We start from the raw sequence: 82,770 nt of genomic DNA, 5'->3' as shown, positions 1-82,770 counted from the left end.
CTCGCCGGGGTGTGCCAGACGATTGGCCGCGCAGGTTGTGACGGCGGGGGGGGGGGGGCTCCCCCCCTGGAAAGCGACACGGCGGGGGGCGGCCGCCGGACGCCGTGGCCGCCACCCCCCCCCCCCCGCCTGCGGGTTCGGGCCCGGGTAACGCGCCTGCGGGTTCGCGCCCCGGGTCGGTCAGCGGCCCGCGTCCGGACCGTCGTGCAGATCCCACCGCACGTCCACGACGCCCTCCACCGCGCGCACCAGCCGAGCGGCGACCGGCACCAGGGACGTGTCCCGGACGCGGCCCGTGAGAGTGACCACGCCGTCGGTGACGTCCACCAGCACCGGCTCCGGGGGAGCGGGGAACAGGTGGGCGACGATCTCCCGGCGCACCTCGTCGGCGATCTCCTCGTCCGGACGGAGGAAGACCTTCAGCAGATCCGCCCGGCTGACCACCCCCTCCAGTACGCCGTGGGCGTCCACCACCGGCAGCCGCTTGATCCGGTGCCGCGCCATGGCCCGCGCGGCCTGGGCGAGGGTCGCGTCCGCATGCACCGTCACCGCCGGGGACGTCATCAGCTCACCGGCCGTCACGGCTCCGGCCTTCGCCAGGTCGGACAGTCGGCGCAGCTGGTCGAACCGGGCGGGGTCGCTGTCACGGAACTCCTCCTTGGGCAGCAGATCGGCCTCCGAGACGACTCCCACGACGCGGCCCTCGCCCTCCACCACCGGCAGGGCACTGACCCGCCACTGCCCCATGACGGCGACGATGTCCTTGAACGGGGCCTCCCGGCCCACCGACACGACGGTCTGCGTCATGACGTCGTTCACGAGATGCGGGCTGCCGTACATGGTCTCCTCCTGAAGGGCTCACGGGTCGGGGACGGACGGCGGCCGGGCCGAGGAATCGGGCGTGGCCCGGCCGGACGGATCGGCACGGCGGGGGACTTCGGCTGTCACCGCGTCCCGCTGCCGTGCGGGGCGTAGAGGTCGAGCAGGCGGACGCGGGACGCGTGCAGCCGGTGGGCGACCACCCGGCCGAGCCAGACCGCGACCGCGCGCCCGAACTCGGGGTCGTCCGCGCACATCGCGCGCACGGACTCCGCGTCGAACTCCCAGGCCCGCACCGGACTCGTCGCCTCGGCGCCCAACTGCCAGACGTACGGCGGGAAGTGCCAGGACCAGCCGACCAGTTCACCGTGGCCGAGCGACTCCACGACCGCGGCCTGCCGGCCGGGGACATGCAGGTCGAGGGCGACGGTTCCGGTGCGGATGATCCAGAACCGGTCGGCACGCCGGCCCTCCTCGAACAGCCGGGTGCCGATGTCGAAGGAGACCTCGCGGGCGAGGCCGAGCAGCCGCTCGCGGTGTCCGGCCGGAAGGCCCGTGGCCAGAGAGGTGGTGGAAGTCATCGTTCCCCCTCGGTTCGTCGCAGTCGCCGCGACCGGCCGTCCGCGCCTCGCGGCGCGGACGGCCGCCCGCCTCTCACGCGGTGGACCGAGCCAACGGGCCGGCCCGCCGCTTCCAGCGTGCGCCCTGCGGCCCGCGCGGGCCACGGGCCGCTCGGGCACGTCCTGGGGTCGTTCGGCCCAGGCGGCGCGGGCGCGGACGTCAGTACAGCGACGCCGGCCAGCCCGCCGCCACGGCCGCCACCACACCCATGTCCAGCAGGACACCGAAGGACAGCCACGGGTTGAACCACAGAGCCTTCAGCAGCAGCCCCGAGCAGGCGGCGAGGACGGCCGCCGCGGGCCACTCGGGGCTGTGCGCGGCGGTGGCCGCGCCCGCGATGACGTACAGGGCCGCCGCCATGGCCGCCAGTCCCAGCGCGGCCCGGCCCACCTCCCGGGTCTGCGGTACCCCGGCCGCGGCCAGCGCCCACGAGCGGCGCGGGTCGAACGCCCGTGCGGAGCCCTCGTGGGGCAGCCAGACCGCGAGGTGGAGCAGGCCGTGGAGGAACAGGAGGCCGGAGACGAGCAGGGTGGTCATGACGTGGGCTCCGGTTCTCGCCGCCCCTGGCCGGGCCGGGACGGCGGACAGACGTCGGCGGACGGGACCGGCCGCGATGATCAGCGTCCGCCCCCGGCGCCCCGCCCGGCAGGGGCCGAACGTCCCCCGCCGGAACCGAAGGGCCCCGCGGGAGAGCACGTGGGACCAGTGGCAGGACGAGAGGTCCGAACGGCCCTTTTCCGGCCCCGGACCCGGTGGAAGCGTGAAGGGAGGGCCACCCCGCGACCGGAAGGCGGTGAGGACCATGCAGTCACCCCTGGTGGTCGGCGTCGACGGTTCCGACGGCAGTCTCTCGGCGGTCGACTGGGCCGTGGACGAGGCCGTACGGCACGGGGTCCTGCTCCGCATCGTCCACGCGTCGCTCTGGGAGCGCTACGAGGGGGACGTGCCGTCGTGGAGCCTGCAGCGTCCCGCGGGGCAGGTGCTGGCGGAGAACATCGCGTGGACGGCCGTGGAGCGCGCGAGGCGGCGGGCGTCCGGGCTCGTGGTCTCGACCGAGGTCGTACCCGAGGACGCGGCCGACGCGCTGCTGAGCGAAGGCGCGGCGGGACGGACCGTGGTCGTCGGGTCCCGCGGCCGGGGAGAGGTCGCCGATCTGCTGCTGGGGTCGGTCGGGCTGGTCGTGGCCGGCCGGTCACCGAGCCCCGTGGTCGTCGTACGGGGCGACCGGATCGCCCTGGCGTCCCGCCACGAACGCGTGCTGCTCGGCGTCGGGGGCGGGGACATCGACGCCCCCGCCGTGCACTTCGCCTTCCGCGAGGCGGCGGCCCGCGGCTGCGAACTGGACGTCGTCAGCGCCTGGCGCCGCCCGGCCCACCATCCGGCCGACCACCCGCTCATGACCGGGGGACCGGACTCGTACCTCGAACGTCGCGCCGCCCGGCTCCTCGACCAGGCGATCGAAGCGGCCGCCGAGAAGCACGCGGACGTCAGAGTGCGCCGCACCACGGTCGAGGGCCCGGCCCGTACGGTGCTGGTCCACCGTTCGGCGGCCGCGGACCTGCTGGTGATCGGGGCCCGGAGGCGGGCCGGCCTGGCCGGCATGGAACTGGGCCCGGTCGCCCACCGGGCCCTGCACCACGCCGCCTGTCCGGTGGCCGTCGTACCCCAGGGGCCCCGCACGGCACCGGACGACTGAGCGGATCTCAGGGCCGAGTGGCCCCTGCCCGCCCGGTGACCCGGGTGCCAGAGTGAGAGGTGTTCCCGGGCGGTGCGCACGCCCGTGGAACCGTCGCTCCCGAGGAGGAGTCATGACCAGCGACATCCTCGCCCGCCCCGGACTCGGCACTGTCGTCGTCGGTGTCGACGCCTCCCCGACCGCCCGGACGGCCGCTCTGTGGGCCGCCGCCGAGGCCGACCGCAGGGGCAGTCCCCTGCGCCTGGTGCACGCCGCCGACACCGACCGGCGGGCCCTGTTCGCCGCCGTGGAGACGGTCGAGGCGGTCCGGGAGGCCGGCCGCGACCTGCTGCTCGACACCGCGCGGGCCGTCCAGGACCGCTACCCCGAACTGACCGTCACCCGTGAGCTGAGCCGCCAGGAACCCGTGGCGGGGCTGCTGGCCGCCGCCGGGCAGTACGGCACGCTCGTGGTCGGCCCGCGGGGCCTCGGCGGGTTCGCCGCCCTCGCCCTGGGCTCGGTCAGCCTCGGCGTGGTGTCCCGGGCCAGGGTCCCGGTGATCGTCGTACGCGGCGACGGGGAACGTCCCGAGACGGGCACCGTGACCGCCGCCGTGAAGGGCGCCTCCGACCTGGGCTGGCTGCTGACCGCCGCCGCCGAGGCCGAGGCCCGCAAGGCCTCCCTGCGGATCCTGTCCGTCTGGAACGTGCTCGCCCACATCGGCACCGTCGCCACCATGCTGGACGACCTGGACGACATCGCCCACGCCCGCGTCCACGAGGTGAAGGAGCTCGCCGATGCCGTGCGGCAGGCCTTCCCGGGGCTGATCGTGCACCACCGCGTCGAGACCGCCACCAGCACACCGGGTCTGCTGGTCGAGGCGAGCGCGCACACCGATCTCCTCGTCATGGGCAGCCATCATCGCGCCCTGGGCGTCGGGCCTGCCCTGGGCCGGGTCGCCCACACCGTGCTGCACCACGGGCACTGCCCCGTCCAGATCGTCCCGCCCGACTTCGCCGCCCCGGCGCCGACCCGGTGACCAGGACGCCGGCCGGCCGTGAGCACCTCCGAGTGCTCACGGCCGGGTGATGTCCCGCTGCCGGACCGTCAGACGAACTCCAGCACCTCGGCGACGGGCCTGCGTCCCGTGGGCGCGCCCGCGGGGCCGTAGCCCAGCCGCACCAGCATGTGCACATAGCCCATCTCCGAATGGGGAGCGCGGGCCGTCTCCCGCAGGTCGGGCCACTCCAGAGGCTGGGAGATCGGCGACGTGGCGAGGCCGTCGAGCGTCGCCTGGAGCAGCACCCGCTGCAGGGCCTGACCCGCCCGCAGCCAGTCCGCGGGCCGGTCGTCCCCGGTGCCGAGGATGACGATCTGCGGCCGCTCCTCGAAGGACGCGGCCGGGCGCCCCGCGATCCGCCCCGTGGGATCGAATTCCCGTACCGGTGCGCTCACCCCGTGCTGGCGGGGGCCCAGGGCGTAGGAGGGGATGCCGTCGGACGGGCCGTCCTCCTCGCGGTCGCGGACCCGGGTCCAGCCGGCGATCTCGGCCCGCAGCCCGGCGTCCATCGCCTCGGACAGCTCCGCGTCGCGCACGAGTTCCCGCAGGGTGTCGGTGTGCCACGGACCGGGCACGAGCAGTTGGGCGCCCTCCAGCAGCGCCGCCGACCGCAGCCGGTCGAGTGCGGGGCCGGGGACCCGTTCCTCGGAGAACGGGTGACGGCTGGTGTGCCGCCGCCGCAGGGCCGGACGGAGCAGGGCCAGGTCGTCCGACTCGCCGGGGTCCGTGGCGCGGCGCAGGGTCACCTCCGCGAGGAACCACGGGTTCTCCCGGTCCGGGAGCAGCCGCACCGACGTGCTCCAGCCGCGCCAGGCGGCGCCGACCCGCAGGCTGAACACCGCGGCACCCACACCGAGGTGCAGCGCGCGCAGCCGGGGGTCGCCCCGCGGCATGGTCCGCCCGGGGTCGCCGTAGATCTCGATCGTGTCGCCTCCGGCGTGGTGGAGGAAGCGCCAGGGCTGGGCGTTGTGCATGGACGGCGCGGTCACCGCGTCCTCCACCAGGGAGGTCACGAGCGCGGTGTCGGGGTGGTGGAGAGACATGGCAACTGTCCTGCCTGAGTGAGGTGACCGGACGGCCGGCCACCGGGCGCCGCTCGGGGCTCGTCGGCGCCCGTGCCGTGGAAGGCGCTGTCGCCGTGGCGGCGAACGCGGCGCACCGGCTTCGGCCCGCCGTGTCGCTGGTCCCTGAGGAGGGACGGTCGCGTGGCGCCTTCTCCTGCCACGGTCGCCGGTATCGGTCCCCGGCGACAGGGTCTAACGGTCCCCGTCCGGGGCCGTTCGGTCCGCCGTCCGGCGGGCTCGGCACACCCGCGCGCGAACGGCGAGAATGGCAGCGTGACGACTTCGCGGCGGAGGAGGCCGGCCATGTCACACACGGTGGAATGGAAGGTCCGGCTTCGTATCGTCGAGGACGACGAGGGGCAGACCAGGGCCCATGTGCTGCTCGACACCGGCACCACGGCGCTCAGCGGCCGGGGGAGGGCGCACTGTCATCCGGCGGACACCGACGTGCCGGAGATCGGCGACGAACTGGCGGCCGGGCGGGCCATGAACGACCTCGCCCAGCAGTTGCTGAACGCCGCCGAACGGGACATGGAGGGAATGGGCGCCACCCGGCGCCCCGGCCCCCGGCAGGCTCCGGGCTGGCCCATGTGACCCGGCACCCCTTCCCGCCGCCCGGCTGCACTCAGTCGCCGCTGCCGCCTGCTCCGCCTCCGCCGCATGGGCGCGACCAGCCCCGAACGGCCCGCAGCCGCCTGACGCCAGTTGACGCAGTCCCTGCGCCGCCCGGCCGCGGCCGGCCGCTTCCACCGCCCCCGCTCACGCGGCCGTGTCACCCCCCGGTGCCTGCGGGAGCCGCGGCCGGTAGTCGGCGTCGGAGCCGTCGCGCAGGGCGACCAGTTTCAGGGCCCCGGAGGTCGTGCCCTGCGCGAACTCGTCGTAGACGTCCACCATGTCCGCGAGGCTGCGGGTGCCGGTGACCAGCGGTGCGGCGTCGAGCCTGCCGCACTCCATGAGCTCCATCAGCCAGGGCACGGAGCGGGTGTCGACCTGGCCGGTGCGGATGGTGATGTCGCTGTTCCACAGCGTCTCCAGGTGCAGCGGCGCGGGTTCGGTGTGCGAGCCGACGACGGCCACGGTGCCGCCGCGGCGGACGAGCCGCGTGCTGAGCAGGAAGCTCTCCGGGTTCCCGGCGGCCTCGACGACGACATCGGCGCCCGGTCCCTTCGCCAGTTCGGAGATCACCGTCCCGGGCAGGTACGCCGCGTCGGCACCCACCCGGCGAGCGGCGGTCAGCCGGGGCCGCGACAGATCCACGGCGATGACCTTGCGCGGGGAGTACACGCGGGCGAGGGCCACCGTGGCCAGCCCCACCGGCCCGGCTCCCACCACGACCACGGTCTGCCCGGGAGCGACACCGCCCGCGCGCACGCCGCGCTCGTAGGCGGTCGGCAGCACTTCGGAGAGCAGGACGGCCACCTCGGGCCGCAGCGAGGCGGGCCAGCGGTGGGTGGACCGGTCCGCGTACGGCACGCGCACCAGGTCCGCCTGCGTACCGTCGATCCGGAGCCCGAGCAGCCGGCCTCCCACCTCGCACCGGACGTATTCGTCGGCCCGGCAGTGGGCGCAGCCCCCGCACGCCGACACCGACGAGACGACGACCCGGTCGCCGGGGCGCAGGGACGTCACGGCGGGCCCCACCTCCAGCACCTCGCCGACCGCCTCGTGACCGAGCACGGTGCCCGGTTCGACCTGCGGCACCTCTCCCCGGACCACTCTCAGGTCGCGGCCGGAGACGGTGGCCGCCTCGACCCGGACGACGGCATCCGTAGGGGCCTCGATCACCGGGTCCTTCACGACGTCCCAGGAGATCTGTCCCGCGCTGTGGTAGACGAGTGCACGCATTTGCCTCACCCCCTCCCAGACTTGGCGCGGGGGTCCGGCCGCCGGAAGGGTCGTCCGGCCCCTTCCGGCGGGTCCATGCGGCCCCCGCTCCCCGTGCCGACGGGATGTCAGGTCGCCAGCGCGTAGATGCTGCGGCCCACCAGGAACACCCCTGCTGTCAGCGACACGGCCACGAGCGCCCGGTTCTGGTGGCTCTGGAGCCAGGCGCGCAGCTTCCCCAGACGTTCGTGGGCGGCGTCGGGGGCCACGGCCGCGTAGATCTCCATGGCGAGCAGGCTGCTCGTGGCGAGGACGCAGTACACGGCCAGGGTCAGATAGGAGGAGGCGTGGGAGAGGTCGGCGCCCACCACCGTCGCCGCCCCCGCCGCCACCAGCCCCCAGGGCTGGAGCAGGGGGCCCATGCCCGCGGCGGTCCACACGGAGATCCGGTCGAGCCGTGACATCATCCCGCCCGGCTTGGGCCGCGGGGTGCCGCTCTCCTCGCTGCCGGCCTCCTCGCTGTCGGCCCGCCGCGGCCCGCGCCGGTGGCGGTACCAGCCGTACGCGATCAGTCCCACCCCGATGGCGAGCTTCACGGCGGACGAGGCGGTGGAGGGCGGCGACCGGGGCGCGGGGGGCTTGCCGCCGGTGGCGAACAGGACGATGGCGAGAACGCCCGCGAAACAGGCCAGCCAGGCGAGGATGAAGGCCAGGCCCTTCCAGGTACCGCCCTGGGCCGACAGCACCAGGACGAATGCGGTGACCGACAGCGGGAACACCGCGATCGCGAGGCCGATGATCACCAGGTCGAGGACCATCACGGCTCCCGCGCAGGCCGGCGCACCCGACCCGCCAGGCCACTGTCGCGCATGAATCCATCTTCACCGCGCCGCGAGAACCGCACAAATCCTCTGCGGGGCCGGGGCGAGGGCACTGTTCCCGCCCTCCGCCGGCAAGGGGCGTCCCCCTCCCGCTCCCACACGTTCCCGCCGCGACAGGCGGGCGGATCGGCGGCACGCTGGCACCATGCAGCCAGGGACAGGGGCCGACGGACCCGGAGGGAGCGGTCCGGACGGTGAGCCGGACGACCTGCGGCAGAGGCGGGGACAGGGGCGACGGGCGTCCGGCGGCCCGGCCTCGACGGGAACCCGGCTGCTGGAGCTGCGCGAGCGGATCGAGACGCGGTTCCCGGTGATCACCAACTTCATGTCCCGGCTGATCTCGGTGAACCTGTTCGACTCGGCGACGCGGCTGGCCGCCCAGACGTTTCTGACAGCCGTCCCCCTGCTGTTCGTGGTGGCCTCCATCGCCCCGCAGACGGTGCGGGACCAGTTCCTCGACTCCTTGCACCATGTCTTCGGGCTGGACGGAAGTGCCCAGGCCGAACTGAAGAAGGCCATCCAGGGAGCCGGTGACTCCCCGGACGAGCTGCGGCAGACGACCGGTGTGGTCGGCGGCCTGATGGTCCTCGTCTCGGCCACCGCGTGCAGCCGTGCCATGCAACGGCTGTGCGAGCGCGCCTGGAGGCTGCAGAAGGCGGGTGCGCGCCTGACCGCCTGGCGCTGGATCGTCTGGCTCGCGGCCTGGCTGGTCATGATCGCGATTCAGGGGGATCTGCGGGAAGGCTTCGGCCTCGGCCTGTGGCTGGGCGTGCCGCTGCTGCTGACGGCGGAGATCGGGATGTGGTGGTGGACGCAGCACCTCCTCCTGGCCGGGCGCATGCCCTGGCTGCCCCTGCTGCCGGGCGCGCTGCTGACCGGCGCGGCCCTGAGCGTCTTCACGTCCACCGCGTCGCTGTACGTACCCCGGGCTCTCAACCACAGCCTCGACGAGTACGGCTCGATGGGCGCCGTCTTCACCCTGCTTTCCTGGCTCATCACCCTGTGCGTGGTGGTGACCCTGTGCGTCACCGCCGGGGCGGTCGTCGCCCGCGAGCCGTGGGCGGCCCCATTGCTCGGAACCCCCGAGCTGCCGGACCCGCCGCCCGCACCGGGATCTCCGGCTCCGCAGGGTCCGCCCGGTCCTCCTGCCGGTCCGCCCAGCCGGTGACCTCATGAGGCGGCGGGGCCGTGGGTGATCATCAGCAGGACCCGTCGGCGGTCGTTGACATGGGCGATGCCCGTGCAGCCCCTCGACCACGACCGCGTCAGCCACGACGGCCTACCCGCGATCCGGCTCCCGGGGTCAAGCCCGTACGCAACGGACCTCCAGCGTGATGTCGAGCCGGCGCCCGGCCAGTCCACGGGCAGCCGTCACGCCGAAGTCGGAGCGGTCGACGCGGGTGACGGCCCGGAGCGTGAACGCGTCCGCGAACACCTCGGAGCTCTCTATCTCGAGGCCGACCGGCCGGGAGACCTCGCGGACGGTCAGCGTGCCGGAGACAGTGGTGCCGAGCAGCCGGTCGGAGACGAACGTGATCAGCGGGTACCGGCCGGCGTCCAGGAACCTGGCCGAGCGTACGTCGGTGTCGCGCCGGGCGTGGCCCGTGGTGAAACTGGCCGCCTCGACCGCCACCCGGACGCGTGAGGTGTCGGGCGGAGCGGTGACCTCGACGGTGCCGACGCGGAGGGCGAAGGTGCCGCGCACCGGCAGCAGGCCGAAGAGATGCCTGCTCCGGAAGGAGAGGGACGAACGGTCCGTGTCGATCGTGTAGTCACCGGGCCGGGGTGTCGTGGTGAGGCTGTTACCTGTCGTATCCATGCCTCCATTCCACGGCGCCGGGCACACCTCGCGGCAGGGCCGGCGGTCGGTTCCGCACCCGACGAAGGCATGCCCGTGCCGCCCGGCACCCTACTTTCGTAGGGTCCGCCCGAGACGAAAGCAGCCTGTGCCGCCGCGGGCCTCGGGCGGGCGGGGGCGATGCCCTACGGTGAGCGTCATGACCCGCGGCCCTTGGTACTGCCGGCACCGGTTCGCCGTGGACGGGCTGATCGCCGCCGCGTTCGTCGCGCTGGACACCGTTCTCACCCTCGCCGGTGCCGGCTGGTGGCCCGAACGGCCGGACACCGTCGCATGGGTGGTCCTGGGCCTCCAGGCGCTCGCCTGCGCCTCGCTCGTCGTCCGCCGCGCCGCCCCGCTGGCCGTCGTCGGTGTGCTCGGGGCGTTCACGCTCGTGGTGTCCCTGCTCATCGAGCCGCTGGGCCTGGTGACTCCGGCCCAACCGGACGGTCTGTGGGCCCCGTTGGCCACCCTGCCGGCCGCGTACGGGCCGGTCTTCCACCAACACGGCCGCCGCACCGCCTACTTCGCCCTCGCCGCGCTCACTCTCGTCGTCATGCGGCCGTGGGACGCGTCCGTGACGACCATGACGATCGGACTGCTGCGCACGGCGGTGGGGCCGCTGGTGGGGCTGTACTTCGACACCCGCCGCAAGCTGATGAGGGCACTGGTCGAGCGTGCCGAGCGCGCCGAGCGCGAACGTCATCTGCTGGCCGAACAGGCCCGCGCCGAGGAACGCGCCCGGCTCGCCGGGGAGATGCACGACGTGGTCACCCACCGGGTGAGCCTGATGGTGCTGCAGGCCGGTGCCCTGAAGGTGACGGCGCCGGACGACACGACCCGGCAGGCCGCGGAGGACCTGCGCGCCGCGGGCTGCCAGGCACTGGAGGAACTGCGCGACCTCGTCGGCATCCTGCGCACCGCGCCCGACGGCGACGGCACGCCCTCGGTCGCGGGGTTCGCCGACCTGGTCGCCGAGTCCGTGGCGGTGGGGATACCGACCGAACTCGTCCAGGAGGGCGATCCGGCGCTGGCCTCGCCCGTCGTCGGACGCACCGCCTACCGTGTGCTGCGCGAGGCGCTGACCAATGTGCGCAAGCACGCGCCGGGTGCCCGGGTGCGGGTGAGCGTGCGCTACGACCAGGCCCGGATGCGGCTGACGGTCCACAACACACCACCGGCCGGCGTCCCCCGGGGCGAGCTGGCCGGCACCGGTTCGGGCCTCGGCATCGCGCATCTGCGCCGGCGTATCGAGCTGGTGCACGGCACACTGCGTGCCGAGCCCTGTTCCGACGGCGGGTTCAGCGTCGAGGCGACGCTGCCCGCGTTCGTCCCGACCGCCGAATCGGAGGTGTGACCATGACCCGGGTGACGGTCGTGGACGACGAGCCCATGGTGTGCGTGTTCCTGCGCACCATCCTCGGCTCGGCCCCGGACATCGAGGTCGTCGACGAGGCGCACGACGGCGCGGCCGCCGTCGAGGCCGTCCGTCGAGGCCGCCCCGACGTCGTCCTCATGGACCTGCGCATGCCGGGCATGGACGGCCTGACCGCCATCGAGCACATCAACCGGCTCGCCGACCCGCCCCGCATCGTCGTGCTCACCACCTTCGACGCCGACCAGTACGTGCTGCGCGCGCTGCGGGCCGGGGCGATCGGGTTCCTGGTGAAGTCCACACCGCCCGAGGAACTCATCGGCCTCGTCCGCGCCGCCGCGCAGGGCCACACCGTCCTGTCCCCGTCCGCGGCCCGCCGCCTCGTCGCCGCGTCCACGGACACCCTCTCGGCCCGCGACCGCGCCCGCGAGCTCGTCGGCTCCCTGACCGAGCGGGAGACCCAGGTCCTGGCCGGTCTCGGCGCGGGTCTGTCCAACGCCCGGATCGCCGCCCGGCTCCATCTCTCCGAGGCCACAGTCAAGGGCTATGTCTCACGGATGCTGGACAAACTGGGCTGCGTGAACCGCACCCAGGCGGGTCTGCTGGCCCATGACGCGGGGATCGTGGAGATGTAGCGAGAGGTCACGAAGGGCCCGGGGCCGAGGACCACGGGAGCCACTACACTGCCGCGTTGTCGCCGGGCGACACAGCAACTGGCCGGAAGAGAACGGTGGGAGAGGCCATGGCAACGGGGGGATGGGGTCCTGGACCCGGCGCGGGGCAACCCGGCGGCAGCGGACCGGGCAACCAGGGCTGGGGCACACCGTACGGTCCGCCGCCGAACGGCCCCGGTGCTCCCGGAGGCCCCTACGGGCCGCACAACGGCGGCCACCCGTACGGTCCGCCGCCCGGCCCCGACCCGTATCCGTACCCCTACGGCCCGCAGCCCGGCGCACCCGTCCCGGCCGCCCGTCGCCGCAGCTGCCTCTGGTACTTCTCGCCCTTCTTCCTCGGGTTCGCCGTCCTGCGCTCCGCCCACCGCCTCGCCACCAAGCTCTTCGTGCACCAGAGCGGGGACCGGATCGTCGACCGCACCGTGGACCGCGTCCAGGTGGCCCGTACAGTGCTCGGCATCGCGGCCACCCTCGGGTTGATCCTGGTCTACGGCGTGGAGCAGAACCGCTGGGGCGACGCGGCGGAGGACGGTTTGGGCAACGCGCTGGTCATGCCGTTCCTGCTGATCTGCGCGGGACCGCTGGTGATCCTTGCGTTCATCTACTACGCGCCCCCGCATCTTCGGCCGCATCTGCGGTCCCGGCTGGGTGCCCCGCTCAAGGCGGTCGGCTGGTATCTGCTGACCGTGGTCGTCCTCGTCACGACCATCTACGTCGCGGGCCAGACCAGCCTCAAGGACAACCTGCACGGCTGGCAGATGCTGCCTCTCGCCCTGATCGTGGTGGTCGCCGTCTTCTGGGGGCTGCCCTTCCTCCTCCTGGCGTCGCTGTACTCCGCGCGCAGCGCGTTCAACACCGCCCATGTCCACCCGATGCTGCCGCCCGTGGTCACCGGCGTCCTGGTCTGGGTGCTCGCCGTCTTCAACCTGATCGGCAACGGCATGCCCGCGGGCCCGCCGGTGGCCCAGTACAGCTCACTGCTCGGCGGACCGCTGTCGGTGACCGCGATCTCGGCATGGGAGATGTGGCGCCTGCGCACCCGTTACGGCGTCACCGTCCGCCGCTGAGGCGGGCCTTCCGGTAAGCGCCGGGCTGTCTGCCCGTGTGCCGGACGAACAGGCCGCTGAACGTGCCCGTGTCCCGGTAACCCACCTCCGCGGCGATGCTCGCGACGGTCCGGTCGGTGGTCGCCAGGAGGTGCTGGGCCCGGCGCACCCGAGCCCGGTGCAGATACGTCAGAGGCGTACGGCCGGTCTCGTCGCGGAAGCGCCGCAGCAGCGTCCTCGTACTGACCCCGAAGGACCGGGCGAGGTCGCTGAGGTCGTAGCGCGAGGACAGGTGCTGGTCGAGCCGGCGCATCACGGCCGCCGAGAAGCCCTGCCCCACGGTCGGCAGGGCCGCCACGTCGACGTAGGGAGCCTGACTCGCGCGGGTGTCGTCGAGGAGCGCCACGCGGGCGGTGGCCCGGGCGACGCGAGGACCGTCGTGCTCGCGGACGAAGCGCAGCGCGAAGTCGTACATGGCGCCGAAGGCCGCCGTGGTCGTCACACCGCGATCGGTCACCACCAACTCATCGGTATCCAGGCGCACTTCGGGGTACCGGCGCGCGAAGCGGTCCGCGTACACCCACGACGTGGTCGCCGCGCGGCCCCGCAGCAGTCCGGCCTCGGCCACCAGAAAGGCACCGACGCAGATCGACACGACCGCCGTCCCCGCGGCCGCCTGCGAGCGGATCACGGCGATCTCGGGCTTCAGACCCGCGAGCGCGGCGTCGAGGTCGAGCGCCGGCGACAACTCGAAGCCCGGCACGATCAGGACATCGGCCGGGCGCACCGCCGATACGTCCACGCGTGACCCGCCGGAGGCCGCAACCCTCCGGCGCGGCGAGACCAGCGACGTCTCGTACGACGGTTCCACCGCCCCCTGTGCCGCCGCGACATGCCCCGCCATGGTCAGCAGATCGAGGACACCGAACACCTCCGAGGCGAAGCAACCGGGATAGGCCAGCACACTCACCCGCAGCGGACTCACACGGCACCTCTCCCGGGACGACGGATGGCGGGATACCCGTGACAGGTGGCGACATCACCGGTTCTCCGCCCGCACAGCGTCCCGCCATCCTTGCCGTCATGACAAGCACACGAGGACCCGGCGGCCACGCCTTGGACGACCCCCTGGACGACTTCGAGCGACGCGAGATCGGTGTCGGGGACGTCACCAAGCGCGTGTACGTCACCGGGACGGGACCCGCGGTCGTCCTCATGCCGGAGATGCCCGGCATCAGCCCCGACGTCGCGCGGTTCGCGCGATGGATCCGCGAGGCCGGGCTCTCCGTCTACCTGCCCTCCCTGTTCGGCGTGGACGGTGCCCATCCCCTCGCCGAGGCCGCCGGGACCGTCGTCCGACGCGCCTGTGTCAGCGCCGAGTTCAGGGCCTTCGCCGGCGGCGGCACCAGCCCCGTCACCGCCTGGCTGCGCGGCCTCGCACGAGTGGCCCACGCCGAGCGCGGCGGTCCCGGCGTCGGCGCCGTCGGCCTGTGCTTCACCGGCAACTTCGCCCTGACGATGGCCCTCGAACCCGCCGTCGTCGCCCCGGTCGTCAACCATCCCTCCCTTCCGCTCGACGACCCCGGCGGTCTGGAGCTGGACCCCGAGGACGCCGCAGCCGTGGCCGACCGGGTCCGGCGCGACCGGCTGAAGGTCCTCGCCTACCGCTTCGCGGGCGACAAGTGGTGCACCGGGCAGCGGTTCGCGGCCTACCGGGCCCTGCTCGGCGACGCCTTCGACGGGCGCGTCCTGCCCGCCGACGCGGCCGCCACCGACCCGCCGCCCTTCTTCCGCGACGTCGTCGGCTGCGCCCACAGCGTCGTCACCGCCCACTTCGTCGACCGGGAGGGCCACCCGACCGTGCGCGCCCGCGACGAGATCCTCGCCTTCCTCAGGGAACGGCTCGCGCCGCACGCGTGAAGGCGCCCGGCCGCGTGCGCGCGGTCCCGCCGCCGAGAGGTTGCGACGGGACCGCGCACAGACGTCAGGACGACGGCGCCGGCTGCTCCGGTGCAAGGGAGTTGCCCCGCGGGATGCGGCCGCAGTCGGACGGGGCCGTGCGGCCCTCGAAGCGGTCGTCGAGCCAGTCCAGGGCCAGCGGCGCCCACACGACGGGCACGCCCAGATGGCTGAGCAGCTCGTACTGGTTGTACTTGATGGCGGTGTTGCCGGTGGCGCAGTACTGCCGGGCGAGTGCGCGCACGTCACCGGCGACCATGACCCCGTCGCCCGTACCGACGCCCGGACGGTCGCCGAACGTCCCCTCCAGGACACCCGCGTCGCCCTGCGCGATGAAACCGGGGATCGTCGGGGTGGCGGCCGAGCCCAGGTTGAGCTTGTTCACCGCCGCGAGGAACTCGGGCACCGAGTTGGGGTCGGCGTACTGCGCCTTCGCCATCTTCTTCCAGGTCAGGCCGGGGTAGCGCCCGAGGGCGTCGACGATGGAGGCGTGCTCCACCTTGTTGTAGACGTCGAGCCCGTACGCGCTCAGATAGGGCTTGAGATCGAGGTCGTAGGCGCGTGCGGCCCCGATGACGGCCATGGGGATGACCCCGGACCACGCGAGCGAGCCGTCGACGTACTTCAGGTTGTGCGCCGGAGCCACCAGCAGGCCGCCCTCGGCGAAGCCCACCAGGGACCTGTTGACGTCGGGGGCGTAACTCGGTGCCAGTGTGGCGGCCCAGTTGGTCGCGATGGCACCACCGGAGTAGCCGATGAGACCGAACCTGGTGTCCGAGTCGAGGCGTGTGTGCGAGGACCTGGTGGCGGCGCGGATCGAGTCCAGCGTGATCGTCCCGTACTCGGGTCCCGCGGCGAAGTCGGCCCGCTGCCCCTCGGTGTCCGGGATGACGACGTCGTAGCCCTTCAGCAGCAGCGGCACCAGGAGGAGGGACTCCGCGTTGGGGATGAGGCCGCCCAGGGTGACGTCACCGGCGACCGCCCGCGACGGGCCGTCCTCGGGGTTCAGCGAGTCGTAGAACGACTGGTAGGACACCGCTCGGCTGCCGTCGCCCGTGGGGCTGCGCACGACCGTGGTGACACCAGCGTCCGGGCGGCCCTGGGCGTCCGTGGTGCGGTACAGCAGCTGGACCGCCGTGACCGGCGTGGGGATGCCGAACAGGTGGTACGGCAGCGTGCGGGTCTTGAGCACGGCACCCGGCGGGAACGACGACAGCGGTTCGCCACCGTCGTAGGAGTAGAACGGGTCGCCGGCCGAGGCCTCCGTCGCCGCGACGTCCGCGGCGGCGGAGACGGCCGGCGCGGCGGTCATGGACGCCGTGAGGGCGACGAGTACGGCGATCGTTCGAACGGCCGCGTGGGACATGGAACCCTCGATTCGTGTCAGGGGAGGAGGGGCGGATACGTCCGCTCCCGCGCGGTGCTGGGGTGCGCGGGAGATGTCATGGGCGTTGCGGCCGCGTTGCGCCCATGACTGGTGATCGACCGGTCGGCCGTGTTACCAACCGGTAGGGGAATTCCGCAGACCATGATGAAGGCCGTGCGGAACCTCGTGCCCAGTGCGTATGACAGAGGTTCGCGAGGTGAGTTGTGACCGTGTCCAACGGGGTGGAGGACGGCCCGGTGCCGCGGATCGGCGGCACGCCGGTCCATCAGCGGCTGCTGGAGGCCACACCGGTTCTCGAGTCCGCGGTGATGAGCCGGCTGGTGGAGCAGGTGCCCGCGTACGGCACGCTGCCGCCCGAGCAACTGCGCGGCGAGATCGTGAAGCAGGTGGCGGGCGGGATCCGGATGTGCGCCGAGGTACTGCGCACCGGTGAGCTGCCCGGAGAGACGGAACAGGAGGCGATCCGCGAGTCCGCGGCCCGGCGCGCCGACGAGGGCGTACCGCTGGAAGCCGTCGTCGGCGCCTACCACCTCGGCGCCGAGGAGTGCTCCGCCCATGTCCTCTCGACCGCCCGGCCCGGCGACCTGCACGACATCCTGCTCGTCCAGCGCCGCGTGCTCGGCTTCCTCCGGCTGGTGAGCAGCGCGGTGGCCGCCGGGTACGTGCAGGAACGTCAGGCCGCCCTCAGCGACGAGCAGGTCGCGCTCCAGTCACTGCTCTCCCGGCTGCTGGAGGGGGACAGCCCCCAGGCCGCCGCCGACCGCGTCGGCATCCGCCTCCCGCCCTGCTACCTGGTGCTGAGCCTCGCCGTGGGACCGCACCCGGACGAGCTGCTGCCCGGGGTGAACCATCCCGTCGTGGTGCGCCGCAAACTCCGCCGCCTGCGCAACGAACTCCAGCGCCACACCACGGGCATGGCGTTGTCCGCCCTGTCCGGTGACGGCGGGCTGGTGCTGATCCCGTGCGAGACGCCGCCCGCCGACTTCGGCACGTCGGACCGGGACCGGCTGGCCCGGCTGCTCGGGCAGCTCGCCCGCGTGTGCGGCGCCGAGCTGCTCGTGGCCGCCGTCGCCGCCACCCCCGACGGCGTCGCCGAGGCCGCCGGGCTGGCCGCCGAGGTACGAGAGGTGGCGGAGGCCTCGGGCCGGGAGCCGGGGCTGTATCTGCTCGACGACGTGCTGCTGGAGTATCAGCTGAGCCGCCCCAGCCCGGCCAGGGACGGGCTCGCCGCGCTGCTCGACCCGCTGGACCCGCGCCCCGAACTGCTCGCCACGCTGCGGACCTTCCTCGCCTGCGGTCAGGACCGGCGCCAGGCCGCCGCCCGGCTCCAGGTGCATCCGAACACGGTGGACTACCGCCTGCGCAGGGCGACGGACCTCACCGGCCTGGACGCGGCCCGGGGCGCCGACCTGCTCACCCTGCACGCGGCGCTGGCCGCCCACGACGCCGTACGGCGGGGCGAGCCGGGCGCCGGGCCGGCGTGACCTGACCGGACCTGGCCGGCATGACCTGACCGCGGCGGGCCGGCGTGACCTGACCGGACCGGGAGAGTCCCGGTCCGGATACCTGGAATCCGAACGGCCGTGGTGGCCGGGGCCCGGCGACGGGCCCCGGCCCCGCTCAGAACTCCGGATCGGCCCTGCCTCAGCGGTCCGCCGCGCTGCCCCGGACGACGCACGACCTGTTGTTCTCCCAGCCCCAGCCGTCACCGTCGGGGTCGGACGCACTGCCGTTCACACAGTAGGGGTAGCCGTTCGGAGCCGTTCCGCCTCCCGGCGAACCACCCGTGTCCGCGGCGCTTCCGCGCACGACACAGGAGGCGCTGTTCTCCCAGCCCCAGCCGTCACCGTCCGGGTCCGACGCACTGCCGTTGACGCAGTACGGGTAACCGTTCGGCGCGGTCCCGCCGCCGGGGCTGCCCCCGCCGCCGTAGACGGTGGCGACGCGGGAGGTGGAGACGATGCCGTTGGCCCCGTTGAACAGGCGCCGGCCCCAACTGGTCAGGGAGCCCGCGTTGAAGTCGCTGACCAGGTCGAGGTACTCGACGCCGCTGCCGTTGCCGCTCCAGGACCAGCCGAGGTAACCCACGCGCAGCGACTGGGCGGTGGCCATGATGGCGTCCTCGTCAGGGTTGCCGTCACTGTGCTGGTCGCCGAACTCACCCACCACGACGGGGAGTCGGTTGTTGACGAAGTGGTTGAGGTAGGCCTGGACCTCGGCGGCGGTGTCGTAGACGCCGTACATGTGGATGGAGAAGACGGTGTTGCGGTCGGGGTCGGCGGCGAACACGGACGCGGCGTTGTCGCGCATGGTGTTCGACCAGTCCTGGCCCCAGTTGGGGGCGTCGACCATCAGCATGTTGTTGATGCCGGCGTTGCGCAGCTTGACGATGGCGTTCTTGGTGTCCTGCGTCCAAGCGCCGTACCCGCTGTTGCCGAACGGCTCGTTGCCGATGTTGACGACCACGTAGTCCTCCTGGCCGGCCAGCGCGCTCTTGATGCCGATCCAGTAGTTGGCCGCCTTGTCGAGAGACGCGGCGGCCGAGTCCTCTCCGTAGCCGGTGGTGTCGTGCACCTCCAGGACACAGATGACCTTGCCGGCCTTGCACTGGCTGATGAGGGAGGAGACCGTGGAGCTGGTCGTCTTCGTCCAGCGGTCGCCGCTGGAGAGCACGACGCGGACGGTGTTGGCGCCCTTGGCCGCGATGTCGGCGATGGAGCTCGTCCTGTCCGGATACCAGGCGTGGGCGTGGTTGACACCGCGCATCACGAACTCGTTGCCGTTCGCCTCGTAGACGCGGCCGTTGCTCACGCGCAGACCGGTTGCGGCGGCCTGTGCCTCGCCGACGGAACTGCCGAGGACGGACAGCAGCAGGCCGATGACCGCGGTCAGCGCCGCGGCGGCTGTGACGCGCCAGGTACTCGTGAGTCTTGACTGTGAATGTGCCATGTCTCTCCTCAGAGGGAAGGGGGACAGATGTCGCCTCGCCCAGCCGCCGAAGCGGGGCTGCGCGGGGCGTCGGTCGGGTGCCGTCGGCCGCGGGCCGACAGCTGATTCCGGTTTTCCGCCGAGCGGAGCGGCCGACGCGAGGCGCGGCGAAGTATGCTTCTGCGCGTCTCGCGACTGACAACGTTGTCTAGCTCTAACGAAGGCGGGGGTGTGCCGACTGAGCAGGTGGGTGCCCGCCGGACCGGAACGTCGGCCGACGTGTCTCCATAAGAGCACTTCATGTTTCGGTCATGTCAATAGACGCGTCAATGAATTCCCGTTTCTCTGCGCGATGCGGGCCACGGGGGCACTAAACAGAAACTAAATCGTCCCCTTCTCTGTCGAGCCCGTTGCCCGGGCACTCGACTTCCCCTACTTTTGACGCCGAAGGCAGGTCGTCCGGCCGCGGTCCGTCCGGCCACTCGGGGCGGGCCGGGGAGGGTCCGCCGGGCGAGTCGTGCGGGCAGCCGCCGTGCTCGGCGGGACGGGTCGGCCTGGTCATCGGTGTGCCTCATGTGTCGACCGGGGGAGGACGGGCGGGGTCGACGGGTCGTCCGTGGTCGGCAACCCCTTCCACGACACCGCTGACACGACAGCCACACGGGTCGGAGCAGGTCAGAACCCATCCGTGTGGCCCCACCCGACTCGGTTCACCGGCCGGTCGCGTCGAGGCTTCCCCTCGCCTCCGTCGCGAACGGTGGATTCTCGAAGTCCGCTCGTCCTTCGACGGCGGGCGGGCGCGGGGGTCGATCGGCCGAGGGGAGGGGTGCCGCACCTGGTCCACGACGACGTGCCGGCCCGAGCCGGCAGCCCGTGAGCGCGAGCCCCTCCGTACTTCCGGCGCCGCCGAACCGCCGGAGGGGAGCCGTCAGACTCAGTCGCTATACCGGTTTAATAACAGAGCTCTCCCGGTGAGGGTATTACGTCAACCGGCGGTTAACGTAATCGGGTGGATCTACTGGAACCGATCATCAAACCCTACGCTTGGGGTTCTCATGAGGCGCTGGCCCGGCTACAGGGTCGTGCCGCACCGTCCGCGGGACCCGAGGCGGAACTGTGGATGGGAGAGCACCCGGCCGGGCCCGCGGGTGTCACACGCGACGGACGGACCCGCAGCCTGCGGGACGTGGTCAGCGGCGCCCCCGAACGGGAGCTCGGCGCGGACTGCGTCGCCCGTTTCGGCGGCCGGCTCCCCTTCCTGCTCAAGGTGCTCGCGGCGGACCAGCCCCTGTCCATCCAGGTGCACCCCGACCGGGAGCAGGCTCTTGCCGCGTTCACCGAGCAGACCGTGAGCGGGGGAGAGGGCCCCTACTCCGACGACTGGCCCAAGCCCGAGCTCCTCTACGCGCTGAGCCCCTTCGAGGTCCTCGCCGGCTTCCGCCCGCGCGCGCAGGCCGCCGCCGTTCTGGACGGCCTCGGTGTGGAGAGGCTGCGCCCCGTCGTGGTGCTCCTCGGCGGTGAGGGTGACGACACCGCGCTCATGGCGGCATTCCAGGCCCTTTTGGAATGGCCGGAGCAGGACCGCGTATCGCTGGTGCGTGAGGTCGTGCGGGCGAGCGCTCGGCTGGCGGACGAGCCCGGCTCCCACGCGGAGGCCTATGGCGCGGTGGTGCGCATGGCACGGCACCACGTCGACGACCTCGGCCTGGTGGCCTCGCTGCTGATGCGCCATCAGGTCCTGGATCCGGGCCACGCGTTGTACATGCCGGCCGGCGGACTGCACGCGTACGTGCGGGGCGTGGGCGTGGAGCTCATGGCGGCCTCCGACAACGTCCTCCGCGCAGGTCTGACGACGAAGGAGGTGAACGTACCGGAGCTGCTGCGGATCACCGATCCCACGGTCCAGGTCCCCGTCGTACACTCGCGTGCGGTCGCCGGACCGAGTCATACGCGTATGTACGAGTGCCCGGCGGAGGAGTTCACCCTCTACCGTGCGGAGCTCACCGCCACGGCCGTTCCGCTCGTGCCGTCGGCCGGACCGCGCATCGTTCTGTGTACCGCGGGTGTGGCACGGCTGCGTGGCCCGGACGGCGAGACGCTGTCCCTCCGCCGGGGCGACTCCTGTTTTCTGCCCGACTCCGACCGGGGAATCACGGCGGAAGGGTCCGGGACCCTTTTCGTGGCAGGCACGGGGCTGGCTGTCCACCGGCCCTGAGCCTCTCGGTGCGCGGACAAGGGGCGGCGCCGGGAAGAAATTCGGGCTAGCCCGCAATCATCTTCTGACAACGTTGTCGGAAGCCAGCGTCGTCAGACCCCTCGCCCATACGGCCGGCCGGCGTCCCAACGACGAACAGAGAAATGAGCACCTAGGTGTACGCAGCAATCGATATCGGCGGCACAAAGATCGCGGGAGCGCTGATCGACGACGCCGGTGGAATCGTCGAACGGGCCGAACTGCCCACGCCGGCCCGCGAGTCCACCTCTCGTCTCAGCGGCACCGTCGACACCGTGATCGATGCGCTCGCCGCCCATCCTGCCTGGCGCGCCGTTTGCGCGATGGGCATCGCCAGCGCAGGGCCGGTGGACATGGCCGAGGGCACCGTGAGTCCGGTGAACATCCCTGCATGGCGCTCGTTTCCGCTGGTCGAGAGCGTGCGCGCGCATCCGCTGGTGTCCGACGCCATCGATCCCGTGCTGCTCGGTGACGCCGTGGCGGTGGCGGCCGCGGAGCACTGGCGCGGCGCCGCACGCGGCGTCAGGAACGCCCTGTGCATGGTGGTCTCGACCGGGGTGGGGGGCGGCTACGTCCTGGAGGGCGAACTGCATCCCGGGCCTTCCGGCAACGCCGGCCACATCGGGCACATCTCGGTGGACATGGACGGCCCGCCTTGCGCGTGCGGTGCGCGGGGATGTGTCGAGGGCTACGCGAGCGGCACGGCGATCGCCCGCCACGCGGTGCGGCTCGGCTGGACTCCCCCGGCGGGCCAGGAGGCGACCGCGGCAGCCGTGGCCGTCGCGGCCGGCGCGGGCGACGACCGTGCCCTTGCCGCGTTCGACCGGTCGGCACGGGCCCTGGCGGCGGCCATCGCGGGCAGTGCCACCCTGCTCGAGATCGAGGTCGCGGTGATCGGCGGGGGAGTCGCCCAGGCCGGAGACATCCTTTTCACCCCGCTCCGGCGTCATCTGCGCAGCTTCGCGGTGCTCGACTTCGCCCGGCGGGTGACGGTCCGGCCCGCCGAGCTGGCGAGGGACGCCGGTCTGGTCGGGGCGGCCGCCGCCGCCCGGCGCCATGTGCACGACGGCGGTGCCCCGATCGCCGTTGAATGACGCAGGACGGTCTGTTCGGGGAAGCGGCCCTTGCTCACCTCGTCCGGCCGGTTCCCCGCGTCGCACGACCGGGGGCGGGCGGGCTCCCGGAGCGCGGAGAGCGGGCGACGGCCGCTGCTGTCGTACGGGTACGACGGGGGAGCGGCGGCACGGCGGAAGCGACGAGGGGCCACAGCAGAAGTGCTGTGGCCCCTCGTCGCTTCGGTCGAGCGGTCAAGCGCGCGGTGGCGCGGTCGACCCGCGAGGTACGAGCTGCGGAGTCGCCACGGGCTGGGAGACCATGTCGTCTCCCGCGATCACATGGAACAGCGCCTGGGCGACCTGGGCGCCGAACGTGTGGACGTCATGGCTCATCGCCGACAGCGTGGGATGGGTCAGACGGCACAGCTGGGAGTCGTCCCAGGCCAGCAGGGACAGCTCCTCGGGTACGGAGACGCCCATCTCGGTGGCCACGCCGAGTCCGGCGACGGCCATGATGTCGTTGTCGTACAGGACGGCCGTCGGCCGGTTGGAGGACAGCAGCAGCGAACGCGTCGCGCGGGCGCCCTCCTCGCCGGAGAAGTCGGTCTCGATGAGCCGCCCGCCATCCAGGCCGAGTTCGCCCATCGTCCGCTGGAAGGCCTCCGCCCGGATGGCGCTGTGGCCCAGCCCGCTCGGTCCGCCGACGCGGGCGATCCGCTGATGCCCGAGCGCGGCGAGATAGCGGACCGCCTCGCCCACGGCCGTGGCGTCGTCGGTCCACACCGAGGGGAACCCGCCCGTCAGGCTCGGGTGCCCGACGGTGACGGCGGGCAGTCCGATCCTGCGCAGCGGTTCGATGCGGGGGTCGCCCTGACGGAGGTCGACCAGGATGGAGCCGCCGATCTGGCGCTCCCTCCACCAGCGTTCCTGAAGCTGGATCTCCTCCTCCAGCGAGCCGACCAGGCGCAGCAGCAGGGAGCAGTCGCGCTCGGCGAGCACGCTCTCGATGCCGGAGATGAACTCCATGTAGAAGGGTTCGAGGCCGAGCAGCCTGGCCGGCCGGCAGATGGCCAGGCCGATGGTGTCGACCGCCTGCCGGGACAGGCTGCGTGCCGAGGAGTTCGGCGCCCAGCCCAGCTGCCGGGCCACGGCGAAGATCCGCTCGCGGGTGGCCTCGGAGACCCCCGGCTTGTGGTTGAACGCCAGTGACACCGCGCCCTTGGAGACCCCCGCGGCGGCCGCGACGTCCTTGATGGTGACGCGTTCGGTCGGTGCGGTCACGCCGGTTCCACACAGAAGAGGGCCGCTCGTACGGCGTTCGCACCCGTCTCCTCGGCGCCGCGGACGGCCAGCCGGATCCGCTCCCCGGGCAGCAGCGTGCGCAGACCGGTGTCGCAGACGGCGGAGGGTCCGAGGCGGTCGGGCTGGAGGAGGAGATCACGTACGAGTGTGTGTGCTGTCACCACGACGTCGAGACTACCCTCACCGGCGCCGACGGAGGACGACACGGTCACGTCGTACTCGGGGACGGGATACGCGAAGTCCTTGTCGGTCACCGGGAAGTACGGGGCGCGCAGCTCCCCTTCGTCCGCGACCAGGAACTCCTTGGCGGAGGCGGCGTCCGGCACCAGCTCCGGCGGCACCGGCCGGCGGTCCACGGTGCGCGGCGCGACGGTCAGGTCGAGGACCCGCTCGGCCAGTACGGTGCCGTCCGCCCGGAAGCGGCGCAGGGTCACCGTCGCCCGCCACGGTTCGGCCGCCTGGTTGATCACGGCGAGCTCGGGCCCGTCGCCGCCGGGCTGGACGGTGAGGAGGCGGTCGGCGTAGACGCGGCGCAGCTCGTGGTAGAGAGGCTTGAGCCGGCCGGCGCCGTCGATCGCGGCCCAGGAGCTGACCGGCCAGCAGTCGTTGAGCTGCCAGACGACGGTGCCCGCGCAGGCGGGCCAGTGCGAGCGCCAGTGTTCGATGCCGGCGGCGACCGCACGGGCCTGGACGAGCTGGGTGAGGTAGTGCCACCGGTCGAAGTCGCCCTCGGGGAGCGGGAAGTGGCGGGCGACGCCGCGGTTGAGCTTGCCGTTGCCGTCCTCGGCCTTCTGGTGGTGGAGCATGCCGGGCGAGTCGGGAGCGAGCCGCTCCCCGGGCAGCGCCCGGCGGAGGGTGGCCATGGCGGGCGGCCCCTGCCACCCGAACTCCGCGACGAAGCGCGGCACGCTCGCCCGGTACTCGGCGTAGTCCTGGCGGTTCCACACCTCCCACGAGTGGTGGGTGCCGTGGGCGGGGTCGTTGGGGTGGTGGTCCCAGGACCCGGACCAGGGGCTGCCGGCGGCGTACGGACGGGTCGGATCGAGCTCCGCGACCACACGGGGCAGCAGGCCGAGGTAGTAGCCCTCGCCCCACGAATCACCCTTCAGGGCAGGCTCCCACTCCCAGTCCCGGAACCCCCACAGGTTCTCGTTGTTGCCGTTCCACAGGACGAGCGAGGGGTGCGGCATCAGTCGGACAACGTTGTCGCGAGCCTCGGCCTCCACCTCTCCGCGCAGCGGCTGCTCCTCCGGGTAGGCGGCGCAGGCGAAGAGGAAGTCCTGCCAGACCATGAGTCCGAGCTCGTCGCACACGTCGTAGAAGGCGTCGTCCTCGTAGATACCGCCGCCCCAGATCCGGATCAGGTCGATGTTGGCTTCGGCGGCCTGGGTCAGCCGGGCGCGGTAGCGCTCGGGAGTGACACGGGTGGGGAAGGTGTCGTCGGGGATCCAGTTGACGCCCCGGGCGAAGGTCCGTACGCCGTTGACGACGAAGGTGAAGCCGGTGCCCTCCTCGTCGGCGGAGCGGTCGAGCTCGACGGTGCGGAAGCCGATGCGGCGCTGCCAGGAGTCGAGTGGCCGGCTGCCGGTGTCCTGAGTGCCGCCGGTCGTGTCGACCAGGGACACCTCCAGGTCGTACAGGGGCTGCGCGCCGTAGCCGCGCGGCCACCACAGCTCGGGCCCGGGCACCTCCAGCGTCAGCACGGCCTGCGTGCCGTCGACCTCCGTGCGGACCCGCACCCCCGAGAGCGACGCCTCGACGGCGAGCCGACGTCCGGCGCCCTGCTCGGTGCGCTCGATGTCGACGCGCACCTCCACACGGCCCGTGCCGTCGGCGACCGTCACGAGGGGACGCACGCGGTCGAGCCGGGCGGTGGACCAGCGCTCCAGGCGGCACGGTCGCCAGATTCCGGCGGTGACCAGGGTCGGTCCCCAGTCCCAGCCGAAACTGCAGGCCATCTTGCGGATGTACTGGAACGGCTCCGGGTAGACGTTGGGCCGGTCACCGGTCAGCATCCGGACGAACTCGGCGTCGTCGTAGGCGGAGGCGAACTCCACGTGCAGGCCGCCGTGACGGCCGGTGACGTCGAAGCGGTAGCCGCGGTGCATGTTCCGGGTACGGCCCAGTTCCCGGCCGTCCAGCGTGATCGTCGCGGCCGTGTCGAGCCCCTCGAAGACCAGGTCGGTGCGCTCGTGACCGTCCGCGCAGGTGTCCTCGGCGTCGAGGTGGCGGTGGTAGTTCCACGCCCGGCGGCCCACCCAGGCGACCTCGTTCTCGTTCAGACCGAGGAAGGGGTCGTCGATCACTCCCGCGGCGAGCAGATCGGTGTGAACGCAGCCCGGCACCTGGGCCGGCAGCGCGTTCCCGTCGTGCTGCAGGCTCCACCCCTCGGCGAGCTGGACGGCTTCCTTCATTGCGGCTCCTCTTGGCAGAACGGCACACTGGTCGCGTACGACACGACTCAACTTAACGCGATGAACCTGAACCGGTCTAGTCCTACTCTCTCGCGGCGTTCGTGTGAAAGCCCCAGGTGGGGTGGTGTCCACTACGACTGAGCCGTGGCCCTCATGTAACGATTAAGTATCGCGGATGTGCGCACAGCTTTACCGGTTCACTAACTCGCTGCCATAGTGCCGGACAACACCGAAGCCCGAGCCGTGATCCATGGAGGAGTGGGGCAAATGGGGAAGAGAATGCTCAGCGTGGCGCTGCTGGTCACCACCGCGCTGACCGTCGCGGGGTGCGGCGGCGGAGGGACTCCGGACGCCGACGAGACGGCGGCCGCGCCGCTGAACCCGGCGAGTGTCACCGGAGACATCACGGTGCTGACCAACCGCACCGACCTCGTGGACGACGGCACGATGAAGAAGTACGCGGCCGAGTTCAACAAGATCTACCCCAAGATCGACGTCACGTTCGAGGGGATGACCGACTACGAGGGTGAAACCAAGATCCGGATGAACACGGACGACTACGGTGACGTCCTGCTCATCCCGGGCGCGGTCGCCAAGGGTGACTACCCGAAGTTCTTCGCCCCGCTCGGCAGCGCGGGGTCGATGCGCGAGAAGTACCTGTTCACCGACCGGACCAACGTCGACGGCAAGGTCTACGGCGTCGCCTCCTTCGGTACCGCCAACGGTCTCGTCTACAACAAGGCCCTGTGGAAGAAGGCCGGCATCACCGACTGGGCGACGACCCCGGAGGAGTTCCTGGCCGACCTGAAGACCGTCAAGGCCAGGACCGGCGTCACGCCGTACTACACGAACTTCAAGGACGCCTGGCCGCTCAGCGACCAGTGGACCAACGGAGTCGGCTCGGTCAGCTGCGACAGCAAGGCCTCCGACAAGCTCGGCGAGATGGACGCGCCCTGGTCGGAGGGCAGCGACCTCAACACCATCGACACCCTGCTGTACGACATCGTCAACGGCGATCTGTCGGAGAAGGACCCGGCCACCACCAACTGGGAGAAGTCGAAGACGATGCTGGCCAAGGGCCAGATCGGCAGCATGCTGCTCGGCTCCTGGTCGGTCAACCAGATGCGCGCCGCGGCCGAGAAGGCCGGGGAGAACCCCGAGGACATCGGCTTCATGCCGTTCCCGGTGGTCCAGAACGGTGGCCAGTTCTGCTCCACCCTGGTCTCCGACTACCAGCAGGCCGTCAACATCCACTCGGAGCACAAGGAGGCCGCGAGGGCCTGGATCGACTGGTTCACCGAGAAGTCCGGCTACGCCGCCACGCAGGGTGCTGTCTCCGCCCTGAAGTCGGACCCGCTTCCCGAGACGCTCAAGGGATACGTTGACAACGATGTCAAGATGGTGGAACGTTCTGAACTGAACACCGCCGAGGTGAACGCCATCGACAACGCCTCGGAAATCGGCCTCAACAAGCCGGACTACCGCCAGAAGCTCGTGGACATCGCCCGTGGCGCCCAGAGCGGCTCCCTCGACGGCTACTTCGACGAACTGAACAAGCGCTGGGCCGAAGCCAGGCAGAGCGCCGGCTCCTGACCCTGCGAGTCCGGGGTCCGGCCGTGCCGTCACCACGGCCGGACCCCGACGCCTCAGCGCTCAGCGGACGATGAAAGGCCCTGGCCCTCACATGCCCCGAACCGATTCCACCACCTCACCGCCCGTACGGGCTCCGCAGGACGTCCGGACCGCGAAACACCGCGCCGGCCGCGGGACCGCGGACGGACGCTCTCGGCGTGAGCGGACACTGCGCCGGCTGACCCCCTGGCTGTTCCTCGTGATCCCGCTCGCACTCCTGGTGACCTTCACCTATGTGCCCGTGGGCAACATGCTCTACTACAGCTTCACCGACTGGGACGGGGTCAGTCCGGACCGCAACTTCGTCGGCGGGGACAACTACACCGACGTCTTCACCCGGCCCGAGATGCTGCGGGTCTTCGCGGTGAGCCTCTACTATCTGGCGGCGTCCGTCGTCCAGATCGCGATCGCCCTCTACTTCGCCACGGTACTCAGCTTCGACCTGCGCCTCCGGAACGTCTTCAAGGGAATCCTCTTCTTCCCGTATCTGATCAACGGGGTCGCGATCGGATTCGTCTTCCTCTACTTCTTCCAGGACGGCGGCACACTCGACTCGATCCTCTCCTGGTTCGGCGTGGGCACCGACCACGCATGGCTGGGCGACCCCGAATCGGCGAACACGTCGCTGGCGGGCGTCTCCGTGTGGCGGTTCACCGGACTGAACTTCGTGCTCTTCCTCGGCGCCATCCAGTCGATCCCGGGCGAGCTCTACGAGGCCGCCCAGCTCGACGGCGCCAGCAGGTGGAAGCAGTTCCGCCACATCATCGCCCCGGGCATCCGGCCCGTCCTGAGCCTGAGCGTCATCCTGGCGATCTCCGGCTCCCTGTCGGTGTTCGAGATCCCCTACATCATGACCGGCGGTGCCACCGGCACCTCCACCTTCGTCATCCAGACCGTGAAATTCGCGTTCCAGTTCAACAAGACCGGCCTGGCCTCGGCCTGCGCAGTGGTGCTCCTGGCGGTCATCCTGCTGATCACCTGGCTCCAGCGCCGTCTCGTGCCCGACGAGAGGGTGGACCTCGTATGACCATCACCGCTCCCACCCGCCGCCGGCCCCGTCGCCCCTTCCGCCTGTCGACGGCACTCACCTATCTCGTCCTGATCGCGGCGAGCCTGGTGACGCTGGTGCCGCTCACCGTCGTGTTCCTCACCTCTCTGAAGACGTCCGAAGAGGTCGCGGACGGCCGGAGCGCCCTGGACCTGCCGGGCGACTGGCTGAACTTCTCCAACTACGTGACCGCGTTCAACGACGGTCACATGCTGACGGCGTTCGGGAACACGGCCTTCATCCTGCTGTTCTCGATCACGGGCACGGTGATCATCGGATCGATGACGGCATACGCGATCGACCGGTTCGACTTCCGGTTCAAGAAGCTGATCATGGCGCTGTTCCTCATCGCCACGCTGGTACCGGCCGTGACCACGCAGGTCGCCACCTTCCAGGTCGTCAACAGCTTCGGGCTGTACGACACGCGGTGGGCGCCGATCATGCTCTACATGGGCACCGACATCGTGTCCATCTACATCTTCCTGCAGTTCATCCGGGGTATCCCGGTCTCGGTCGACGAGGCGGCGCGACTCGACGGCGCCAACGCCTTCACCATCTACCGCAGGATCATCTTCCCGATGCTGAAGCCCGCGATCGCCACCGTGGTCATCATCAAGGGCGTCACCACGTACAACGACTTCTACATCCCCTTCCTCTACATGCCGTCCGAGGACCTGGGGACGATGTCGACGGCGCTGTTCCGCTTCAAGGGGCCGTTCGGAGCCAACTGGGAGGCGATCTCCGCCGGTGCCATCCTGGTGATCGTCCCCACGCTGGTGGTGTTCCTGTTCCTCCAGCGCTACATCTACAACGGGTTCGCGCAGGGGTCGAGCAAGTAGCCCGCGACGGCATGCCCCGGTGAGGAAGGGCTGACCGAACCGGCCCTCCCTCACCGGTGCCGTCCCACCGAGCCACTGCCCGGCGGAGCGGAACGGTCCTCCGCCGGGCAGTCGGCCTGAAGAGCAGAGCGCGGCGGCGAACATCGACGGGACGACCCCGCGCGCCCGTCGATCCCGCCGGGCGCGACTGTCAACTTCGCTTTCAGCGGTACCTCGACGGCGGGCACCGACGGCGACCCGCCGTGTTCGCCACCTTTCTGTCGGCTCACTCCATTGCCGGCTCGCTCACTCCTCGCCCGGCCGCGGAGCGCAGTTCTTCTCCAGCTCCGCCGCCGCCCACCGGATGGACGACTGCGGATCGTCGTGCAGGTAGCGCAAGGCAGGGAGCACCGCCCGCACGGCGGCACGGTTCTCCGCGTTCGCGCAGTCGGCGATGTCCGCGATGAGCAGCAGCAGAGTGGAACGCGCCTGGTTGTCCGGGTCGGTCATCAACTCCGCCAGGAACGGCACCGCCGGCGCCGCCGCGGTCAGCCCCGAGCCCTTGGAGACCAGCAGCCGGTAGAGGTCGTGCACCGCGTCCATGGCGGTCTTCTGCTGGTCGGAGGCCACCTTGCGGATCAGTCCGGGCACCGCGTGCGCGGGACCTCTCGCCGACCAGTACGAACCCCAGTCGATGCCGTCCAGACGCAACTGGAGGTCGCGGTGCGGCCACAGCCTTGCCGCGTCGAGCCGCAGTGTCACCGGCCCCGATGGTCCGGTGACGCACAGTGCGCCGTCGCCGGTCAGGGTCAGATCCGTGATGCCGGTGCCGAGCGGCAGTTGGGCCACCGCGCCGGAGTCCAGGTCCCAGACGCGGACCAGCCCGTCGGCCCAGCAGCATGCCAGCGCGGGGCCGGTGGCCAGACGGGCGCCCGCGAGCGCGGTGACCGCGGTGCGCCGCCGGTAGAACGGGTACGCCCGCGGGGCACTGTCCGTGCGCCAGTAGCGCAACACACCCTGGGCGTCGCCGCTGACGACGGCGGTGCCGGTGTCGTCGAGCCGGACGCAGGCGAGGGCGGTCACCGGAGCGCGGTGCAGCGACTTGGCGACGACCTCCTGCGCGGCGGACTCCCAGACGTGGACACGGCCTTCGGCATCACCGGCGGCGGCCGGGACGGAGTCCTCGCCGAGCGCGGTGGCGGTACGGTCCGGCAGATTCTGGAGCGCGTCGGGAACGGTGCCCGCCACGGGGTCGCCTCCGGTCGATTCGACTCGCCAGCGGCCCCGGTCGTCGCCGTCGCCGTCGGTGAGCGTCAACGGGTCGAGCCGCTCCAGGGGTTCGGGCACCTCGCTGGGGCCCTGGATGTCCTTGTCGGTGAAAGTGATCCCGAGTGTCTCGAGGACCTGGAGCAGCGCCTCGCGGGTCCGGCCCTGCATCACCAGGGCGAAGTCGGCGCCCCTGCCACGGCCGTGGACGACAAGTGCGTCCGGACCGCCGTACATCAGCGCGTCGCAGCCCATTTCCTGCCAGGGCAGCAGCCCCAACTCCCGGTACGAGGACCTCAGCCGCTCCAGGATCGCGGGGTCCGCCTCGACGTCGGCCCGACGTACCTTGAGCGTCCAGCCGTATGTTCTCGGCAGCCGCTCCAGCGCGAGCTGGAGGAAGAACTCCGACAACGACCTGCTCTGCAACTGCCAGCCGCCGCCCGTGCTGACCAGCACCCGGGGGTCGGGGTGGGAGGCCTCGGCGGCGAGGTAGGCCCACTGGTTGCAGTACTGGTACTCCGACATGAAGACGCAGATCCGCCGGTCGGTGACGTCGGGCGGCAGCAGCGGGTGGTCCTTCGGCAGTCCGTCGGCCCGCGCCGGGTCGAGGAACGTCTCTACCTCGTCCTCGTCCTCCTCGAGCTCCTGGACGTCGTCGCGCTCGCCGTACTCGTCGACCCAGATGGCCGGTGGCCACTGTGTGTGCGTCCAGTACAACCGGGGCCGGAACGAGAAGGAGTTGACCGGGGAGTCCCACCATTCGGCGAGCGCCTCGGGAATGTCCAGGCTCTCGTCGATCCCGTAGCTGGAGTTCTCCCCGCCCCACCGGGAGGCCGTCGGCTCGCCTCCCGGGTCCTCGTATCCCCACTCGCGCTGTACCGCGTCGAGCAACTCCCAGCGGCCTTTGCCCTGTTGTCCCTTGAGCCGCTCGGTGAACTGTCCGTAGTCGATGATCTCTGCCACCGAGGCATCGTACGGCTGTTCCCACGCGCGGCCCGCGAGACGTGGGTGACGGGCGTCACTCCGGCGCACGGGAACTCCCGCCACCGCGGCCCCGACCAATGGATCGGTACGGCGTGCCCCGAGTGCCGTCGTGCGAGGCGAGGCGGTCTGGAGGTCTGCGCATGCCCGAGTCCACGCGGTCCGGTGTCGGGGGTGAGGAGAAGGGCGGCGGTGCGGTACGGCAACTGCTGCCGCCACCCGCGGTGTTCGGCTTCCTCCTGCTCATGGCGGTCGTCTTCGTGGTGTCGTACACCGTGGGCGTGAAGGTCGGCCCCGTAGGTCCCGGTACGGGCGAGAGCAGCACGACCAGCCCTGTCGGGAACGGCGGTGGCAGCCACGTTCCCGAGCACGGGCACGGGCACACCGGAGGCGGCTGAAACGCTGTCGCGATGTCCGGGGTGGTGGTCCGCCCGCGGGCCGGCTGGGCAGGCCCGGGGTGGTGGTCCGCCCGCCGGCCGGCTGGGCCGGTGGCTGTGTGAGCCAACTCCGTTGCGGTTCACGGGAACTCACCCCGGCGCCCTTCCGACTGCTCTCTCGAACGACGAGCAGGAGGTGGGATGGACGGTCTGGATGTGCGGATGCGTGACGTCGCCTGCCGCCACGGCCGGGTCGAAGCCGTGCGCGGTGTGGATCTCGACATCGAAGGGGGCGAGCGGGTCGCGCTGACGGGTACCAACGGATCGGGCAAGACGACGTTGATCCGGGCGGTGCTCGGTCTGCACCGCAGGGCCGGTGGGCAGATCCTGGTCGGCGGCCGGGGCACGGAGTCGGCGGCCGACTGGTCCTGGCGGCGCCGGGCCTGCGCCTGGATCCCGCAGAAGCCCGCGGTGGGCCGATTCCCTTTGCTCGCACGTGAGTTGCTGGCCAGCAGCGGCGCGAGCGCCCCGGCCCTGGAGGCCGCGGACAAGCTGGGAGTCGGCGCGCTGACCGGACGGCCGCTGCACACCCTCTCCGGAGGGCAGTTGCAGCGCGTGTACCTGGCCCGTGCGGTCGGCTGTGTCGCCGCGGGGGCCGGTGTGCTGCTGGCGGACGAGCCCACGGCGGCACTCGACTTCGCCGGGCAGGAGGAGGCCGCCGACGTGCTGCTGTCCCTGCCGGTGACGGTCGTCGTGGTCACGCACGACAGGGCGCTGGCCGAACGGTGCGACCGGACGCTGGAGATGGCCGCCGGCCGGCTGAGGGAGGTCCGGTGAACAGCCTGGCCGCGGCCGACCTCGGACTGCTTCTCCAGCTGCTTCCGGTCCAACGAGCGGGAGCGGCACTGTTGTTGGCCGCCGTGGGTCTGCCGGTGATCGGTGTCGTGATCGTCGGCCTGGACATCATGCCGGTGCGGTTCGCGATGATGCATGTGGCGCTGCTCGGTATCGCCCTCGGACTGCTGACCGGGCTCGACCCGCTGCTGTGCGCGCTCGTCGCGTGCGCGCTCGCGGGGGCCGGGGTCGCGCCGCTCGCCCGCACACCGGACGGGCTGTCCGGCGCGATGGGCCTGCTGATGAGTCTGGCGATCGCCGCCGCCCTGCTGGTGCTGTCGGTGTCCGGGGTCAACGCGCAGGGTGCCTTCGCCCTGCTCTGGGGCTCGATCCTGTCCGTGGGCACCGTCGACCTGTGGCTCCTCGGCGCGCTGGCCGTCGTCGTCCCCGTCCTGTTCCTGTGGCGGCGGCGCGACCTGGCGCTGCTGCTGCACGACCGTGAACTCGCCGTCTCCTGCGGGGTACGCGTCGACCGGCTCACCCTCCTGCTCCTCGTCCTGGTCGCGGTCTCCGTGGCCGGGGCGATCAAACTGACCGGCGCGCTGCTCGTCGACGCGCTGACCCTGCTGCCCGCACTGGCGGCGCGGCGGCTCGGTACGTCCCTGAAGTCCATCACCGTCTGGGCCGTCTGTATCGGCGTCGTCGTGAACCTCACCGGGTTCCTGATCGCGCTGAAACTCGACTGGCCGCCCGGACCCGTGCTCGTCCTGACCGCCGGGACCGTCGTCCTGGCCGTCCATCTCATCCCCGAACGGAGAATCAGCTCATGGCGCGCAACCGCGTCCGCATCGCCCGTGTCCCTTCCCTCCTCGCACTGAGCCTGGGCACAGCCCTGCTGCTCACGGTCACGGCGTGCGGCTCCGGCGACAAGGACGCCGCCGACGGCCCGGACTCCGGCGCGGGCGGGAAGAACGGCGACGGCCCCGTCGTCGTGGCCACGACCACCTGGGAGGGCGCCTTCGCCAAGGCGGCCGGCGCCGAGGACGTGACGGTCATCGTCCCCTCGTCCGCGCAGCACGCCCCGGACTACGACCCCAAGCCCTCCGACCTCGCGGCCGTCGCAGCCGCCGACTTCGTGCTCTACGCCCCCTTCGAGCCGTACGCCGAGAAGATCCGGCAGGCCGCGGGGTCCAGCGCGAAGCTGGTGGAGGTCGCACTCGACAACGACGCCGGCAAGGCGAGCGCCGAAGTCACGCGCCTGGGCGCGCTGTTCGGCACGGAGGACGCCGCCGCGCGGTGGAACACGTCCTTCAAGAGCACCTACGGCACGTTGCAGAAGGACCTGAAGGCCGCCTGGCCGGGCGGCAGGGCCCCGGCCGTCGTCGCACAGGTCTTCTCCGTGTGGTCGGCCAGGATGACGGGGGCGAACGTGACGGGCACGTACGGGCCCGAGGCCGTCACCGCCGGTCAACTGGCCGATCTGGCGAAGAAGAAGCCGTCGTACGTCTTCGACAACGTGCACATGACCACGGGTGAGGTCCTGCCCGACGCGGGTGCCGAGCAGGTGGAGATCGTGAACTACCCCGGCGAGGACCTGGACCTGCTGGCGGTCTACAAGAACGCCGCCGACACGATCGAGAAGGCGATGACCGCATGAGGCGGGAGCGTTCCTGACACTCGGCCGCCGAGACTCGGCGCACACCGAGAGGGGCCGCCGGGAATCCCCCGGCGGCCTCTATCGCATGTGCCTCACCCGGCCTGGGCGAGCGTCTCCGGCATCTGCTCGACGCACTGCTCCCGCAGCCGGGCCCGATCGGGCTTGCCGGCCGGAGTGAGTGGCAACTCGTCCAGCACCAGCAGTCGTTCGGGATGCTTGCCGCGCCCCAGGCCTCGCACGTCCAGATGCGCGGTCAGCTGTTCCGGCGTCGGCGCCCGGCCGTGCTCGCGCGGCACCACGCAGGCCGCGAGCCGCTCGCCCATCAGCGGATCGGGCACTCCGACGCACACCACGTCCCGCACGAGCGGATGAGTGGCGAGCTCCACCTCCACCTCGGCCGGGCTGATGTTGGACCCCCCGCGGATGACGACGTCCTTGAGGCGGCCGACGACGCGCAGACCGCCGTCCTCCGCGATGACGCCGAGGTCGCCGGTGCGCACCCAGCCGTCGGCCGTGCGATAGCGGGCGTCGAGCTCGGGGGCGGCGACGTAGCACAGCGGGGTCATGGGGCCGCGGGCCACGATCTCGCCGACCGAGCCGCTGGGCACCTCCTCGAGGTCCGGTGTGCCGGGGACCGCGATGCGTATCTCGGTCACCCGGGGGTCCGGACGCCCGGCCGGGACGCCCGGTCCTTCGCCGCGCGGGGGCGCGCCGGCCAGTCCGGTGTGGCAGTTGACGCCGTCGGCCGAGCCGTAGAGGTTCACCACCGGGCACCCGAAGACCCGGCGTGCCTCCTCGGCGGTGGCCTCGTCCAGCGGCGCGCCGCCGACCACGACGGCCGTCGGCGGTGTGAAGGGCCGGGTGTCCCCCTCGGCGACCCGGTCGAGCATCATCCGGATCATCGTCGGCACACCGAGCACATGCGTGGGCCCGTGCTCGGCGAGCGCATCGAGGGCCGCCTCGGGGGTGAAGTGGTCCAGCAGGACGAGCGTGCCACCGTGCCGTGCCAGAGCGACCGCGGTGCCGTTGCTGCCGAACGCCGAGGCCAGCGGCACGAGAAAGAGGCAGACCGGCGGCCGGTCGTCGGGTATGAGTGAGGCGAGGAAGTTGCCGCGCCCGCCGGCCAGCGCGTTGTGCGAGTACGCCACCATCTTCGGCTCGGCCTCGGAACCCGAGGAGACCAGCACACGGGCCGCGGAGTCAGGATCGGGCCGCCGAGGCGTGAACGACTTGGGATCCGTGCGCAGCAGCGCGGAGAAGGCGACTGCGCCCTCGGGAGCCGTACCCGGCCCGGCGGCGATCACGGTACGCAGGGCGGGCAGCTCGGCGGACAGGGCCAGCAGATCGGCGGCATGGCGCAGGCCGCGGTGCTCGGTGGCCGCGATCACGGCGACCGCCTCCGATCTGCGCAGCAGCGAGGCCGCCTCCCGGTCGCCACGGCCGACCGGGAAGGGCAGCGCGACGGCCCCCAGCGCGGCGAGGGCGAGATCGGTGATGACGGCGTTGCGGCCGTTGGGCAGTTGTACGCCGACCACGTCACCGGCGCGTATGCCGAGGCCGGACAGTCCGGCGGCCAGTGAGCGCACCTTGCGGTCCAGGGCGGTGTAACAGAGTTTGCCCTTGGCGTCGAGAACCGCCGTGCGGTGCAGGTCGGCGATCTGCCGGGCACGGTAGAGGCTGTACAGGTCCAGGTCGGGGCAGGTTCCGTCGAGGGCCCAGGAGCGGCGCAGCTCGGCGGGCAGCAGGTCGTGCAGGTCCACGGTCATGCGAAGCTCCAGGGGGTCGGGACGGCGGGGGCGCCGTGCGCGTCGCGGCTGACCGCGGGGGAGTCGAGGAGTTCGGCGAGGTCGGTCACCACCGGGACGGCGGCCGACCCGTCCGCACGCAGCCGCTCCAAGGCCTGACGTGTTGTCAACTCACCTACTTCATAAGACATTGCGGTGTCGTCCGTGACGGCGATCCAGCCGTCGGCGGTGGACAGCGGGCGCCGGAACCCCGGCGGCCGGCGCGGACCGAGTCCCCGCGCCGCCCGGGCTCGAGCGGGGGCGGTGAGGACATCGGCGGCGCCCAGCAGGGACGAGTCCACGCGTACGCCGTGCCCGGTGCGCTCCCTCGACAGCAGACCCGCCGTGATCGCCTCGGCGCCGAGCAGCCCGCCGAGCACGTCGAGCAGGGTCATCAGGGAAGGGAAGGCCGCCTCGTCGGCGGGCCGTACGGCCTCACCCGCACCGGTGCGCGCCTGCACCATGAAGTCCGTGCCCAGGGGCGCGTCCGGCAGCCGGCCCGCCCAGCCGCTGGTGTAGGCGTACACCAGAGCAGGGTTGACCGCGGCCAAGTGCTCGTGGTCCAGGTTGAGTTCGGCGGCCTTGCCCGGCGCCCAGTTGTGCAGGAACACATCGGCGTCGGCGGCCAGCTCGCGCAGCCGCTCGCGGTCGGACGGGTTCTTGATGTCCACCTCGACGGCGTCCTTGCCCCGGTTCAGTGCCAGCCACCGTGCCGAGACACCGGAACACGCCGGCGGCATACCGCGCAGCGGGTCACCGCCCGGCGGCTCGATCCTGATCACCCGAGCGCCCAGCAGCCCGAGGAGATGGGCGGCCAGCGGCGCCTGGATACGGCGGCCGGCCTCCAGCACGGTGAACCCGCTGAGGGGCAGGGCGCCGGTGACGGGCCGACCGGTGTACACGGCGTCCCGACGGGAGAACTCCCATGGCGGCGCGTCGTCGTACTCGGCAGTCCGCTCGGCGAGGGACCTCAGCCGGCACACATCGGCGCCGGACAGGAGGGCGGCGTTCCGCACTCGCGCCCAGGTGCTGGCTCCGACGGCCTCGTGCAGCGACTCCGGGAACGGCGCGCAGGCGGTGGCGTAGCGGAACTGGAAGGGCCGCCATCCCCGGCGCAGCGCCTCCTCGGGGGCGTCGAGAGCGCGCCAGAACGCCGCCCAGACGCCCGGGTCGAGCGCCTCCAGCTCGAAGACGACGCCGTCGGCGGACGTGAACGGCGGCCCGCCGGGAACGAGTTCGGCGGCCTCGCCCTCCTCGGCCCCGGCGGCGGCCAGGTACTGCGACACCGCGAGCAGCCCGGCCCGCTCCGCACTCACCTCGACCCCGGTCACCCCGGTGCCACCGCGGGCGCGCGCCAGCAGCCCGGCCAGCAGGCCCTGTACGGCCAGCACGCCGGCGGCGGTGGCGGCGTAGTCGACGGCCAGGCCGCGGGGAGCCCCGTCGCGTCGGCCGTGCACCGCCATGATGCCGGTGACGGCCTGGACGGTGGCCTCGTCGACGGCGGCCTCGCCCCAGGTGGTGCGGACGGTGACCTCGCCGAGGCCGCTCCCGGCGACGGTGATCGTTCCGGCCGACCCGCCACCGGACCGGGCGCCGAGCAGCCGCAGATGGTCCGCGACCAGGCCGTCCGCCGCACCTGGTGAGCCCGAGCCCTCGAAGCGAAGTCCGCCGAGCGGTCCGGCCGTTCGCGCGATGGCCGGTGTGGCTGGAGTTGCCATGCCTCTCCTTTCCTGACGCGCGGGAACCCGGGGACGGTCGCCCCCGACCAGTTCCACGAAAGAAGCAGTCGGACGGCCGACGGCCCGGGTTCCCGCGCGGCCGGGAAAGCGAGGAGGTATCCGCATGGTGGAGTTCACGGGAGAGCCCGAATGCCCCAGCGGTGTAGTTGAGTTGAGGGACCGGGTCGCCGCGTTCGTACGCGACCGAGTGATGCCGAACGAACCCGTGCTGGACGCCGGTGGAACGGAGGCCGCCGAAACGCTGCGGGACCTCCGGGCGCTGGCGAAGGCGGAAGGGCTGTGGGCGCTGCCACTGCCCACCGAACTCGGCGGCCAGGGAATGCCGCTGCGCTCCTACGCGCACATCGCCGAGGCTGAGGGCGCCAGCGACCACGGGCCGTCCGCGCTCGGATCGGCATCGCTGCTGGACGCGCTGATGCTGTGGCGGCACGGCAGCACCCGGGTCCGCGAACGCCATGCCGAGCGGCTGGTGAGCGGCGAGCAGCGCGCCTGCTACGCCATGACCGAGCCGGACACCCCGGGCACCGATCCCTTCCTCACCGCCACACGGGCCGTGCCGCTGCCGGACGGAGCGTGGCGGGTGAGCGGGCGCAAGTGGTTCACCAGCGGCGCCGCCGACGCCGACGTGGCCACGGTGCTGGCCCGAACCGACGGCGGCCCGTCGGACCGCGAGGGCCTGTCACTGCTGCTCGTGCCCACCGGCTCGCCCGGCTTCCGACTGGTCCGGGAACTACCGGTGTTCGGGGCCGCCGGACAAGGGGAGATCGAACTCGACGCCGTCGTGGTCGAGGGCGACCACCTCATCGGTGAGCGCGGCAAGGCACTGGCGGTCGCGGGTGAACGCCTCCAGCTCGGCCGCACCCTGCGCTGTCTGCGCTGGCTGGGTCAGACGCGACGCGCCTTCGATCTCATGCGGGAGCGGGCGGTGACCCGCACCCGCTCCCGAGGCCCGCTGGGCGACCTCCAGCTCGTCCAACGCCATGTCTTCGAGTCCCTGCTCGCGCTGCGCACGACCCGTCCCCTCGTGTACGAGGCCGTCGCCCTCCTGGACGCGGGCCGTGACGCCCATGTGGAGGTGGGCCTGGCGAAGGTCGCCGCCGCCCGCACCCTGCAGCAGGTCGCCGACGCTGCGATCCAGGTCCACGGTGCGGCGGGCCTCGGCCCGGACACCCCACTGCCCGCCCTGTTCCGCACCGGCAGAGCGGCCCGTGTCCTGGACGGCCCGGACGAACTCCACATCACGTCGGTCGCGCGCCGGGTGCTGTCGACCGGTTCGGGGACCGGTGCATGACGCGAAGCCCGCCGCACCCCGTCGAGCTCCGTCGTCGTCAGGCGGGCTAGGCCGTGTGAGGGTCCACGAGACCCGTCAGCACGGCCAGCCCGTAGGCGAGGAAGAAGTCGCCCCAGACGAGCTCGTGCGCGGTGGCGGTTCCGGCGGCGAGGTCGTAGCAGCCGTGCAGCAGGCGGCCGTCGGCGGTGAGGTGATGGCGTACCAGGTCGTGGAGCAGGGCGGCGGCCTGGTCGTGGTGGCCGAGCTTGAGCAGGGCCACGGCGGTGACGGCGGCGGCGGAGGTGTCGGGCGGGCCGTCGGGGTGCGCCTCGTCGGCCGGGGGAACGACGGCCGCGGGGAGCAGACGGTGGAGCGGTTGCGACAGATCGTCGCCGCCCAGGCGGTGGACCGCGTCCGCGACGGCCATCAGCAGCCAGGCCCGTCCGCGGCTCCAGCCGGGCGGCGGATCGTCGCACGGAACCCACCCGGCGCTCTCCTCGTACCGCCAGGACCAGCGGAAGGAGTCGCCGCCGAGGCAGAGTCGGAGATGACTGTGCAGATGGGCCGCGGCGAGGCCGGGAGCCGTCGAGGCCAGCAGCGGGACCGTGCCGGGGACCCCGTCGACGCGGGCCAGCAGACGGGGGCCGCCGAACGCGGCACCCCACGGGACCAGCTCGAGGCGCGGCTCGTACGCCGCCCGGCACGCCTGCGCCGCCCGTCCACGCAAGCCGGCGGCCTCGCCGGTGTCGGCGAGCGCGGTGCCGTACCAGAAGATCAGGCCGCGGGTCGCGGTGTCGGCGTCCACCCAGTGCGCGAGGCGCCCGGTGAACCGCGCGGCGTCCTCCCGGTCCGCCGCCGAGCCCGTGTACCTGGCGCGCAGCCACAGCAGACCGGTCCAGAACCCGCCCACCCAGGAGCCTCGTCCGGTCGTCGTCCACCCGCTCTCGTCAGGGGCGGCGAACAGCGGGAAGCGGTCGCCCACTTGGGCACGGGTGACGGAGACTCGGTCGAGTACGGCTCGCAGCGCGGGGGCGGCCCAGCCGGGCACCGCGCCGGGCCCGTCCGGGGAGGCCGCGCTCATGGACGTACACCCCGGCGTCGTTCCCGTACCGCCCAGGCCAGTGCCACCGCGCCCGCGCCCGCGAACTCCGCGGTGACCACCAGCCAGCCCGTCCCGTACCGTCCGGCCGAAGCCAGCAGGCCGAACAACGGCGGGCCGAGGGCGAACCCGGCGAAGAAGCCCGCCGAGACCAGCGCGGAGTCCTGCCCGGCGCGGCCGGGTGCCGCTCTCTGCATCACCAGCACCATCGACACCGCGTTGGCCGCGACCGCGAACACACCCACGGCCACGGCCGCCACCCACGCCAGCGGACGGACGTGAGCGGAGGCCGTCAGCAGCAGCGAGGCCGCGACCGCGCCGACCGCCAGGCCGGCCGGCAGCCACAGCGCACGGCCCGGCCGGTCCGCGAGCCTGGACCAGCCCACCCGTCCGGCGATGCCCGCGACGCCCAGCACCGCCACCAGGGCCGCGGCCGCCGTCTCCCCGAGCCCGAGGCGCCGTACGCCGTAGAGGGCCAGGTAGGTGTTGACGGAGGCGATGCCGCAGCCCAGCAGCAGCGAGAAGGCGGCCAGCCAGGCGATCGTGCCCCGGGGGAGCCACGAGGCTGGGGTGTACTTCGGCGGCGGATCGGCGGGCAGCGTGCGCGCCGCCCAGACGGCGGTGACGACGGCGGCCGCGGCGGCCGTCCACACCGCGCCCCGCCAGCCGACGGCGCCCGCGAGCGCGGCCAGCGGCAGCCCGGCGGCGAACGCCCCCAACTGCACGCCCGACTGCTTCGTACCGGTCACCGAGCCGCGGCGTTCGGCGGGCACGGCCGCGAGGATCGACTTGTTCGTGGCGGGGTTCGCGAGGGCCTGGGGCAGCCCGCCCAGCGCGACCGCCGCCAGCAGGAACGCCGTACCCGGCGCGGCGCCGATCAGCGCCAGAGCCGCCGCGGACACCAGCAGCAGCGCGATCAGACAGCGGCGTGGGCCGACCCGGTCCACCACGCGTCCGCCCAGTGGCGAGAGCACGGCCGCCGCGCCGAAGCCGACCGTCGTCGTCAGCCCCAGCACGGTCGGTGACACCCCGAGGTCGTCCACGAGCCGTGGGCCGAGGGCGCCGAGCAGGAACAGCTGCATCATCGAGAAGGCCATGGCACACGTCAGGAGCGCGGTCATGGGCGCGCCTGCCCGTGCCGGGCCCGGTGCCGCCCCGGTGGGTGTACGCGTCGACGCCGGGGCTGCCGCTGCCTCGGTCCGTGTGCTCGTCTCCGCCGCGGCCGGGCCTGTGGCCGCGCCGGTCCGTGCCGCCCCTTTCCGTGCCGCGCCGGTCCGTGCCTCACCGTGCTCCGCCACCACCGCCCCCTCCTCGGCCCCCGCGGTGCTCGCGGGTCCAGGCCAGAAGTCGGCCCCGATGTCCGGCGAGTTCCCGGCGGTTGTCGTGGCGTGCGTCACAAAGGAGGGTTGAGTAGGGAACCAGGATCGTTTCCGTACCCTCTCGTGACGTGTGAGCACCGGACTGCGAGGATGATGCCGACATGACTGCTGGGGGGTGTGCGCGCGCTCTCAGGGCCGCGGTGTTCGCGGCCGTCTGCGTGCTGCTCGCCTCCCTCGGCCACGTCATGATGTCGGGGACGGCCGTGCCCTGGTGGGCGCTCGTCGTCGGCGCGGGGGCGAGCGGGGGCGTGGCCTGGTCGCTCGCCGGCCGGGAACGCACACCGCTCCTCGTCGGCGCCGCGACCGTGGCGGCCCAGGCCCTGCTCCACACCTCGTTCTCACTGGCCCAGGCCCTCGCCGACCCGCAGACGGCCGCCACGAGGCCGCTGGGCAGGCGCTGGCTGGGCTACCTGCTGTGCGGTTCACCCTCGGGACCGGGCGAGGCGCATGACGCCATGCCGATGTCCCAGGGCATGCGGGGGCAGGGGATGAGCGGCGCGCACTCCATGGGGTCGATGCACCACATGGACGCCGGGCAGGCCCTGGACCACGGCATGGGCGGCATGTCCTCCACGGGCATGCTCGCCGCTCACCTGCTGGCCGCGCTGCTGTGCGGCGTCTGGCTCGCCCATGGCGAACGCGCCGCCTTCCGCATTCTGCGGGCGCTCGCCGGCTGGTTCGTGGCACCGCTGCGCGCGCTCCTGACGCTGCCCGCGCCACCGCACCGGCCCCGCGTCCACGCCCGTCGCGACCGGTCCGAACGCGCCCCGCGCCAACTCCTTCTCACCCACGCGATCACCTCTCGGGGACCGCCCTCGGGGACCGCTGCCGTCGTCTGACGACAGCCGGATTCCCGGGACACCCGCCGACACGACGACCTGTCGGCTCCTGTCCCGGGCATCGGCCGAGCACTCTCACGCCCGGCCGTCCACCCCCCATTTCACCGGACCGCACCGTCCCGCACGGCTGCACCGGCCGCCGCGGTACGAACCGGTCCTGGTTTCCCGAGAAGGAGAGACGCCAGGTGATCACGCCTGCCCTGTCTTCGGCATGCCAAGAATCCACGTCTCACGAGGAGTTCACCTCCCGTGAGGAGCCCACGTCAGGCAAGGCGCCCGCGTCGCCCGGCACGCCGTCGGGCAGGCCTTCGGGTGACGCGGCGCAGGAGGCGTCGATCACGGCCTGGGCGCTCGACGCCCGCGGCGGTGACCCCGTCGCGGTGGAGCGTTTCGTCCGCGCCCTGCACAAGGACGTCCGACGCTATGTGACCTTCCTCGGCGCGGATCCCCAGAGCGCCGACGACCTCACCCAGGACACCTTCCTCCGTGCCCTGGGCAGTCTGCCCCGCTTCGAGGGCCGCTCCTCGGCCCGCACCTGGCTGCTGTCCATCGCCCGTCGCGCGGTGATCGACAGCATCCGCTACGCCTCCACCCGCCCCCGCCTGTCGGACACGGAGGACTGGCAGTCGGCCGCCGAGCGGACGCAGGCGCGGGAACTGCCCGGCTTCGACGACGGCATCGCCCTGGCCGAGCTGCTTGCCATGCTTCCGGACGACCGGCGGGAGGCGTTCGTCCTCACCCAACTCGTGGGCCTGCCCTACGCGGAGGCCGCCCACGCCGCCGACTGTCCGGTCGGCACGGTGCGTTCCCGGGTGTCCCGCGCCCGGACCACGCTGATCGCGTGGCTGGACGACGCGGAGAACCCGGCGCGGGCGGCCGCGGCTGCCTGACGAGACGTCATAGACGTCATGTCGCCGTCGTCCGGATGCCTTTCCGGTCGGCGGCGGCACGCGGGCGGGCGAGGTCGGGATGCTGTCCCGGTCGGCAGTGCCACACGGGTGGGCGAGGCCCGCACCACGCCCCACGCTCCGCTGGGACTCAGGGATGTGCCCTCTTGCGTTCCTCGTCACGCAGCGGCGCGGCCGTCAGCTGACGCCTGCCACGGCCGACGAGCATGGGCCAGAGCATGTCGGGCGAGAACAGACGCGTGGGCGGCCTGCTGAGGCTCATCACGTCCAGGAGAGCGCCCAGGGCGCGGGGGTTGCCCGCCGCGGTCGCGACACAGCGGTCTACGTAACGGGCGAGGAGCTTCTCGGCCAAGGTCGGCGGTTTGTCGCCGGCGCCCGGGTAGAAGATGTCCTGGCCCACGGCGAGGTCCCAGGCGGCGCCGACCGGACGCGCGGCGGCACGCTGAACGCGCCGGGCCGTTCCGGGGGCGGTGATCCGGTGGGCCCGCAGGGTGTCGCGCAGGGCGAGAGCACACTGGGCGGCCACGGTGAGACCGTGTCCGTAGACGGGGTTGTAGCAGGCGATGGCGTCGCCGATGACGACGAAGCCGTCGGGCCAGTCGCGTGCCTTTTCGTAGTAGCGGCGCTGGTTGGCGGTGCTGCGGCTGGTGACGACGTCGCCGATCGGTTCGGCGTCGCGCAGCAGTTCACCGATGACCGGGTCGTCGAGGCCGAGGGCGAAGTCGACGAACTGCCCGGGCTCGTCGTGGGGTTCGCCGCCCCGGCTGCCGGAGAGCGTGACGATCCACTGTCCGTCCTCGATGGGCACGATGATGCCGGCCCGGCCGGGGGCCTGGGCGGGGTTGGCCTGTACGTTGACCAGGGGGAAGTCGATCGATGTGGTGCTGCCGGGTGCCTTGAACAGGCGGGTGGCGTAGCGGATTCCGGCGTTCACCTCACGTTCGGGGACGTCCGGCAGGCCGAGTTCCCTCAGCCACTGCGGGGCGCGCGAGCCGCGGCCGGAGGCGTCGACGACCAGGTCGGCGGGGAGTGTCTCCTCCTCGTCCTTGTGGCTGCCGACGCGGACGCGCAGGCCGGTGACGGTGGTGGAGGTGCCTTCGAGCCGGAGTGCCGTGGTGCCCTCCCGCAGTTCGATCCGGGGGTCGTCCAGAACGCGGGCGCCGACGACGGCGTCCAGGAGGGGGCGTGAGCACACCAGGCTGTGGTGACATACGGAGGTGAACCGTCTGAACCACACCTCGTTCGGGGCGCGGCTGACCATGTCGCGCATGATGTGGACCAGACGGGCGCCGCGCAGGACGGCCTCGTCGACGACGCCCGGCAGCAGCTCGTCGAAGGCGGCCACACCGCCGCTCCACACCAGATGGGCGTGCAGGGCCTGGGGAACGCCGCGTCGGGCCTGGGGGCCGTGCTGGGGGAGGCGGTCCCGCTCGACGACCGTCACCTCGGCGAACTCCGCCAGCACGGTGGCCGCGAACAGTCCGGCGGCGCCGGCGCCTACGACAACGGCTCTGTTCCGGCGAGCAGTTGTGCTGTCAGACATGGGAGGGCGTGCTGTCTGTGCTCGCCTGCCGGCGGATGCGGTCAACACGATCGGGGCGGAGCATGGCCCGTGAAACCGCCGTGAGATGGTCCGAGACCTCCCGACTGATCTGGGCGGGCCCTCCGGCGTGATCGCGGGGCGTGCCGCTGGTGTACGAGTCGACGGCGGAGCGCAGGGCGATGACTCCGGCGACGCCCCGGGCGGCCGTCTCGCCGTGCCGGTCGGCCGCCACCCGGTAGGCCCGCTCGTACAGCGCCTCGTCGAAGAACGGCGCCAGGCGCAACAGGCCGTCGTGGATCTGCTGCTGACGTTTCATCAGCCGCAGGTCCAGGGGTGCGAAGCGGCTGACCCGGGCCCGGGCCGACAGCGGGGCGACCTCACGGATCAGGTTCTTCAACGGCTTCAGGATCCAGAAGGCGGCCTGATCACATGGCCATGTCTGGAGGAACGGTCCGAGTACGGGCAGGATGAAGCCGGTGGCCACCAGGGTCGCGCCCAGAAGGGCGAACAGCGGAGCGACGTCGGTACTGAGCGCGTCCCAGTCCGTGCCGGTCCAGCGGGCGCCGATGGCGATGAGCTTGCAGACGGCGAAACCCAGGCCGAAGGCGTAACCGGCCTGGAGAAACACCAGACCGCCCCGTAGCCATCGGGCACGGACCCGCCCGATCCAGGTCCAGATCATCCACGCGGCGACAAGGGCGGAGACCATGTAGCCCAGCAGGTACAGCACGATGTGCTCGCGCATCCAGGGCGTGTTGGCGTAGTAGGTGTCCAGATCGTAGACCCGCTCGACCGGTACGTCGGCCCGCAGGAACGTCACCCACAGGCTGGCGACGGCGCCCGAGTAGATGACCCAGATCAGCTGGATCCGGCGCCGCCGTCGCGCGGTCGGCTCCTCCCGCCAGGTGATGATCATGGTGAGGCAGGCGCCGCAGAACAGCGTGAGCAGGGAATAGGACCACGGGGCGGCGAAGTTCGCCACTCCGGTCACCGTGTTGATCCTCCGGATGCTGCTGGGCGCCACGCTCAGGAACACGGACGAGGCGAACAGCAGCACGAACCAGGTCGCCCGCGCGTTGGGGTCCTTCCAGGAGCGCAGGATCGTCGGGGACTTCAGGCCGAGCCCTGCCATCAGCAGAACAGTCGGTACGACGTACGGGATGCGGAGGTCCTCGAGACTCATCCCAGGATCTGCCCACTGTGGTTGCTGAGGGACAGGTTGATGCGCCCTTCCACGGTGGACGGGCTGACCGGGCCTCTGGCGTAACGCCCCTTGACCCACGTACGGACCTCACGGGCGAAGATCAGACCGAACGTCTCGGCATCCGCTTCGTGCTCGTCCACGGAAGCCGCGCGGGCCGCGACGGCCAGCAGCGTCTCGCGGGGGACCTCCTCGGCGGCGAGGATCTCGGCCGCGACCTGATGCAGGGCCTTCGGGGACTCGGCGGAGCCGAGCGTCCGGGCAGCCGCGGAGAACCCGGTGGCGTGACGGTCGCACCCGCCCTGCTCCTCGTGCCACAACTCATGGCCCAGAATGACGAGTTGTGCCTCGGGGACGGCGCGTGCCTCCACGACGATGACGGATCTGTCACCACAGTCCAGCCGCAGGCCGGAGGCGGGAACGTCCTCGGGGAACGCCCTGAAGACCAGTTGGATCGGCCGGCCCCGGCGCACGCTCATGGCGCGACAGAACTCCTCCATCACGACCCTTGGATCCGCCGGCCGTTCAAGAGTCCGCGCGGCACGGCGGCCCAAGTCGGCCAGGAGCGACTTCATCGCCTTGCTGCTCATCGCGCCGCGACCTCCAGCGGCACCATCACCGACCGGACGGCCGAGTCCGCAGGGGCGAGTCTCTGCACTTCGATGATCAGGCCGAGTCGGCGTAATATCTCGCCGAGCGGCCTGGACGGCTGCTCCACTTGGCTGCTCCCCGTTGTTGTGTGACGGTCGAAAGCGTCGCGCAGACATCACCCTACGCACACCCCCCTGTCGCTCAACGATCGCTTGTTAGCCAAAAACCATCGTTGACACCTGTGCGCGGGTACGGCGGCAGTGGGACTGCCGGGAAGAAAATCGATCGCCGACAAGGGCAATGCGGGCCGTGTTGCTGAGCATTGCAGGTGAGCGCTGCTCCCCGGCATCCGCCGCTTCGGCGGACCGACTGGGTACCGGGCGGCCGCCCGCATTTTCAAGAAGACCAGAAAGCCACGACAACGCGACGCGACGGCGAGAGCCCGAAGCGCCTTCGCCGTGAATCCATGGCCCATGCATGGTGTACGGCGCATGTCTCAACGAGAAGAAAGTCAGCCACTCCGGCTGTCGCCACCCCAGGTGGACGGGTCAGCGGACACTCGTCACCGGATTACGCAGATCTCGGGCAGCGGCAGTTGCCATTCACCGACCTCCGTGCGAGCAGGCGGCTGTCCACCATGACATCACCCGAGCGGCCATCGCATGCGGCTCGGACGGCACAGGGCTGAGGCCGAAGTGATCCTCCAGCTCGTGCCGCAGAAATTCACCGAGCTTCCGCTGGTCGACGCCGGCGCTCAGCATCTGGAGCAAGGGGACGAGCATGCAGTCGTACTCGTCGTCGACATCGTCCGCGACGCCTATCGGATCCCACTCGTTGAGCAGGCGCCGCAGGTCGGCGCTGATGGCATCGGTGGCAGGTCGCATTGCTCCAGGGTGCCATGCTGCCACGGCCGGGTTTTCGGGCTGTCACCGACGGTTCCGTGCCGCTTCCGTCTCCGGAGCCGGTGCCGTCGCCGTCGCCCGGCGTGGGAGCAAGAGCGGTGTCGCCAGCAGAAGTACGCCGGCCAGGCCGATCGCCGGGCGGAGCCCGAGAAGGGTGGCCAGTACTCCCCACAGGGCAGTGAGCAGGGCCGTCGAGGCCTTTGTCGTCACGGACCAGGCGGACAGCGTGCGGGCGGCCCGGTCGGTGGGGGTGCGGTCGAGACGGTACGTGGCGTAGACCGGGTTGAAGACACCGCAGCAGAAGATGAGCGCGAACTCGACGCCGATCACCAGCGCGAGCCCTCCCGTGCCAGGTCCCACGAAGGCCAGGCCGACCGGCCAGAGTGCGCGCAGCGCGCCCGCCGCGACCAGGACCTCGTACCGCCCGTATCGGGCCACGAGCGGCCGGGCCAGCCGTGAACCGAGCAGCCCGCCGATCGAGGGGGCCGCGAAGGCGAGACCGTACTGCCAGGGGGTGAAGCCGAGCCGGCCGAGCATCAGGACGGCCATCAAGGGCTGGGTGGCCATCAACAGGCCGTTGAACAATACGGTGTTGAAGAAGAGCGGACGCAGCGCCGCGTCGTCGAGGATGTACCGCCAGCCGTCCAGCAGGTCCCGGGACCGCGGCCGCGCGGCCGTACGGCGCCGGGGCTCCGGCTCGTGCCCGCCTATCGAGCGGATGCCGAGGGCGGAGAGCAGGTAGCTGACCGCGTCGGCCACCACCGTCGCCATGGGCCCCAGAAGCCCGATCGTCGCGCCACCCAGCGGCGGCCCGATGATCGTGGTCGTCCAGGTGGTGGATTCGAGTCGGGCGTTGGCGGTGAGCAGGTCCTCGGCCGGAAGCAGTGTCTTGAGGTACGCGCCGGAGGCCGCGCGGAAACCGATGTCGGCCGCCGCGACGGCGACGGAGACCAGAAGGAGTTGGACGAAGGTGAGCACGCCGAGCGCGTACGCCACCGGCACGGTCAGCAGCGCCACGCACCGCACCAGGTCCATCGCGATCAGCACCGGCCGCTTGCGGCGGAACTCCACCCACGGCCCGAGCGGCACCGCCACCGCCGCGCCCACCGCGGCCCCCACTGACGCGATCGCCGCGACCTCGGCCGGACCGGCGTGCAGCACCTGGACGGCGATCAGCGGAAACGCGCCGAAGGCGAGCCATGTCCCGAGCGCGCTGGTCCCGTACGCCGCCCAGAGCCACCCGAAACCCGGCCCCAGCCGATCTCCGAGGACCCGCCCCGGCCGAAGCCCGCTGCCCATGCCCGTTCCCCCTCGCCGGCCACCCGCACAACCGATGTGCGACCGGAATCATCAAAGCGGGCACCCCACCTGCGGATCAAACAACCGTGGCATCCTCACTCACAACCACTGGTTGTACGTCTAGGGTGGTGGCATGGATCTCGAAGCCGTACGGACCTTCGTCGCCGCGGCCGACGCGGGACGGTTCCAGGAGGCCGCCGCCGAGCTGACCGTCACCCAGCAGGCCGTCTCCAAGCGCATTGCCGCGCTGGAACGCGGCCTCGGGGTGCGGCTGTTCACCCGTACCGCGCGCGGCGCCGAGCTGACCATCGACGGGCAGGCGTTCCTGCCCCACGCGCGCGAGCTGCTCCGCGTCGCCGAGCGCGCGGCCGCGTCCGTGCGCCCCGACCGCCGCCCGTTGCGCGTCGACGTGATCGCCCTGCGCGGCGCCGCGTCCGGCCTGATGCGCGGCTTCCACCGCACGCACACCGAGATCGACCTCGACGTGGTGACGCTGCTCGACATCGAGACCGCCCTCGGCGCCATCCGATCCGGTGCGATCGACGCGTCCTTCCGCGCCGTCGCCGCGCCCGGCCGGCCCCTGCCCGAGGACATCGAGTCCGTCCGGGTCCTCGACGAGCCGCTCGAGCTCCTCACCGGCCCGGCGCACGCGCTGGCGGGCGCCCGCTCGGTACCTCTCGCTCGGCTCGCCGGGCACCGGATCTGGATGCCCGGCATCGTCCCCGGAACCGAATGGGCCGCCTATTACGACGCCCTCGTCGCCGAGTTCGGCCTCACCGTCGAGGCGACCGGCCCCAACTTCGGCTCCGACGTGCTCCTCGACACCATCGCCGACACCCCGGCCCTGGCCACGTTCATGGGCGGGCACACCCGCCTGGTCTGGCCCGCCGGCCACGGTCTGCGCCGTATCCCGGTGACCGACCCGACCCCCGTCTACCCGCACTCACTCCTCTGGCACCGCGACAACCCCCACCCCGCGCTGAACACCCTCCGCGCCCACCTGGCCGCCGCGGCGGCCGACCAGGACACTGCCGGGACCTGGACGCCGACCTGGGTCATTCCGCGCTGACCGGAGACGAAGCGAAGTACAAGCAGGCAGCGGCGACAACGGGTGTGGGACGGCCTCCCGGCTTTGTGACCCCCCCGGGACCCGTCACTTCTAGTCGCACACCAATTGCAGGTGGTGAGCTCGGACAGGAAGCCGACAGCCCCTGACCAGGCATGTACCGCGCCTCGCCCGCCTGGCATATGACGCAAAGCCCGGCAGACCTTGCCCGCGAGCAGCGGAAGGATGGCTTCCGGGGCGCGCGGCTCGGGTGGTCACCGGCCGGGACCACAGATCCCGCGCGTCCCGCCAACACACGTCGCCCGACGCCGCCGTGGGGCCTACGTGCAGGCCAGCCCATTTGGCCGGGGCGAAAACGCGGCGAACCGACCGCGCTCCCGGGCTACGGTCACCGCGGAGGTGCACGCGTGTCCTGGCCATCTGTGATCATCTTTGTCCCCGGCTACCCCGCATGGGACTGGCGTCGCGTACCCAGCACAGACCTTCCGCAGGCCACCGCGCCGTAACGTCCAGCCCACCGGCGAGACTTGATGTCGCAGGGCTGTTCGCACCGAAGCCCGGCCCCCTGCGCGGGCGCAGTGCTCATCTCCGAGAGCGGCCCGATCGCCGTGCTCCACCTGTCAGGCGCTGTCGCCATCGGGATGCAGGATGACCTCCGCGATGCCGCGTACGCGTCGGAGGGCGACGCCGGTCCGCTGCTCGACCGCACGCGTGCGATGAGGTTCCTCGAAGGTCAAGGATGTTCGCAGAGCTGAAGCACACCCCCCACCGAGAAGGCGACCGCGCCGAGGAGTGTGCCCCAGTTGGCGATGCCCGCGTTGATCAGGGTGTCCGTGGCGGGGTGGGTGTACGCGGCGAGTGCCGAGACCATGAAGAGCACCGAGCCGACCTGGTTCACGGCGACGATCCACCAGCCGAGACTGCGGCAGCGCAGACACGGCCCCCGGCCGTGGCAGATCTCCACGAACCCGAGATGTCCGGAGATCAGGAACAGCACGCAGCCGATCACATCGGGGGCCCAGATCCGCCGGTTGACCTGGTGGGCGTTCAGCCCTTCACGGAACGATTCCACGAGGTCGACGGCGAACACCAGGGTGCCGGCGAAGAGGACGAACGCGCTCAGCCAGTCGACCCGCGTCGGCTCGTAGCTCCACCAGCGCCAGCCGCGGGTGACGAGCCGGCCTTCGCCGCCGGGCACATGGCGGGGTGCGTTGACCGCCTGGAGCAGGGAGACATAGCCGCCGGTGTTGAAGAAGAGACCGCCGACGAAGTAGACCGAGGCTGAGGTGAGGGCGTCTCCGGAACCGAACTGGGCGATGCCGGCGCCGACCGCGAAGAGGGCCCCGCCGATGACGAAGGCGGTCGCGGCGACGGTGTTGAGCCTGCGCAGCCGGCTCAGGGAGACCTGGTCCGCGCTGGTGTGGCTGCTGGCACGGGCACCGGGCTCCCGGACGGCGATGACGCCGCGCCTCCGGGCGGGCCGCGACTCCCACACCGCGGTACCGCCGCCGGGAGGCCGCCAGGTGAGCCGGGTGGTGAACGGCCCCGCGCCCTCCGCGCGCTGCTCCGCGGACCTCATGCGGGTGCGCCGACGCCGATGCCGCGCGTGGGCCGGACGACGGGGAAGGCGTGGCGCGTGCGGGCGGACGACACAGCACGGTTCCCGGTGCCCCGGCCGGCCGTCCCGCCGGAGTCGTCTTGTGGGTCGTTCATGGCACATCCCGGGTCACTGGGCGCACGGGGCACCTCGCTTCGTGCCGCCGCCGAACAGCCACCGACTCTGCCAGAGCACACCCTGCACAACTGTCATTTCCTGGGCGTTTCACCGTAAGGGGCACGCAGCCCGACCCGAGCAGCGACGGCACCCCCGGCGCCCGCACACCGGACCTCGGGCCCACGCCCGCCCGCCGTGGCCGTGCCCCGCGTGGAGTACGTCCGCTGTCGCCCTCGGGGGTCCGCCCATAGCCTCCGAGAGAGACACGGCAGAACGATGCGAGAGGTGCGCCCGGTGGCCCTGCACAACGCCAAGGAAGCGGCCGCCGACCCGGCCGCCGACATCTTCACCTCGCCGATCAGCGAGCAGCCCCTGTCCAAGCGGGTCATGCCGGAGCTGCCGGCACCCCCGCACATCGTCTACCAACTGCTCCGCAGCGAGCTCCTGCTCGACGGCAACGCCGCGCAGAACCTGGCCACTTTCTGCACCACCTGGGCCGATGACGAGGTCCGCCACCTGATGGACCTGTGTCTCGACAAGAACATCGTCGACAAGGACGAGTACCCGCAGACCGCGGAGATCGAGTCCCGGTGCGTCAACATCCTCGCCGACCTGTGGCACGCGCCGGCCGGTGCCGACGGGAACGCACCCGCCGTGGGGTGTTCCACCACCGGTTCCAGCGAGGCCGCCATGCTGTGCGGCCTGGCACTGAAGTGGCGCTGGCGCGACCGCCGCCGCGCCGCCGGTCAGTCGACCGAGCGGCCGAACCTCGTGTGCGGCCCGGTGCAGGTGTGCTGGGAGAAGTTCGCCCGCTACTTCGACGTCGAGCTGCGCCAGGTCCCGGTGGAGCCGGGCGCCACCGGCCTCCAGGCGCACCAGCTGAGCCAGTACGTCGACGAGAACACCATCGGTGTCGTCGCGATCCTGGGCGTGACCTACACCTGCACCTACGAGCCGGTGGTGGAGATCGCGGCCGAACTCGACCGTATCCAGGCGGAGAAGGGATTCGACGTCCCGCTCCACATCGACGCGGCCTCGGGCGGCTTCATCGCTCCGTTCCTCCACCCCGACCTGGAGTGGGACTTCCGTCTGCCCCGGGTCTCCTCGATCAACGCCTCCGGCCACAAGTACGGCATGGCGCCGCTCGGTGTCGGCTGGGCCCTGTGGCGCGACAAGGCGGCCCTGCCCGAGGACCTGGTCTTCCATGTCGACTACCTCGGCGGCGACATGCCCACCCTCGCCCTCAACTTCTCCCGCCCCGGCGGCCAGGTCGTCGCGCAGTACTTCATGTTCCTGCGCCTGGGCCGCGAGGGATACCGGCTCGTCTACGAGGCGTGCGCCGACACCGCGCAGCACCTCGGCCGCCAGATCGCCGAGATGGGGCCGTTCACCCTGCTCTACGACGGCGCCGGAGCGCTGCCCGCCGTCTCCTGGACCCTCACCGATCCGGCCTCGACCGGATGGAGCCTGTACGACCTCTCCGACCTGCTCCGGATGCGCGGCTGGCAGGTCCCGTCCTACCCGCTCCCGCCCGACCGCCAGGAGACGGTGATCCAGCGAGTCCTCGTACGCCACGGCGTCGACCGCGACGAGATCGAACTCCTCGCCGAGGACATGCGCAGAGCGATCAAACGCCTCGACGAAGGACGCCCCCACGACGCCGACCGCGTCGGGTTCCACCACTGATCACATCCGAGATGCCTGAGTGAGCTCCCCCTGAGGCGCAGTTGGCCTCAGGGGGAGCCGTCGTGCTCAGAGACCGCTGACCTTGCCGCTAGCCGAGAGCTCGTACACCAGGGTGATCGAGCGCCGGCCGCCGGGTGGCAGGGCGATGTCCCAGCGGGCGATGCCCTCGTCGTCGACGGTGTCGGGGAGGGGGGAGCAGGCTTCCTTGCGGAGGCGTACGTCCACGGCGGACACCTCGGAGACGGGGACGCGTTCGCGCAGGACGACCGTCTGGTCGGTGTGGGTGCCGGGGGCGGAGAAGCGGGACAGGTGCAGGCGTACCGTGCGGGTGACGGTGGTGCGTTGGGTCAGGGTGGTGGTGTCGCGGGTCTCCTCGGTGTGCCGGAGGACGCGGTAGTCGTCGTGGCTGCCGAAGGCGAGTTCGACGGGGGCGCCGGGGGCGGTGAAGCCGAGCGTGCCGCGGCCGGTGAAGCCGCTGCCGCGGACCAGGTCGACGGGTCCGGCCAGCAGGGCGTGCCCGGTCGGGTTGTCGAAGCGCACCAACTGGGTCACCAGCGGCGACAGTTCGGGGGAGCAGGCGTACTCGCTGTGCGCGGGGGTGGTGACGGAGGACAGCGGTACGCGGTGGGCGCGTCCGTCGGTGGGCACGGTGACGGGGGCGGGGGAGTGCAGCACCCGCGCCTGGCCGCCGTCGTCCACGCCGGGCAGGCCGAGCACGGGGGCGGGGCCGAGATCGGTGATCTCCTGCTCGCGCAACTCCACTTCGACCGTGCGCCGTTCGGCCGGGGACCGGTCGGTCAGGGTCAGCCGGTCCTCGGTGAGACGCGGTGGTTCCGTGGCCGAGGACGAGCGGGCCGTGGACAGCGTGAGGAGTACGTCGGACCAGTCCTCGCCGGTGCGCTGCCAGACGATGGCGTCCGTCTCCAGGGTCAGGGACTCCCCGTCGAGCACGGCCCGGTAGGCGGGGCGCCACAGGGCGCAGGCGGTGAGGTGGCTGAGCCGCAGGCGGGCGGGTCCCGCGGTGGCGGACCGCACGGTCAGTTCGATGTGGCCGAGCAGTTCGGCGGGCTGCTGCTCCGACAGGAGGACGGCTTGCCAGGTGTCCTGGAGCTTGGTGGCGAGTGTCGTCAGCTGTGCCTGTGTGGCGCGCAACTGCTCGCTGTGGTCGTCGCGTTCGGCGTCCACACCGTCGAGTTCCTCGGTCCAGCGGAGGGTGTCCGACTCGCCCGAGCCGGTTCCCTCGCCGATCTCGCGCAGCAGGTCCGTGGAGAGACGGCCGAGCAGGTCGAGCCGGGCGCGCAGCCGGTCCGCGCGCTGCTCCAGCGTGTGCTGTTCCTCCTCCAGCGCGTGCGCGCGCCGGCGCAGTTCCGAGTCGTCGGCGGTGGGCAGCGGCTCGCGCGGCGTCCAGGCGCGGACGATACGCGCGTCCAGGACGCTCGCCTCGTGCTCGGCCGTCACATCGGCATGGAGGGTGCGGTCGAGAGCGAGCGCGCTGACCGGGCCGAGGCGCAGCCGCTGCACCCCTGCTCGCAGCTCCACGGTGAGGGCGCGCTCCACCTGGGCGCGGTCCTCCAGGCAGGTGACGGCGGTGACGGGGGCGGGGATGATGTCGGGATCCGTGGCCATGGTGTGTGTCAGCTCCTGCGGTTGCCGCCGGCCAGCGCCTTCGCGGCGGGGATACGGATCTCGTAGCCGCCGTGCAGGGCGGCGGTGCCCCCGGCGGGCAGGTCGACGCGCCAGACGCGGGTGCCCGGGGCGTGGTGATCGGGTCCCTTCTCGTCGTCGGGGACGGCCCAGTCGGCCCGTTCCTCGATCCGGACGTCCGTCTCCGAGGTGACCGGCACCTGCTCGTGGACCTCGACGCGGACGGGCCGGGCGAGCCGGTTGGCCACGTCCACCTGCACCCGGTGGTCCAGGACGGTGACGTTGTTGCGCAGGCCCGCCGTGGACTCGTTGAGGTGAGCTCGGCGGGTGACCTGGATGCCTTCGGCGGGCCCGAGCCCCATCCTGCGGACGCCGCCGGGCGCGAGGGTGGGCAGGGCGGCGGTGAGGAGGAAGTCGTCGTCGACGGTGACCTCCACGGGCCCGGCCAGCAGTGCCTGGTCGGTGGCGTTCGACAGCACCAGGGTCCCGTACACCTTCTCCTGCACGGAGGGCACGCACAGGTACTCGGTACGCAGGCCGACGGGGATCTCGCTGATGGTGACGGTGTGCCAGGTGCCGTCCGAGGGGATGTCCGCGCGGGCGACGGCGTCGTACCGGTGGTCGAAGGAGCCCGCCGACCTGCGGGGCCGTACGGCGTGCCCGGGCAGCGGCAGCGAGGCCACGGCCTCGGCACGTCGCCGGTACTCGGCCGCCACCAGGTCGGAGGGGGTGTGCGGGAAGAGGCGGCCCCTGCGGTTGCCGGGCTGCTCGGGGCCGTCGAGGACGAGAGCGGCGTAGTCGAGCTCGTCGCCGGTGGGCTGCGGCGGACCGGTCACCGGCGCGGGAGGCGCCGGGGGTGCCTGGGGCGGCGGGGCCATCGAGGCGGCGGGGGCCGGCGGGCGGGCGGCGGGCGCGCCGCCCGCCCGCGGACGGCTGCGTTGCCGTGCCTGCGCGGAGTCGGGCGCCGCGGCCTGGACCGACGGCGGGAGGCCGCCCGGCTCGACGGGGCGTGGGGGCCGTACGCCGTACAGCGTCTCCTGCGGAGGCATGGGGACGGGCGGGAGGACCGGGGCGGGGGCGCTGCCGGCGAAGGCCGGAGGAGGCGGCGGGGGCGGGGGCGCGGCTCCGACGGCCATCGGGGCGGTGGTCGGGCGCGGGCCGGCGGAGTCGTAGCCGGTGAAGAGGTCGGCCAGGCCCGCCGGGGGCTCGCGCCAGCCGGTGGCGGCGGGGGCGGGCTGGCGCCGGCCGATCCGGAGGGAGCGCAGCTGCGGCAGGTCGGTGCGGCGGCGCAGATCGGCGGTGGCCAGGGCGATGCGCACCCCGGTCCAGTCCTCGCCGGTGCGCTGGGCGACCGAGGCACGCAGGACGAGACTGCCCGAGTCCGCGCTCTGACGGTAGGCCAGCCGGTAGGCCGGCACCCACACGGCGCCCGGGACCCCGTACTCCAGCTCCAGGTCCACCTCACCCGTCCCGTCCAGGGTCAGGACGGCGCAGACCGTGGTCTCGACGTGGGCGGCGGGGGCGTCGGTGGAGCTCCTGGTCCAGCGGTCGGTCGCGACGCCGAGGTCGTGCTGGACACGGCTCAGTTCCGTCTCCAGTTCGGCGAGGCGGCGGTGCAGCGCCGTCAGCCGCTCGTCGACGAAGTCGGCGAGGGTCAGCCACGCCTCGACGGGCGTGCGGCGGTGCGGGTCGTCACGCTTGCGGGCGGGCGGGACCGGGCGCAGGTCCGTGATCTCCTTGATGCGGGCGAGGAGCCGGTCGCGGCGGCCTTCCACCGCCGCCTCCTCGTCGCCCAGCCGGTCCACTTCCTGCCTCAAGGCGTCCGTGGAGCCGGTCGCGGCCGGCTCGGCGTCCACCTCCACCCGGACCTCGGTGACGCGCACACCGGTGTCGCCGAGCACACGGGCGCGCAGGGATCCCGGGTCCATCGAGCGGGGCAGACCCGCCACCCGTACCCGCCCCTGCGGCGGCACCGTGCCGCGTGCCAGCCGGCTGCACAACGCGCCCTGCGCGTACACCACTACCGCGTCGAGGGCCGACGCCCACCGCGGTGTCTCCTCGGACTTCATGCCTTACGCCCCCGTCGTCTCCGTGCCGCGCGAAGCCTAGCGTGCGGGGCCGCGGTGGCGGGAAGGATCTCCCTGACCTCGCCCTCTGTGGACGCGGTCCGGCACGGCTGCGGATACGGGGACTTGAGCGGGGCGGCGTGTGCGCACTCACCCCGGGCGTCGTCACATCGGTGCGGTGCCGTCGGCCGGGAAGGCACCGCCGTGGCCCGGGACGATCAGGTCGGCGGCCGACAGGACGCGCAGACGCGAGGCGCGCAGCAACCCGAGGTCGGGGGCCACCGGGTCCTCGACGGGGCCGTTGGGGCGCCACCACAGGTCGCCGACGAAGGCCACCACGCCCTCGTCCGTGCCCGCGAGCAGGGTGATGTCCTCGGCGCTGTGGCCCGGGGTGCGGATGAGGCGCAGCGACGGGGTGAGTTCATGGCCCTCGGCGTCGCGGTCGGTCCACTGGTCGGCCCGGTAGACGGCCTTGTGGTCGTGCACGCGGGCCTGTCCGAACAGACCGACGTTCATGGTGTTGTCGGGGTGGTGGTGGCTGAGGATCACATCGGTGATGTCGTCCGGACCGAGGCCCAGTTCGGCGAGCGGGCCGAGGATGCGGTCGCGGTGCGCCACCATGCCGGGGTCGACGATGACATGCCGGCCGGCGTCGTGGACGTAGGAGACGGTGGCGGCGACCCCGGGTCCGGTGGACAGGGTGTAGCCGGTGGTGAGGATCGTGAAGGCGGCGCTGCGGCCGAGCGGGGCGTCGGTGCGGGGCTGGGTGGTGATCGCTTCTGTCATGTTCTCGATCTTGCGGTACCGGCCGCCGTCCGACGAGTGGCACCGATGCCATTGATCGCAGGAAACGTGCCACTCGTGCCAGACTCCCCGCATGACCGCCTTCCGGACCGTCGCCGCCTACGCCCCGCCCGGAGTCGGCATGCTCGCCGTCGGCCTCGTCTGCGAGGTCTTCGCTCCGCACGGACAGCAGATCCCCGGCTTCGACCTCGCCCTGTGCACCGACCGGCCCGGCTCCGTGCCGACCGACAGCGGTGTGCCGCTCGCGGTCGCCCACGGGCTGGACCGCCTGGCCGCCGCGGACCTCGTACTCGCCCTGCCCTGGACGGACTTCCGCACCCCGCCCGCCTCGGACGTGCTGCGCGCCCTGACCGCCGCGCACGAGCGCGGGGCGCTGGTCGCCGCCCACTGCGTCGGTACGTTCGCGCTCGCCGCCGCGGGACTGCTGGACGGCCGACGGGCCACCACCCACTGGCGGTTCGCCGATCTGCTGGCCCGGCGCCACCCGGAGGTCGCCGTCGAACCCGATGCGCTGTACGTCGACGAAGGTCAGATCGTCACGGGCGCGGGAGCCGCGGCCGGGTTCGACCTGTGCCTGCATCTGATCCGGCGTGAGCACGGGGCCGCCCTCGCCAACGGCGTGGCCCGTGACCTGGTGCTGCCCTCGCACCGCGACGGCGGCCAGGCCCAGTACCTGGCCGCCCCCACCCCGTCCGACGGGGAGGACACCCGCCTCGCCCAGCTCCTCACCTGGGCCCGCGAGCACCTCCACGAGCCGTTGTCCGTCACCGACCTGGCCCGGCGGGCCATGATGAGCCGGCGCACCTTCGCCCGCCGTTTCACCGCCGCGACCGGCACCACCCCGCACGCCTGGCTGCGCGAACTGCGCCTCAGCCGGGCCGAGGAGCTCCTGGAGACCACGGACCTCGCGGTGGAGGAGATCGCCCACCGCGTCGGCTACGGCAGCGCGGCCGTCCTCCGCGAACAGTTCGTACGCCGCCGCGGAGTACCTCCGCGCGCCTACCGGCAGGCCTTCACGCATGCCCCATAGCCAGACCGAAGCCTGACAGCCCGCGTCCGGTGGCGGCAGGGTGACATCCGGAACGACTTGTCCGCGCGGCCGGGGTTGCGGGCTGACAGGCGGGATCCCGTCGACCAGTGTCAGGACATGGTGCAGAACCTTGTCGCCGTGTTCAGTCTGTTGGTCGGTCTCGCGGGACTGGCGCTGAGTTACGCGGGTCACCGGCAGAAGGTCCGGCAGGAGCGGGAGTCGACGCGTCGTGCCGACGAACAGGGCAGAGCCGAGCGTGCTCGTGAGCGGGAGGCGAGGGAGCGGCTGGACCGGGAGCGGCGGGACCGGGAGCGGGAGGCGGACGCCCGACGGGAGCGGGCGAGGAGGGCGCAGCGAGAACGTGAGCGGTATCAGGCATCCATGATCGTGGGGCAGGTCAGGCTGTCACCGTCGACGCTCAGTGACAACTGGGTCGTCCCGCAGGTGGTGGTTCTCAACGGCTCCGACCAGCCGGTCCTGGACGTTCGCGTGTCCCTCAGTGGCGAGGTGATCAACGAGATGCCGGTGCTGGCCGGCGGCCACGAGATCTTCCCCCTGCCACCCGTGCGGACCACGGACGATCACCACGGCCGACTGGGCGAGGTCACTGTCGAGTTCACGGACATCCAGGGGATCCGCTGGCGCCGTGAGGGCCGAGGGGCCCTGGAGCGCGCCGGGCAGGGCGTCGGAGGCCAAGGGAACTGGGGTGCACCTGAGCCACCTGTCGTCCGACCGGACGGCCCGCCCTCGGGCCCGTTCGCTCCAGAGGCGGAACGGACCCATGCTCCGGCGCCCCCGCCGAGCGCGGGCAGAGCCCGGACGCCCTACGGCGGCGGAGCGATGCCCTACGGCGAGGAGGCGACCAGGCGCCGTGCCGCGTTCCTCCGGCCACTGATGGTGCTGGTGTCCTTGGCGCTCATCGCCGTAGGCACCTGGTGGCTCCTGCGGTGAGCACTTCGACGACGTCGCTCCGCTCGGCACAGGTCGGCCGGCCACCAGCAGGGTGGCCGATGGACCGCAGGCGTGAACAGCACAGCCCGTTGTCAGTGGTGCCTGCAAGGCTGGTCGGATGAACGGTGACGAACAGCTGCTGCGTGGACGGGTGTACGGCCGGGACCATGACGACCCCGACCCCGGTCCGCTGCCCGGGCGGACGTATGCCGCGCTGACAGGCGGGCCGCTGGACGGGCTGTTGCTGGACATCACCGGCTGGGCGGCTGGGGAAGTCGACGACGGGGCCGCGCTGTTCACCGAGCTCGGGCGGTTTCCCGGCGGCCGTTCGCTCTACGTTCCGCGCGCCGGTGAACCCCTTGCGCCCGCACCCGGCGTCGTGTGCCGCTTCCACCACTCCGGCGATGCGCCCTGACCTGAGCGGACGGGCGGCCTGCCTCGGGAGGCTCAGTAGCCGGACGTGATGTCGCCGCCGGCGCTCGCGGTGGGCGGGTCGCCGGCGCGGCGGGCTTCGAGGTCGTCGAGGATCGCCGCGGTGGCCGTGGCGCCGAAGCGGGTGGCACCCAGGCGGTTGAGTTCGAGCAGCGCGTCCAGGGAGCGGACGCCCCCGGCGGCCTTGACGCGCACGCGGGGGGACACGGTGCGCCGCATCAGGGCGATGTCGGCGGCCGTCGCCCCGCCGGGGGCGAACCCGGTGCTGGTCTTCACGAACGCCGCGCCGGCGGCCTCGGCGGCCTTGTACCCCGCGGTCTTCTCCTGGTCCGTCAGATACGCGTTCTCGAAGATCACCTTGACGACGCGGCCCTCGGCGGCCTGGACGACACGCGCGACCTCGTCCTGGACGTAGGCGATGTCGCCGTCGCGCAGGCGGCCGATGTTGATCACCATGTCGATCTCCTCCGCCCCGAGGGAGACCAGTTCGGTGGTCTCGAAGACCTTGGCCCGTGGGGTGCCGCCGTGCGGGAAGCCGACGACCGTGCCGACGGCGACCTGGCTGCCGCGCAGCGTGGCGACCGCCGCCGTCACATCGGCGGGCCGGACGCAGACCGACGCCGTGCGGTACCGGAGCGCGGTCGCCAGTCCGTCCTCGACCTCGGCGGCAGTCAGTTCGGGTCGCAACAGCGAGTGGTCGATCATCTGCGCCACCTCGTCGTGCGAGGGCAGGGGGCCGTCCCAGCGCGGGACGTCGATCGAGGCCACGGACATGGCGCTCTCCTTCGATTCGACTAAGCTGTATATACAGCCTATACAGCTGTCATCCGCAGTGTCGAACGGCGTCACACTGGGAGCCCGCCCGTCGGACCTGAGGAGGAACCCGCCCGCCATGGCTTCGTCGCAACCGCTGTACGAGCGCATCGAGAAGGAACTGCGCCGACGTCTGGAAGCCGCCGCCGACGGCGACCCGTTCCCCTCCGAGTCACGGCTGGCGCAGGAGTTCGGGGTCTCCCGCATGACGGCACGGGCCGCCCTGGTCCGGCTGGAGCGCGACGGCCTGCTGGAGCGGGTGCCCGGCAGGGGCAGTTTCGTACGTCAGGCCGCCGCCGCCCGGCCCGTCGGCACCCTGCTGAGCTTCCACGACCAGGCCCTGGCCGCCGGCAGGACACCACGCTCGCGGGTCCTGGAGGCCGTGGTCCGCCCCGCCACCGCCCAGGAGGAGGCCGCCCTCCACCCGGCCGCCTCGGCGCAGCCCGGGTCCGTCGTCGCGATCACCCGCGTCCGGCTCTTCGGCGACCTGCCCGTGGCGATCGAGCGCGCGGCCTTCCCCGCGTCCCTCCAGGCGCTGCTGACCGCCGACCTGGAGACCGGGTCCCTGCACCAGACGCTGCGCCGCCTGGGACTGCACCCGACGCTCGGCTCCTCCGTACTGACCGCCCGCACCGCCGACGACGACGCGCCCGACCTCGACGTCGACCCCACCACGCCGATGCTCGTCGAGACGCGTTCCATCGTGGACCAGCACGGCAACCCCCTTGAGTACACGGTCAGTTCGTACGTCGCACACCGCTACGCCCTCAAGGTCGACTTCTCGGTCGCCGCGCCCGGGCACTCCGCACCGGCGTCCTCCGGCGCGCGGTGAGGCCCTGACGGGTGCCGGTGGGCGGGTGGCCGGGGACGCCCGCGGTCAGGGGCGGCGTGCGGCCCAGACGGAGCGTTCGGTGCGCACCGTCAGGTCGTCACGGCGCAGGACGCTGTGCGGGCTCGCGGTGTCCAGGAGCTGGTCGAGCGCGGTGAGGTCCTCGGGGGCGAGGGCCTCGGCGGCGGCGCCGCGCAGGCGCAGCAGGCTGCCGAGGGCGTAGCGGCCGATGGCCTCACTGCCGGAGCCGTCGATGTTCACGCCGACCGTGCGTTCGCCCTCCACGGTGAATCCGGCGGCGGTCAGCAACGGCCCCCAGTCGGCGCCGCGATGGGGCACGTGCTCGGTGTGGAAGTGCTCGCTCGCCGCATGGCAGCGTTCCTCCAGGCCCGGCCGGCCCTCGGGGGCGGTCTCGGGCAGGAAGCGGGGGAATCCGGCCAGTTCGACGACGGCGAACAGACCGCCGGGCGCGAGTGCGTCACGGACGTTGCGCAGTGCGCGGTCGGGGTGGGCCATGTGGTGCATCGAGGCGGAGGCCCACACCAGGTCCGGCGAACCGAGGTCGGGCCAGGCGGCGTCGTCGAGGTCGGCGTGCACGGTGCGCACACGTTCGTCCACGCCGCGGGCGCAGGCCTTGGCGCGCAGCCGCCGGAGGTGTTCGGCGGACGCGTCGACGGCGGTGACATGGGCGTCGGGGAAACGGTCGAGGAGCGCGAAGGTGCCCGCGCCCGTGCCGCACCCCAGGTCCACGATCCGCCGAGGGCCGGTCGTCAGCGGCAGCCATGCGGTGATGGAGGCGGTGTGCTCGGCGAGGACCTCGGCGTCGAGGTCGAGGATCTCGGCCTGGCCGTCGGCGTCGTGCTGCTGGTGTTGTGCGTGGTGGGGGTGCGGGTGCGCGTGGGTCATGCCGTCACCCTAGGACGGGTATGCCTCAGCGGCACGGTTGCTTGCCGTTTCCGCAAGGCGATGGCCGGGTGTGCTGCCCGAGGCGCAAGCCGTGACCGCGGTGCAGGGGCGCTGCCCGGCCCGATCCGTCACCCGTCGGTGCCCTGGGGGCCGTTCTGGGTGCCGCCCTCGCTCCCGTCGCCGCCCTTGCGCTGATGGCCCCGGCGGGCGTCCCGGTCGAAGATGCCCAGGATCTCGCAGGGCCCGCCCTCGGCGCCGATCGCGTGCGGCATCATCGTCGGGAACTCGGCGGCCTGGTTGGCCTCGATGCGGAAGCGGCGGTGGCCGAGCATGAGGACCGCGGTGCCGGACAGGACGACGAGCCATTCGCGTCCCGGGTGCGCGCGCATACGCGCCGGGTTCTCCGGCGGCGGCTCGGTCATGCGCTGGCGCACCACGCTCATCCCCGGGTCCCCTTTGATGGGCCAGCGCATCAGGCTGTGCGCGCTGTCGATCATCGGGCTGACGACGACGTCGTCCGCGGCGGTCTCCACGAGTTGATCCAGCGTGGTGTCCAGGGCGCGGGCCAGGGTGACCAGTTGATCCAGCGCGAGGCGCCGCTGTCCGTTCTCGATACGGCTCAGTGAGGACTGGCTGAGGCGGGCACGGCCGGCCAGTTCCTCCAGGGACCAGCCCTGAGCCACCCGCAGTGCGCGGATGCGCTTGCGTACGAGGCTGTCCAGATCGCCATCTTCTTGCGTCATGGGCAACATCATATGCCTTTGATGCAACGCGGGCTTAGCGTCGAACGCGGCGGCTGCGCCGTCGTGACGCCTCGCTGCTCGACGTCCGTCTGTTCCGAGATCGCGGTCCGGCGGGCGGCTCGGTCACGTTGCTGGTGGTCTTCGGTGTCCAGGCCGGTGTCGCCGTGGTGCTCTTCCCGTTCTTCCAGGCCGTCCTGGGCTGGTCGGGACTGCTGTCGACGGTGGCGCTGATGCCGATGGCGGTCGTGATGATGCCGGCCTCCGGCCTGGCACCCAAGGTGGCCGCGGGTATCGGTTCCCGTTCGACCATGGCCCTGGGAATCGCGCTGGCCGGTGCCGGCCTGGCGCTCATGGCCCTCTTCGTCTCGGTCGACGGCGGCTACCCGACCGTCCTGCCCGGCATGCTGGCCATGGGCCTCGGAATGGGGCTGTCGATGACCCCTTCGACGGAGGCCGTCACCGACTCCCTGCCGCGCGAGAAGCAAGGTGTCGCCTCCGCGCTGAACGACGTCACGCGCGAGTTCGGCACGGCCCTCGGTGTCGCCCTGCTCGGCGCCCTTCTGTCGGCCGGCTACCGCACCGCCATCGACGACAGGCTCCACGGCATCCCCCAGCAGGCCGCGGACACGGCCCGGGAGGGCATCGCCAACGCGGTCGGGGCGGCGGACGACGCGGGCCCACGCGCGCACGACCTGCTCCACGCCGCCCAGCAGTCCTTCGTCGACGGATGGCAACAGGCCATGTGGGCAGGCGTTGCCGTCATGGGCGCGCTGTTCCTCTGCATCGCCTTCCGCGGACCGAGGAACACGGCTCCCATCGCCACGGAAGTGAGCGAGGCCGTCGGCGCTCGATGACGCCCGGCGCTCGACGCCGTGCGCCTGGGGCTGACCCCGGGGTGTGGCCGTTCGTGCGCCGGGTGGCGACGCGGCTGCCGGACCATGACGACCGGGAGCAGTTCCTCGCGGGCATCGACCTCGTCCTGGCGGGCATCGAGGCCACCCTGCCGGGCACCGCGCCCCGTACGTGAGGGGCAGGGCAACCCGCTGTCCTCCCCCCGCGTCTTTCCGGCCCTCTCGCGATTACCCTACGTACTCATGCGACTGCCGTCTGTGTCCACGGTCACCGGTCCGGCGCGGCTGGGCTGGCTGGACGCCCTGCGGGGTATCGCGGCGTTCGTCGTGGCGTTCGACCACTCCTCCGCGACCTTCATGTCGGAGTTCCGGCAGGATCTGATGCCGGAGTTCAACACCAGCCGGTACGGCATCCTGGTGTTCTTCCTCGTGAGCGGCTACATCATCCCCGCGTCCCTCGAACGCCGCGGCTGTGTAAGGACGTTCTGGATCGTGAGGGTGTTCCGCGTCTACCCGCTGTGGGCGGCCGTGGTGGTCGTGACCCTCGCTCTCGGCCTGGTCGGCGTCGCGAGGATCCGTGACCTGGGGGACGAGGGCGCCGGAGCGCTGGCGGTCGCCCATGTCACCCTGCTCCAGGAGCTGCTGGGGACTCCCAGTCTCCTGCTCGTGCTGTGGACGCTGTCGTACGAGATGGCCTTCTACCTGCTGGTCGTCGCCCTGTTCACCCTGCGGGTGCGGCGGTCCGGGACGGTCGCCGCGGTCCTGGCCGGGCTCGCGGCCCTGAGCGTCACCGCGGGGGTGACACTGCGCGGCTCCGCCCTGTCGGACCTGGCCGGCATCGGCCCCCTGATCGTGTTCGGTTCGGTCGCCATGGTGGCCGCCATCTGCTGCGCGAGTGCCACGGCGCCCGCGCTTCGCGTGTTCGGGGCAGTGCTGGGCGGGATCCTGGCGCTCGTTCTGGTCTGCAACGGTACGGTCCCCCTGTGGGAGAGCCTGATGATCCTCGCCGTCATGTTCCTCGGCACGGCCGTCCACCGGGCCGAGCACGGCCAGAGCCCCTGGTGGCACGCGGCAGGTGCGGCGCTGGTGGTGGTCGCCTGCGGGGTGTGGAGCGCCTACCGGTACGGCGACGGGGACCTCTTCACCCGGCGCGGGTGGATCACGGCGTTCCTCCTGGCCGTGCTCACCTTCGGCATCGGCCTGGCCCTGCGCCGCCGCCGCCTGCCGCGACCGCTGACCGGGCTGGGAGTGATCAGCTACTCCGTCTACCTGGTCCACCCGGTGCTGCTCGCGGTGATCGCCGGCACGATCGCCCGGCGATGGCAGGACAACCTGCTCCTCGAAGTCGCCTTCTTCGCCGTGCTGTTGCCCCTGTGCCTCCTGACCTACCGTTACATCGAAGCCCCGTGCCACGACTACGGCCGCAGGCTGGGCCGTCGCGTCCAGCCGCCGTGACGGGCGGCGGTGTCGCGCCGCCCGCGCGGAGCCGTACGATCGGTGGTCATCAGCGCGTGAGGGGGCGGGATGGCTGGGACTTCTCCGGCTTCGGGCGACGCGTTCGACCCGGTCAGGCAACATCTGCGAGACCCTTCGCACGACCTCGACGTGGGCCCCGGCTGGCGGCAACTCGTCGTCGAATGCCATGAGGCGGTCGTGGCGGAGTTCCCGGAGTACGAACTCCTGGCCGTGAAACAGAAGTGGGGATCACTGGCTTTCCAGGCGTTTCCACGGCCGTGGAAGCCCGGTGGCAACTGGACGACTGCCGAGTACTCCCGCCTCCACGCCGTGACGGGCGCCTTCGCCGACCGCAGCGGGGCCATCTGCGAACGTTGCGGTGCGGAGGGCTCACTGCGTGAGAACCGCCCCGTCCATCGGGTGCTGTGCGATCGGTGCGAGCCGCTCGTGCCGGGACACGGTCCGCTCTGACTGTTGCTGTTGCTGTTGCTGTTGCTGTTGTTCGTGATCGGGCCGGCCCGGAGGGATGACCGGACCGGCCGGAGTGAGGGATGACCGGACCGGCCGGGAGAGACGACCTGTCCGGCCGGAGGAAGACACCTGCCGGTTCAACTGCCAGTCGAGGAACCTAGCCGACCCACCCCCGCAACAGTTCCTCCCGCTCCGCCCTCCGAGGGGATCCGCCCTCCCGGGCGCGGCCCCACTCCGACATCGCCGTCAGGGCGGTGGCCATCGTGGCGGCTCCCTCCGTGAGGTGGGTCAGGAGGGCACGGGAGAGGTCGACCTCGGTCTGGGTGTAGCCGACAGCCGCGGCGGAATACGTCGGCAACTCGTAGGTCTCGTCGCCCGATTCCAGCCATACGGTCATGAGTGGCGGGGCCTCCTCGGTGGCGTCGCCCTCGGGCGCGGCAAGGTTGATCACCGTGCTCAGAGCCAGGCCCGTCGCCGCGCCGACCTGCCGCCTCAGCGTCTTCACGGGAACGTCCGCCACCGTCAGGGCGTGTACGTCCTCCCACAGGAAGAGGCGGGACCGCCCGTCGCCGAGCGCGAGCACGCCCTCGGAGGTCAGGCGTACCCCGCGCCCCAGACCGGACGGCTTCGCCCCCACGTACACGTCGCCCTCGGCGATCCAGAACAGGCCCACCATGGCCATGCGTTGCTCACTGCTCCCGTCGACGGCGCCGCCGTCGTGTCACACATCGAACGATCAGGTCGTTCTCGGTAACGCGACAGGGAGGCGGAAAGTTTCCGTCCCGGAGGGCAGAGCGGCGCGGCCGGGGTGCCGCTCCGCTCCTCGGAGGCAACACAGCCTGCCGCAGTGAGGCGCGGGCTCGTTCACGGGCAGGGCGAGGCCCCTGACCTCCTCGATCGGCAGTCGGGGTCCGGGCCTCGGGCAGGTCGAGGACCGTGGCTGGATTGCGCTGGGAAAGGCGACTCCGACCTCGGTCCAAACCGATCATCTTGATGATCTTATTGATCATTCTGAGTTATTCCCGAGCAGTCCGGCCTGGCGCCGCGACGGTCGACCTACGGTGCTTCACAGGGCGGGTTCCAAAACCGGTGCCCGTCGCTGTCGACAACTAAGGGGAGGCGCAGATGGCGAGCGTGGAAGTGTCGCTCAAGGAACTGATGACCGGGATCGAGGGGTCGCTGGGGGCGGCCGTCGTCGACTACACCAGCGGTATGGCTCTGGGAACTCTGGGCGGAGGCAAGGACCTCGATCTCATGGTCGCGGCCGCCGGGAACACGGATGTGGTCCGCGCCAAGGTTCGCACCATGGAGCACCTGGGTCTGGAGAGCGAGATCGAGGACATCCTGATCACCCTGGGCGGGCAGTACCACCTCATCCGGCTGGTGACCGGGCGAAACGGCAACGGCCTGTTCCTCTACCTCGTCATCGACAAGGCGCGCTCGAACCTGGCCATGGCACGGCATCAGTTGAAGCGGGTGGAGGAGCAACTCGAGGTCTGACCGCACGCCAGGACCGGGCCGACGCATGCTCATAAGTTGAAGAATTCTTCAAGTCATCACATGGGAAGAGTCCCAACTCATGAACGAGAGTCGTCCGGGCCGAAGAGAATGAGCAGAGAGGACCCGTGGCGCGGTCACTTCGGCATTCCCGCGCCACGGGAAGCCATCCCCGACCGGCAGGAAGAGCGCAATGCGAGTCCCTCTCTATCAAGCAAAAGCGGAGTTCTTCCGTATGCTCGGGCACCCGGCACGCATCAGGGTCCTGGAACTGCTGCAGCACGGGCCGGTCGCGGTGCGGGACTTGCTCGCGGACATCGAGATCGAGCCGTCGAGCCTGTCCCAGCAACTGGCCGTGCTGCGCCGTGCGGGCATCGTCGTGTCCATCCGGGAGGGCTCAACCGTCAGCTACGCACTCGCCGGCGGTGATGTGGCCGAACTGCTCCGTGCGGCCCGCCGGATCCTCACCGAGCTCCTGGCCGGGCAGAGCGAACTCCTCGTCGAACTCCAACAGACCGACGACTCTCCGTCCGTGACGGTGGCCGACCCGGCCACCGCGGAGAGCGTCCGCTGACACGAGGCGACCCCCACCCGGAGACCTCTCGCCCGCCGGCGGCGTGAACCACCGCGCAAGGCGGGCGAGTAGGCCTCATGACGCGAGCAGACCGGCCCTGTGCCGGTCTGTTTCCCGTCGGGGCCGCCACGTGGCGGTTTCACGTCGGGGCCGGTACACGGCGGTTTCGCGTCGGGGGTCGGCACACGGCCGTGAACCGGTGCACGCGATCACCGTGGGAGCGATTCGGAAGCGGCACGCATGAGCGCGGCAAGCCGGGGTAGACGCTGCGTCGCGGCCGAGTACGGCTGTGTGACGGTGGGATCGCCCTTGGCGGATCGGGAGGGGAACAGTCATGGTGCTCACGGTGACAGCGACGACTCAGAAGGCCGGCATGCCCGACGTGGTCGATCCTTCCCGGGTGGCGCCGAAGGACGCCCGCGAGCTGTCGAAGCTGTTCTTCGGGCAGTTGGAGGTGCTGGAGGAGGGGACCGAGGAGTACAGCTACGCCCGCAGCACGCTGATCGAGATGAACATGACCCTGGTGCGCTTCGCCGCCGGCCGGTTCCGCAGCCGGAACCCGGAGGAGATGGAGGACATCGTCCAGGTCGGCATGATCGGACTGATCAAGGCGATCGACCGGTTCGAGCTGTCACGGCAGACGGAGTTCACCTCCTTCGCCATCCCTTACATCGTCGGCGAGATCAAGCGCTTCTTCCGCGACACCACCTGGGCCGTGCATGTGCCGCGCCGCCTTCAGGAGGCGCGCGGGCAGCTCGCCCGGGCGACCGAGGAACTCGGCAGCCGACTCGGCCGCACTCCCACGGACAAGGAACTGTCCGAGCTGATGAGCCTGCCCGAGGACGAGGTCCGCGAGGCCCGCCTCGCCGCCAACGGCTACAACTCCTCCTCCCTGGACGCCACGATCAGCAGCAGTCAGGACGGCGAGAGTGTCCTCCAGGACTTCATCGGAGCCGAGGACGAGGCCTTCGAACTGGTGGAGGACTTCCACGCGCTGGCTCCGCTGATCGCCGAACTCGACGACCGGGACCGCCAGATCATCCATCTGCGGTTCGTCGAGGAACTCACACAGGCCCAGATCGGTGCCCGTCTGGGCGTGTCACAGATGCATGTCTCCCGCCTCCTGTCGCGCTGCCTGGCCCGGCTCCGTGAGGAACTGCTCGCCTCCGACTGACCTCGAGGAACGTCCGAGAACGGGGGAGAGGTAGTTCGGATGGACGGGGATTCCCAGGGCGAGTGTCGCGACGACCCGCGGATCGGATGTCGCGACAACCCGCGGATCGAGTGTCGCGACGCCCCGCGCCCTGTACTGGCCGAGGCCGCGATCGCCCTGTCCGGGGACGGGCCGTGCATCGCCGAGGCCCGGCACTGGGCGGCGGCCTTCCTGGTGGGTGAGGCGGCGGTACGCTCCGTGATGTCGGAACGCGTCGTGAGCCTCGCCCAGTTGGTCGTCAGCGAGTTCGTCACCAACGCCTGCAAGTACGCCCCCGGCCCGATCCTGCTGCGGCTCCGTGTGACGGGCGCGGCGCTGGAGGTGGAGGTCTGGGACAGCCATCCGGTCCTGCCGGTGGCCGACCAAGCGGACCCTCACCGGGTCGGGGGCCACGGTCTGGAGATCGTGAAGGCCGTCGCCGCCGACCTCGCCGTCGTGCCTGAGGTGGTCGGTAAACGGGTCACCGCCCTGATCCAGCTGGACTCCACCGCCACGCTCGACGCCCGCCCGAGCGGACCCTCGGCCGTCGGCTGCGCCCGTCAGGAGCGTTGAGCGCGGTCCTGCCCGGGCCCCGGGGGTCAGGCTGTGGGCGCGGGAAGCGGCAGCAGGGCCACGACCTGTTTGCCGACGTGGAGGGTCACCGTGTGCACCTGCCTGCACAACAGATGGACCAGGAGCAGGCCATGTCCGCCGACGCGTTGGGCGTCAGGTGCCCTGCGCCGGGGCAGGTCGCGTGAGCTGTCGCTGACCGCGATGCGCAACTGGTCGGCTCCCGGCGGGATTTCGAGCAGGAGTCCGCACGGCCCGGGTGCGTGACGGACCGCGTTGGTGACCAGCTCGCTGACGACCAGTTGGGCGTCCTGGCTGGGCCCGTGCTCCGGGCGGTGTCCCGCCCTGGTCAGCAGGGTGCGTACGGCGTTCCGGGCCTCCGCGATCGAAACGTGCGACGTGTCCCAGACAGCGTTGTAGCGCCAGGGCGCCGGCCGTCCGGGGCTGTCGGATGTCTTGTTGCTGAGAGGGGTGACCATAGTCGTGATCCTGTGGGTCTTCTCCGTCTTCATGGCATGGTGCGGGCTGCTTCTCCGGTCCGTTTACCCCGTGTCGGCGCCGGTAGCGACCGCGTTTGCGAAGGTCTGGTGAGAGCCGGCTCCGGTTCCCGCACGCCGACGTGGAATCCGTTGCCGAGACATGCGGAATGGGTGCGGAACAGCCTGAGGAATGACCTGGACAACGACGCCGGAGAGACGCCGGAGACATGGAAAATGGCCCCCCTCTGAGAAGAGGGCCATTTTCAGTCGGGGAGAAAAGAGGCGTCAGTGCTTGAACGCGTCCTTGGTCTTCTCCTTGGCCTCCCGGGCGTCCCCCTTGCTCCGCTCCCGCCGCCCTTCCGCGGCCATGCGGTCGTCGCCGACGGCCTTTCCCAGAGCCTCCTTGGTCCTGCCCTTGGCCTGCTCGGCCTTCGACTTGGCCTTCTCGTGGGCGCTCATGGAAAAGCCCTCCTCGTGATAGGGAATCGGATGTCTCTACTGTCGACGGGTACCCCGGAGCCTTCTTCATAAGCAAGGCGGTCCCGGGGATTGGCTCGGGATATTCGCGGCATCAGCAGTTTGATATCAGGCCCGGGATTCACGCCCGTACCCGAAGGGCCCGGCCGAATGACGGCCGGGCCCTTCGGGTGTGACAGCGCGCAGTGCCGACGGGAGGCGCCGGCCTCACCGTCTGCGGCTGCGGACCGCCAGGCCGGAGACGCCACCCGAGAGGTGCACCGCCAGCGCGGTGAGACCGAGAAGCATCAGGTTGGTCGAGGTGAACACGTCGTTGGTCGAGATGTCGGCAGCGTTGATCAGAAAGGCGATGAAGAACAGAACCGCCGAAGCGATGGCCAGCACGAGGTCTTCCTCTCCATGGAGTCCGATGGTGCGTGATGCTCCTTCGGATGCCCCGAGAAGGCCGCTCCATACGAGCGGTGAACCGCCGGGTCGCGGCCGCTTCACGGCGTGCCGCGCGCTCGTGGTGCCGTCCGTCAATGGATCGCGCGAGGATGGTGTGGACGAATGCGGGCGAGTGTGGCAAAAGGTACTGTTGCCGTTTGACAACAATAGCCATGAGGCAACAAAGTGACGATGTCAGAGCGCACGGGGAAGGACCTGGAATGCTCCGGTGGGAGACCGCTCCGTGTGTCGGCCGCCGTCACCGCGAGGCGATGGCGGCACCGGTGCCGCGCGGGGGCGGTCAGGCGGTTCTGCTGCCTGGATCGGCGGTTTCTTCGTGTATCTGCGTGGAGGCGGTGGCACAGAACGACTCCAGCCCCTCCAGCAGCGCTGTCCGCTTGCCGGCGGGCATGTCCGCCAGCACCTTGTGCAACTCCTGCTCCCGGCGTGTGCGCAGGTCGTCGAGGAAGGTGCGCCCCCGGCTGCTGAGGTGCAGCCGCACCTCACGTCTGTCGGCCGCGCTCACCACCCGTTCGACGAAACCGGCGGCCACCAGGCGGTCACAGAGCCGGCTGGTGGACGGCGGGGTGGACGCGAGTGACTCGGCGAGCGTGCGCAGGTTGATGCCGTCGTGGTGCTCGAGGATGTGCAGCACGCGCAGCTGGGACGCGGAGGTGGGCGCCGTCGAAGCCCGGCCCCACACGACTTCCAGCAGCTCAACGGCCTTGGTGGTCACACGTGCGACCTCATCGGGCTCTGGGCGGCGGCGGAAGGCAGTCACGATCACACTCTCGCAGGCACTGGGGTGCCTGTCAGCGTACTAGGTGCACGCGCGGGTGACAGATGACACAAGGTGACGACCGCCGTCTTCCGGGAACCCGGTCAGGTGAGTGAGGTCCGCGTATGTTCGGTGAAAGATTGGTGTATTGCTCATCATGAAGAGACTTGTGGCCGCTGAACGCGCTCTGCGTGCGGCGGCTCCCCACGGGTTGCTCGACGCCCTCCGCGCCGTACTGATCGATCAGTACGGCGCGGAGGACGCCGAACTGTTCCTGGCCGACTACAGCCTGACCGTGCTGCGGCCGGTGTCGGCGCGGCGGCACGCGCCGGAGTCGGTGTCGCTGTACAGCAGCCCGGCAGGCCGTGCCTTCGGCTCCCAGAGCCCCTACCGTGAGGCGTTGCGCGACGGGCGAGCCGCGCTGCACCTGCCGGTGAGCGTGCGGGGCGATCGCCTCGGGGTGCTGACCGTGACCCTCCCCGAGGACGACATCGCGCAGCGGTACGAGTCCGAGCTGCTCGAGGTCGCCGATGTGCTGGGACGCGAGGTGCTCGTCGCCGAGCGTGACACCGACGTGTACCTACAGGCACGACGCAAGGACCGGCTCACCCTGGCCGCCGAGATGCAGTGGCAGCTGCTGCCCGGCCGCTCGTGCTCGCGCCCCGAGTACGACCTGGGCGCCCAGCTGGAGCCGGCCTACGACATCTTCGGCGACAACTTCGACTGGTCCGCCGGCGCCGACCACCTCATGCTGTATGTCACCAACGGCATGGGTGAGGGCATAGAGGCCTCGCTGCTGACGAATCTGGCCATCAACGCGCTGCGCAACGCCCGGCGTGCCGGGATCTCCATCGCCGACCAGGCCGCCCTGGCCGACCAGGCCGTCTACGCCCACTACCGCGGTCGCTGCTATCTGTCCGTCCTCATGTTCGACTTCGACCTGGTCACGGGCCGGGCGAGCGTCGTGGACGCGGGCTCCCCGCAGCTGCTGCGGCTGCGTGACGGTGTCGTGGAGCGGGTCGACTTCGAGGCGCAGCTCCCGCTGGGCATGTTCGAGGAGACCGACTACGTGGCGCAGGAGTTCCAGGCCGTGCCCGGTGACCGGCTGGTCTTCGTCAGTGACGGTGTGCACGCGGTGGCCTCGCCGAAGGGTGAGGCGTACGGGGTGGCCGCGCTCGCCCGGGCCATCCAGTCCACCCGGCTGCTGCCCGCCGCCGATGTGCCGCGGGCCATCCTGCGGGAGCTGTCCGGATATCGCGGTGAGCATCTGCCCGACGACGACGCTCTGGTGCTGTGCCTGGACTGGCACGGCAGGCCCGCCGGGCACTGACGCCGGGAGGCCCGGGCGCGGCGCCGTGTGGTGTTCGCCTCCGGCCATGCCCGCTAGCATTTGTCATGCAGCAATAATTGCCGGATGCCGGATGCCGGATGCCGGATGCGGGTGGCCGGATGCCGGATCGCCGGTGAGCGGCCTCGTCGTCGACCTGAAGGGGGCGGTGCCCGTGCGGGTGCAGATGTGGGTGCCTCCTCCCGCGGCCGAACGGCCGAAGAGGGCGCATGATGCATGACCCGCCCTCCTCGGCCACGCGCCTGCCCATCGGCTCGGACGCCGATCTGGCCTGGGTGCGCCGACAGGTGCGCCACGCCGCGGCTCGACTCGGTTTCGGCCTTGTCCAGCAGACGAAACTGGTGACGGCGGCGAGCGAACTCGCCCGTAACACCCTCGTCCACGGCGGTGGCGGGCACGTGGACATGACGTCACTGGACGACAGGGGCCGGCCCGGGCTGGGGCTGGCCTTCGTCGACACGGGTCCCGGCATCGGGGACGTCGAGCAGGCCATGACCGACGGCTTCACCACCGGCGACGGTCTGGGCATGGGCCTGAGCGGCGCCAAGCGGCTGGTCGAGGAGTTCACCCTCGACAGCAGTCCCGGCCGGGGCACCACCATCACCGTCGTCGCATGGCTCTCCGGCGTCCCTTCGCCGCGTACCGGTACACCATGAACAGGGGGAGGGCGCGGCCTGAGCGGCCGTACCCGGTGCGATCGGGAGCGATCAGGGCGGTACCGTGCCCTCACTGCCGCGCGGCGGGTCGTGCTGAGCGGCTAGGAACGCGTGCAGGCCCTGTCCCAGGGCCGCGCGCCCGGCGGGCTCCATGGCCGCGAGTATCCCGGCGAGTGACTGCGACCTTCGCGAGGCCACCTCGGCGAGTATCTGCCGCCCCCGCCCGGTGAGGTCCAGTCGCACCTCACGGCGCCTGTGGGGGTGCAGCACCCGCTCCAGCAGGCCTGCCGCCTCCAGCCGGTCGCACAACCGGCTGGCGGTCGGCAGCCCTATGTCCATGGCGTCCGCCAGCGCGGTGAGATTGAGACCCGGTGCCGCGTCGAGGATCCGCAGAGCCCGCAGCTGGTGCGGCGAGAGCCGCAGACTCGCCTCCTGGAGCGCCAGTGACCACAGGTCGGCGAGCCCGTCCACGGCATCGGCGACCTCCAGCGCGAGGGACAGCGGATCTCCGCCCGTTCCGCCCGCCTGGCCGTCCCCGCACCCATCGAGACGCGTCACGAACCCTTCGCTTCCACCGATCGCCTGCCCGTACCGGAAAACACGCCTACTGAGACGCGGTACCCGAAGACCGGCGGCGCAAGCAGCCACGGTCCGTAGTCCTGGGATTCACGGGGTGCGCGGGATCTTTGGGGGATCCGCGGACCACAGTGGCGCGCGGTGCCAGTAGGCTGCGTTCGTTGCCGTATGGCAATGAACGGGCTCCGACGGGCCCGGCGGAGGCCATCGAGCGGAAGCAGGGGCGCATGCTCCCAGCACAGCAGGGGAATGCCGGGGTGCGAGCCGCTCCGGGGTCCGCCGTCACGGAGGGCGCCCTTCGGGCCTGGCAGGAGCCCTCGGTCCTGCTGGTCGAGGACGACGAGGCGGACGCTCTCCTGGTGGAGGAACTGGTCGCCGACTGTTCCCCGGGCATGAGGCTGACCTGGGTGCGGTCCCTGGCCGAAGCGTGCGACGCGCTGGCGAAGGCGCCGTTCGAGTGCGTACTGCTCGATCTGCACCTGCCCGACTCCCACGGACTGGACGGCGTGGCCCGCATCCGGCAGCACGCCGATGTCGCGGTGGTGGTGCTCACCGGGCTGGCGGAGGAGAGCACCGGCCTCGCCGCGGTCGCCGCGGGCGCGCAGGACTACCTGGTCAAGGGCCGCGTCGACGCGGAACTGTTCGGCCGCGCGGTGCGATACGCCGTCCAGCGCAAGCTCGCGGAGCAGGCGGCCGCGGCACTCCGGACCGGTCTGCTCCGGGCGGAGGAGAACCGGCGACTGGAGCGAGGCCTGTTGCCCACGCCGCTGCTGCGGGACACCACCGGCCTGGAGGTGGTGGCCCGCTACCGTCCGGGGCGGGAACAGGCCCTGATCGGCGGCGACTTCTACGACGTCGTGCAGACGCCGGACGGCAGCGTGCACGTACTGATCGGGGACGTCTCGGGGCACGGGCCCGACGAGGCGGCACTCGGGGTCGGCCTGCGGATCGCGTGGCGCACGCTCGTGGTCAGTGGTGCCACCGGTGTCCGGCAGTTGAGGACGCTGGAGGAGATCCTGATCGCCGAGCGGACCGGTGCGCACATCTTCGCCACGCTCACCAGCGTGGAACTGCTGCCCGACGGCGGCTCCGCGCAGGTGACGCGCGCCGGACATCCGGGACTGCTGCTGCGCACCGGCGGCGACGTGCGGTGGATCGAGGTCGCCGGGGGCCCCGCGCTCGGGGTGCTCCCCGGCGGCATGGCCACCTGGCCCGTGCAGCGGCTCGACCTGCCGGACGACGGCGCACTCGTGCTGTTCACCGACGGCCTGTTCGAGGGCCGGACCGGCCCCGGAAATCAACGCCTGGGCGAGGAAGGCCTGTTGGAGCTGGCGCTCGCGGCGGCACGGCTGCCGGCCGAGGCCTTCGTGGACGAACTGATCGGCCGCGCCGAGTCACTGGCCGAGGAATACGGCGGACTCGTCGACGACGTGGCCGTCCTGCACGTACGCCGGCACCGGCTGCCCGCAGGGAGCGAGGAAGCGTGACCGAGACCATGCCCGCCGCGACCCGTGCCCCGGGCCGACTCGGCCGGATCACCGTGCAGGGGTGGTTCCACATAGCCCTGGCGGCGATGATCGCGCTGGTCGTGACCGGTTCGTTCGTCGGCGCCGAGCTGCTGTCCCGCACCGCCCGCGTCTCCGACCAGCTGATCGACGAGATCCAGCCGGCCCGCGCCGAGGCCCTGCGGATGCAGAACGCCCTGCTGAACCAGGAGACCGGAGCGCGCGGCTATGTCATAGCCGCCGACTCCCGCTTCCTCACGCCGTACACCGAGGGGCAGAGGGCCGAGCGCGACTCCGCCGCCCGGCTGCGCGCCCTCGTCGGTGACCGGGCGACGCTGCGGCAGGACCTGGACGACATCGAGCGGGCGGCGGACGCATGGCGCCGCGAGTACGCCGACCCGCTGATCGCCGGGGTCTCCCTCAGCGCTCCCCGCCCGGCCGACCCGGCCACCACCACGCGCGGCAAGGCCGCCTTCGACCACCTCCGCGCGCTGTTCACCACGCAGAACAGCAATCTGAACCAGGCCAAGGAACAAGGTCGCGACGAGCTGGAACACATGCGCACCGTACGGGACTGGGTGCTCGGCGGCATGATCGCCGCGTTCCTCCTCACCGGCGTCACGCTGGCTCTGCTGGTCCACGCCCTGGTCGCCCGGCCGCTGGGCGGCCTGCGCGCCGCGTCCCGAGGGGTGGCCCTGGGCGACTTCCAGCGGCGCATCCCGGCGGAGGGGCCGGCGGACATCCGGGCCATGGCGGGTGATGTGGAGGCCATGCGCCGGCGTCTGGTGGCGGAACTCGACGCCTCCCGCGTCCAGCACGAGCACCTGACCCGACAGGCCGCGGACCTGGACGCGCAGGCGGTGGAACTGCGCAGGTCCAACACCGAGCTGGAGCAGTTCGCCTACGTCGCCTCGCACGACCTCCAGGAGCCGCTGCGCAAGGTCGCCTCCTTCTGCCAGCTGCTGGAGAAGCGCTACGGAGACGTCCTGGACGAACGCGGCACACAGTACATCGCGTTCGCGGTGGACGGCGCCAAGCGCATGCAGATCCTCATCAACGACCTCCTCACGTTCTCCAGGGTCGGACGGGTCAACGACGCCCAACTCTCCGTCGACCTGGAGCGGACCCTGGACAAGGCGGTCGCCAACCTCGCCGCCGCCGCGGAGGAGTCCGGGGCGGTGATCGAGCGCCCCGACGACCTGCCCGAGATCACCGGCGACCCGATGCTGCTGGTCATGCTCTGGCAGAACCTGATCGGCAACGCCGTGAAGTTCCGGCACCCCGACCGCGCACCCCGCGTCTCCATCACCTGCGAGCCCGATCCCGACGCCGACGAGACGGCCGGGGCGTGGAAGGTGAGTGTGACGGACAACGGCATCGGTATCCCAGAGGAGTTCACCGAGAAGGTCTTCGTCATCTTCCAGCGCCTGCACGGCCGCGACGCCTACTCGGGCACGGGTATCGGTCTCGCCCTCTGCAAGAAGATCGTGGAGTTCCACGGCGGTCACATCTGGATCGACACGGCACACACCGACGGCACCCGCTTCTGCTTCACCCTGCCTCGCGCCACGGCTGCCCCGGCCGGCATCACCGCCCCGGCCGACGGGACCGCCCCCGGCCGCACCACCCCGGAAGGACAACCCGTATGACCTCGCCCGCTGCACAGCCCATCGAGGTGCTCCTCGTCGAGGACGACCCCGGCGACGAACTCATGACCCGGGAGGCGTTCGAGGACAACAAGATCGGCAACACGCTGCATGTCGTCCGCGACGGGGAGGAGGCTCTCGACTTCCTCTACCGCCGGGGCGCGCACACCGGGGCCCCGACTCCGGACCTGATCCTGCTCGACCTCAACCTGCCCAAGTACGACGGGCGGCAGGTCCTGGAACGCATCAAGTCCGACCCCGACCTCGTCCATATCCCCGTGGTCGTCCTCACCACGTCCTCCGCCGAGGAGGACATCCTGCGCAGTTACAAGCTCCACGCCAACGCCTATGTCACCAAGCCTGTCGACCTGGACCAGTTCATCGCCGCGGTCCGTCAGATCGACGAGTTCTTCGTGACCGTGGTGCGCCTGCCGCGCCCGGACATGACTCCCAGGTGACGGCTGCCGCACTCGGCACGCAGCTCAGAAGGGCATACGGCCACGGGCGCGACGTCCGGCGCCACCGCTGCGGCCCATCGCCCGGGAGCTGGAGCTGAACGGCTTGCTCAGCAGACGGCCGAGGAACCCGGGCGCCTTCGAGCCGGCGCGCGAACCGGCTCCCAGGCCCCGCTGGGCACCGTTCTGCGGGTGGCGCGACAGGCGCGGCAGCAGAAAGGCCAGCACGGCCAGCACTGCACAGGCGACGACGACGATGCCGATGACCATCTCGGTCTCCAATTCCTGGTGTTCCGAAGGCTGACTGGGTGTGCTCCACCGACTGCCCCGTCATTCCGCGCCCACACCGGCTGGATCGCCGTGACGGTGGCCGGCTCCGCGCTGCGCGAACACGACGGGTGACCGAGGGGTTCGCGGGCACAAGCGGTGATCCACGGATTCATCACAAGGGGGCTGCCGCACAGTGACGACACCCGCACGCCGCATACGCCGCATCGGCCGCCGACGGTTCGACCTCCGGGCGACCGCCGTGTACTTCGGCCTGCTCGCCCTGGTCGTCTGCGTGGCCGGGCTCGCCCTGCGTACCGCTGCCGCGACCTTCGAACGGCGGCCCGTGTGGGGGGTGGCCCTGGGTCTGGTCGCAGTCTCCTCCGCTCCGGCGCTGCGCCGCCGACGTCGGGGCGCCTCAGCCGTCGGCGCCGTGCAGCGGGCTGCCGAGGCGTTGGAGGCCGCGACCGACACGACGCTGCACGCGCTGGAGGCGCAGGCCGTGCACGCGCCCCCGCCCCCGCCGCACGAGCCGCACGACGACGGCCTCGACCGCACCGGGACCGGGGAACGGCGTTCGTCCACGGACGACTACGACGCCCTCGACGCCGACGAGTTCGAGCAGGCCGTGGCAGCGCTGTGCGAGCGCGACGGCTGCGCCGAGGTCGAAGTCGTCGGTGGTGCGGGAGACTTGGGCGCGGATGTTGTGGCCATGACGCCGGACGGGCGGCGGGTTGTCATCCAGTGCAAGCGCTATGACGTCGAGAACCGTGTCGGCTCCCAGGATCTTCAACGCTTCGGCGGCACCTGCTACGCGGTGCACGAGGCCGACCTCGCCGTCCTCGTGACCACGAGCGACTTCACGGCGCCCGCGGCCGAGTACGCCGACCAGTGCGGAATCCTGTGCCTGGACGGGGAGGCACTGCAGGCGTGGAGCGACGGCACGGGCCCGGCTCCTTGGACGGCGTTGAGTCGCTGAACCGGCACCCTGCAAGCGTTCCTCGCGGCAAGGGGCAGTTCAGCAAGCGGCGTTGTGAGCTGCGCGACACCGAAGGGGCGTCCGCGTGAGGCGTCGGTCATCCGGGTATGACTCGCGGTGCGGCGAACCGGCTCGAACGTGAGACGGTCCAGCTCGAGGGGGACCATGAGCGGCGACGGTGACAACGGCGACGGGCGCGACGAGGACAAGCGACGACGCACCGAACTGCTCTGGCGCACCGGGTTCGTGATCGTCCTGGTGGCCTGGATCATCTTCCTGCTCTCCATCGCCGAATCCCCCGGCCCGGTGTGCGGCACGGGCCAGGACAAGAGTCCCTGCTGAGTGGTGAGGGGTGTGCCCGGCCCACCACGTGCTGGGCGAGGCGTCCCGCCTGCTACGACGACAACCGTCGAAGGGTTCGGTCCAGCTCCTCGCTGTCACCGCTGCGGCGGTTGTACGGGAGCCTCGCGAGGACCGCCGCCATCCCGCAGGTGTTGGTGACCGCCGAGAACACCAGCCCCGTGCCGATCGCGGCGGACAGCAGCCAGGCGCCGGGCACTGCAAGGTTCAGCACCAGCCCCAGCAGCACCAACAACCCTGCTACCAGCCGCACCTGACGGTCCATCGGCCAGACCGAGCGCATCCGCGGACCCTCGCCGCGCTCCAGCTCGCCGCTCCACACCGCCGTGCCGCCTGTCAGTGAAGGCGCCGCGACGCCCGCCTCGGCCAGCCGCGCCGAGGCGTTCAGCGAGCGGCTGCCCGTGGCGCAGACCAGCACGAGCTCCTGCCGCGCCGCCGCCTCGCGCAGTGCCGGCAGGGCCGCGCCGAGACGGTCGAGGGGGATGTTGTACGAGCCGGGGATACGGCCGGTGGCGTACTCCCCGGGAGTGCGGACGTCGATGACCGTGCGGTCCTCAAGGCTGCTGACGCCGATCTCGGCGGGCTGAACGGTCACGTCGGTCCTCACGGTGCGCGATGGGGGAGGGGGTACCGGACACCGTACTTGCGGCCCGGCGCGATCCCGACGTGCGCGGACGCCCCTGCAACGAACTGTTCATACACCGCGAGCCGGACCTCGGCCGGAGCGTCGAGGACTCCGACGTGTCGATCTCGTGATCAGAGACAGTTGATCTCGTGATGTGGAACGACATTGCCTGACGCGACGAAGATCGGTCATGGTGTGCGGCATGTCGCAGCCAGCCCTCACCGCCGTCACCAGCTTCCAGCTGGTGCTGCTCGGCGTGACCGGGCACTGTGTTGCCGACGTTCTCTGTCGCTGAGGTCTGAACTCCGCGTTCCTCCGGGTGCCCCGACAAGGCCCCGTCGATCCCTTCCCTTCCCGTGCCGGGGCGGCCTCACCCGTACGCGCTGTCGATACGTGCGTACGTCTTCCGCCTGTCTCCGTCGCGGTCCACCGCCACGAAAGGCGTGTACATCCATGCGTCGATCCGCGTCCCTCCGCCGTGCCATGACGGTCACCCTCGGCCTCGCCGTGCTCACCGGCACCGCGGCCTGCGCCGGGCCCGCAGACAACGAACAGGCAGGAGACGGAGGCGGTGGCGGGCCGCGTGAGGGAGGCACACTCACCGTCCTCAACTCCTCGCCGCAGTCCGACTTCGACCCGGCCCGTCTCTACACCTCCGGCGGCGGCAACGTCCCCTCGCTGATCTTCCGCACCCTCACCACCCGCAACCGCGAGAACGGCCCCGAGGGCGCGAAGGTCGTCCCCGACCTGGCCACCGACCTCGGCAGGCCCAACGCCGACGCCACCGAGTGGACGTACACACTGAAGGACGGCCTGAAGTACGAGGACGGCACACCGATCACCACCGCCGACATCAAGTACGGCATCGAGCGGTCCTTCGCCGCGGAACTCTCCGGCGGCGCACCGTACCTGCGTGACTGGCTGGTCGGCGGCGACAAGTACCAGGGCCCGTACAAGGACAAGGGCGGCCTGGACTCGATCGAGACGCCCGACGAGAAGACCATCGTGTTCAAACTGCGCAAGCCCGAGGGCGAGTTCCCGTTCCTCGCCACCCAGACGCAGTTCGCCCCGGTGCCGAAGACCGAGGACGACGGCACCAAGTACGAGAACCACCCGGTGTCCTCCGGCCCGTACCGTGTCGTGTCGAACAGGAACGACGGCGAGGAACTCGTCCTCGAGCGCAACGAGCACTGGTCGGCGAAGACCGACGCGGAGCGCAAGGCCTATCCCGACAGGATAGTCGTCAGGTCGGGACTGGACTCTGCCGTCATCAACCAGCGTCTGTCCACCAGTTCCGGTGCGGACGCCGCCGCGGTCACCACCGACACCAACCTGGGACCGGCCGAACTCGCCCAGATCGGCAGCGACAAGAGCCTCTCCGACCGCGTCGGCACGGGCCATTTCGGCTACACCAACTACCTGGCGTTCAACCCGAAGGTGAAGCCCTTCGACAACGTCAAGGTGCGCCAGGCGATCTCGTACGCCGTCAACCGCAAGAGCGTCGTCAACGCGGCCGGCGGCTCCGCACTGGCCGAACCCGCCACCACCTTCCTGCCCGAGCAGCAGGCCTTCGGGTAC

79 protein-coding genes and 2 pseudogenes (1 of these 81 only partly in view) are annotated in these 82,770 nt (G+C 71.7%); 44 read left to right on the top strand and 37 right to left on the bottom strand.

Features of this window, described 5'->3' with window-relative positions; all coding sequences use genetic code 11:
• Positions 1-180 precede the first annotated feature (180 nt).
• The 3 genes from ACZ6SQ_RS15595 to ACZ6SQ_RS15585 all read right to left on the bottom strand — a co-directional run bounded on the left by ACZ6SQ_RS15595 (position 181) and on the right by ACZ6SQ_RS15585 (position 1,977).
• Positions 181-840 (bottom strand): CBS domain-containing protein, encoded by a 660-nt coding sequence (locus ACZ6SQ_RS15595; protein ID WP_469561549.1) that lies wholly within the window; start codon positions 838-840, stop codon positions 181-183.
• A gap of 104 nt (positions 841-944) precedes the next feature.
• Positions 945-1,400, bottom strand: a complete 456-nt coding sequence (locus tag ACZ6SQ_RS15590) for a cyclic nucleotide-binding domain-containing protein (RefSeq protein ID WP_469561546.1) — start codon at positions 1,398-1,400, stop codon at positions 945-947.
• Positions 1,401-1,599: 199 nt separating this feature from the next.
• A complete protein-coding gene (locus ACZ6SQ_RS15585; protein ID WP_469561543.1) occupies positions 1,600-1,977 on the bottom strand; it encodes a hypothetical protein in 378 nt (125 codons plus the stop codon).
• 256 nt (positions 1,978-2,233) lie between these two features.
• Here ACZ6SQ_RS15585 and ACZ6SQ_RS15580 point away from each other — a divergent pair, with 256 nt between their 5' ends.
• Complete coding sequence (locus tag ACZ6SQ_RS15580; RefSeq protein WP_469561540.1) at positions 2,234-3,136, top strand: universal stress protein; 903 nt, start codon at positions 2,234-2,236, stop codon at positions 3,134-3,136.
• A 112-nt stretch (positions 3,137-3,248) separates the two neighbouring features.
• Entirely contained in the window at positions 3,249-4,154 is a 906-nt protein-coding gene (locus tag ACZ6SQ_RS15575; RefSeq protein WP_469561537.1) for a universal stress protein, read from the top strand.
• Between the two features lie 68 nt (positions 4,155-4,222).
• Here ACZ6SQ_RS15575 and ACZ6SQ_RS15570 read toward each other — a convergent pair whose 3' ends face one another.
• A complete protein-coding gene (locus tag ACZ6SQ_RS15570; RefSeq protein ID WP_469561534.1) occupies positions 4,223-5,218 on the bottom strand; it encodes an Acg family FMN-binding oxidoreductase in 996 nt (331 codons plus the stop codon).
• Positions 5,219-5,542: 324 nt separating this feature from the next.
• Here ACZ6SQ_RS15570 and ACZ6SQ_RS15565 point away from each other — a divergent pair, with 324 nt between their 5' ends.
• Positions 5,543-5,833 (top strand): DUF1876 domain-containing protein, encoded by a 291-nt coding sequence (locus ACZ6SQ_RS15565; RefSeq protein ID WP_469561531.1) that lies wholly within the window; start codon positions 5,543-5,545, stop codon positions 5,831-5,833.
• 165 nt (positions 5,834-5,998) lie between these two features.
• On the opposite strand, the gene ACZ6SQ_RS15560 is transcribed toward ACZ6SQ_RS15565, so the two are convergent.
• Complete coding sequence (locus ACZ6SQ_RS15560) at positions 5,999-7,084, bottom strand: alcohol dehydrogenase catalytic domain-containing protein (RefSeq protein WP_469561528.1); 1,086 nt, start codon at positions 7,082-7,084, stop codon at positions 5,999-6,001.
• 107 nt (positions 7,085-7,191) lie between these two features.
• Positions 7,192-7,881 (bottom strand): GAP family protein, encoded by a 690-nt coding sequence (locus tag ACZ6SQ_RS15555; protein WP_469561527.1) that lies wholly within the window; start codon positions 7,879-7,881, stop codon positions 7,192-7,194.
• A gap of 208 nt (positions 7,882-8,089) precedes the next feature.
• Here ACZ6SQ_RS15555 and ACZ6SQ_RS15550 point away from each other — a divergent pair, with 208 nt between their 5' ends.
• Positions 8,090-9,112: a YhjD/YihY/BrkB family envelope integrity protein gene (locus ACZ6SQ_RS15550; protein WP_469561524.1), complete on the top strand. Its 1,023-nt coding sequence runs from the start codon at positions 8,090-8,092 to the stop codon at positions 9,110-9,112.
• Positions 9,113-9,247: 135 nt separating this feature from the next.
• Here the strand turns inward: ACZ6SQ_RS15550 and ACZ6SQ_RS15545 are convergent, their stop codons facing one another.
• Positions 9,248-9,763, bottom strand: coding sequence for a YceI family protein (locus ACZ6SQ_RS15545; RefSeq protein WP_469561521.1), 516 nt, complete (start codon positions 9,761-9,763; stop codon positions 9,248-9,250).
• A 178-nt stretch (positions 9,764-9,941) separates the two neighbouring features.
• Between ACZ6SQ_RS15545 and ACZ6SQ_RS15540 the strand changes: the two genes are divergently transcribed.
• The 3 genes from ACZ6SQ_RS15540 to ACZ6SQ_RS15530 all read left to right on the top strand — a co-directional run bounded on the left by ACZ6SQ_RS15540 (position 9,942) and on the right by ACZ6SQ_RS15530 (position 12,897).
• A complete protein-coding gene (locus ACZ6SQ_RS15540; protein WP_469561520.1) occupies positions 9,942-11,138 on the top strand; it encodes a sensor histidine kinase in 1,197 nt (398 codons plus the stop codon).
• Positions 11,139-11,140: 2 nt separating this feature from the next.
• Positions 11,141-11,791 carry a response regulator gene (locus tag ACZ6SQ_RS15535; RefSeq protein WP_469561518.1) on the top strand — a complete coding sequence of 217 codons (651 nt, stop codon included), beginning with the start codon at positions 11,141-11,143 and terminating at the stop codon, positions 11,789-11,791.
• A 107-nt stretch (positions 11,792-11,898) separates the two neighbouring features.
• On the top strand, positions 11,899-12,897 hold the full coding sequence (locus tag ACZ6SQ_RS15530) for a hypothetical protein (protein WP_469561515.1): 999 nt from the start codon (positions 11,899-11,901) through the stop codon (positions 12,895-12,897).
• Here the strand turns inward: ACZ6SQ_RS15530 and ACZ6SQ_RS15525 are convergent.
• The gene (locus ACZ6SQ_RS15525; RefSeq protein ID WP_469561513.1) at positions 12,881-13,861 is read right to left on the bottom strand and encodes a GlxA family transcriptional regulator; all 981 of its coding nucleotides are present in this window, start codon (positions 13,859-13,861) and stop codon (positions 12,881-12,883) included. The genes ACZ6SQ_RS15530 and ACZ6SQ_RS15525 overlap by 17 nt on opposite strands.
• 98 nt (positions 13,862-13,959) lie before the next feature.
• Between ACZ6SQ_RS15525 and ACZ6SQ_RS15520 the strand changes: the two genes are divergently transcribed.
• Positions 13,960-14,796 carry a dienelactone hydrolase family protein gene (locus ACZ6SQ_RS15520; protein ID WP_469561511.1) on the top strand — a complete coding sequence of 279 codons (837 nt, stop codon included), beginning with the start codon at positions 13,960-13,962 and terminating at the stop codon, positions 14,794-14,796.
• Positions 14,797-14,860: 64 nt separating this feature from the next.
• On the opposite strand, the gene ACZ6SQ_RS15515 is transcribed toward ACZ6SQ_RS15520, so the two are convergent.
• The gene (locus ACZ6SQ_RS15515; RefSeq protein WP_469561508.1) at positions 14,861-16,201 is read right to left on the bottom strand and encodes a lipase family protein; all 1,341 of its coding nucleotides are present in this window, start codon (positions 16,199-16,201) and stop codon (positions 14,861-14,863) included.
• A gap of 230 nt (positions 16,202-16,431) precedes the next feature.
• Here ACZ6SQ_RS15515 and ACZ6SQ_RS15510 point away from each other — a divergent pair, with 230 nt between their 5' ends.
• A complete protein-coding gene (locus tag ACZ6SQ_RS15510) occupies positions 16,432-17,706 on the top strand; it encodes a PucR family transcriptional regulator (protein WP_469561504.1) in 1,275 nt (424 codons plus the stop codon).
• Positions 17,707-17,866: 160 nt separating this feature from the next.
• On the opposite strand, the gene ACZ6SQ_RS15505 is transcribed toward ACZ6SQ_RS15510, so the two are convergent.
• Entirely contained in the window at positions 17,867-19,171 is a 1,305-nt protein-coding gene (locus tag ACZ6SQ_RS15505) for a cellulase family glycosylhydrolase (RefSeq protein WP_469561501.1), read from the bottom strand.
• Positions 19,172-20,159: 988 nt separating this feature from the next.
• Between ACZ6SQ_RS15505 and manA the strand changes: the two genes are divergently transcribed.
• Entirely contained in the window at positions 20,160-21,365 is a 1,206-nt protein-coding gene (gene manA / locus ACZ6SQ_RS15500; protein WP_469561498.1) for a mannose-6-phosphate isomerase, class I, read from the top strand.
• A 155-nt stretch (positions 21,366-21,520) separates the two neighbouring features.
• Positions 21,521-22,477, top strand: a complete 957-nt coding sequence (locus tag ACZ6SQ_RS15495; RefSeq protein WP_469561496.1) for an ROK family protein — start codon at positions 21,521-21,523, stop codon at positions 22,475-22,477.
• 213 nt (positions 22,478-22,690) lie between these two features.
• Here ACZ6SQ_RS15495 and ACZ6SQ_RS15490 read toward each other — a convergent pair whose 3' ends face one another.
• Both ACZ6SQ_RS15490 and ACZ6SQ_RS15485 read right to left on the bottom strand, forming a co-directional pair.
• Positions 22,691-23,719, bottom strand: coding sequence for a LacI family DNA-binding transcriptional regulator (locus ACZ6SQ_RS15490; protein WP_469561493.1), 1,029 nt, complete (start codon positions 23,717-23,719; stop codon positions 22,691-22,693).
• On the bottom strand, positions 23,716-26,154 hold the full coding sequence (locus tag ACZ6SQ_RS15485) for a glycoside hydrolase family 2 protein (protein WP_469561490.1): 2,439 nt from the start codon (positions 26,152-26,154) through the stop codon (positions 23,716-23,718). Before ACZ6SQ_RS15485 ends, ACZ6SQ_RS15490 begins: the two co-directional genes overlap by 4 nt.
• Before the next feature lie 267 nt (positions 26,155-26,421).
• Between ACZ6SQ_RS15485 and ACZ6SQ_RS15480 the strand changes: the two genes are divergently transcribed.
• From ACZ6SQ_RS15480 to ACZ6SQ_RS15470, 3 genes are all read left to right on the top strand, one after another.
• Positions 26,422-27,747 carry an ABC transporter substrate-binding protein gene (locus ACZ6SQ_RS15480; RefSeq protein WP_469561488.1) on the top strand — a complete coding sequence of 442 codons (1,326 nt, stop codon included), beginning with the start codon at positions 26,422-26,424 and terminating at the stop codon, positions 27,745-27,747.
• A gap of 91 nt (positions 27,748-27,838) precedes the next feature.
• A complete protein-coding gene (locus tag ACZ6SQ_RS15475) occupies positions 27,839-28,813 on the top strand; it encodes a carbohydrate ABC transporter permease (protein ID WP_469561486.1) in 975 nt (324 codons plus the stop codon).
• The gene (locus ACZ6SQ_RS15470; protein WP_469561482.1) at positions 28,810-29,673 is read left to right on the top strand and encodes a carbohydrate ABC transporter permease; all 864 of its coding nucleotides are present in this window, start codon (positions 28,810-28,812) and stop codon (positions 29,671-29,673) included. Before ACZ6SQ_RS15475 ends, ACZ6SQ_RS15470 begins: the two co-directional genes overlap by 4 nt.
• A 285-nt stretch (positions 29,674-29,958) precedes the next feature.
• Here ACZ6SQ_RS15470 and ACZ6SQ_RS15465 read toward each other — a convergent pair whose 3' ends face one another.
• A complete protein-coding gene (locus ACZ6SQ_RS15465; protein WP_469561480.1) occupies positions 29,959-31,881 on the bottom strand; it encodes a WD40 repeat domain-containing protein in 1,923 nt (640 codons plus the stop codon).
• Between the two features lie 161 nt (positions 31,882-32,042).
• Between ACZ6SQ_RS15465 and ACZ6SQ_RS15460 the strand changes: the two genes are divergently transcribed.
• From ACZ6SQ_RS15460 to ACZ6SQ_RS15445, 4 genes are all read left to right on the top strand, one after another.
• A complete protein-coding gene (locus ACZ6SQ_RS15460) occupies positions 32,043-32,297 on the top strand; it encodes a hypothetical protein (RefSeq protein WP_469561477.1) in 255 nt (84 codons plus the stop codon).
• Positions 32,298-32,477: 180 nt separating this feature from the next.
• Positions 32,478-33,113: a metal ABC transporter ATP-binding protein gene (locus tag ACZ6SQ_RS15455; protein WP_469561473.1), complete on the top strand. Its 636-nt coding sequence runs from the start codon at positions 32,478-32,480 to the stop codon at positions 33,111-33,113.
• Positions 33,110-33,988 (top strand): metal ABC transporter permease, encoded by an 879-nt coding sequence (locus ACZ6SQ_RS15450; protein WP_469561472.1) that lies wholly within the window; start codon positions 33,110-33,112, stop codon positions 33,986-33,988. The genes ACZ6SQ_RS15455 and ACZ6SQ_RS15450 overlap by 4 nt, the downstream gene beginning before the upstream one ends.
• Positions 33,937-34,767 carry a metal ABC transporter solute-binding protein, Zn/Mn family gene (locus ACZ6SQ_RS15445; protein WP_469561469.1) on the top strand — a complete coding sequence of 277 codons (831 nt, stop codon included), beginning with the start codon at positions 33,937-33,939 and terminating at the stop codon, positions 34,765-34,767. The genes ACZ6SQ_RS15450 and ACZ6SQ_RS15445 overlap by 52 nt, the downstream gene beginning before the upstream one ends.
• Positions 34,768-34,859: 92 nt before the next feature.
• Here the strand turns inward: ACZ6SQ_RS15445 and ACZ6SQ_RS15440 are convergent, their stop codons facing one another.
• Positions 34,860-36,533 (bottom strand): class I adenylate-forming enzyme family protein, encoded by a 1,674-nt coding sequence (locus ACZ6SQ_RS15440; RefSeq protein ID WP_469561466.1) that lies wholly within the window; start codon positions 36,531-36,533, stop codon positions 34,860-34,862.
• Positions 36,530-38,269, bottom strand: coding sequence for a CoA transferase (locus tag ACZ6SQ_RS15435; protein ID WP_469561464.1), 1,740 nt, complete (start codon positions 38,267-38,269; stop codon positions 36,530-36,532). Before ACZ6SQ_RS15435 ends, ACZ6SQ_RS15440 begins: the two co-directional genes overlap by 4 nt.
• A gap of 124 nt (positions 38,270-38,393) precedes the next feature.
• Between ACZ6SQ_RS15435 and ACZ6SQ_RS15430 the strand changes: the two genes are divergently transcribed.
• Complete coding sequence (locus tag ACZ6SQ_RS15430) at positions 38,394-39,581, top strand: acyl-CoA dehydrogenase family protein (RefSeq protein WP_469561461.1); 1,188 nt, start codon at positions 38,394-38,396, stop codon at positions 39,579-39,581.
• Positions 39,582-39,627: 46 nt separating this feature from the next.
• On the opposite strand, the gene ACZ6SQ_RS15425 is transcribed toward ACZ6SQ_RS15430, so the two are convergent.
• Positions 39,628-40,641: a sugar ABC transporter permease gene (locus ACZ6SQ_RS15425; protein ID WP_469561458.1), complete on the bottom strand. Its 1,014-nt coding sequence runs from the start codon at positions 40,639-40,641 to the stop codon at positions 39,628-39,630.
• The gene (locus ACZ6SQ_RS15420) at positions 40,638-41,780 is read right to left on the bottom strand and encodes an MFS transporter (protein WP_469561454.1); all 1,143 of its coding nucleotides are present in this window, start codon (positions 41,778-41,780) and stop codon (positions 40,638-40,640) included. Before ACZ6SQ_RS15420 ends, ACZ6SQ_RS15425 begins: the two co-directional genes overlap by 4 nt.
• A 359-nt stretch (positions 41,781-42,139) precedes the next feature.
• Between ACZ6SQ_RS15420 and ACZ6SQ_RS15415 the strand changes: the two genes are divergently transcribed.
• Both ACZ6SQ_RS15415 and ACZ6SQ_RS15410 read left to right on the top strand, forming a co-directional pair.
• Positions 42,140-42,877: a hypothetical protein gene (locus tag ACZ6SQ_RS15415; protein ID WP_469561451.1), complete on the top strand. Its 738-nt coding sequence runs from the start codon at positions 42,140-42,142 to the stop codon at positions 42,875-42,877.
• Between the two features lie 185 nt (positions 42,878-43,062).
• Positions 43,063-43,767: a sigma-70 family RNA polymerase sigma factor gene (locus ACZ6SQ_RS15410; RefSeq protein WP_469561450.1), complete on the top strand. Its 705-nt coding sequence runs from the start codon at positions 43,063-43,065 to the stop codon at positions 43,765-43,767.
• Positions 43,768-43,915: 148 nt separating this feature from the next.
• Here the strand turns inward: ACZ6SQ_RS15410 and ACZ6SQ_RS15405 are convergent, their stop codons facing one another.
• From ACZ6SQ_RS15405 to ACZ6SQ_RS15385, 5 genes are all read right to left on the bottom strand, one after another.
• The gene (locus ACZ6SQ_RS15405) at positions 43,916-45,328 is read right to left on the bottom strand and encodes an NAD(P)/FAD-dependent oxidoreductase (protein WP_469561448.1); all 1,413 of its coding nucleotides are present in this window, start codon (positions 45,326-45,328) and stop codon (positions 43,916-43,918) included.
• Positions 45,321-46,511, bottom strand: a complete 1,191-nt coding sequence (locus ACZ6SQ_RS15400) for a DUF6545 domain-containing protein (RefSeq protein ID WP_469561445.1) — start codon at positions 46,509-46,511, stop codon at positions 45,321-45,323. The genes ACZ6SQ_RS15405 and ACZ6SQ_RS15400 overlap by 8 nt, the downstream gene beginning before the upstream one ends.
• On the bottom strand, positions 46,508-47,119 hold the full coding sequence (locus ACZ6SQ_RS15395) for a toxin (protein WP_389333108.1): 612 nt from the start codon (positions 47,117-47,119) through the stop codon (positions 46,508-46,510). The genes ACZ6SQ_RS15400 and ACZ6SQ_RS15395 overlap by 4 nt, the downstream gene beginning before the upstream one ends.
• 603 nt (positions 47,120-47,722) lie before the next feature.
• Positions 47,723-48,004, bottom strand: a complete 282-nt coding sequence (locus ACZ6SQ_RS15390) for a hypothetical protein (protein ID WP_386383390.1) — start codon at positions 48,002-48,004, stop codon at positions 47,723-47,725.
• Positions 48,005-48,046: 42 nt separating this feature from the next.
• Complete coding sequence (locus tag ACZ6SQ_RS15385) at positions 48,047-49,321, bottom strand: MFS transporter (protein ID WP_469561441.1); 1,275 nt, start codon at positions 49,319-49,321, stop codon at positions 48,047-48,049.
• A 133-nt stretch (positions 49,322-49,454) separates the two neighbouring features.
• Between ACZ6SQ_RS15385 and ACZ6SQ_RS15380 the strand changes: the two genes are divergently transcribed.
• The gene (locus tag ACZ6SQ_RS15380) at positions 49,455-50,390 is read left to right on the top strand and encodes a LysR family transcriptional regulator (protein WP_469561438.1); all 936 of its coding nucleotides are present in this window, start codon (positions 49,455-49,457) and stop codon (positions 50,388-50,390) included.
• 730 nt (positions 50,391-51,120) lie between these two features.
• Here the strand turns inward: ACZ6SQ_RS15380 and ACZ6SQ_RS15375 are convergent.
• Positions 51,121-51,966 (bottom strand): hypothetical protein, encoded by an 846-nt coding sequence (locus ACZ6SQ_RS15375; RefSeq protein ID WP_469561435.1) that lies wholly within the window; start codon positions 51,964-51,966, stop codon positions 51,121-51,123.
• A gap of 429 nt (positions 51,967-52,395) precedes the next feature.
• Between ACZ6SQ_RS15375 and ACZ6SQ_RS15370 the strand changes: the two genes are divergently transcribed.
• The gene (locus ACZ6SQ_RS15370; RefSeq protein WP_469561432.1) at positions 52,396-53,787 is read left to right on the top strand and encodes a glutamate decarboxylase; all 1,392 of its coding nucleotides are present in this window, start codon (positions 52,396-52,398) and stop codon (positions 53,785-53,787) included.
• 66 nt (positions 53,788-53,853) lie between these two features.
• Here the strand turns inward: ACZ6SQ_RS15370 and ACZ6SQ_RS15365 are convergent, their stop codons facing one another.
• The 3 genes from ACZ6SQ_RS15365 to ACZ6SQ_RS15355 all read right to left on the bottom strand — a co-directional run bounded on the left by ACZ6SQ_RS15365 (position 53,854) and on the right by ACZ6SQ_RS15355 (position 58,283).
• Positions 53,854-55,413: a mucoidy inhibitor MuiA family protein gene (locus ACZ6SQ_RS15365; RefSeq protein WP_469561429.1), complete on the bottom strand. Its 1,560-nt coding sequence runs from the start codon at positions 55,411-55,413 to the stop codon at positions 53,854-53,856.
• A gap of 8 nt (positions 55,414-55,421) precedes the next feature.
• The gene (locus ACZ6SQ_RS15360) at positions 55,422-57,500 is read right to left on the bottom strand and encodes a DUF4139 domain-containing protein (RefSeq protein WP_469561427.1); all 2,079 of its coding nucleotides are present in this window, start codon (positions 57,498-57,500) and stop codon (positions 55,422-55,424) included.
• A 162-nt stretch (positions 57,501-57,662) separates the two neighbouring features.
• Entirely contained in the window at positions 57,663-58,283 is a 621-nt protein-coding gene (locus ACZ6SQ_RS15355; RefSeq protein WP_469561424.1) for an MBL fold metallo-hydrolase, read from the bottom strand.
• Positions 58,284-58,374: 91 nt separating this feature from the next.
• Between ACZ6SQ_RS15355 and ACZ6SQ_RS15350 the strand changes: the two genes are divergently transcribed.
• The 3 genes from ACZ6SQ_RS15350 (at position 58,375) to ACZ6SQ_RS15340 (ending at position 60,697) form a co-directional block, all read left to right on the top strand.
• Positions 58,375-59,331: a GlxA family transcriptional regulator gene (locus tag ACZ6SQ_RS15350; RefSeq protein ID WP_469561422.1), complete on the top strand. Its 957-nt coding sequence runs from the start codon at positions 58,375-58,377 to the stop codon at positions 59,329-59,331.
• Between the two features lie 117 nt (positions 59,332-59,448).
• Positions 59,449-60,282, top strand: coding sequence for a hypothetical protein (locus ACZ6SQ_RS15345; RefSeq protein WP_469561419.1), 834 nt, complete (start codon positions 59,449-59,451; stop codon positions 60,280-60,282).
• Positions 60,283-60,400: 118 nt separating this feature from the next.
• Positions 60,401-60,697 (top strand): hypothetical protein, encoded by a 297-nt coding sequence (locus tag ACZ6SQ_RS15340; protein WP_469561416.1) that lies wholly within the window; start codon positions 60,401-60,403, stop codon positions 60,695-60,697.
• 32 nt (positions 60,698-60,729) lie between these two features.
• Here ACZ6SQ_RS15340 and deoC read toward each other — a convergent pair whose 3' ends face one another.
• On the bottom strand, positions 60,730-61,488 hold the full coding sequence (gene deoC, locus ACZ6SQ_RS15335) for a deoxyribose-phosphate aldolase (RefSeq protein WP_469561412.1): 759 nt from the start codon (positions 61,486-61,488) through the stop codon (positions 60,730-60,732).
• 118 nt (positions 61,489-61,606) lie between these two features.
• Here deoC and ACZ6SQ_RS15330 point away from each other — a divergent pair, with 118 nt between their 5' ends.
• Complete coding sequence (locus tag ACZ6SQ_RS15330) at positions 61,607-62,359, top strand: GntR family transcriptional regulator (protein ID WP_469561410.1); 753 nt, start codon at positions 61,607-61,609, stop codon at positions 62,357-62,359.
• Positions 62,360-62,404: 45 nt separating this feature from the next.
• Here ACZ6SQ_RS15330 and ACZ6SQ_RS15325 read toward each other — a convergent pair whose 3' ends face one another.
• Both ACZ6SQ_RS15325 and ACZ6SQ_RS15320 read right to left on the bottom strand, forming a co-directional pair.
• The gene (locus tag ACZ6SQ_RS15325) at positions 62,405-63,262 is read right to left on the bottom strand and encodes a class I SAM-dependent methyltransferase (RefSeq protein ID WP_469561407.1); all 858 of its coding nucleotides are present in this window, start codon (positions 63,260-63,262) and stop codon (positions 62,405-62,407) included.
• 128 nt (positions 63,263-63,390) lie between these two features.
• Positions 63,391-64,005, bottom strand: coding sequence for a helix-turn-helix domain-containing protein (locus ACZ6SQ_RS15320; RefSeq protein ID WP_469561404.1), 615 nt, complete (start codon positions 64,003-64,005; stop codon positions 63,391-63,393).
• A gap of 53 nt (positions 64,006-64,058) precedes the next feature.
• Here ACZ6SQ_RS15320 and ACZ6SQ_RS15315 point away from each other — a divergent pair.
• The 4 genes and pseudogenes from ACZ6SQ_RS15315 to ACZ6SQ_RS15300 all read left to right on the top strand — a co-directional run.
• Positions 64,059-64,859 (top strand): annotated as a pseudogene (locus tag ACZ6SQ_RS15315) (MFS transporter); the annotation flags it as partial.
• Positions 64,860-64,900: 41 nt separating this feature from the next.
• A pseudogene (locus ACZ6SQ_RS15310) lies at positions 64,901-65,032 on the top strand (TetR/AcrR family transcriptional regulator); the annotation flags it as partial.
• Between the two features lie 67 nt (positions 65,033-65,099).
• A complete protein-coding gene (locus ACZ6SQ_RS15305; RefSeq protein ID WP_469561401.1) occupies positions 65,100-66,311 on the top strand; it encodes an acyltransferase family protein in 1,212 nt (403 codons plus the stop codon).
• Positions 66,312-66,380: 69 nt separating this feature from the next.
• The gene (locus ACZ6SQ_RS15300) at positions 66,381-66,782 is read left to right on the top strand and encodes a hypothetical protein (RefSeq protein ID WP_469561398.1); all 402 of its coding nucleotides are present in this window, start codon (positions 66,381-66,383) and stop codon (positions 66,780-66,782) included.
• 157 nt (positions 66,783-66,939) lie between these two features.
• Here the strand turns inward: ACZ6SQ_RS15300 and ACZ6SQ_RS15295 are convergent, their stop codons facing one another.
• Positions 66,940-67,464, bottom strand: a complete 525-nt coding sequence (locus ACZ6SQ_RS15295; RefSeq protein WP_469561393.1) for a hypothetical protein — start codon at positions 67,462-67,464, stop codon at positions 66,940-66,942.
• 443 nt (positions 67,465-67,907) lie between these two features.
• On the opposite strand from ACZ6SQ_RS15295, the gene ACZ6SQ_RS15290 reads away from it, so the two are divergent.
• The 4 genes from ACZ6SQ_RS15290 to ACZ6SQ_RS15275 all read left to right on the top strand — a co-directional run bounded on the left by ACZ6SQ_RS15290 (position 67,908) and on the right by ACZ6SQ_RS15275 (position 70,618).
• Complete coding sequence (locus ACZ6SQ_RS15290) at positions 67,908-68,282, top strand: roadblock/LC7 domain-containing protein (RefSeq protein WP_386383359.1); 375 nt, start codon at positions 67,908-67,910, stop codon at positions 68,280-68,282.
• A gap of 190 nt (positions 68,283-68,472) precedes the next feature.
• Entirely contained in the window at positions 68,473-68,853 is a 381-nt protein-coding gene (locus ACZ6SQ_RS15285; RefSeq protein ID WP_469561389.1) for an ArsR/SmtB family transcription factor, read from the top strand.
• Between the two features lie 334 nt (positions 68,854-69,187).
• Positions 69,188-70,027, top strand: a complete 840-nt coding sequence (locus ACZ6SQ_RS15280) for an RNA polymerase sigma factor SigF (protein WP_469561386.1) — start codon at positions 69,188-69,190, stop codon at positions 70,025-70,027.
• 39 nt (positions 70,028-70,066) lie between these two features.
• The gene (locus ACZ6SQ_RS15275; RefSeq protein ID WP_469561382.1) at positions 70,067-70,618 is read left to right on the top strand and encodes an ATP-binding protein; all 552 of its coding nucleotides are present in this window, start codon (positions 70,067-70,069) and stop codon (positions 70,616-70,618) included.
• Between the two features lie 26 nt (positions 70,619-70,644).
• On the opposite strand, the gene ACZ6SQ_RS15270 is transcribed toward ACZ6SQ_RS15275, so the two are convergent.
• The 4 genes from ACZ6SQ_RS15270 to ACZ6SQ_RS15255 all read right to left on the bottom strand — a co-directional run bounded on the left by ACZ6SQ_RS15270 (position 70,645) and on the right by ACZ6SQ_RS15255 (position 72,733).
• Positions 70,645-71,094, bottom strand: coding sequence for an ATP-binding protein (locus ACZ6SQ_RS15270; protein ID WP_469561379.1), 450 nt, complete (start codon positions 71,092-71,094; stop codon positions 70,645-70,647).
• 285 nt (positions 71,095-71,379) lie between these two features.
• Positions 71,380-71,553 carry a CsbD family protein gene (locus ACZ6SQ_RS15265; protein ID WP_469561376.1) on the bottom strand — a complete coding sequence of 58 codons (174 nt, stop codon included), beginning with the start codon at positions 71,551-71,553 and terminating at the stop codon, positions 71,380-71,382.
• A 225-nt stretch (positions 71,554-71,778) separates the two neighbouring features.
• Positions 71,779-71,955 carry a hypothetical protein gene (locus ACZ6SQ_RS15260; RefSeq protein WP_469561373.1) on the bottom strand — a complete coding sequence of 59 codons (177 nt, stop codon included), beginning with the start codon at positions 71,953-71,955 and terminating at the stop codon, positions 71,779-71,781.
• Between the two features lie 343 nt (positions 71,956-72,298).
• Positions 72,299-72,733, bottom strand: coding sequence for a MarR family winged helix-turn-helix transcriptional regulator (locus ACZ6SQ_RS15255; protein ID WP_469561369.1), 435 nt, complete (start codon positions 72,731-72,733; stop codon positions 72,299-72,301).
• A 199-nt stretch (positions 72,734-72,932) separates the two neighbouring features.
• Between ACZ6SQ_RS15255 and ACZ6SQ_RS15250 the strand changes: the two genes are divergently transcribed.
• Positions 72,933-74,105 carry a PP2C family protein-serine/threonine phosphatase gene (locus ACZ6SQ_RS15250; protein WP_469561366.1) on the top strand — a complete coding sequence of 391 codons (1,173 nt, stop codon included), beginning with the start codon at positions 72,933-72,935 and terminating at the stop codon, positions 74,103-74,105.
• A 230-nt stretch (positions 74,106-74,335) separates the two neighbouring features.
• Positions 74,336-74,779, top strand: coding sequence for an anti-sigma regulatory factor (locus ACZ6SQ_RS15245; protein ID WP_469561668.1), 444 nt, complete (start codon positions 74,336-74,338; stop codon positions 74,777-74,779).
• A 51-nt stretch (positions 74,780-74,830) separates the two neighbouring features.
• On the opposite strand, the gene ACZ6SQ_RS15240 is transcribed toward ACZ6SQ_RS15245, so the two are convergent.
• On the bottom strand, positions 74,831-75,337 hold the full coding sequence (locus ACZ6SQ_RS15240) for a MarR family winged helix-turn-helix transcriptional regulator (protein ID WP_469561361.1): 507 nt from the start codon (positions 75,335-75,337) through the stop codon (positions 74,831-74,833).
• A gap of 245 nt (positions 75,338-75,582) precedes the next feature.
• Between ACZ6SQ_RS15240 and ACZ6SQ_RS15235 the strand changes: the two genes are divergently transcribed.
• From ACZ6SQ_RS15235 to ACZ6SQ_RS15225, 3 genes are read left to right on the top strand one after another with little or no spacing between them, the layout of a single operon-like run.
• Positions 75,583-76,842, top strand: coding sequence for a PP2C family protein-serine/threonine phosphatase (locus ACZ6SQ_RS15235; RefSeq protein WP_469561358.1), 1,260 nt, complete (start codon positions 75,583-75,585; stop codon positions 76,840-76,842).
• Positions 76,843-76,850: 8 nt separating this feature from the next.
• A complete protein-coding gene (locus ACZ6SQ_RS15230; RefSeq protein ID WP_469561666.1) occupies positions 76,851-78,509 on the top strand; it encodes a sensor histidine kinase in 1,659 nt (552 codons plus the stop codon).
• Positions 78,506-78,964 carry a response regulator gene (locus ACZ6SQ_RS15225; protein WP_469561356.1) on the top strand — a complete coding sequence of 153 codons (459 nt, stop codon included), beginning with the start codon at positions 78,506-78,508 and terminating at the stop codon, positions 78,962-78,964. The genes ACZ6SQ_RS15230 and ACZ6SQ_RS15225 overlap by 4 nt, the downstream gene beginning before the upstream one ends.
• Before the next feature lie 24 nt (positions 78,965-78,988).
• Here the strand turns inward: ACZ6SQ_RS15225 and ACZ6SQ_RS15220 are convergent, their stop codons facing one another.
• Positions 78,989-79,231, bottom strand: a complete 243-nt coding sequence (locus ACZ6SQ_RS15220) for a DUF6411 family protein (protein WP_469561351.1) — start codon at positions 79,229-79,231, stop codon at positions 78,989-78,991.
• Positions 79,232-79,424: 193 nt separating this feature from the next.
• Here ACZ6SQ_RS15220 and ACZ6SQ_RS15215 point away from each other — a divergent pair, with 193 nt between their 5' ends.
• Both ACZ6SQ_RS15215 and ACZ6SQ_RS15210 read left to right on the top strand, forming a co-directional pair.
• Positions 79,425-80,207: a restriction endonuclease gene (locus ACZ6SQ_RS15215; protein ID WP_469561348.1), complete on the top strand. Its 783-nt coding sequence runs from the start codon at positions 79,425-79,427 to the stop codon at positions 80,205-80,207.
• A gap of 165 nt (positions 80,208-80,372) precedes the next feature.
• Positions 80,373-80,549 carry a hypothetical protein gene (locus ACZ6SQ_RS15210; protein ID WP_469561345.1) on the top strand — a complete coding sequence of 59 codons (177 nt, stop codon included), beginning with the start codon at positions 80,373-80,375 and terminating at the stop codon, positions 80,547-80,549.
• A 52-nt stretch (positions 80,550-80,601) separates the two neighbouring features.
• Here the strand turns inward: ACZ6SQ_RS15210 and ACZ6SQ_RS15205 are convergent, their stop codons facing one another.
• Positions 80,602-81,174 carry a rhodanese-like domain-containing protein gene (locus tag ACZ6SQ_RS15205; protein ID WP_469561340.1) on the bottom strand — a complete coding sequence of 191 codons (573 nt, stop codon included), beginning with the start codon at positions 81,172-81,174 and terminating at the stop codon, positions 80,602-80,604.
• Positions 81,175-81,382: 208 nt separating this feature from the next.
• On the opposite strand from ACZ6SQ_RS15205, the gene ACZ6SQ_RS15200 reads away from it, so the two are divergent.
• Positions 81,383-81,487, top strand: coding sequence for an Ms4533A family Cys-rich leader peptide (locus tag ACZ6SQ_RS15200; protein ID WP_386383332.1), 105 nt, complete (start codon positions 81,383-81,385; stop codon positions 81,485-81,487).
• Between the two features lie 158 nt (positions 81,488-81,645).
• On the top strand, positions 81,646-82,770 hold the 5' portion of the coding sequence (locus ACZ6SQ_RS15195) for an ABC transporter substrate-binding protein (protein ID WP_469561336.1). Its footprint extends 594 nt past the window's final position; 1,125 of the gene's 1,719 nt are visible here — the first part of the coding sequence; its start codon is at positions 81,646-81,648; its stop codon lies beyond the right edge, outside the window.

It is taken from the genome of Streptomyces sp. NPDC048600 (assembly GCF_055587025.1).
Note: the sequence above shows the minus strand (reverse complement) of the source record. Positions and strands in the feature narration are given on the sequence as shown.

Coding starts and splice junctions, on each gene's coding strand:
- ACZ6SQ_RS15485 (WP_469561490.1), bottom strand. CDS start 26,154: ATGAAGGAAGCCGTCCAGCTCGCCGAGGGGTGGAGCCTGCAGCACGAC.
- ACZ6SQ_RS15300 (WP_469561398.1), top strand. CDS start 66,381: ATGGCTGGGACTTCTCCGGCTTCGGGCGACGCGTTCGACCCGGTCAGG.
- ACZ6SQ_RS15565 (WP_469561531.1), top strand. CDS start 5,543: ATGTCACACACGGTGGAATGGAAGGTCCGGCTTCGTATCGTCGAGGAC.
- ACZ6SQ_RS15340 (WP_469561416.1), top strand. CDS start 60,401: ATGAACGGTGACGAACAGCTGCTGCGTGGACGGGTGTACGGCCGGGAC.
- ACZ6SQ_RS15270 (WP_469561379.1), bottom strand. CDS start 71,094: ATGGTCACCCCTCTCAGCAACAAGACATCCGACAGCCCCGGACGGCCG.
- ACZ6SQ_RS15470 (WP_469561482.1), top strand. CDS start 28,810: ATGACCATCACCGCTCCCACCCGCCGCCGGCCCCGTCGCCCCTTCCGC.
- deoC (WP_469561412.1), bottom strand. CDS start 61,488: ATGTCCGTGGCCTCGATCGACGTCCCGCGCTGGGACGGCCCCCTGCCC.
- ACZ6SQ_RS15280 (WP_469561386.1), top strand. CDS start 69,188: ATGGTGCTCACGGTGACAGCGACGACTCAGAAGGCCGGCATGCCCGAC.
- ACZ6SQ_RS15460 (WP_469561477.1), top strand. CDS start 32,043: ATGCCCGAGTCCACGCGGTCCGGTGTCGGGGGTGAGGAGAAGGGCGGC.
- ACZ6SQ_RS15475 (WP_469561486.1), top strand. CDS start 27,839: ATGCCCCGAACCGATTCCACCACCTCACCGCCCGTACGGGCTCCGCAG.
- ACZ6SQ_RS15345 (WP_469561419.1), top strand. CDS start 59,449: ATGGTGCAGAACCTTGTCGCCGTGTTCAGTCTGTTGGTCGGTCTCGCG.
- ACZ6SQ_RS15505 (WP_469561501.1), bottom strand. CDS start 19,171: ATGGCACATTCACAGTCAAGACTCACGAGTACCTGGCGCGTCACAGCC.
- ACZ6SQ_RS15595 (WP_469561549.1), bottom strand. CDS start 840: ATGTACGGCAGCCCGCATCTCGTGAACGACGTCATGACGCAGACCGTC.
- ACZ6SQ_RS15365 (WP_469561429.1), bottom strand. CDS start 55,413: ATGGCCACGGATCCCGACATCATCCCCGCCCCCGTCACCGCCGTCACC.
- ACZ6SQ_RS15230 (WP_469561666.1), top strand. CDS start 76,851: ATGCCCGCCGCGACCCGTGCCCCGGGCCGACTCGGCCGGATCACCGTG.
- ACZ6SQ_RS15520 (WP_469561511.1), top strand. CDS start 13,960: ATGACAAGCACACGAGGACCCGGCGGCCACGCCTTGGACGACCCCCTG.
- ACZ6SQ_RS15265 (WP_469561376.1), bottom strand. CDS start 71,553: ATGAGCGCCCACGAGAAGGCCAAGTCGAAGGCCGAGCAGGCCAAGGGC.
- ACZ6SQ_RS15420 (WP_469561454.1), bottom strand. CDS start 41,780: ATGACCGCGCTCCTGACGTGTGCCATGGCCTTCTCGATGATGCAGCTG.
- ACZ6SQ_RS15325 (WP_469561407.1), bottom strand. CDS start 63,262: ATGACCCACGCGCACCCGCACCCCCACCACGCACAACACCAGCAGCAC.
- ACZ6SQ_RS15425 (WP_469561458.1), bottom strand. CDS start 40,641: ATGAGCGCGGCCTCCCCGGACGGGCCCGGCGCGGTGCCCGGCTGGGCC.
- ACZ6SQ_RS15320 (WP_469561404.1), bottom strand. CDS start 64,005: ATGACGCAAGAAGATGGCGATCTGGACAGCCTCGTACGCAAGCGCATC.
- ACZ6SQ_RS15225 (WP_469561356.1), top strand. CDS start 78,506: ATGACCTCGCCCGCTGCACAGCCCATCGAGGTGCTCCTCGTCGAGGAC.
- ACZ6SQ_RS15545 (WP_469561521.1), bottom strand. CDS start 9,763: ATGGATACGACAGGTAACAGCCTCACCACGACACCCCGGCCCGGTGAC.
- ACZ6SQ_RS15290 (WP_386383359.1), top strand. CDS start 67,908: ATGGCGAGCGTGGAAGTGTCGCTCAAGGAACTGATGACCGGGATCGAG.
- ACZ6SQ_RS15360 (WP_469561427.1), bottom strand. CDS start 57,500: ATGAAGTCCGAGGAGACACCGCGGTGGGCGTCGGCCCTCGACGCGGTA.
- ACZ6SQ_RS15275 (WP_469561382.1), top strand. CDS start 70,067: ATGGACGGGGATTCCCAGGGCGAGTGTCGCGACGACCCGCGGATCGGA.
- ACZ6SQ_RS15530 (WP_469561515.1), top strand. CDS start 11,899: ATGGCAACGGGGGGATGGGGTCCTGGACCCGGCGCGGGGCAACCCGGC.
- ACZ6SQ_RS15560 (WP_469561528.1), bottom strand. CDS start 7,084: ATGCGTGCACTCGTCTACCACAGCGCGGGACAGATCTCCTGGGACGTC.
- ACZ6SQ_RS15220 (WP_469561351.1), bottom strand. CDS start 79,231: ATGGTCATCGGCATCGTCGTCGTCGCCTGTGCAGTGCTGGCCGTGCTG.
- ACZ6SQ_RS15570 (WP_469561534.1), bottom strand. CDS start 5,218: ATGTCTCTCCACCACCCCGACACCGCGCTCGTGACCTCCCTGGTGGAG.
- ACZ6SQ_RS15535 (WP_469561518.1), top strand. CDS start 11,141: ATGACCCGGGTGACGGTCGTGGACGACGAGCCCATGGTGTGCGTGTTC.
- ACZ6SQ_RS15330 (WP_469561410.1), top strand. CDS start 61,607: ATGGCTTCGTCGCAACCGCTGTACGAGCGCATCGAGAAGGAACTGCGC.
- ACZ6SQ_RS15445 (WP_469561469.1), top strand. CDS start 33,937: ATGGCGCGCAACCGCGTCCGCATCGCCCGTGTCCCTTCCCTCCTCGCA.
- ACZ6SQ_RS15235 (WP_469561358.1), top strand. CDS start 75,583: ATGCTCCCAGCACAGCAGGGGAATGCCGGGGTGCGAGCCGCTCCGGGG.
- ACZ6SQ_RS15405 (WP_469561448.1), bottom strand. CDS start 45,328: ATGTCTGACAGCACAACTGCTCGCCGGAACAGAGCCGTTGTCGTAGGC.
- ACZ6SQ_RS15440 (WP_469561466.1), bottom strand. CDS start 36,533: ATGACCGTGGACCTGCACGACCTGCTGCCCGCCGAGCTGCGCCGCTCC.
- ACZ6SQ_RS15390 (WP_386383390.1), bottom strand. CDS start 48,004: ATGCGACCTGCCACCGATGCCATCAGCGCCGACCTGCGGCGCCTGCTC.
- ACZ6SQ_RS15455 (WP_469561473.1), top strand. CDS start 32,478: ATGGACGGTCTGGATGTGCGGATGCGTGACGTCGCCTGCCGCCACGGC.
- ACZ6SQ_RS15385 (WP_469561441.1), bottom strand. CDS start 49,321: ATGGGCAGCGGGCTTCGGCCGGGGCGGGTCCTCGGAGATCGGCTGGGG.
- ACZ6SQ_RS15375 (WP_469561435.1), bottom strand. CDS start 51,966: ATGAGGTCCGCGGAGCAGCGCGCGGAGGGCGCGGGGCCGTTCACCACC.
- ACZ6SQ_RS15305 (WP_469561401.1), top strand. CDS start 65,100: ATGCGACTGCCGTCTGTGTCCACGGTCACCGGTCCGGCGCGGCTGGGC.
- ACZ6SQ_RS15415 (WP_469561451.1), top strand. CDS start 42,140: ATGACTGCTGGGGGGTGTGCGCGCGCTCTCAGGGCCGCGGTGTTCGCG.
- ACZ6SQ_RS15550 (WP_469561524.1), top strand. CDS start 8,090: ATGCAGCCAGGGACAGGGGCCGACGGACCCGGAGGGAGCGGTCCGGAC.
- ACZ6SQ_RS15210 (WP_469561345.1), top strand. CDS start 80,373: ATGAGCGGCGACGGTGACAACGGCGACGGGCGCGACGAGGACAAGCGA.
- ACZ6SQ_RS15515 (WP_469561508.1), bottom strand. CDS start 16,201: ATGTCCCACGCGGCCGTTCGAACGATCGCCGTACTCGTCGCCCTCACG.
- ACZ6SQ_RS15250 (WP_469561366.1), top strand. CDS start 72,933: ATGAAGAGACTTGTGGCCGCTGAACGCGCTCTGCGTGCGGCGGCTCCC.
- ACZ6SQ_RS15575 (WP_469561537.1), top strand. CDS start 3,249: ATGACCAGCGACATCCTCGCCCGCCCCGGACTCGGCACTGTCGTCGTC.
- ACZ6SQ_RS15540 (WP_469561520.1), top strand. CDS start 9,942: ATGACCCGCGGCCCTTGGTACTGCCGGCACCGGTTCGCCGTGGACGGG.
- ACZ6SQ_RS15285 (WP_469561389.1), top strand. CDS start 68,473: ATGCGAGTCCCTCTCTATCAAGCAAAAGCGGAGTTCTTCCGTATGCTC.
- ACZ6SQ_RS15295 (WP_469561393.1), bottom strand. CDS start 67,464: ATGGCCATGGTGGGCCTGTTCTGGATCGCCGAGGGCGACGTGTACGTG.
- ACZ6SQ_RS15430 (WP_469561461.1), top strand. CDS start 38,394: ATGGTGGAGTTCACGGGAGAGCCCGAATGCCCCAGCGGTGTAGTTGAG.
- ACZ6SQ_RS15245 (WP_469561668.1), top strand. CDS start 74,336: ATGCATGACCCGCCCTCCTCGGCCACGCGCCTGCCCATCGGCTCGGAC.
- ACZ6SQ_RS15555 (WP_469561527.1), bottom strand. CDS start 7,881: ATGGTCCTCGACCTGGTGATCATCGGCCTCGCGATCGCGGTGTTCCCG.
- ACZ6SQ_RS15480 (WP_469561488.1), top strand. CDS start 26,422: ATGGGGAAGAGAATGCTCAGCGTGGCGCTGCTGGTCACCACCGCGCTG.
- ACZ6SQ_RS15200 (WP_386383332.1), top strand. CDS start 81,383: ATGGTGTGCGGCATGTCGCAGCCAGCCCTCACCGCCGTCACCAGCTTC.
- ACZ6SQ_RS15395 (WP_389333108.1), bottom strand. CDS start 47,119: ATGAGCAGCAAGGCGATGAAGTCGCTCCTGGCCGACTTGGGCCGCCGT.
- ACZ6SQ_RS15355 (WP_469561424.1), bottom strand. CDS start 58,283: ATGACAGAAGCGATCACCACCCAGCCCCGCACCGACGCCCCGCTCGGC.
- ACZ6SQ_RS15590 (WP_469561546.1), bottom strand. CDS start 1,400: ATGACTTCCACCACCTCTCTGGCCACGGGCCTTCCGGCCGGACACCGC.
- ACZ6SQ_RS15585 (WP_469561543.1), bottom strand. CDS start 1,977: ATGACCACCCTGCTCGTCTCCGGCCTCCTGTTCCTCCACGGCCTGCTC.
- ACZ6SQ_RS15435 (WP_469561464.1), bottom strand. CDS start 38,269: ATGGCAACTCCAGCCACACCGGCCATCGCGCGAACGGCCGGACCGCTC.
- ACZ6SQ_RS15350 (WP_469561422.1), top strand. CDS start 58,375: ATGACCGCCTTCCGGACCGTCGCCGCCTACGCCCCGCCCGGAGTCGGC.
- ACZ6SQ_RS15400 (WP_469561445.1), bottom strand. CDS start 46,511: ATGAGTCTCGAGGACCTCCGCATCCCGTACGTCGTACCGACTGTTCTG.
- ACZ6SQ_RS15380 (WP_469561438.1), top strand. CDS start 49,455: ATGGATCTCGAAGCCGTACGGACCTTCGTCGCCGCGGCCGACGCGGGA.